The following is a 92,925-nucleotide window of genomic DNA, read 5'->3' on the forward strand; positions in this document are numbered from 1 at the left end:
CGGCTCCGCGTGCCAGCTGGTGGTGATGGACCGGATCCCGTTCCCGCGGCCGGACGACCCGCTGATGAGCGCCCGCCAGAAGGACGTCGAACAGCGCGGCGGCAACGGCTTCATGGCCGTCGCCGCGACGCACGCCGCGCTGCTGATGGCCCAGGGCGCGGGGCGGCTCGTCCGCGCGGCGGACGACCGCGGGGTGGTCGCGGTGCTCGACCCGCGGGTGGAGACCAAGCGGTACGGCGGGTTCTTCCGGTCGTCGATGCCCAACTTCTGGTACACGACGGACCGCAACCAGGTCCGGCGGTCGCTGGCGGCGATCGATGCCTCGGCTCCGCCTGTGAAGCCCCGATAGGGACGGACAGGGGCGCGAGGAACTGCGCGCCCAGCCGCATGCTCAGGTAGAGCGGTGGCTGGGCGCGCAGTTCCTCGCGCCCCTGTTGTGGTTGCCCGTTCGGTCAGAGCCGGCGGAGGACGGCGACGACCTTGCCGAGGATGGTCGCGTTGTCGCCCGGGATGGGCTCGTACGCCGGGTTGTGCGGCATCAGCCAGATCTTGCCGTCCTCGCGCTTGAGGCGCTTGACGGTCGCCTCGCCGTCGATCATCGCCGCGACGATGTCGCCGTTCTCCGCGACGGGCTGGCGGCGGACCGTCACCCAGTCGCCGTCACAGATCGCGGCCTCGATCATCGAGTCGCCCTTGACGGTGAGCGCGAAGAGCTCGCCCTCGCCGACCAGCTGACGGGGGAGCGGGAAGACGTCCTCGACGGTCTGCTCGGCGAGGATCGGCCCACCGGCGGCGATCCGGCCGACCAGCGGCACGTACGAGGTGGAGGGGCGGCCGGCGGTCTCGGCGGTGTTCGGCCGGGCGACCTCGACGCCGCGGACCTCGTAGGCGCGCGGCCGGTGCGGGTCGCGCCGCAGGAAGCCCTTGCGCTCCAGCGCCATCAGCTGGTGCGCCACCGAGGAGGTGGAGGAGAGCCCGACGGCCTGGCCGATCTCGCGCATGGACGGCGGGTAGCCGCGCCGCTGGACGGAGTCCCTGATGACCTCGATGACCCGGCGCTGGCGCTCCGTCAGGCCGGCCTCGTCGGTGCGGATGCCCGGGGGGCGGCCGGGGAGGGCACGGACGACGGGGGTGGACACGCCGGGGTCGACGTCGTCGATCGGCTGGCTTCGGCTCATGGTCTGGTCCATGCTCTCCTGGTCAGTGGTGCGCGCGGAACGCTCCTGCACCGGGATGGCGGTTTTGGCTTCGACGTTGATCGCGGTCATGGCGGCCCTCGATTCGACAGGTGCTGTTTCTCCCTGCCAACTCAACGGGCCTCCTTTCGAAAGGTTGCGCCAAACACACGTTCGAGTGAATTTATTCGAGTTTACTCGCCGCGATCAAGGTTCCGGGTGTAGATCGCTCGAATGTTCGACTCGAACAGTCTATTCGGCGGCGGGCGAGAATTTCGACCCGATCCGGCGCGTCGGGTGTCGCTCACCAGATCTTGTGGCTACTGTGCTCGGTCGGGACTACAGGTTGTGGTCCGGTAGAGTGTTCCGAGTCCGATGTCTTGCCGCAGGGAGGGAGTCCCCAGGTGCACTGCCCCTTCTGCCGGCATCCGGACAGCCGGGTCGTCGACAGTCGCGCGAGCGACGACGGAAGCTCGATCCGGCGCCGTCGCCAGTGCCCCGACTGCAGCCGACGCTTCACCACGGTGGAGACCGCCACCCTGATGGTGATCAAGCGCAGCGGCGTCACCGAGCCGTTCAGTCGCGAGAAGGTGATCTCCGGTGTCCGCAAGGCCTGTCAGGGCCGCCCGGTCACCGAGGACGCGCTCGCGCAGCTCGGTCAGCGGGTCGAGGAGTGCGTCCGCGCCAGCGGCAGCGCCGAACTGTCGACCCACGATGTCGGTCTGGCCATACTCGGCCCCCTGAAGGAGCTGGACGTCGTCGCGTACCTGAGGTTCGCGTCCGTCTACCGGGCCTTCGACAACCTCGAGGACTTCGAGGCTGCCATCGCGGAACTCCGCGCCGGGCAGCCCCTCGCCGCGGAGGAGGGCACCCCGGTGCCGACCCCCGCCGCCGCGCGCTGATCTTCACGGCGCGCGCCCACCCGTAACACACCGTGCACGGCGGCCTGGCTCTCGGCTGCCCGCACGCCCGCAGGAGAACCAGCCGGTGCCCGGACTTTTCAGGGCACTTCGGGCGTTTGCCCATGAGGAGGAGAACGCAGTGACTGAGACGACGAGCGGTTCCGCACGCAGCTCGAAGTCGGACAAGACCGTCAAGGGCGCCGGCAAGGCGCCCAAGGGCGGCCTGCGGCTGGAGCGCATCTACACCACTCCCGGCGTCCACCCGTACGACGCGGTCACCTGGGAGCGGCGCGACGTCGTCATGACCAACTGGCGCGACGGCTCGATCAACTTCGAGCAGCGCGGGGTCGAGTTCCCGGACTTCTGGTCGGTCAACGCGGTCAACATCGTCACCTCGAAGTACTTCCGCGGCGCGGTCGGCAGCCCGCAGCGCGAGTGGAGCCTGAAGCAGATCATCGACCGCGTGGTGCTCACCTACCGCGCCGCCGGTGAGAAGCACGGCTACTTCGCCACCGCGGACGACGCCGAGATCTTCGAGCACGAGCTGACCCACGCCCTCCTCCACCAGGTGTTCAGCTTCAACTCGCCGGTCTGGTTCAACGTCGGCACCAAGCAGCCCCAGCAGGTCTCCGCCTGCTTCATCCTGGCCGTCGACGACTCCATGGAGTCGATCCTCGACTGGTACAAGGAAGAGGGCATGATCTTCAAGGGCGGCTCCGGCGCCGGCCTGAACCTCTCCCGGATCCGCTCCTCCAAGGAGCTGCTCTCCTCCGGCGGCAACGCCTCCGGCCCGGTCTCCTTCATGCGCGGCGCCGACGCGTCGGCCGGCACCATCAAGTCCGGTGGCGCCACCCGCCGTGCGGCCAAGATGGTCGTCCTGGACGTCGACCACCCGGACGTCGAGGCCTTCATCGAGACCAAGGTGAAGGAGGAGGAGAAGATCCGCGCCCTGCGCGACGCGGGCTTCGACATGGACCTCGGCGGGGACGACATCACCTCCGTCCAGTACCAGAACGCCAACAACTCGGTCCGCGTCAACGACGAGTTCATGACCGCGGTCGAGAACGGCACCGAGTTCGGCCTGCGCGCCCGGATGACCGGCGAGGTCATCGAGACCGTCGACGCCAAGAAGCTCTTCCGCAAGATGGCCGAGGCCGCCTGGGCCTGTGCCGACCCCGGCATCCAGTACGACTCGACCATCAACCACTGGCACACCTGCCCGGAGTCCGGCCGCATCAACGCGTCCAACCCCTGCTCCGAGTACATGCACCTGGACAACTCCAGCTGCAACCTCGCCTCGCTCAACCTGATGAAGTTCCTGCACGACGACGACTCGTTCGACGCCGGCACCTTCGCCAAGGTCGTCGAGCTGGTCATCACCGCGATGGACATCTCCATCTGCTTCGCCGACTTCCCCACCGAGAAGATCGGCGAGACCACCCGCGCCTACCGCCAGCTCGGCATCGGCTACGCCAACCTCGGCGCCCTGCTGATGGCCACCGGCCACGCGTACGACTCCGAGGGCGGCCGCGCCCTGGCCGGTGCCATCACCTCGCTGATGACCGGCACCGCCTACCGCCGCGGCGCCGAACTCGCCGGCGTCGTCGGCCCGTACGACGGCTACGCCCGCAACGCCGCCCCGCACCAGCGGGTCATGCAGCAGCACGCGGACGCCAACGCCGCCGCCGTCGCGGTCGACGAGCTGGACGCCCCGGTGTGGGCCGCCGCCACCGAGACCTGGGGCGACGTGCTCCGCCTCGGTGCGCAGAACGGTTTCCGCAACGCGCAGGCCTCCGTGCTCGCCCCGACCGGCACCATCGGCCTGATGATGGACTGCGACACCACCGGCGTCGAGCCGGACCTGGCGCTCGTCAAGTTCAAGAAGCTCGTCGGCGGCGGCTCCATGCAGATCGTCAACGGCACCGTGCCGCGCGCCCTCGGCCGCCTCGGCTACCAGGACGAGCAGATCGAGGCGATCGTCGCCCACATCGCCGAGCACGGCAACGTGATCGACGCGCCCGGCCTGAAGGCCGAGCACTACGAGGTGTTCGACTGCGCGATGGGCGAGCGGGTCATCTCGGCGATGGGCCACGTGCGGATGATGGCGGCGATCCAGCCGTGGATCTCCGGCGCCATCTCCAAGACGGTGAACATGCCCGAGGTCGCCACCGTCGAGGAGATCGAGGAGATCTACTTCGAGGCGTGGAAGCTGGGCGTCAAGGCGCTCGCCATCTACCGCGACAACTGCAAGGTCGGCCAGCCGCTTTCGGCGAAGACCAAGACCCCGGCGGTCGAGGAGAAGGCCGTCGAGGCCGCGCCGGCCGTCGAGAAGGTCGTCGAGTACCGCCCGACCCGCAAGCGCCTCCCCAAGGGCCGCCCGGGCATCACCACCTCCTTCACGGTCGGTGGCGCCGAGGGCTACATGACCGCCAACTCCTACCCGGACGACGGCCTCGGCGAGGTCTTCCTGAAGATGTCCAAGCAGGGTTCGACCCTCGCGGGCATGATGGACGCCTTCTCCATCGCCGTCTCGGTCGGCCTGCAGTACGGCGTGCCGCTGGAGACGTACGTCTCGAAGTTCACCAACATGCGCTTCGAGCCGGCCGGTCTGACCGACGACCCGGACGTGCGGATGGCCCAGTCGATCGTCGACTACATCTTCCGCCGCCTGGCGTTGGACTTCCTGCCGTTCGAGACCCGCTCGGCGCTCGGCATCCACTCCGTCGAGGAGCGGACCCGGCACCTGGAGACCGGCTCCTACGAGCCCGTCGAGGACGACGTGGACGTGGAGGGCCTCGCCCAGTCCGCGCCGCGCGCCGCCGACAAGCCGGCCGTGGCCGCCGCCCCGGCGGCCGCCAGGCCGCTCCCGGTGGTCGAGGCCCCGAAGGCTGCCAAGGCGCACAACTCGACCGAGCTCGCCGAGATCCAGTTCGGTCTGAACGCGGACGCGCCGCTCTGCTTCTCCTGCGGCACCAAGATGCGCCGTGCCGGCAGCTGCTACCTCTGCGAGGGCTGCGGCTCGACCAGCGGCTGCAGCTGATGCACGGCTGACAGTTCGAACCGCCAGGGCGGCGGCGCTCCCAGCAGACGGGGCGCCGCCGCCCTGGCGGCTTTCTCGGTGCCGGGCGCCGGGGCGGCCGTCATGCGGCGGGCCTGCGGGTGGCGCGACCGCCCTTGGAGACGATGGTGGTGACGTTCATCCGCCTGCTGAGCCGGAAGGTGGTCAGCGGGCTGCCGCTGACCATCTCCTTGTAGGCGACGGCGGCGCGGCCGGTGAGGTGGATGCGGCGCGGGGTCTCGTCGGCCCTGGTGAACTGGATGACGGCGTCCCGCCGGCCGAGGCTGACCGGCTGGTGGAAGTAGCCGAAGCGGAACGGCCTGACGGCCTTGCCGCGGACGAGTCGCGCGATGGTGTCGGCGGTGTACTGGGCGGTGGGGAGTCCGCTCTGGCAGGTGCCGTGGATCTGTCCCCAGGCCAGGCGGACGGCGGCGGCGTCGCCGACGGCGTGGATCTCCGGGTGGGACACCGATCGCAGGGTGGCGTCGACCAGGATCAGCCCCCGGTCGTCGGTGGCGATCCCGGCGTCCGCGGCGAGCGGCGACACCCGGACGCCGGCGGTCCACAGGCAGGCGTCCGAGCGGACGATCCGCTCGTCGGCCAGTTCGACGCTGTCGGGTAGCACCTTGGTGACCCGGGCGCCGGTCTCGACGGTGATGCCGAGACGGTCCAGCGCCCGGCGCAGGTAGCCGCGGGCCTTGGGGCCCATCATGGATCCGGGCTCGTCCGGGCTGATCAGGGTGACGCGCAGACCGGGGTGGCTCTCGGCGATCTCGGTGGCGGCCTCGATTCCGGTCAGGCCGCCGCCGCAGACGGTGACCGTGCCGCGGCACGCGGCGACCTCGGCCAGCCGGGCGGCGAACCGGCCGGCGATCTCCGGGCTGTTGAGGGTGTAGGCGTGGAGGTCGGCGCCGGGGACGGTGGTGCCGGTCGAGCTGCCCAGGGCGTAGACGAGGGTGTCGTACGGGAGGGGTTCGGCGCCGTCGACGGTGACCAGCCGGGCCTCGGGGTCGACGGTGGTGGCCCTGCCCTGGACGAAGGTGACGCCGGTGCCGGCGAGCAGGTCGGGGATCCGGTGGTGGGCGAGCTCCTGCCCGGTGGCGAGCTGGTGCATCCGCAGCCGCTCGACGAACCGGCTCGAAGGGTTGACCAGGGTGATCCTCACGTCGGTCCGGCGGGTGCGGTGGGCGAGCCGGACGGCGGTGAACATGCCGGTGTAGCCGGCACCGAGGACCACGATGCGGTGGCCGTTGGTCATCTCTGTCTCCCGAGGTCGGTACCGGCTCCGGTGCCGGCGCTGCCAAGGGGACGAGGAACCCCTCCCGGACGTGACGGGGCCGCCGATGTGGCGCGCGTCACCCGGCCGGGGCGGACAGGGAGGTGAAGTAGGCGGTCAGGGCGGCGTCGGTGTCGGGGAGGGGGAAGCGGGCCGCGAGGTGGGTGTCGGGGCGGACGAGGAAGCCGGTCGGACCTTCGGGGCGGTAGAGGCGGGCGAAGGCGCCGGTGGAGTCGTGGTACGTGCCGGGGGCGGCGGGGTGGGGGGTGACGGTGACGGCGGGGAGGCCGTCGGCGGGGGGCGGGTCGGCGGGGGTGTCGGTCCAGCGGACGAGGACGTGCCCGGGATGGGGGCGGAGCAGGTCGAGCAGGCGCAGGGGGTAGCCGGCGACGGGGGTGGTGAGGCCGGGGCAGTCGGGGGCCCGGTCGCCGGGCCGGAGGCCGGGGAGGGGGCTGTCGCGGTAGGTGACGAGGAGCTGGGCCTCGCGCAGCAGCTGGGTCCGCGGGTCGTCGGGGTCGGCCTGGATGCCGTGGGCGGCGTGGCGGACGGTGCGGCCGACGACCTCCTCGCCGACGGGGCGGCGCTCGGTGTCGTAGCCGGCGAGCAGGGCCGGTCCGGCGTCGCCGCGCAGGACGAGGGCGAGCTTCCAGGCGAGGTTGCAGGCGTCCTGGATGCCGGTGTTCATGCCTTGGCCGCCGGTGGGCGGGTGGATGTGGGCGGCGTCGCCGGCGATGAAGACGCGGCGGTCGGCGTAGCGGTCGACGATGCGGTGGCTGATCCGGAAGACGGAGGACCAGCGCAGGTCGGAGACGGTGGTGGGGGTGGGGGCGAGGCGGTCGACGACGGCCTGGATGTGGTGCAGGTCGGGGCGGCGGGTGGTTTCGAGTCCGTGGGCGACGGCGGCGCCGTCGGTGGGGGCGGAGAGCTCGGGCGGGACGAGCATGGACATCCGGTAGCGGCTGCGGCCGGGGAGGGGCACGCAGACCAGCAGGTCGTCGGTGGTGCCGTCCTCGGTGCGGTGGCTGGAGCGGACGGTGTAGCCGGACGGGACGTCCCAGTCGGTCTCGACGTCGGCGAGCATGTACTCGTCGGGGAAGGCGCCGCCCTCGAAGGAGAGGCCGAGCTGCTTGCGGACGGTGCTGTGGGCGCCGTCGCAGCCGATCAGGTAGCGGACGCGGAGCTCCTCGGTGCCGCCGCCGGGGGTGGTGAGGTGGGCGGTGACGCCGTCCGGGTCCTGGGTGAAGGACTGCAACTCGGTGTTGCGTTCGATGTGCGTGCCGAGGCCGGCGAGGTAGTCCTCCAGGAGCCGTTCGGTCTCGTACTGGGGGATGGCGCAGAAGCCGTACGGGACCTCGGGCGGCAGGGCGAGGTCGATCCGGGCCTGCTCCCGGCCGTTGAGGTAGAGCAGCTGGCCGCGGAGCGGGACGGCGGCTTCGAGGGCGGCGGTGACCAGGCCCATCCGGTCCCAGACCTCCATGGTGCGGGGTTGGATCCCGACCGCCTTGGCGTACGGGAGGCGGGCGGGGAGGCGGTCGATCAGGCGGCAGCGGATGCCGCGCCGGCGCAGTTCGGCCGCAGCGCTGAGGCCGACCGGGCCCGCGCCGGTGACGAGAACGTCGGTGGTGGGGGTGTGCGCCACGGTGCCTCCCGCTGTCTGCCGCTCGGACGCCCCCCGTCCCTCCATCCTCGGTTCCCCGGGCGCGACCGTCGACCGGACCCGAGGGCCTGTCCGACGGTTCCCGCCGGGCGCTCGCCGCCGGCCTTCCCGGTGTCAACCTGGGTTGACAGGCCGGGGAGTGTCAACCTAGGTTGACACCATGAGCGAGACGAAGCAGCTCGCCGCGGACGCGGGAAGCAGCGACCCCTCGGTGGGGTTGCGGGCCGTCCGGGCACTGCGCGATCTGGCGGACCGGCTGGAGGAGTTGCAGGTCGGCAACGCGCGCGGCCAGGGCTGGTCGTGGCACGAGATCGCGGTGTGCCTGGGGGTGAGCCGCCAGGCGGTGCACAAGAAGTACGCGCGGATCTTCGGGAAGGGAGGCGACTGAGATGTTCGAGCGGTTCGCGGACGGCGCCCGCCGGGTGGTCACGGGAGCGGAGGCGGAGGCACGGAGCCTGCGGCACGAGTACATCGGCACCGAGCACCTGCTGCTCGGGGTGCTGGCGCAGCCGGGGGATCCCGCGGCGGCGGTGCTGGTGCGGGCCGGGCTGGACGTGGAGAGCGGGCGGCGTGCGGTGGTCCGGCTGCTGGGCGGGCCGCCCGGCGAGGTGGACGGGGCCGCGCTGGCCGCGATCGGAGTGGACCTGGCGGCCGTCCGGGAGGCGGTGGAGGCGGGGTTCGGGCCGGGGGCGCTGGACGGGCCGGCCGGCGGCGGACGCCGCCCGAAGCGGGGTGGGCCGCGGTTCGGCGCGCGGGCGAAGCAGGTGATGGTGCTCTCACTCCGGGCGGCGACCGGCCGGGGCGACCGGCGGATCGAGGTGGGCCACCTGCTGCTCGGCCTGCTGCGGGAGGGCAACGGCCTGGCGGTGCGGGTGATCCGCGACCACGGCCTGGACCTGGCGGACGTCGAGCGGGAGGTGGAGTCGGCGCTGGCCGCGGCCGCCGCGTGAAGGGCCGGTGGACCAGGCGTGGAGAAGTAGGGATGCGCAGCATTACCGAGCGAGACGGACCGTCAACTCGCCGGTTGAGTCCAAGAGGTGAATGGATATGATCTGCTGACCGCGTGAACAGATCAATTGCCCGGAGTGTGCTCGTCGCGCACGCCGGGCGTTCGCGCGCAGTCGACCGCCCTGCCGCCGACGCCCTGCTTCGAGGATCAGAGTGATGAGAGATCGCACGCGTCCCGACCGCGCCACCGCACTCTGGTCGGCCGCGGGGATCCTGCTCGGGATCGGAGGCGCGGCCATCGCGATCGGCGCGACCGACGCCCCGCACCGCCCGCCGGTCGCCGCCACCGCCGTGGTCGCCGCGCTGCTGTGGTGCATGCTGGTGGTCGCCGCCGCCCGGACCGCGGGCCGGGCCCGCCGTTCGGACGTCGAACTCGGAGCGGTGCAGCACGAGCTGACCGCGCTTCGGGCCCGGGCCGCCGCGCTCCACGCCGACCTGGGCGCCACCCACAACGCCGCCGCCGCCCTGCGCGCCGCGCTGGCCTCCGCCCAGGCCGAGGCCGAGCGGGACCGGGCCGAGCTGCTGGCGGCCCGCGCCGATACCGACGAACTGCTGTCCGAGGTCGCCGAGTTGCGCGTCGAGGCGCGGGAGGCGGCCGAGCGGCGGGTCGAACTGGAACGGCTGGAGGGCGAGATCGTCCCGGCCCTGGTGGAGCGGCTGCGGTCCGGCTCCTCGGTGAACACCGCGCTCGCCCCCTACCGCCGCCACCCGCACGCCCCGCTGCTGCGCGCCGTCGCCGAGGAGGTCGGCCGCGGCGAGCGCCAGCGGGCCGCCGCCCTCGCGGTGTGCGCCACCGCGGCCGGCCGGGTGCAGGCGCTGGCCACCGCGATGCACGCCGAGCTGCGCGACATGCAGCACCGGCACGGCGAGGAGATGCTCGGCGACCTGCTCGGCCTGGACCACTCCACCGCGCAGGTCGGCCGGATGGCCGACTCGATCGCGGTGCTCACCGGCGCCCGCTCGGGCCGCCGCTGGACCAAGCCGATCGGTGTGGAGTCGATCCTGCGCGGCGCGCTCGGCCGGATCGGCGCGTACCAGCGCGTCCGGCTGCACAACGCCTCCACCGCCGCGGTGGCCGGCTTCGCCGCCGAGGGCGTGATGCACGCGCTGGCCGAACTGCTGGACAACGCCGCCAACTTCTCCGCCCCGCCGGCCGAGGTGCACGTCTACGTCGAAGAGGTGCACTCCGGCCTGGTGATCACCGTCGAGGACGGTGGCCTGGGCCTGAGCGAGAGCTGGCTGCGCCGCGCCGAGCACGCCGTCTCCGGTCGCCCGCTGGACCTCACCGCCCTCTCCGCCGGCACCCGGCTGGGCCTCGCGGTGGTCGGTTCGCTGGCCCGCAAGCACGGCCTGTCGATCTCCTTCCGCCCGTCCGCCCGCGGTGGCACCGGCGTGGTGGTGCTGATTCCCGAGCAGTTGGTCACCCACCCCACCCCGGCGCTGGCCCGGGCGCTGGCCGCCCAGGCCACCGCGACCGCGGCCGAGCCGGTGCCGGTCGTCCGGCCCGCCCTGGAGCCGCGCCGCCCCGAGGCCGCCCCGCCGGTACCGGCCCACTCGACCGCCCCGACCACCGAGAACGGCCTGCCGCAGCGTCGCCGCGGGTCCACGCTCACCACCACCACCGCTCCGCCCGCGCCCGCCGCGCAGCCGGTCCGCACGCTGCCCTCGGCGGCCTCGGCCGCCCGGTTCGGCGCGTTCCGCAAGGCCCTGCAGCAGGGGCCGACCACCACAGACGCTTCCCCGAAGGACGATTCCGAATGAGCACCAGCACGGACCGCGATCTCGACTGGCTCCTGGAGAACCTGCTGACCGGCACCCCCGGCGCCCGGCACGCCCTGGTGCTGTCGGCGGACGGGCTGAAGCTCTGCCACACCTCCGGCCTCGGCGCCGACCAGGCCGACCAGCTGTCCGCCATCGCCTCCGGCATGCAGAGCCTGGCGCACGGCGCGTCGATCGAGTTCGGCGACGGCACCGGCGGGGTCCGGCAGTCGATGACCGAGTTCCACGGCGGCATCCTGTGCATCGTGGCGGCCGGCGAGGGCGCGCACCTCGCGGTGGTCACCGACGACGACGCGGACGTGGGCGTGGTGGGCCACAACATGATGGGCCTGATCGAGCAGATCGGCGCGTACCTGAGCGCGCCGCCGCGTGAGACCGAGGCTGTCGGGTGACGCGCGCCGGGGGGCCGCTTCCGGGGTGGGACGAGGACCCGGACCGGCTGTACACCGTGACCCGGGGGCGAAGCCGCCCGCCGGAGCACGCCTTCGACCTGGTCACGCTGATCGTCACCGAGCAGGAGCCGGTGCCCGGCATGCAGTCCGAGCACGTGCGGATCCTCCGGCTGTGCTCCACCCCGACCGCCGTGGTCGAGGTGGCGGCCGAACTCGCCCTGCCGGTCAGCGTGGTGAAGATCCTGCTGGGCGACCTGCTGGAGGCCGGCCGGATCACCGCCCGCCATCCCCGGTTCGCGCCCACCAAGGCCCGGCTGCCCGATCTCGACACGCTGAAGCAGGTACTGCATGGACTCCAACGGCTCTGACACCGCCGTGCTGCCCGGCGGCCGGGCCCCGCTGCGCCGTACCGCCGACAACGGGCTGAAGATCGTCGTGGTCGGCGGCTTCGGCGTGGGCAAGACCACCCTGGTCGGTTCGGTGAGCGAGATCCGCCCGCTGAACACCGAGGAGACGATGACCCGGGCCGGCGAGGGCGTGGACGACCTCACCGGGGTGCAGGAGAAGCGCTCGACCACGGTCGCCTTCGACTTCGGCCGGATCACCCTGGACGAGCGCTCGGTGCTGTACCTGTTCGGCGCGCCCGGCCAGGAGCGGTTCTGGTTCCTGTGGGACCGGCTGTTCAGCGGCGCGCTGGGCGCCGTGGTGCTGGTGGACACCCGCCGCCTGGAGGAGTCCTGGTACGCGATCGACCGGCTGGAGCAACACGGTCTGCCGTTCGTGGTGGCCCGCAACAACTTCGGCGGCCCGTCGCACGACCTGGCGGAGGTGCGGGTGGCGCTCGACCTGCCCGCGCACGTGCCGCTGGTGGACTGCGACGCCCGGGACCGCGGGTCCAGCAAGCAGGTGCTGATCGAACTCGTCCGGCACATCCAGTTCCTGGCCCTGGCCGCCGCCGATTCCCCGACCGAGTTGACCGAGGTGACCGAGTGACCGAGCCCGCGACCACCCCGCCGCCGGGCTGCCCGGCGCACGCCGGCGCCGCGCCGCTGTACGGACCGCGCTTCCAGACCGACCCGGGCGGCGTCTACCGGGAGCTGCGCGAGGAGCACGGCCCGGTCGCCCCGGTGGAGCTGGCCGGCGGCGTCCCGGCCTGGCTGGTGATCGGCTACCGCGAGCTGCAGCTGGTGACCAGCCAGCCCAAGGTCTTCGGCCGGGACTCCACCCGGTGGAACCAGTGGCCCGAGATCCCCGCCGACTGGCCGCTGAAGCCGATGATGGCGCCGGTCCCGTCGATCCTGTACGCGGAGGGCGCCGAGCACCAGCGCCGTTCCGCCGCGGTCACCGACGCGCTGGCCGGGGTGGACCCGTACGAGCTGAAGAAGTTCAGCGAGGAGATCGCCGACCGGCTGATCGACGAGTTCGCCGGTCGCGGCGAGGCGGAGCTGGTCGCCGAGTACGCGCACCGGCTGCCGCTGCTGGTGCTGTGCCGGCTGTTCGGCCTGGACGAGGACGAGGCGCCGGTCCTGATCAAGGGCCTGGTCGCGATGCTGGACGGCGGCGCGGACGCCCAGGCCGGCGCCCAGCAGCTGCTGGACGTGATGCTCGGCCTGGTCCACCGCAAGCGCGAGGACCCCGGCCCGGACGTCACCTCCCGGCTGCTGGAGCACGCCGCCGGGCTGACCGACGAGGAGGTCATGCGGGACCTGCGGGTGCTGCTGATCGCCGGCCACCAGCCCTGCGCGTACTGGATCGCCAACGCGCTGCGGCTGATGCTCACCGACGAGCGGTTCGCCGCCTCGCTGACCGGCGGCCGCCGCTCGATCGGGCAGGCGCTCGGCGAGGCGCTCTGGGAGGACACCCCGACCCAGATCTTCGCCGGCCGCTGGGCCACCCGGGACACCCGGCTCGGCGGGCAGCAGATCGCCGCCGGCGACATGGTGCTGCTGGGCATCGCCGGGGCCAACGCCGACCCGACCGTCCGCCCGGACGGGCGCCCGGCCGAGGGCAACCGCGCCTACCTGAGCTTCTCGTACGGGGAGCACGGCTGCCCCTACCCGGCCCGCGAGGCCGCCGAGGTGATCGCCACCACCGCGATCGAGGTGCTGCTCGACCGGCTGCCGGACCTGCGCCTCGCGGTCACCGGCAGCGCGCTGGTCTGGCGGCCCTCGGCGTGGGTGCGGGCGCTGGTGGCGCTGCCGGTGGCCTTCACCCCCGGCTACGTGGCCGACTGAGCCGACCGAACAGATCTGGAGAGTCCGAGATGACCGTCCCGTTCGTGATGGACCCGCTGGCGCGGGACAACGCCGCCGAGGGTGCCGCCCTGCGCGCCGCCGGCGCGGTGGTGCCGGTGGAGCTGCTGGGCGTGCGCGGCTGGGCGGTCACCCGGCACGCGGAGGCCCGCGAGCTGCTCACCGACGCCCGGCTGGTGAAGAGCGCCCAGCACTGGGCGGCCTTCCAGCGCGGCGAGGTCCCCAAGGACTGGCCGCTGATCGGCCTGGCCGTGCCCGGCCCGTCGATGGTCACCACCGACGGCCCCGAGCACCGGCGGCTGCGGGCGATCGTGGCCCAGGCGTTCACCCCGCGCCGGGTCGAGCTGATGCGTCCGAAGATCGAGGAGGTCACCGCCGGCCTGCTGGACGCGGTCGCCGCGGCCGGCCCGGTGGTCGACCTGAAGAGCGCGTTCGCCTTCCCGCTGCCGATGTCGGTGATCGGCTGGCTGCTCGGCGTCCCGGAGCACGACCATGCCTACATCCGGGAGCTCTACGAGCGCTTCTTCTCCAGCGTCCGGCACGACGTGCAGGCCACCATCGCGGCGCTGAACGCCTTCGTCGCCGATCTGGTCGCCACCCGCCGGGCGACCCCCGGCGACGACCTGACCAGCGCCCTGCTGGCCGCCGACGTCGAGGGCGGCGCGCTGACCGACACCGAGGCCGCCGCCACCCTGCGGGTGATCATCGCGGCCGGCCACGAGACCACGGTCAACCTGATCACCAACGCGGTCCGGGCCCTGCTCACCCACCCCGACCAGCTGGCGCTCGCCCGCTCCGGCGCGGTGGAGTGGTCGGTGGTGGTCGAGGAGTCGCTCCGCTGGACGCCGCCGACCAGCAACTTCCTGTTCCGCTTCGCAACCGAGGAGATCAAGGTCGGCGGGGTGGTGATCCCCGAGGGCGACGCGGTGCTGATCTCCTACAACGCGATCGGCCGCGACCCGGTGCAGCACGGCATCACCGCCGAGGTCTTCGACATCACCCGGGATGCCCGGCGGCACCTGTCCTTCGGCCACGGCCCGCACGTCTGCCCGGGCTCCCCGCTGGCCCGGCTGGAGGCCTCGGTCGCGCTGCCCGCGCTGTTCGAGCGCTTCCCCGACCTGGCGCTCGCGGTGCCGGACGAGGAGCTGCGGGCCAACCCGTCGGCCGTGGTGAACAGCCTGAAGGAGCTGCCGGTACGGCTGTGACCGGCGTCGACAGCACGGGCGGGTCACAACTGGGGCGCCGCGTGATGAAGGTCTAACGCATGCCTTGGCGTGGGGTAACCGGTGAGTTAACGTCTTCAAGCCAGCCTTCTCCGGCTGACAGATCCATGCTCACCGGTACAGCGCAGTGTGTTGTTCGTCTTACTGCTGGCATATAGGTGCCCTGGCAAGGAGGACCCGCATTGACCACCCCCGTGACCCCCGGACGACGCCGACTGCTGGCGGTTCCGGCCGTACTCGCACTGGCGTTGACGGCCGCGTGTTCCAACAGTTCAGGATCGGGCGGAGGCGGGTCCTCGGCGGCCGCGCTGACGGGTGACTGCGCCAAGTACCAGGCGTACGCGGGCCACTCCGGCACCAAGGTGACCATGTACGCCTCCATCCTGAGCCCGGAGTCGGACTCGCTGGAGAAGTCCTGGGCCGAGTTCAGTTCCTGTACGGGCATCAAGATCGCCTATGAGGGCTCCAACGACTTCGAGTCGCAGCTGCCGGTCCGGGTGAGCGGCGGCAACGCCCCGGACTTCGCGATCATCCCGCAGCCCGGCCTGCTCGCCCAGATGGTGAAGACCGGCAAGGTCGTCAAGCCCCCGCAGCAGACCGCGGACAACGAGAACAAGTGGTCGCCGGTGTGGCGGACCTACGGCTCGGTCAACGGCACCTTCTACGCCGCGCCGATGAGCGCCAACATGAAGTCGCTGGTCTGGTACTCGCCGAAGGCCTTCAAGGCGGCCGGCTACGAGGTGCCCAAGACCTGGGCCGACCTGATGGCGCTCAGCGACAAGATCGCCAAGGCGGGCTCCGCCAAGCCGTGGTGCGGCGGCATCGGCTCCGGCACCGCGACCGGCTGGCCGGCCACCGACTGGCTGGAGGAGGTCGTCCTCGGCACCTACGGCGGCGACGTCTACGACCAGTGGGTCAGCCACAAGGTCAAGTTCAGCGACGAGAAGATCACCACCGCGATGAAGACGGTGGCCGACTGGATGCAGAACCCGGCCTGGGTGAACGGCGGCTTCGGCGACGTGAAGTCGATCGCCACCACCACCTTCCAGGACGCCGGCACACCGATCCTCAGCGGCAAGTGCGCGATGCTCCAGCAGGCCTCGTTCTACCGCGCCCAGTGGCCCAAGGGCACCAACATCGGCCCGGACGGCGACATCTTCGCCTTCCACCTGCCGGCGGTGAACCCGCAGGTCTCCAACCCGGTCGAGGGCGGCGGCGAGTTCCTCGCGGCCTTCTCCGACCGGCCCGAGGTGCAGGCCGTGCAGAACTACCTCTCCACCTCCGAGTGGGCGAGCAGCCGGGTCAAGACCTCCCAGGGCTGGGTGTCCGCCAACCAGGGCGTGGACAAGAGCCTGTACACCGACCCGATCGACAAGCTCTCGGCCGAGGCGCTCACCGACCCGGCGGCCACCTTCCGCTTCGACGGCTCCGACCTGATGCCGGCCGCGGTCGGCTCCGGTGCCGAGTGGAAGGCGCTGACCGCCTGGTTCGCCGAGGGACAGGCCATCCCGAAGGTGGCGGCCGACATCGACGCGGCCTGGCCGCAGTAACCGCGGCCCGGCCGTGAGCGGCCGGCATCGGGCAGCGCGGGTCCACCCACCCGCGCTGCCCCTCCCATGCCCTGAGGAAGGACCCTTCGCATGCCCACCGATCTCGTGCTCGCCAACTCGGCGTGGACGGACGCAACGATCAAGTTCGGCAACAGCGCCGGCGCCATCGCGGGCTTCCTCGGCATCCTGCTGGTGATCTTCTTCGCGGCGGGGCGGGCCGGCGGGCGCTTCACCCGCCCGCTGGCGATCGCCGTGATGCTCGGGCCGGCCGTCCTGCTGCTCGGCATCGGCCTGGTGGTGCCGCTGGTCCGCACCGTCTACCTGAGCTTCTACAACGACGACTCCACCCGCTTCCTCGGCGGCGCCAACTTCGGCTGGGCCTTCACCACCTCCCACATCCAGGAGGTGCTGCTCACCACCCTGCTGTGGCTGCTGATCGCCCCGCTCGCCGCCACCGGCCTCGGCCTGCTGCTCGCCCTGCTGGTCGACCGGATGCGCGGCCAGGCGATCTACAAGTCGCTGATCTTCATGCCGATGGCGGTCTCGCTGGTCGGCGCCTCGATCATCTGGAAGTTCGTCTACGAGGCCCGTGACCCCTCGCAGCCGCAGGTCGGCCTGCTCAGCCGGGTCGTCATCGCCCTCGGCTGGGAGCACCCGCCGAACTGGATCCTCTCCCAGCCGCTCAACACCTTCCTGCTGATGGTGGTCATGGTCTGGGTGCAGACCGGCTTCGCCATGGTGGTCCTCTCGGCGGCCATCAAGGCCATCCCGGACGAGATCACCGAGGCCGCCCGGCTCGACGGCGCGACCGGCGTCCGGCTGTTCCGCTCGGTCACCGTGCCGATGATCCGCACCACGATCGTGGTGGTGCTCACCACCGTCATGATCACCACGCTCAAGGCCTTCGACATCATCCGCACCATGACCGGCGGCAACTTCGGCACCCAGGTGCTGGCCAACGAGATGTACTCGCAGTCCTTCGAGCAGTACAACACCGGCCGTGGCAGCGCCCTCGCGGTGATCCTCTTCCTGGCGGTGCTGCCGCTGGTGGCGTACAACATCATCCAGCTGCGCAAGGAGCGTACGGTCCGATGAAGCAGTCGACGACCCGCACGACCGCGCAGCCCGGCGCCGTCCGGAAGGCCTTCAGCAGCCCGCTCGCCTCGGTCCTGGTGATCGCGGTCACCGTGCTGTGGACCATCCCCACCATCGGCCTGCTGGTCACCTCGCTGCGGCCCAAGGCGGACGTCGCGAGCAGCGGCTGGTGGGAGGTGTTCGTCCACCCGAACCTGGGCTTCGAGAACTACCACGCGGTGCTCTTCGAGGGCGGCTTCGGCAACAGCGCCGGACTGATGCCCTTCCTGGTCAACTCGGTGGCGATCGCCGTACCGGCCACCGTCTTCCCGCTGGTGCTCGCCTCGATGGCGGCGTACGCGCTCGCCTGGGTGCGGTTCAAGGGCAGCGACGCGGTCTTCTTCGTGATCTTCGCGCTGCAGGTGGTGCCGCTGCAGATGGCGCTGATCCCGCTGCTCCAGCTGTTCTCCGGCGGCGCCCACCTCGGCTCGGTCACCATCCTGCCCGCGCTCGACCTGCGCGGCACGTACGCGCCGGTCTGGCTGGCGCACACCGCGTTCGCGCTGCCACTGGCGATCTTCCTGCTGCACAACTTCATCGCGCAGCTGCCGCGCGACCTGATGGAGGCGGCCATCGTCGACGGCGCCTCGCACTTCAAGATCTTCCGTTCGATCGTGCTGCCGCTGTGCGCGCCCGCGCTCGCCTCCTTCGCCATCTTCCAGTTCCTCTGGGTCTGGAACGACCTGCTGGTGGCCCTCACCTTCGCCGGCGGCACCCCCGAGGTGGCCCCGATGACCGCCCGGCTCGCCCAGATGGCCGGCTCCACCGGCCAGCGCTGGGAGCTCCTCACCGCCGGCGCCTTCCTCTCGCTGATCATCCCGCTCGCCGTCTTCTTCGCCCTCCAGCGCTACTTCGTCCGCGGCCTGTTGGCCGGCTCGGTCAAGGGCTGAGTCAAGGCCTGGTCACAACTGTCAAGGGAGAGTCACAGATGTGGTGATTCCGAGGACGGGTCGGGGCGCCAGCCGGTACACCGGTAGCGGCAGTTCTGCCGGTGAACTGGTTGATCCGACCTTGGGGGGTTGGCGTGCGTGTAAGAAGACGGCTCGCAGGCGTGCTGGTGGGCCTGCTGGCAGCGGCAGGGCTGGTGGCGGCGCCCGCCCACGCCGCGACCGCGGTACTCGGCAACAACGCGGTGGGCGCGGCCACCGACTCGGGCGACTCCAACTACATGAACGCCTCGCGCTACGTCACCGGCGTGAACGGCGGCACCGTCTCCAGCGTCAGCGTCCACGTGGGCGCGGTCGGCGCGGCCCCCAACAACCAGTACCAGGTGGCGATCTACGGCGACAGCGCCGGGAAGCCGGGCGCCCTGGTGGCGGCCAGCGGCAGCGCCACGCTGACCGCCAACGCCTGGAACACCGTCGCCCTCACCGCCACCCTGACGCCCAACACCCCGTACTGGCTGGCCTACAACTCCAACGGCACCGGCTCCGCGGTCAACAACCTGCAGTACGCCACCGGCGGCACCAGCGGCTACTCCACCAGCGGCACCGCCTTCGGCACCTGGCCGAGCAGCTTCGGCGCGGTCTCCACCGGCTCGCTCAACTACTCGATCTACGCCACCTACACCCCGGACTCCGGCGGCACCACACCGCCCGGCAGCGGCCCCGGCAGTGAGGGCCCGATCCTGCTGGTGGCCGACCCGGCCAACCCCTACACCCGGTACTACACCGAGATCCTCAAGGCCGAGGGCCTGAACTACTACAAGGTCAGCGACCTCTCCCAGGTCAGCGCCTCGACCCTGGCCTCGTACGACGTGGTGCTGCTCGGCGAGATGCCGCTGACCCCGGCCCAGGTCACCATGTTCGGCGACTGGACCACCGGGGGCGGCCGGCTGATCGCGATGCGGCCGGACAAGCAGCTCGCACCGCTGCTCGGCCTGACCGCCACCACCGGCACGCTCGCCGACGCGTACCTGAAGATCGACACCTCGGCCGCGCCGGGCGCCGGCCTCACCGCCGACACCATGGGCTTCCACGGCACCGCCGACCGGTACACCCTCAACGGCGCCACCGCGGTCGCCTCGCTGTACGCGGACGCGTCCACCGCCACCGCCAACCCGGCGGTCACCCTGCGCACCGCGGGCAGCGGCCGGGCCGCCGCGTTCACCTTCGACCTGGCCAGGTCCGTGGTGCAGACCCGGCAGGGCAACATCGCCTGGGCCGGGCAGCAGCGCGACTCCACCGACGGCTACGAGGCCGCCGAGATGTTCTTCGGCACCAACGGCCAGCCGAACTGGAACAACCTGGACAAGGCGCTGATCCCGATCGCCGACGAGCAGCAGCGGCTGCTGTCCAACCTGATCACCCTGATGGACTCCGGCAAGAAGCCGCTGCCGCGCTTCTGGTACTTCCCCCGGGACGTCAAGGCGGTGGTCATCATGACCGGTGACGACCACGGCATCGGCGGCACCGCGGGCCGCTGGGACGGTTACATCGCGCAGTCCCCGGCCGGCTGCAACGTGGCCAACTGGGAGTGCGTGCGCGGCTCCTCGTACATCTACACCGACGACCCGATGACCGACACCCAGGCGAAGGCCTACTCCGACCAGGGCTTCGAGGTCGGCGTGCACGTCACCACCGGCTGCAAGCCCTGGGGCACCGCGGCCGACCTGCAGAACATCTACGCCACCCAGCTGGCCGACTGGAAGGCCAAGTACGGCTCGCTGCCGGCGCCGTCCAGCAGCCGCACGCACTGCGTGGAGTGGGACGACTGGGCGACCCAGGCCAAGACCAAGCTGGCCAACGGGATCCGGCTGGACGCCGATTACTACTACTACCCGTCCAACTTCGTGCAGGACCGCCCGGGCTACTTCAACGGCACCGGTCAGATCATGAAGTTCGCGGACGCCGACGGCACCGTCATCGACGAGTACCAGGCGACCACCCAGCTGACCGACGAGTCCGGCCAGTCCTACCCGTCGACGGTCAACACCCTGCTGGACGCCGCCTACGGCGCGAAGGGCTACTACGCGGCGCTGAACGCCAACATCCACACCGACTACGCGGCCTCCTCCGCCTCGGACGCGATCATCTCCGCGGCCAAGGCCAAGGGCGTGCCGGTGGTCTCCGGCCGGCAGATGCTCACCTGGCTGGACGGGCGCAACGGCTCCGCCTTCTCCAAGCTCGCCTGGGCGGGCAACGCGCTGACCTTCGACATCACCGGCGGCACCAACGGGCTGCGGGCGATGGTCCCGGTCAACTCCGCCTCCGGCACGCTCGCCGGGCTGAGCAAGGGCGGCCAGCCGGTCACCTACCGGATCGAGACCATCCACGGCATCGCGTACGCCTTCTTCGACGGCGCGGTCGGCTCGTACACCGCGACCTACGGGCAGGACACCACCGCCCCGACGGTCACCGGCACCTCGCCCTCCTCGGGCGCGACCGGGGTGGCGATCGGCTCCACCGTGCGGTTCTCCTTCAGCGAGCCGCTCGACCCGGCGACGGTCTCCGGCAGCACGGTCACCCTGAAGACCACCAGCGGCGGCACGCCGGTCGCGGGCGCCGTCTCCTACGACGCGGCGACCAGCACCGCGGTCTTCACCCCGAGCGCCGCGCTCGCCCTGACCACCGGGTACACCGCCACGGCGCAGGGCGTGAAGGACGGGGCGGGCAACACCCTGGCCGCGCCGTACGCGGTCTCCTTCACCACCGGTGGCGCGCCGCCGAAGACCATCGGCAACACGGCCATCGGCACCCTGATCGACGACACCGACTCCAACCACCTCAACGGATCGAAGATCACCACCGGGGCGAGCGCGGTACCGCTGACCTCGCTCACCGTGCACGTCGGCTCGGTCAGCGCCGCGCCCAACAACCAGTTCCAGCTGGCGGTCTACAGCGACGTCTCCGGCTCGCCCGGCAACCTGCTGGTCTCCACCGCGAGCGGCACGCTGACCGGCAACGCCTGGAACACCGTGCCGGTCGACTACACGCTGGCTGCCAACACCACCTACTGGCTGGTCTACAACTCCAACGGCACCAGCAGCGCGGTGAACAACATGAACTTCAGCACCGGCCCGGCCGCCTCGGGCGCCTACAGCAACACCGGGGTGCCGTTCGGGACCTGGCCGGCCGCCTTCGGGCCGGCGGTGAAGGACACGTTGGTCTACTCGCTGTACGGGTCGTACTGACCCGGTAGGTCCGCTTCGTCCCACCATCGCCGGGGCGGCTTGTGTCACAGGTCTGTGACCAAGCCGCCCCGGCGGCATTTTGAACCTGTTCAGAAGTGGCGTGATCCTTCTAGAGTCACGGGATCCACGTTCTGAGGGGGTTTCATGACGAGTCCGTCCGTACCTGAAGGACCGTCGCCGCAGGCCGGTCCGGCGCCGGAGTCGGGTGCGGCGGCGCCGGAGTCGGGTGCGCAGGGTGCGCCGGGGTCGTCGGCCGCGGCTGGGTCGGGGCCGGTGGCGGGGCCGGTTGCGGGGCCGGTTGCAGGGCCGGGGCCGGGAGCTGTGCCGGGATCCGGGTCGGGCGGGGGAGCCGTTCCGCCGCCGGTCGGTGCTGTGCCCGGGCAGGTGCCGGTCGGTGGCGTGCCCGGGCAGGTGCCGGGGCGGGGCCCCGGGCCGGCGCCCGCGCCCAATCCGTACATGTACCGCCCGTACGTGCCGGTCGAGCCCGCCTGGTCCAAGCTCACCAAGGCCCGGGAGGCCGCGCCGCCCGCGCCCCGGGTCCTGGTCGCGGCGCTCGCCTCGGGCATGCTCGCCGCGCAGCTGTTCGGCGACGGACTCGGCGTCAACCTGCTGCTGTGCGCCCTCGTCGCGACCGTCGGCGCGGTGCTGGTGGCGCTGTCCACCGGGCGGCGGGCCCGCCCGTGGACGCTGGCCTTCGCGGTCTCGGCCCTCGTCCTGACGGCGATCCCGGCGGTCAGCGACGACGGCCTGCAGAGCTTCCTCGCCGTCGTGGCCTCGCTCGCTCTCGCCTCGCTGACCCTGCACGGAGGCCGCCGCTGGCCCGGCGTCCTGCTCGGCCAGATCGGCCTGCCGGCGCACATCGTCCACGGTGTGGCCTGGGCCCTGAAGGCCGGCCGGACGGTCCGTCACCCGGCCCGCGCCAAGGTGCTGCCGATCGTCAAGGCGGTCGGCGCGTCGATCGTGCTGCTGGTGGTCTTCGGTTCGCTGTTCGCCGCCGCCGACTCGACTATGGCCGACGTCCTGGAGAGCCTGGTCCCGTCCTTCGACGTCGGCGACCTGCCGCTGCGCGCCGTCTTCTTCGTCATCGGCGTCCTGCTGGCGCTCGGCGCCGCGCACGCCGCCGCCGCCCCGCGCCGCTGGGACCGGCTGGCGACCACACCCGGCCGCGAACGCGGACGGCTGGAGTGGGCGATCCCGCTGGTGGTGATGAACCTGCTGTTCGGCGCCTTCGTCCTGGTCCAGCTGGTGGTGCTGATCGGCGGCTACGGCGAGATCATGCGCCGCACCGGGATGACCCCCGCCGAGTACGCGCGGCAGGGCTTCTGGCAGCTGCTCTGGGTGGCCGTGCTCACCCTCGCGGTGATCGCGCTCGCCACGTACTGGGCGCCGCGCACCACCCCCGGCGACCGCCGGCTGGTCAAGGTCCTGCTCGGCCTGCTCTGCGGGCTCAGCCTGGTGGTGGTCGCCACCGCACTGGTCCGGATGAAGCTCTACCTGGACGCCTTCGGCCTCAGCGAGCAGCGGATCACCGTTGCCGCGACGGAGATCTGGCTCGGCACGGTCTTCCTGCTGGTCCTGGTCGGCGGCGTGCTTGCCGGCCGCAGCTGGCTGCCCCGGGCGGTGGTGCTGAGCGGAGCGGTGGCGCTCGCGGTCTTCGGCCTGATCCGGCCGGACGCGCTGGTCGCCGAGCAGAACGTGGCCCGCTTCGAGCAGTCCCACCGGATCGACATCGGCTACCTGCGCGACCTGTCCGCCGACGCCGTCCCCGCGCTGGACCGGCTGCCCGGCGACTACCGGGACTGCGCGCTGCAACTGATCGAGCGGGACCTGGAGGCCGACTCCAACCCCTGGTACGGCAGCAGCCTCGCCGAGGCCCGCGCCCGGGACATCCTGCGCAAGCACCCGGTCCGCAACGGCTCCGCCGCCTGCGCCCGGATCGGCTTCTCCGACTCGGCCTACCGCGACCTCGACGACTGAGCCTCGGCACCGGGACCTGGGTGGGGACCTGGGTGGGGACCGGGACCGGGGTCGGGGCCGACGCGGATGCGGGCGTGCCGGGGGGCACGCCCGCATCCGTGCTGCGGAACCGTCAGAGCGCGACGCCCGCGCCGCTCCCGGTCGGGAGGTCGCTGGCCTTCGCCTTGATGACGAAGATCGACACCAGCAGGGCGACCGCCGCGAAGACCACACCCACGATGAACGCCTGCGAGATGCCGTACGCCAGCACCTCGTTGGCCCACGTGCTGCCGGGCGGGAACTGGCCGGTCTGCTGGAAGTGGGCCTTCGCCTCGGCCGGCGCGTTCTGCATGAAGTCCGCGGCCTGGGACTTGCCCTCGGAGACCGCCGCGTTGGCGAACACTGTGGTCAGGATCGACAGGCCCAGCGAGCCGCCGATCTGCTGCACCGAGTTGAGCAGGCCGGAGGCCGCACCGGTCTCGTTGTCGGCCACGCCGGCGACCGCGATCAGCATCACCGGCACGAAGATCAGACCCATGCCGAAGCCGAAGGTCACCGTGGGGCCGAGCACCCCGGTGACGTAGCTGCTGTCCGTGTTGGTCTGGGTCAGCCAGGCCAGGCCCGCCGTCACCAGCACCGCGCCGCCGGCCATGAACGGCTTCGGGCCGAGCCGGGCCTGGAAGACCGAGGCGAGCTGCGCGGCGATGATGATCGCGACGCTGATCGGGAGGAAGGCCACACCGGCCTTCAGCGGGCTGTAGCCCAGCACCCGCTGCACGAACAGCGTGACGTAGAAGAAGATGCCGAACATCGCGGCGGCCAGGCAGAGCATCATGATCAGGCCGCCGGTCCGGTTCCGGTCCCGGAACAGGTGGAGCGGGGTGATCGGCTGCGCGGTGCGCCGCTCGATGACCACGAAGCCGGCCAGCAGCAGCACGCCCGCGGCGAAGGACACCAGCGTCACGGTGCTGCTCCAGCCGTCCGAGGCGGCGTGGATGAAGCCGTACACCAGGCTGACCAGGCCGAGCGTCGAGGTGAGCGCACCGGGCAGGTCGAAGGTGCCCTCCTGGCGCTCCGACTCGTTGATGTACATCGGCGCCGCGACGGCGATCAGGATCGCGATCGGGACGTTGACGAAGAACACCCAACGCCAGTTCAGGTACTCGGTCAGCACGCCGCCGGCCAGCAGGCCGATCGCCGCACCCGAGCCCGCCACCGCCGAGAACACGCCGAACGCCCGGTTGCGTTCCGGCCCTTCCTCGAAGTTGGTGGCGATCAGCGCGAAGGCGGTGGGCGAACAGATCGCACCGCCGATGCCCTGCAGGGCACGCGAGGCCAGCAGCATGGTGCCGTTCTCCGCGAAGCCGCCGAGCAGCGAGGCCAGGCCGAACAGCAGCACACCGGCGATGAACACCCGCCGCCGGCCGAGGATGTCACCCGCACGCCCGCCGAGCAGCAGCAGGCCGCCGAAGGTCAGCGTGTAGGCGTTGATCACCCACGAGAGGTTCGTGGTGGAGAACTTGAGCGCGTCCTGGATGTGCGGGAGCGCGATGTTCACGATGGTCGCGTCGAGGACCACCATGAGCTGGGTCGCCGCGATCACGGTCAGGGCGATGCCCTTGTGCTGGCCGCGACTGGCCCTGGGTGGAGCGGACTTGCTGAGCATGTCGGAGATAGCCACTGTCGTGCCCCCTGCTGGCTACTGCTGTTCGGTTGGTGCTCGGCCGTTGCTCTAGGTCGTTGTGCGCAATGTGGGTGACGACTGCACATTGCGTTAGCGAACGGATGCGTTCACTATGGGACGATATCCGGGGGACATTGTGAACGCAAGCGTTCTTTAGGATGGGTGACGATGGATCAGATGGTCCGGAGGCAGACGGCGATCGGCCCGGCGATCGGCCCGGCGGACGGCGTCGGTCGGCAGCGGGGCGGCTCTGCCGTGCCTGCTGCGACTTCAGCGACTGCTGGGGCTGCCGCGCCGGGCGTGCCGGATGTGCCGGTCACGTCCGTCGCGTCCGTCGCGCCCGTCGTGTCGCGCAAGCGCGGCAAGGCGCTGGAGGCCGCGATCTTCGACGCGGCCCTGGAGCTGCTCACCTCCGGCGGGTTCGCGCGGATGACGATGGAGGGCGTGGCCGGCGCGGCGCAGACCGGGAAGGCCGCGCTCTACCGGCGCTGGGCGTCCAAGGCGGACCTGGTGATGGACGCCCTCGACGCCACTCTCCCACCCCCTACAGCCATCCCCGACCTGGGGTCGGTGCGAGGCGAGCTCCTGCAGGTCATGCAGGTGTACGCGAGTGTGATGAACTCCCGGGTCGGCAATGCGATGCGGGTCCTGATGGCCGAGCTCGACCACGAACAGGCCAAGAACTTCCGGGAGTTCCTGCAGGGGCGGGTGCTCGGCCCGAGCACCTCCGCGGTGCTGGCCGTCCTGCGCCGCGGCGCCGAGCGCGGGGACGTCCGGCCGGGAGCCGCCGACCCGCTGGTCGCGGACGTCGTGCCGGCGATGATGCTCTACCGGGCGAAGCTGTGCACCGGGCGGATCGACAGGGAGTTCTGCGAGCGGCTGGTCGACGAGGTGCTGGTGCCGCTGGTCCGGCCGTGACCCGGCCGCGGCCGTTCTGGCTGGGTGCGGGTCGGGGCGGGCCGTCTTGGCCGGGCCTGGGTCGGGTCGGTTCGGGGCTGCGGCAGGGGTGGGGCGTTCTCTCCAGCAGGCGGCCGGTGGGCGGGTCGGCGGGCGCGTGGGGGTGGTCCGCGGGCGGCGTAGGCTGGGCGGTGCCAGCTCCTCGCCGAACGGATCAGCCATGCCCTACGACCCCCCGACCCACTCGGTCGAGCGATCCCTGCGTCGGGCCGGCGCGAGCGTGGTCGTCGGACTGGACGAGGTCGGGCGCGGCGCCTGGGCCGGCCCGGTCACCGTCGGTGCGGCCGTCACCGGCCTGCGCAAGCCGCCGGAGGGGCTGACCGACTCCAAGCTGCTCACCGAGCGCCGTCGCCTCGCGCTCGCCCCGGTCCTCGCGGACTGGGTCTCCGCGTACGCCATCGGCCAGGCGTCCCCGCAGGAGTGCGACGAGCTCGGCATGACCGCCGCGCTCCGCCTCGCCGCCACCCGGGCCCTGGAGGCCCTCCCGGTCGTGCCGGACGCGGTCATCCTCGACGGCAAGCACGACTATCTGGGCGGCCCGTGGCGGGTGCGTACGGTGATCAAGGGTGACCAGTCCTGCGTCTGCGTCTCCGCCGCCTCGGTGCTGGCCAAGGTGCAGCGCGACGGCCTGATGGCCGAGTTGGGCGCCGACCACCCCGCGTTCGCCTTCGACGAGAACGCGGGCTACCCGTCCCCGGTGCACCGCGCCGCGCTGGACGAGCTCGGGCCCACCGAGCACCACCGGCTCTCCTGGGCCTACATGGACGCGCTGCCGCGCTGGCGACACCTCAAGCGCCACCGGGCCGGCGAGGAGGACCGGGGCGAGCAGCTTTCGCTCGGTTTCTGACGTATTGTCAGGTCGTCCGCCTGCGGGCCCGCGACGGTCGGATTGCGGCGCGTACGTGCCCAAGTGGTGGGGTGCCCGTGCGCATCCGACCGGCATTTGATAGATATCCGGGTATGCCTGTCTTCCCCGAGGAGCCGGAGATTCACGAGAGTATCCCGGGCCCCGGCGTTCCCCTTCCCCACAAGTCGGACGCATCCGCCCCCCGCACGCCCGCCGCCGGTCGGGCCGTTTCCCCTTCCGCCGTAGCCGCCGTCCCGGTGCCGGGCCCCCGCCCCGCCGCACCGAGGCCCGGCCCCAGGCCCGCACCGCCGCGCGCCGACCGCCCCGTTCCCGGGCCGCGGCCGGCACCCGGCCCCAAGCCCGCACCGGCGCCCAGCCGTGCCACTCCTGCCGTGCAACTGCTGCCGGCCGCGCCCGGCGACGCCGTCGAGCGCGCCGACGAGGCGGTGGACGCGCTGCTGGAGTCCGGCCGTCGCCCGGGCGACGTGCTGGTCCTGACGGTCGGCGAGGCGCATCCCTGGCAGCAGCACGAGCTGAGCTTCGGCGAGGAGAGCTACTGGGCTCAGCTGGCCGACGGCGGCGATGTGTTCTACGCCGACGCGGACGCGAGCCGCCCGCTGAGCCGGGACGTGGTGGTGCTGGTCGTCAACGACGGCACCGCCGGCCGGGTCGAGCGGGCCGCGCGCAAGGCGCTCGACGGTGCCGGCGCGCTGCTGGTGGTGTGCGGCGAGCGCGAGCTGGTCGCTCCGCTGTTCGCCTGACCCCTGAAAGTCGCAGCCCGGGAGCCCCCACAGCTCCCGGGCTCTCTGTCGTTCCCGCAGCCGCGTGGTGTCCCGCGGCACCCGTTGTTCCACCGTGCGTGGGCCCGCCCCGGGCCGGCCCGGGGCGGGCCCGGTCTGGTCCGGGGGCGGCCCCGGGCCGGCCCGGGCCTCAGCGGCCGGCTGCGCGGCGGACGGAGTCCAGCGCGGTGACCGTACCGACGGTGGCGACCGGGGCCGCATCGACGACCGGGACGACCGGGACGACGGGGAGAGCGCCGACCGGGTGCTGCCGGCCGAGCTCGCGGGCCAGCTCCCGGACCGGTCGCGGCGGCAGCTCGGTGACCGTGTGGATCGGCCCGTCCGCCCAGGACCCCGAGTGCGGGTTGCGGCCGCGCCGGCCGTCGCCGATCGAGTGCCAGCCGGCGGGGGTCAGTGTCAGGTAGGAGCCGCAGCGCAGCCCGTGCAGCTCGGCGGCGTCCCGCAGGGCCCACATCCAGGCGCCGTCCTGCTCCGTCCACTCCGGCGATCCCTCCCGGCAGCGCAGCAGCACCGCCGTGCGGACCGGGACGCTCAGCCGGAGATCGTGCGGGACGACCCGGCGCAGCTGGGCGAGGAGCGCGTTGCGGTGGTGCCACCCGTCGGTGATGTGCGGGCGGGTGGCGAAGGACGCGGAGGCGGTCACCCGGTGCTCCGGGTCGAGGACGGCCACCACGGTGGTGCCCGGCTGCGGGAGGTGCCGCTGGTGCAGCTCGGCGACGAACTCGCGGGGAGTGCGCAGCAGCGGCACCTCGAGGTCGTTCCAGATGGGAAGGTCGATGCTGCGCGCGCCGTCAATGCGGGAAGGACCTCGGTCGATGCCGTTGATCACGATCCTCCTTCCCGAGCCCGCTGCGGTGGAGCAGCCCGCGCGGGCGTACGCCGAAGGCCGGGTCCGTCGGACCGGGCGCTGGATACGCTCCAATTCTCAGGTCACAGCGGGCCGAGCGGCAATGATGAAATGACGAACGCCGCCCGAAAGCCGTGGTTCTGCCGGATATATTCCTCGTTCGCCGTTCCGCCATTCGGCTGACGGGGGTCCGAAGGGTTTCGCCCGTGTTGTACCCGGTGAAGCAACTCCGGATCCGCCCGCCCTGCCGGGGTGTCAGGCCTGGACGGCCAGGACCAGCGGAAGCACGGCGGTGGCACCGGCCTGCCGGAGCAGGCGGGCGGCCACCGTGACCGTCCAGCCGGAGTCCACCAGGTCGTCGACCAGCAGCACCGGGCCCGGGGCCGCGGCCAGCGTCTCCCGCAGCCCGGGGGAGAGCGTCAGCGCGCCGGACAGCGAGTGCAGCCGCTGGGCGCTGTTGCTCCGCCCGCCGTGCGGCGGCCGGCCTGTGGCGTACTCGACCCGGCCCAGCAGGGGCAGCCGCCCGACCGTGGCGAGCTGCTCGCCGAGGCTGCCGACCAGGGCGGGCCGGGTGGCCGAGTCCATGGCCACGACGCCGACCGGGCGGGCCGTCCGGGCGCCGTCCGGGCCCTCCGGACCGGCCCAGCCGCCCGGGCCCTTGGCCCAGTCGGCCACCACGCCGACCAGCGCGTCGAGCACCTCGCGGGGGAGCGGACCGTCTGGGCTCTGCTCGCCGAGCATGGCGCGCAGCCGGTTGCCCCAGCCGATGTCGGAGAGGCGGCCGAGCGCCCGGCCGACCTCGGCCTGCTCGCCGGCCGGGATCCGGCCCTTGAGCGGGACGCCGAGCGCCTCCATCCCGGTCGGCCACATCCGGCGCGGCTCGAAGGTGACGCCGGGGCGGCCGAGCGCGGCGCGGGCCGCGTCCAGCACGGCGGCCGAGACCTCGGCGGAGTGCTTCGGGCCGGCGCAGTTGTCGCAGCGCCCGCAGGGGGCGGCGTCCGGGTCGTCGAGCTGACGGCGGAGGAACTCCATCCGGCAGCCGGTGCCGGCCGCGTACTCCCGCATCGCCCGCTGCTCGGCCTCGCGGGACTCGGCGACCTTGGCGTAGCGCGCCCCGTCGTAGGCCCACGGTCGACCGGTCGCCTCCCAGCCGCCCCGGACCCGACGGACCGCGCCGTCCACGTCCAGCACCTTGAGCATGGTCTCCAGGCGGGCCCGGCGGAGATCCACCCGAGTCTCCAGGGCGGCCGTGGAGAGCGGGCGGCCGGCCTCGGCCAGCGCGTCGATCGTCCGTCGGACCTGCTCCTCGGCGGGGAAGCCCAGGGAGGCGAAGTACCGCCAGATCGCCTCGTCCTCCCGGCCGGGCAGCAGCAGGACCTCCGCCCGGTCGACGCCGCGGCCGGCCCGGCCGACCTGCTGGTAGTAGGCGATCGGCGAGCTCGGCGAACCGAGGTGCACCACGAAGCCGAGGTCGGGCTTGTCGAAGCCCATGCCCAGCGCGGAGGTCGCCACCAGGGCCTTGACCCGGTTGGCCAGCAGATCGGCCTCGGCGCTGCGGCGCTCGGCGTCCTCCGTCCGGCCCGAGTAGGAGGCCACCGGGAAGCCGCGGCCCCGCAGGAAGTCCGCCACCTCCTCGGCGGCGGCGACGGTCAGGGTGTAGACGATGCCGGAGCCGGGCAGCTCGGCGAGGTGGTCGGCGAGCCACGCCAGCCGGTGCGCCGGGTCGGGCAGCGGGAGCACGGCCAGGCTGAGGCTCTCCCGGTCGAGCGCGCCGCGCAGCACCAGGGCCCGGCCCGGTGTCGGACCGGACTCCGCGCCGGTGCCGAGCTGCTCGGCGACGTCGGCGGTGACCCGGGCGTTGGCGGTGGCGGTGGTGGCCAGCACCGGCACGCCGGGGGCGAGCTCGGTGAGCATGGTGCGCAGCCGGCGGTAGTCCGGCCGGAAGTCGTGGCCCCAGTCGGAGATGCAGTGCGCCTCGTCGACCACCAGCAGGCCGGTGGAGGCGGCCAGCTTGGGCAGCACCTGGTCGCGGAAGTCGGGGTTGTTCAGACGCTCGGGGCTGACCAGCAGGATGTCGACCCGGCCGGCCGCGACCTCGGCCTGGATCCCGTCCCACTCCTCGGGGTTGGCCGAGTTGATGGTGCGGGCGTGGATGCCGGCCTTGGCGGCGGACTCCACCTGGTTGCGCATCAGCGCGAGCAGCGGGGAGACGATCACCGTCGGGCCCGCGCCGCGCGAGCGCAGCAGGGCGGTGGCGATGAAGTAGACGGCGGACTTGCCCCAGCCGGTGCGCTGCACCACCAGGGCCCGGCGACCGTCGACGACCAGCGCCTCGATCGCCGACCACTGGTCCTCGCGCAGCAGGGCCGAGGGCCCGGCCAGCTCGCGCAGCACCGCCTCGGCGCGGGCACGGACGGCAGCGCGGTCGGGGGCGTCGGTGGGGTGGCTGGTGCGCTGGTTCATGGCTCATGGATACCGCGCGGTGCCGACAAAGCACGAACCTGTGGACAACTACCGGACAGCTGCGGGGCCGTCCGTCGCTCGAACGAAGGAGCAGATGCTGAGCCCTGCGTGTTGTCCACAGCCGAACGGGTGAGTCGCCCCACGGGCCGGAGATCGGGGCACGCTTCCGGCCATGAACGACGACCGCGGCACCATGCCCTCCGCCCAGATCCCCGGTTTCCTCCCGGTCCGCATGCGTGGGCCGGCCGACATGGCCGAGATGCTCCCGTACCTGCTCGGCTTCTTCCCGGACGACTCGATCGTGGCCGTCGGGCTGATGGGGCCCGCCCTCGAACAGGGCGGCGTGATCCGGATCGACATCCCGGAGGACGCCGCCCGGTGGTCCCGCGTGGCAGAGGACGCGGCGCGGCTGCTGGTCGAGCTCTCCGAGCAGCGTGGCCGGAGGCCGGACCAGGTGCTGCTCTACCTCTGCCGGGATCCCGATCCGGACGGGGAGGCGGAACCCGACCCCGGCGGCAGCCTCGGGCCGGACCGCCGTTCCGACCGCGGTTCCGACCGGGGGCCCGACCCCCGCGCGGAGGGCCGGGCCGGAGGGCCGGCGGTCCTCGCCCGTCTGCAGCCGCTGGCCCGTGCGCTGGCCCGGGCCTTCGAGAACGAGGGAGTGGTGGTGAAGGAGTCGCTCTGCATCTCCGCCGGGCGGTGGCGCTCGTTCCTGTGCACCGGGGCGAGCTGTTGCGATCCCGACGGCACACCGGTCCGGCCCGCGCACCTGCCGAGCCCGCTGGCCGCTGCGGCGACCTTTGCCGGGCTCGCCCCGAGGGGCAGCCGGAAGGCCATCGTCGCGGGCCTCGCACCCGTGGGCCCGCCGGTCTCGGACGTCCAGCGACGGGCCATCGAGGAGGCCGGGCCGCCGTTCATCCGGGAGCTGACCGGCCCGCGCGGCCGGGCCGGGACGGTCGACCGCACCGGAGAGCTGATCGCCGAGGCGATGGCGGCGTTCGGGGCGGGCGCCAAGGGGCTCGACGCGGCCCAGACCGCCCGCCTGCTCGTCGGGCTCCAGGACAAGCTCGGCCGCGACCGCGGCGCGGAGTACGCGGAGCCGCACGAACTGGTCCCGGCCCAGCGGCTCTGGCGCTTCCTCATCCAGCGCTGCGTGCCGCCGTTCGACTACCTCGCGACCCCGCCGATGACCCTGCTCGCCTGGGCGTCCTGGCTCGGCGGTGACAGCGCGACCGCCCGCATCGTCCTCTCCCGCGCCCTGGACCTCGACCCCGGGTACACCCTGGCCCAGCTGCTCTACGAGTCGCTCAACGGCGGGCTGACGCCGGAGAAGCTGTTGGAGGCGGTGCGCCGCGAGCGGTCCGAGCGGATCCGGCACAGCGGTACCGGGCGCCCGGAGGGCGGCGCGGTGGAGGCACCGGGCATGCCTGACGGACGGGGCGGGCCTGAGGGGCCGAAGCCGAGGACGCCGGAGGGGCCGGTGGGCCCGGAGAGTCCGGACGGACCGGACGGGCCGGTGACGCCGGCGGGGCCGGATCGTGGGGACCGGGCGGATCCGGGGCTCCCGGCCGCCTCGGGGGCCGGTGAGGAAGCGGGCGGGGTTCGCCGGGCCGGCGCGGGGGAGCGCGGTGCCGGGCCCGGGGCGGGGGCTCGCTGTCGGGGGTCGCCGGATGCCGGTGGTGACCCGGGCGGTGGTCAGCCGCCCGAGCTGCCCGGGCCGGGGGAGGACGGTCCTCCGGTCGGGGACGCCGCAGCAGGTGCCCGGCGCTCGGCCCGGCGGCGGATCCGGCTGCGGGTCCGGCAGGCGGCCGAGCAGGGCGCGGAGATCCCGGGCCCGGACCGGGGGAAGCCGCGCGGGCGAGCGGGTGGAGGGCGGTCGAGGTGAGCGCGCTGCTTGCGCGGGTGCTCGGGGCCGCGCGGGGGAGGGCGGCCGGTCCGGCCGCCCTCCCGGGCGGGCGGTTCCGGCTAGATCTCGCCCTGGGCCATCCGGATCAGCCGGTCCAGCACGCCGCCCCCGCTGACCCGCAGGCCGTCGTGCTCCCACTCGTTGGTCACCCACACCCGGGTGTTCGCGACGGCGTCCGCCGTCTCCAGGGAGTGGGCCGTGTCGACGTACATGTCGTCGTGGTAGACAGCCGCGAAGACCGGCACCTCGTTGGTCGCGAGCCGCTCGGTGTCGTACAGGTCGCTCCAGTCCGTGCGCTCCGCGAGCAGCTGCGCCGTCTCGCGCAGCGGCCGCAGCGACGGGTCGGTCTCGAACATCCAGGGGTAGATCATCTCCCCGGTGAACAGCACCGGCCGGTCGTCGGCCAGCGCCTGCGCGGCGTCGAACTCGGGGAACTCCTTGCGCACGCGCTCCGCCGACCACTCCGTGCCGCGGCCGTCGACCGAACACTGCCCGTAGATCGACTCGTGCAGCACGGCGTACAGCGGCCCCTGGGCGAAGGAGAGCTGCGCCTGGGCGCCCGCGAGGAAGGTGTCGGAGAGCTCGGGCCCGGCCGCGCCGTCCACCCACGCCTCCTCCAGCAGGTAGTGGAGGCTGAACGAGCCGGTGCCGCTGCCGAGCATCATGCCCAGCGCCTGGAACGCCTCGACGGTCAGCGTGCCGCCGTCCGGCAGGGTGGCGGGGCGCTCGGTGAGGTGGGCGGCGATCCGGCGCACCGCGGCCACGTCCTGCGGGAAGCGCCGGTAGTGGCCGGCGTTCTTGCGGGCCACCCGCGGGTACGCCGCGCGGTAGACCTCGTCCGCCGAGCGGCGCAGCCCGGCCAGTCCGCCCGTCACGAACGCCTCGCGCAACCCCTCCGGGGCCAGCGACAGGTAGGTCAGGGTGCAGAAGCCGCCGAAGCTCTGGCCGAGCAGGCTCCACCGGCCGTCCGGACCCAGCAGCCGGTGCCGGACCAGCTCGGCGTCCCGCACGATCGAGTCCGCGCGGAAGTGGGCCAGGTACTCGGCCTGCTGCCGGGCGTCGCCCCGGCGGGTCAGGGTCTGCCGGGTGGCGGGCGTCGACCGCCCGGTGCCGCGCTGGTCGAGCAGCAGGACGCGGTAGTCGTCGAGCGCCCGGGTGAGCCAACCGTCCTTGCCCAGCGGGCGGTTGGCCTTGCCGCCCGGGCCGCCCTGCAGGTAGACCAGCCACGGCAGGTCGTCGTGCACCCGGCCGGGGGCGACCACCTCGCGCGCGTAGAGCTCGATCTGCTCGCCGTCCGGGGCCCGGTGGTCGAGCGGGACCTGGAAGACGTGGTCGGTGGTGACGATCCCGGGCAGTCGGCTGACGGTGGACATGCAACTCCTTGGTGCGGGGTTGTTGCTGCTGAGTCGGGGCGGCGTCCGCCGGGGTCTCCGGTGCGGGCGCCACTGCCTCCGCACCGTATCCTGACGGCGGACCGGATCCGGTGGAGGGCGGCCGCCGACGGCGGCGACCCGAGGCCGACACCACGACCGGACCACCACCGGCGCCCTGCGGGGGCCCGGGGGCGCGCCGCCGGGCGGGCACCACGCGGTGCCGGCGCTCGAGCCGACCTCCGGTGTCAGGGCGTGACCTGGGGCGGGTGCACGGCGTTCAACCTGCGGAACGCCACGGCGCTCCGCACCGGCGTCGGACTCCCGGCCGCAGTCGGGCGGCCACCGCGCAGTGTCGCGCGACCGGCGTCACGGCGGGACGGACACGTCCGTAGACGAGAGAACAGACCCGCTCCGGCCGGGTGGCCGGGGGCCGCCACCGTCCGGGCCGCTGCCGCGCACACCGGCGGCGGCAGAGCAGCACAGACCGCGATCGAGCACACTCGCGGCCGGCCGGAGACGCAGCCGCCGGTCGACCGAGGGGAGGAGAACCCGGTGACCGCCTCAAGGCCACCACAGGCAGCACCGCACTCGGCGCCACCTGTCCCCGCAGCCACCCCGCAGCACCCGGCCGGCCCCGCCCCCGGCCCGGCCCGCGCGGGCGCTCCGGGCGGTCCCGGCGATGCCGGCTTCCACGGCGGCTCCCACGGCGGACCGGGTCCGTCCGCAGGCGCGCCGGCGGCGCCGGGTACGCCCGGGACGGCGCCCGTGCCGACCGGGGCAACGGCGGGTGCCCCGACGGGCCCTGTCGGCTTCGGAAGTCCGGCCGGTCCACCGCCGGCCGTGGGTGGTGCCGGTGGTGCCGGTGTTCCCGCCGGTCCGCCGCCCGGCATGGGCGGCGCCGGGGTACCTGCCGGTCCGCCGCCGGGCATGGGCGGCGCCGGGATTCCGGCCGGCCCGTCGGGACCGGGTGGTGCCGGGCTGCCGGGTGGCCAGGTGCCCGGCCCGGGTGGGCAGCCGTTCGGACCGCCGCGCCAGCAGGCGCCGCAGGCGCCGGCCGGGCCGCGCCCGCAGCCGGTGGCGTCCCACGACGCGGTGATGTGCGTCAGCGCGCCCGGCATGGCGATCTCCGCGTCCGACGGCCAACTGCGCGGCCAGGGCATGCACGGCTTCTTCCGCTCGGGGGTCCGCACCCTCGCCCGGATGGAGATCCGCCTCGGCGGAATCGAGCCGATGCCCCTCCAGGGCACCCTCACCTCGACGTCCGCCGCCCGTTTCGTCGGCGCGGTCCGGATTCCCGGCGACCCCGACCCGGATCCCGCGCTCACCGTGGAGCGGCTGCGGCACGCCGACGGCATAGAGACGGTGACCGTTCGCAACACCGGGCTCCGCCCCGCCAGGCTCCCGCTGGAGATCGCGCTCGGCACCGACCTGGGTCTGCTCACCGACATCGCGGCCGGCCGCCGCACCGCCGACCTGCCCGGCCAGGTGCAGTCGGCGGGGCTGCGCTGGTCCGGTCACGGCCGGGGAGCGGCGGTGTCCGCACGTCCCTCGCCGCACGCCGTACTGGCCGGCGCGGGCGTCCTGCGCTGGGACCTGGAGGTGCAGCCCGGCGCCCGCTGGTCGGTCGAACTGCACGCGGAGGTGGAGACGGCCGCCGGCGCAGGCCGGCCCCCGACGGGCCGGGGCCAGGGCGTCCCGCTGCCCTGGGCGGAGCCCGAGGTCCGGTGCGACGACCAGCGGGCCGAGCGGCTGGTCGCCCGTTCGCTCGACGCGCTCGGCGGGCTGCTGCTCGCCGACGCGGACCGCCCCACCGACCTGTACACCGCCTCCGGTGCCCCCTGGCGCTTCGGCCTGACCGCCGCCGACGCCCTGTGGGCGGCCCGGCTCACCCTGCCGCTCGGCACCCGCCTCGCCGCGGGGACCCTGCGGGCACTGGCCCGCCGCCAGCACGTCGCCGGCCCGGCCGGCCCTGCTTTCGGCCAGTCCGGCAGCACCGGATCCGTCGCCGGGTCCGGCAGCGGGTCCGTCCCGGTCCCCACCTTCGTGTACGGGACCGGCGCCGACAGCGGTGTCACTCCGGCCGCGCCCGCCGGCGGGTCGGCGGGTGGCCACACGGCCCCTGCCGCACCGAGCGCCGCTTCGTCCACCACCACCGCCCCGGGCGGTACGGCCGGCGCGGGCGGTGCCGCGTCCGAGACGGCGCATCCGATGGACGGCGTCGTGCCCGGCCCGCTGCGCCACGGCGGCCCCGAGCTCCCGCCGACCTGCACCGCGACCGAGGCGACCCTGCTGTTCGTCACGGTGCTGGCCGAGGCGTGGCGCTGGGGCATGCCCCGGGCCGAGGTCGCGGAGCTGCTGCCCGTCGCCGAGCGCGCGCTGGGAGCGCTGCGGGCGGCGGTCGCGGACGGCACCGACGGACCGGAGGGCTTCGTCACCGACCTCGGCCGGTCGGCCGCGGAACGGGCGGCCCGACCGGGCGCGGCCCGCTGCGAGGTGCAGGCGCAGGCCCACCGTGCGGCGCTGCACGGCGCCGACCTGCTGGACGCCTTCGACCGGCCGGGCGCGCAGGAGTGGCGGTCCTGGGCGGCCGGGCTGCGCGAGCGGTTCCGCGAGCGGTTCTGGATCGACGACCTGTCGGGCGGCCGACCGGCCGCCGCGCTGCTCCCGGACGATCGGCCGCTGCCGGCGCTGGCGTCCACCCTGGTGCACCTCTTCGACGTCGGCCTGGCCGGCGACGGCGACTCGTACGAGGGGCTGCTGGACCGCGAGCAGTCCCGACTGCTCGCCCAGCGCCTGGTCACCCCGGAGCTCGACTGCGGCTGGGGGCTGCGGACGCTCAGCGCCAAGTCGCCCCGGTTCAACCCGCTCGGCCACCGCAGCGGCGCGGTCCGGGTGCACGAGACGGTGCTTGCCGTCTCCGGGCTCGCCGAGGCGGGGTTCGAACGGGAGGCGGGAGCGCTGCTGGAGGGGCTGCTGGACAGCTCCACCCACTTCGAGGCCCGGCTCCCCGAGATGTACGCGGGCGAGCAGAAGGTGGCGGACTGTCCGCCGGTGCCGCACCACGCCGCATGCCGGCCGGCTGCGGTGTCCGCCGCGGCCGCCGTGCACCTGGTGCTGTCGCTCGCCGGCGTGCGGCCCGACGTGCCGTCCGGGCGGGTGGCGGTGCGTCCGGCCAGCACAGCGCCACTGGGCGAACTGCAGCTGACCGGGCTTCGGGTCGCCGGTGAGCCGTTCTCGGTCCGGGTCAGCCGGATCGGCGTGGCGGTGGTGGAGGAGGCCCCGGCGGCGCTGCAGCTCGGCGCCCGCTGACGTGCCGGCACCGGTTCGCACCTCCGGCCGGCGCCGGGCGGCACCCCGGGCTGGCACTGGGCGGTACCCCCGGCCGGCACTGGGCGGCACCCCGGGCCGGCACCGGGGCGGTACCCCCGGCCGGCACTGGGCGGCACCAAAGACCGGTGCCGGGCTGTGGATCGGGCTGCGGGGCGGGCTGTCCCTCGGGACGGTTGCCCCACAGCCGGTGCGCCGGGCTGCGCCTCGGGCCGTGCGTGGGGCAACCGTCCCGAGCTCTGTGTTTATCGTCAGAGAGACGACTATGATCGTCGCCATGTCGCGCTATGACCCGTCGGCCTTCCCCCCGTTCGCCGTGACCGTCGACCTGGTGGTGCTGACGGTGCGGGACCACGCGCTGTGCGCGCTGCTGGTCAAGCGCGGCGAGGCGCCGTTCCAGGGTTACTGGGCGCTGCCCGGTGGCTTCGTCCGCCCGGACGAGGGCCTTGCCGAGGCGGCCTCCCGCGAACTCGCGGAGGAGACCGGCCTGCGCGCCCACTCCTCGGCGGGCCAGGCGACGGCCGGTGCCCACTTGGAGCAGCTGGCGACGTACGGGCACCCGCAGCGGGATCCGCGCATGCGGGTGGTCAGCGTGGCGTACCTGGTGCTCGCGCCGGACCTGCCGACGCCGCGCCCGGGCGGTGACGCGAGCGGTGCCCGCTGGGCGCCGGTCGGCGAGCTGCTCGGTGCCTCCCCGGCGGACGGCGTGCCGCTCGCCTTCGATCACGGCCAGATCCTCGCCGAGGGCGTGGAGCGGGCCCGGTCGAAGATCGAGTACTCCTCGCTGGCGACGGCTTTCTGCCCGCCCGAGTTCACCGTCGGCGAGCTGCGCCGGGTGTACGAGGCGGTGTGGGGCGTGGTGCTGGACCCGCGCAACTTCCACCGGAAGGTGACCGGCACGCCGGGCTTCCTGCTGCCCTCCGGGGGCACGACGACCCGTCAGGGCGGGCGTCCGGCCCAGCTCTTCACAGCGGGCGGTGCGACGCTGCTCAACCCGCCGATGCTGCGCCCGGAGTCCTGACCGGGCGCTCCGAGCGGGCTGGCTCCGGCCGGGATCCGACCGGGATCCGACCGGGCTGGCTCCGGCCGGGATCCGACCGGGATCCGACCGGGCTGGCTCCGGCCGGGTTCCGACCGGGATCCGACCGGGCTGGCTCCGGCCGGGTTCCGACCGAGTTCCCCGGGCGAGTTCCGGTCGGGCCCTGACCAACTCCTGACCGGCGGGCGACCGAGTCCTGCTCCGGTCCTGGTCACGCCGCCGCCGGGTCGTCCGGCGGAAGCTGTCGCCTGATCGAGTGAGGCGCGCGGCCACACCCCCTCCGACGCATCCGGAATGCCCGGAATCTACCGCTCCGCGTCCTACTGTGCTGGCGGCAGGCACAGTGGACGGCGCCCGGACAGGGGAGCGGCAGTGATGATCCAGATCACCGGACTGACCAAGGTCCACCGGCGCGGGCGGCCCCCGGCGCTGCTGGACCTGACTTTCGACGCCCGCCCCGGCGTGGTGACCGCGCTGCTCGGTGACGCGGGCGCGGGCAAGACCACCGCGCTGAGGCTGATGGTGGAGCTCGAACGCGGCCTCGGCATCACGCTGTTCGACGGCCGCACCTACCGCAGCATCCGGCGCCCGGAGCGCGAGATCGGCGTGATGCTGCCCAGCGCGCGCCCGACCGCCGGGCACCCCGGACAGCGGGCGCGCAGCCATCTGCGGATGCTCGCGGGCAGCGTCGGCGTCCCGGCCCGGCGTGCGGACGAGTTGCTGGAGCAGGCCCGGCTGGCGGCCGTGGCCGAGCACCGGCTGCGCGCCTTCTCGCCCGGGATGAACCGGCGGCTGGCCCTGGCCGCGGCCCTGCTGGGCGACCCGAACACGCTTTTGCTGGACGCCCCGACCGAGGGGCTGTCGCCGCGCAACGAGGAGTGGTTCCACGCTTTCTGCCGCTCCTTCGCGGTGGCCGGCGGGACGGTCGTGGTGACCACCCGCAGCCCGCAGGAGGCGGCCTCGCTCGCCGACCGCGTGGTCACCCTGGACCGGGGCCGGCTGGTCGCGGACCAGCCGGTGGCGGAGTTCCGGCGCACCCGGCTGCACCCCGAGGTCGCGGTGCGCGGCCCGCAGATGGCCCGCCTCGCGGACCTGCTGACCGGCCAGGGGGCGCAGGTTCGGCGGGACGGCGGCGCGGGGCTCGCGGTGAGCGGCATCGGTCGCACCGAGATCGGCGAACTCGCCTACCGCCACGGCATCCTGCTGCACGAGCTGGCCGACCGGGTGGTGGAGCAGCCGGTGCCGTACCCGTCGCTGCCGAGCGGTTCGGGCCGCTCGGGGCACGTCCGGGTGCGCGGGCGTGACCGGCGCGCGGCGGAGCCCGTACCGGCGGCGCGGCCGGAACCGGCGACCGAGCTGCTGTCCCCGGTCGGCCGGGAGGAACCGCTGTACGAGCCCGTCCCGGCCGCCGTGGTCGTCGGACGCCCCGCCGAGTCCGAGCCCGATCTCGCACCGGACCCGGTGCCGCAGCACCTGGGCGCGCACCCGGGTGCATACCCGGGCGTCTACCCAGGTGCGCACCACGTGGGAGCGCACCAGATGGGCGCGAACCCGGCAGCGCAGCATCTGGGGCCGCAGTCGGGAGCGCAGGTGGGGCAGCAGTCGGTGCTGCCGCCGACCGGCCGGTTCGCGGACCAGGAGCCGTTCCCACTGGACGGGTACCCGGCGCAGGGCCAGGCGGTGCGGCCGGAGCGCCCGCTGTTCCGGGAAGAGCCGGCGCTCGGCGGCGGTGCGGAGGGCGACGGCGGGCAGCCGCCGTTCCCCGGCCCGCTCGCGGGCCACTGATCCGCCGTCACCACGCGGCCCCACCCGTACCCCTCACACCCCCAGCCCCGCCCCACCAAGCCCCGCCCCATCCCGCCCCGCCCTGTCCCGCCCCGCGCCCGACCCGCGCCGGGCCCGAACCCCGGAACGAGTGACCCGTGCGCGTACTGGCCTACGAGCTGCGCCGCCTGCGCGGCCTGCGTTCGACCTGGTTGATCCTGGGCGCCGTCCTGCTGGCCGACGCGGCCGTGGCGGCGGTGCTGGCCCGGCAGTTGCCGGACGGCGAGCTGTCGGTGGCGGCGGCGGTGCGGTGCGTGGCGGCGGTGGTGCCGCTGCTGCCGCTGCCGGTCGCGGCGCTCGGCGCGGGCGCGCTCGGCGCGCTGTCGTACGGGCACGAGGTGCGTTTTCCGGGGCTGGCCGCCTCGCGGGTCTCGTTCGGCCGCCGGATCGGTCTGGTCGGCGGCAAGCTCGCGGTGATCGGCGCGGTGTCGGCGCTGCTGGCGGTGGTGTCGCTGGCGGTGGACGCGGTGGTGGTGCGCTTCGCGGCGCTGCCGGGCGGGGTGGACGGTTCGGCGGTCTTCGACGGGCTGGCGGCGTTCCGCCCCGGAGCGGGCGCGGCGGTTGCAGAGGGCGCAGCGGGCAGCGCGGTGGGCGGCACGACGGTCGCGACGGACGGTACGGCGGGCTCGCTGCTGGCGGAGGGTTCGGCCGGCCGTCCGCTGCTGGCGTTCGTGGTGATGGTGGTGCTCGGCGGCTGCGCCGGCCTGCTGCTGACCTCGGTGGTGCGCAGTGCGGCGGCGGGTCTGCTGGCGCTGTGCGCGCTCCCGGCGCTGCTGGAGCCGACCGCGGGGCTGGTGCTGCGTCAGGGCGGCCTGGACTGGCCGGTGTGGGCGCGCGAGCTGATGCCGTTCCAGTACGGGCTGGACTGGGTGCGCGGGGCGCCGGGTGCGGTCGCGGCGGCCGGTCCGGAGCCGCTGCTGCTGGCCGCGCTGCTGGCGCCGGTGGTGGTGCTGCTGGCGGCGGGCGTGCTGGTCCAGTTCCGTCGCCGGGCGCTCTGACCGGCGCCGGCCAGGACCGAGAGGGCCCGATGTGACCGCAGTAGGACCGGTTTGGCCGTTTCTTCCTGATAAGAAGTCAATTATCCAGTCACGGTCGATCACCCTTTCGTGTGCTTTTCACGAGAATCCTCAAGGCGGCTCCGCCGATCGCCGACAAAGGAGCTGTGAGTACCCTTGCGCACCCCACCATGACCGCAGCCCGCGCGGCCGAGTCGATCTCGGCCGGCGAGCTGGACCGTTTCCCCTACGCCGACCGGCCCACCCCGCCCGCCCCCCGCTGGGAGGGGGCCGAGTCGGAGCTCGGCCGGGTCGGCCGGAAGACCACCAGCAGCCGCGGCCGCGGCCTGCACGGCCAGCTGGTGCAGCAGCTCGGCCAGATGATCGTCTCCGGCGACCTGGGCGCCGACCGTCCGCTGGTGCCGGAGGAGATCGGCCAGCGCTTCGAGGTGTCCCGCACGGTCGTCCGCGAGTCGCTGCGGGTGCTGGAGGCCAAGGGCCTGGTCTCCGCCCGGCCGAACGTCGGCACCCGGGTCCGCCCGGTCGGCGACTGGAACCTGCTGGACCCGGACATCATCGAGTGGCGCGCCTTCGGCCCGCAGCGCGACGAGCAGCGCCGCGAGCTGTTCGAGCTGCGCTGGGCGATCGAGCCGCTGGCCGCCCGGCTGGCCGCCGGCCACGGCCGGGAGGACGTCCAGGCCCGCCTGGTCGAGCTGACCGAGATCATGGGCCACGCCGGGGCCCAGGGCGACCTGGTCAGCTACGGCCGGGCCGACGCCGAGCTGCACGGCCTGGTCCTGCAGATGGCGGGCAACCGGATGCTGGAGCACCTGTCCAGCATCGTCTCGTGCGCCCTCCAGGTGTCCGGCGGCCCGGGCACCACCTGCGAGCGCCCGTCCGACTCGGCGGTCAGCCTGCACGCCCGGCTGGTCGACGCGCTCGGCATCGGCGACGGCACCGCCGCCGAGGCCGCTGTCCGCGCGCTGCTCACCGTCCACCCGGACGTCGAGCACGCGGTCCCCGCCCCCCGCGAGCACTGAGCGCGGTCCGGACGATGGACCGATCGACCGCCCCCGCCGCGCCGACCCCCCATCGGCGCGGCCGGACGGGCCGTCGCAGCGGCGGGACGTAGGCTGCCCGGGGCAGGTGGAGGCCGTTTCCCGGCGGTGTGACCCGCGCCACGACGGGCATGCGTAACACTTGAGGGGCGGCAGCGATGTGTACGGAGCGGAAGCAGCTCCGGAATACCACCACATGTCACAATGCTGTGTTGGTCTGCGGCGCTGCTGCCGTCCCGCAGACCCAGCCCCGTCCACCCACCCGAGTCCTCGGGCGGTCGGGTCCGGGTTCGTGTCCACTCATCGTCCGAGAGGTTGTTCGTGTCGGCCAGCACATCCCGTTCGCTTCCCCCCGAGATCGCCGAGTCCGCGGCACTGCTGGCGCTCATCGAGCGGGGCAAGGCCCAGGGGCAGATCGCCGGTGACGACGTGCGCCAGGCGTTCGAGGCGGACCAGATCCCGGTCACCAAGTGGAAGAACGTCATGCGCAGCCTCAATCAGGTGCTGATTGAGGAAGGCGTGGACCTCATGGTCAGCGCGGCCGAGCCGGCCGGCGCCAAGCGCAAGAGCGTTGCCGCCAAGAGCACCACCAAGCGCACTGCGACCAAGGCGGTCACCACCCGTACGCCTGCCGCGCCGACGAAGCCCCCGGTGCGGATCGCTCCTTCCCCGACCAACGTGGCCCCGGCCGCGACCGTCGCCGCCTCGGTGGCCGCTGCCGAGGTGACGGTCGTCGAGACCATCGACTCGGGCGAGTCGAAGCCGGTGGCGAAGAAGATCGCCGCGGCTCCGGCGAAGAAGGCCGTGGCCAAGAAGGCCGCTGCCGCGCCCGCCAAGAAGACCGCTGCCAAGAAGACCGCCGCCGGCAAGGCCGGCGCCAAGGGCGACGAGGAGCTGGGCTCCGAGGAGGAGCTGCTCGAGGACGTCGCGCTGCCCGGCGACAAGCCGGAGGGCGAGGCGGAGGAGGAGACCGACCAGGGCTTCGTCCTCTCCGACGACGACGAGGACGACGCGCCGGCCCAGCAGGTCGCCGTCGCCGGTGCCACCGCCGACCCGGTCAAGGACTACCTGAAGCAGATCGGCAAGGTTCCGCTGCTCAACGCCGAGCAGGAGGTCGAGCTCGCCAAGCGGATCGAGGCCGGCCTGTTCGCCGAGGACAAGCTGAGCCAGGCCGACAAGCTCGCACCGAAGCTCAAGCGCGAGCTGGAGATCATCGCCGAGGACGGCCGCCGGGCCAAGAACCACCTGCTGGAGGCCAACCTCCGCCTGGTGGTCTCGCTGGCCAAGCGCTACACCGGCCGCGGCATGCTCTTCCTGGACCTGATCCAGGAGGGCAACCTGGGCCTGATCCGTGCGGTCGAGAAGTTCGACTACACCAAGGGCTACAAGTTCTCCACCTACGCCACCTGGTGGATCCGCCAGGCGATCACCCGCGCGATGGCCGACCAGGCCCGCACCATCCGTATCCCGGTGCACATGGTCGAGGTCATCAACAAGCTGGCCCGCGTCCAGCGCCAGATGCTCCAGGACCTGGGCCGCGAGCCCACCCCGGAGGAGCTGGCCAAGGAGCTCGACATGACCCCGGAGAAGGTCATCGAGGTCCAGAAGTACGGTCGCGAGCCCATTTCGCTGCACACCCCGCTGGGTGAGGACGGCGACAGCGAGTTCGGTGACCTGATCGAGGACTCCGAGGCGGTCGTCCCGGCCGACGCGGTCTCCTTCACCCTGCTCCAGGAGCAGCTGCACTCCGTGCTGGACACCCTGTCCGAGCGCGAGGCGGGCGTGGTCTCGATGCGCTTCGGCCTGACCGACGGTCAGCCGAAGACGCTGGACGAGATCGGCAAGGTCTACGGCGTGACGCGTGAGCGCATCCGTCAGATCGAGTCGAAGACCATGTCCAAGCTGCGTCACCCGTCGCGCTCCCAGGTGCTGCGCGACTACCTGGACTAGTCGCTCGACGAAAGGGCCCCTCCGCCGCGGCGGAGGGGCCCTTTCGCTTGTCGCTCGTCCGGGTGGCCCGGCGACGCGCCTCCCGTGCGGAGGGTGATCGCTCGACTACGCTGTGCCGGTTGCTCCCCGTCGATCATCTGGAGATCCGGTGCCGCCCTTCCTGGACACGCTCCCGGCCCGTCTCGGCCGTCGGGCCGTCGCCCTCGTCGCGCTGGCCGCCCTGCCCTCCCCGCTGCTGGTGCTGGGTGCCGCGCAGCCGGCCGGGGCTCAGCGGCGGATCGTCGGCGGGTCGACCGCCTCGACCGCCGACCACCCGTGGATGGTGGCGCTGTCCAGTCGCAAGCAGTTCGGCAGCGCGCACTCCGGGCAGTTCTGCGGCGGGGCGCTGGTCACCGGGACGAAGGTGGTGACGGCGGCCCACTGTTTCTACGACGAGTCGACCGGCCGCCGGACCGACCGGCCGGGGCTGCGGGTGGTGCTCGGCCGGGACGACCTGCGCGGCACGGCCGGGCGGGAGGTCGCGGTCAAGAACGTCTGGATCGACCCGGACTACAGCTTCGCCGCCAACACCCGGGATGTGGCGGTGCTCACGCTGGCCGAGGCGCAGCCGGAGCGGCCGGTGATCGAGCTGGTCGGTCCGGGCGAGAGCGAGCCGTACGCGGAGGGCACGCCGGCGACGGTGTTCGGCTGGGGGGACACCCGCGGCGACGGCAGCTATTCGCCGGTGCTGCGGCAGGTGACGGTACCGATCGTCTCGGACGCGGTCTGTGGTCACGCGTACCCGGCGGGTGGCGACACCGCGTACGACGCGCGGACGATGGTGTGCGCGGGGGAGGAGCGCGGCGGGAAGGACGCCTGCCAGGGCGACAGCGGCGGGCCGCTGGTGGTGGCCGGGCGGCTGGCCGGGCTGGTCTCGTGGGGCACCGGCTGTGCGGAGGCGGCCCACCCGGGCGTCTACACGCGGGTGGCCGCAGTGGCCGAGTCGGTGCGCTCGGTGCTGTAGGCCGGCGTGCTGTTGGCCGCCGGGCGCCCAGGCGCTACGGACCGCCGGGCGTCACGCGCGGTGCGTCACGCCCGGTGGTCTGACGGTCGCTCAGGGTGGCGGCCGAAAAAGACCGAAGCCGGGCGGTGGGCCCGAGGACCCACCGCCCGGCCGGCGTCGACCGTGGTCGACTCAGCTCGGCGAACGACCGTGGACGGTCAGCGCTCGTCGTCGCTGGCCGAGTTCGGCGTCGCCGACAGGCGGCCGCTCTCGTCCTGTATGTCGACGGCGATCTTCTTGAGCTCGGGCTCGAACTTCCGGCCGTGGTGGGCGCAGAAGAGCAGCTCTCCTCCGCTGGCGAGGACGACACGCAGGTAGGCCTGGGCGCCGCACCGGTCGCAGCGGTCGGCCGCGGTGAGCGGGCTCGCAGGGGTCAGAACAGTAGTCACGTCGCCTCTTCTCTAGCTCGACGAGCTGTGTACCAGGATCAACATCCAACCAGGTCGAATTCGTTCCCGCTCGTGGCTTTTCTCTCTGAGGATTTCGCTGCGGTGTTGATACGCCTTGTTGATGAGGAGGTGCCCCGGGCTCCGGTGGTTCATGCGTACCGAATTCCGTGGTGCACCCCCGCACCTCGAACGCCCGATCGGTTCGGGCTCCGGGTCCGCGTAGCATAATCCTCCGCCGGGTTGGAGCATAGCCCCGCCGTGGCGCCCGGTAGCCTGCATCACAGCAGCTCCGCCGCCTGCCCGGCCCGCCACGTTCCGACAGGATCCGTGGTGTCAGCAGGAGATGGCATCCTCGGACCCGCGCGGTCGCCGGAGGTCTTGTTCGCGCAGCGCGTACAAGCCGAGCGGGCCCCGAAGGACGGTGTCTCAGTTGCTGAGAGCGTGCGGGGTGTCCGTCAACGAGGTGGAGGAGTGCACAGCGTGAGTGGGAAATCGACCGTCCCGGCCTCTCTGGTGACAGGGGAGGACGGGTCCAACTACACCGCGCGGCACCTTCTCGTCCTGGAGGGCCTGGAGGCGGTCCGCAAGCGCCCCGGCATGTACATCGGCTCGACCGACAGCCGCGGCCTGATGCACTGCCTGTGGGAGATCATCGACAACTCGGTCGACGAGGCGCTCGGCGGCTTCTGCGACAAGATCGACGTGCTGCTGCACGAGGACGGCTCGGTCGAGGTCCGTGACAACGGCCGCGGCATCCCGGTCGACGTGGAGCCGAAGACCGGCCTGTCCGGCGTCGAGGTCGTGATGACCAAGCTGCACGCCGGCGGCAAGTTCGGCGGCGGCTCGTACGCGGCCTCCGGCGGTCTGCACGGCGTCGGCGCCTCCGTGGTCAACGCGCTCTCCGCCCGCCTGGACGTCGAGGTCGACCGCGGCGGCCACACCCACGCGATCTCTTTCCGCCGCGGCACCCCCGGCATCTTCACCGAGCTCTCCCCGGACGCGCCGTTCGAGGCGGGCAGCGGCCTGGCCAAGAAGGGCAGGGCGACCCGGGGGAAGACCGGCACCCGGATCCGCTACTGGGCGGACCGGCAGATCTTCCTCAAGGACGCCAAGCTCTCGCTGGACCTGCTGCACGCCCGCGCCCGGCAGACCGCCTTCCTGGTGCCAGGCCTGACCATCATCGTCCGTGACGAGCGGCTGACGGAGAGCGAGAAGGTCCGCACCGACACCTTCCGCTTCGACGGCGGCATCAGCGAGTTCTGCGAGTTCCTCGCCCCCGACAAGCCGGTCTGCGACGTGCTGCGGCTGCACGGCGAGGGCACCTTCAAGGAGACCGTCCCGGTCCTCGACGAGCTCGGCCACATGACCCCGACCGAGGTCACCCGCGACCTCGGCGTGGACATCGCGCTGCGCTGGGGCGCCGGTTACGACTCCACCGTGCGCTCCTTCGTGAACATCATCGCCACCCCCAAGGGCGGCACCCACGTCACCGGCTTCGAGCGCTCGCTCGCCAAGACCGTCAACGAGGTGCTGCGCTCGGCCAAGATGCTGCGCGTCGCCGAGGACGACATCACCAAGGACGACGCCCTGGAGGGCCTCACCGCGGTGGTCACCGTCCGGCTCGCCGAGCCGCAGTTCGAGGGTCAGACCAAGGAGGTGCTCGGTACCTCGGCGGCCAACCGGATCGTCGCCGCCGTGGTCGCCAAGGAGCTGAAGGGCTTCCTCGCCTCCACCAAGAAGGACGAGAAGGTCCAGGCCCGCGCCGTCCTGGAGAAGGTGGTCGCCGCCGCCCGCACCCGGGTCGCCGCCCGCCAGCACAAGGAGGCCCAGCGCCGGAAGACCGCGCTGGAGACCAGCTCGCTCCCCGCCAAGCTGGCCGACTGCCGCAGCGACGACGTCGACCGCAGCGAACTCTTCATCGTCGAGGGCGACTCGGCGCTCGGCACCGCCAAGCTCGCCCGCAACTCCGAGTTCCAGGCGCTGCTGCCGATCCGCGGCAAGATCCTCAACGTGCAGAAGGCCTCGGTGAGCGACATGCTCAAGAACGCCGAGTGCGCGTCGATCATCCAGGTGATAGGAGCCGGCTCCGGCCGCAGCTTCGAGATCGACCAGGCCCGCTACGGCAAGGTCATCTTCATGGCCGACGCCGACGTCGACGGCTCGCACATCCGCTGCCTGCTGCTCACCCTCTTCCAGCGCTACATGCGCCCGATGGTCGAGCAGGGCCGGGTCTTCGCCGCCGTCCCGCCGCTGCACCGGATCGAACTCACCAACCCCAAGCGCGGCCAGGAGAAGTACCACTACACCTACTCCGACGGGGAGCTGCGCCGCACCCTGCTGGAGTTCCAGGGCAAGGGCCTGCGCTGGAAGGACCCGATCCAGCGGTACAAGGGCCTCGGTGAGATGGACGCCGACCAGCTGGCCGAGACCACCATGGACCCGCGCCACCGCATCCTGCGCCGGATCAACCTCGGCGACCTGGACGCGGCCGAGCAGACCTTCGACCTGCTGATGGGCAACGACGTGGCGCCGCGCCGCGAGTTCATCGTCGACTCGGCGGCCACCCTGGACCGCTCCCGGATCGACGCCTGACCGACCGCGGCGGCGAAGGGCCTCTCCACCCCCGGGTGGAGAGGCCCTTCGCCGTTCGGTTCCACCCCGGCTCCGATCCCCGCGGCCCGGCCGGTCCGTAGCGTCGAGGGGGTCAGCAACCCTGCAGTCGGGAGACCGAGATGACCACCCTCGCCAACGTCCTGATCGCCCTCGTGGTGGTCGTCCTGGTGGTCGGCCGCCAGCTCAAGGCCCGCCCCCTGGAGACCGGCCGCCGCCCGTGGCTCGTCCCCGCGGTCCTCGCGGTGATCGCCCTGCGCGACCCCGCGCTGATCGACCACGACCACCGGGTCACCGCCGTCCTGCTGCTGGCCGGCTCGCTGCTCACCACGCTCGCCATGGGCTGCGTCTGGGGCTGGACCGTCCGGCTGTGGCGCGACGACAGCGGCACGCTGTGGACCAAGGGCACCCGGGCCACCGCATACGCCTGGCTCGGCATGATCGCGGTCCGGATCGGCTGGTACGGCGCCGCCGCCGCGCTGCACGTCCGGCAGGGCAGTGCCGTGCTGCTGCTCTCGCTCGGCGGCATGCTGCTGGTGCGCGGCCTCGTGGTGAACTGGCGGGCACGCGGCGTCGAGCACGGCCACACCCTCGCCGCCTGAACCCGACCCGAGAGGATCCGCCGGTGACCACCCTGGAGCGCTGGACCCGCTGGCCCGCCGGGGACGTCCCGGTCCGGGACCGGCTCACCCCGGCGCGCCGGGTGCTCGCCGTCGGCGGGCGCTCGGTGCTGCTGGTCGTGGTGGTGGTGAGCACCTTCGGCGGCGGCCGGTTCACCGGCTGGCGGGTGCTGCCGCCGATCGGCTGGCTGCTGGGGGCGGTCGCCCTGGGCACCGCCTGGTACCTCGCCGTCCGGGCCCGCCGGCTGTGGGGCGTGCTCGCCGCCACCGCCGGGCTGCTGCTGGTCGCCGGCCTGGCCGCCGAGGGCGGCGCCCACACCCTCGCCTCGGTGATCTGGTGCGGCCTGGCCGTGGTCTCGCTGGTCCGGCTGCCGCTCGCCGCCGCCGTGATTACCGGCGCCGCCGCGCTGGCCTCGTACGGGCTGATGTCCGGCGACCCGCTGGTCGCGGTGGCCGGGGTCACCGCCGGGATCGGCCTGTTCGGCTACCTGCTGCGGCTGGACACCCAGGCGCGCTCGGCGCAGCGCGAGCTGCTGGCGCAGGAGCGGGCCGCGCACGCCGCCCGTGCCGAGTCAGCGGCGCTCGCCGAGCGGGCCCGGATCGCCCGGGAGATCCACGACGTGCTGGCGCACAGCCTCTCCGCGCAGCTGGTCCACCTGGAGGCCGCCCGGCTGATGATCGACGGCGGCGCCGACCGCGGGCAGATCCGCGAACGGGTGGTCGCCGCCCGGCGGATGGCCCAGGACGGGCTGATCGAGACCCGCCGGGCGCTCTCCGCGCTGCGCGGCGAACTCACACCGCTCGGTGAGCAGTTGGCCGAGCTCGCCGAGCTGCAGCGGGCCGAGCTGCGGATCGAGGGCACCGTGCGGCCGCTGCCCGCCGAGGCCCAACTGGCGGTCCGGCGCACCGCGCAGGAGGCACTCACCAACGTCCGCAAGCACGCTCCGGGCAGCCGGGCCACGGTCGTCCTGGTCTACCGGGACGACGCGGTGGAGCTGGAGGTGGACAACACCGGCGACACCCGCCCGCCGGGCGGCGGGGACTCCGCGCTGGCCGACAGCGGCTCCGGGTACGGTCTGCTGGGGATGCGCGAACGCGCCGAACTGCTCGGCGGCGAACTGCTGGCGGGCCCGGACGATGCAGGAGGATGGCGCGTGCGGCTGACGGTGCCGGCATGAGCGGGGACGCGATCAGGGTGGTGGTCGCCGACGACCAGACGGTGGTGCGCGAGGGCATCGTGATGCTGCTCGGGCTGCTGCCCGGGATCGAGGTGGTGGGGGTCGCCGCGGACGGCGAGGAGGCCGTTCGGGTGGTTGCCGAGTTGACGCCGGACGTGGTGCTGATGGACCTGCGGATGCCCCGCTGCGACGGGGTGGAGGCGACCCGGCGGATCCGCGCCGGGCACCCCGGCACCGAGGTGGTGGTGCTCACCACCTACGCCGACGACGACTCGCTCTTCCCGGCGCTGCGGGCCGGCGCGCGCGGCTACCTGACCAAGGACGCGGGCGCCGAGGAGATCGCCAAGGCGATCGCGGACGTCCGCTCCGGCGCGGCCGGGCTCGCCCCGCAGGTCCAACTCCGGCTGCTGCAGCACCTCTCCGGGCCGCCATCCGCGCCGACCGCGCCGACCGCGCCCGCCACTGCGGCAGCGCTGCCGGACGGGCTGACCGCGCGCGAGGCCGAGGTGCTCGCGCTGATCGCCGAGGGCCTGTCCAACACCGAGATCGCCGGCCGGCTGTTCATCAGCCAGGCGACCGTCAAGACGCACATCAACAACCTGTTCGCCAAGACCGGGGTCCGCGACCGGGCCCAGGCGGTGACGTACGCGTTCCGGCACGGGCTCTCCGGCGCCGGTTCGTGAGCTGACGGTGCCTCACCACATCGGGTGAACGTATCTGCACCGGTTCGCGGTAGCGGACGGTGACGCTCCATCATGGTTCGGTCGGCCCCAGTCGGACCATGGAGCAAGCAGTGGCACAACAGGAACGGTTCGACTGGTGGGTCGGCGGGCCGGCCCCGCGCGCGGCCCGGGCCGCCCGGGTCGCCCGGGCGACCCGCCGGGTCCCGGCGCCGCGTCCCGCCGAACGGACCCGCGGCGGCGAGGTCTACCGGGCGGTCCAGGCGGGCGACGCCTTCCAGGAGATCCGGCGCGGCTACCGCCGCTTCACCTTCCCCGCCGTGGCCGGCTTCCTCACCTGGTACCTGCTGTTCGTCACCGCGCAGGCCTTCGCCCCGCGGCTGATGGCCCGCCAGATCGCCGGCCCGGTCAACCTGGCCTGGGTGCTGGGCCTGCTGCAGTTCGCCAGCACCTTCCTGCTGACCTGGCTGTACGCCCGCAACGCCCGTACCAAGCGCGACCGGGCCGCCCTGGAACTCCGCTGGGACACCCAGGACCAGCTGCGATGAGCGCCCACTCGCACCACGGCCTGGCCGTCGCCCTGTTCGCGGTGGTCGTCCTGATCACCCTGGCCATCACCCTGTGGGTCGGCCGCCGCGGCCACGCCGCCGAGGACTTCTACGCCGGCGGCCGGGACTTCAGCCCGCTGCAGAACGGCTTCGCCCTGTCCGGAGACTACCTCTCCGCCGCCTCGTTCCTCGGCGTCACCGGCCTGATCGCGCTCTACGGCTACGACGGCGTGCTCTACAGCATCGGCTTCCTGGTCGCCTGGCTGGTGGTCCTGATGCTGGTCTCCGAACTGGTCCGCAACTCCGGCCGCTACACCCTGGCCGACGTGCTGGCGCTGCGGATGCGCCAGCGCCCGGTCCGCGCCGCCGCCGGCACCGCCTCCCTGGTCGTCACCCTGATGTACCTGGTCGCGCAGATGGTCGGCGCGGGCAGCCTGGTCGCCCTGCTGCTGGGCACCGACAGCGCCCAGGCCAAGGGCTGGACCATCGTCGGGGTCGGCGCCCTGATGATCGTCTACGTCACGGTCGGCGGGATGCGCGCCACCACCTGGATCCAGATCGTCAAGGCGTTCCTGCTGATCGCCGGCTCGCTGCTGCTCACCGTGCTGGTCCTGGTCCGCTTCCACGGCGACCTCGGCGAGCTGATGCGCACCGCCGCCGACCGCAGCGGCGCCGGCCGGGCCTACCTGGAGCCGGGCCTGCGCTACGGCGCGAGTACCGTCAGCCGGCTCGACTTCGTCAGCCTGGGCCTGGCCCTGGTGCTCGGCACCGCCGGGCTGCCGCACATCCTCAGCCGCTTCTACACCGTGCCCACCGCCCGGGCCGCCCGCCGCTCCACGATCTGGGCGATCGGCCTGGTCGGCTGCTTCTACCTGATGGCGATCGTGCTCGGCCTCGGCGCCGGCGCCCTGGTCGGGGCCAAGGCCGTCCGGCAGGCCAACCCGGCGGGCAACACCGCCGTGCCGCTGCTCGCCCGCGACCTGGGCGGCGGCGCCGGCTCGACCGGCGGGGTGGTGCTGTTCGCGGTGATCTCCGCGATCGCCTTCGCCACCATCCTCGCCGTGGTCGCCGGGCTCACCCTCGCCTCCTCCGCCGCCTTCGCGCACGACCTGTACGCCCGCGCCTGGCGCCGCTCCGACGAGCGCGAGGTCACCGAGCAGCAGGAGGTGGTCGCCGCCCGGATCTCTGCCGTGGTGATCGGCGCGCTCGCCGTGCTGCTCAGCCTGTTCGCGCAGCGGATGAACGTGGCCTTCCTGGTCGGCCTGGCCTTCGCGGTGGCCGCCTCCGCCAACCTGCCCACCCTGCTGTACAGCCTGTTCTGGCGGCGCTTCACCACCCGCGGCGCGGTCTGGGCGGTGTACGGCGGCCTCGTCCCGGCCGTGCTGCTGGTGCTGTTCTCGCCGGTGGTGTCCGGGGCGAAGACCTCGGTGATCCAGGGCGTCGACTTCCACTGGTTCCCGCTGGAGAACCCCGGGCTGGTCTCCGTGCCGCTGGGCTTCCTCGCCGGCTGGCTCGGCACCGTGCTCTTCCGCGAGACACCGGACGAGGACCGCTACGCCGAGCTGGAGGTCCGTTCGCTGACCGGCGCCGGCGCGGCCTGAGCCGCGCCCGCCAGGGCCGCGCCGGCCCGGGCCGGACTCAGCGCGCGGGCGTCAGCACGTACCGGTGCTCCGGGCGGCCGGTGTCGCCGTAGCGCAGGGTGAGCCGCAGCCGGCTGTCGCGCTCCAGCTGCTTGAGGTAGCGCTGCGCGGTCGACCGGGACAGGCCGGTCTCCTCCGCGACCTCCTGCGCGGACAGCGGGCGCCCGGCCCGCCGCAGCGCGGCCAGCACCAGGTCGGTGGTGGGCGCCGAGTGGCCCTTGGGCAGGCCGGCCGAGCCGGGGGAGGAGGTGCGCAGCGCGGAGAAGATCCGGTCCACCTCGTCCTGGCCGGCCTCCCGGGCGGCCGCCCCGGCCAGGGTGTGCCGCAGCTCGGCGTAGCCGGTGAGCTTCTCCCGCAGGCCGGCGTAGCTGAACGGCTTCACCAGGTACTGCAGGGCGCCGTGCTGCATCGCCGCGTGCACCGTGGACACCTCGCGGGCCGCGGTCACCATCATCACGTCGCAGCCGATCCCGGCCGCCCGCATCCGGCGGACCAGCGCCAGCCCGGTCTCGTCCGGCAGGTGGTGGTCGAGCAGCACCAGGTCCACCGGGTGCCGCTCCAGCGCCGCCAGCGCCTCGGCCGCGCTGTGCGCCCGCCCGACCACCCGGAACCCGGGCACCTTGGCGACGTACGCGGCGTGCACCTCGGCCACCCGGAAGTCGTCGTCCACCACCAGTACGTCGATCATCACGCCTCCACCGGTGCGATGTGCAGGGCCTCGGGCAGCACCACGGTGAACCGGGCGCCGCCGAGCGGGTCGTCCCCCACGGCCACGGTGCCGCCGGCCCGCTCGACCAGCCGGGCGACCATCGCCAGGCCCAGGCCGCGCGGGCGGTGCTCCGGGGCCCGCTTGCTGCTCCACCCCTCGTCGAAGATCCGCCCGCGCAGCTCCGCGGGCACCCCCGGGCCGGAGTCGGCGACCTCCACCACCAGGGCCGCGCCCTCGGCGCGCAGCGCCACCCGCACCGCGGGCCGGGTCCGGTAGAACACCTCGCCGGCCGGCAGCGCCCCGCCCGGACCGGGGGCGGCCGCGTCCAGGGCGTTGTCCACCAGGTTGCCGACCACCGTGACCAGCGCCCGCGAGTCGACCGCCGCGTCCGGCAGGTGGCTGTCCGGGGAGACCGTGAGGCGGACGCCGCGCTCGGCGGCCACCGCGGTCTTGCCCGCCAGCAGGGCCGCCACGTGCGGGTCCTGGACCTGCGCGGAGACCTCCGCCGCGACGGCCGCGTGCGAACCGGACTGCTCGGAGATGAACTCCGCGGCCTGCTCGTGCCGGCCGAGCTCCAGCAGGCCGAGCAGGGTGTGCATCCGGTTGGCGTGCTCGTGGTCCTGGGCGCGCAGCGCCTCGGTCAGGCTCCGGGTGTTGTCCAGCTCGCGGACCAGCGACTCCAGCTCGGTCCGGTCGCGCAGGGTGGTGACGGCCCCGCCGTCCGCGGTGGCCATCCGGTTGACCACCAGCACCCGGTCGTCCCGGACGGCCGGCAGGTCGGTGCCGGTGATCCGCCCGGCCAGGACGTCCGCGAGCCGGCCCGCGGGGATCACCTGGTCCACCGGCCGGCCCACCGCGCCGTCCGGCAGCGCCAGCAGCCGCACCGCCTCGTCGTTGGCGAGCCGGATCCGGCCCCGGGCGTCGAGCGCCACCACGCCCTCGCGGATGCCGTGCAGCATCGCCTCCCGCTCGATCAGCAGCGCCGAGATGTCCGCCACCGCGATGTTGTGGGTGCGCCGCTTCAGCCGGCGGGCCAGCACCAGGGTCGCCGCCAGGCCGGCGGCCAGGCCCGCGCCCGCGCAGAGCAGGATCCCGGCGGCCATGTCGGCCAGCCGGTGGCGGATCGAGTCGTCGCTGATCCCGACCGACACCTCGCCGACGATCCGCCCGTCCGCCGCCCGCAGCGGCACCTTGCCGCGCGCGGTGCGGCCCAGCGTGCCCTGCTGGATCGCGGTGACGCTCTCCCCGCGCAGTGCCGGCTCCGGGTCGGTGGAGACCCGCTGCCCGATCCGGGCCGGGTCGGTGTGCGACAGCCGGATGCCGTCCGCGTCGGTCACCACCACGAAGCTCGCGCCGGTGGCCAGCCGTATCTGCTCGGCGTCGCGCTGCACGGCCACCGCGTCGCGCTGCTCGGCGGCCCGGGCGATCGCCTCGTCCTGGGCGGTGACCTGGGCGATCGACAGCGCCCGCTGCATCGCGTCGCGGTCCAGCTCCCGGCTGACCGGGGCGAGGAACAGGCCGGCCGTCACCGCGGTGACACCGACGGTCACGACCGTCTGGGCCAGCAGCAGCTGGGCGAAGACCCGCCGGGGCCAGTGCGGTCGCCGCATCGCGGGCTCCTTCCTCGTCAGCCCCCGCCGCAGTTGTAGCGCAAGCAAAACGAGCAGAACAGCCCTCAATGCCCGAAAACCGCGTTACGCCGACAAGACTGCCACCACCCCCACCTGCGCTCCTAACCTCCCGGAAACACAGCACAGACCCTGGAGGTGGTGGCCGATGAAACTGCCCGGAGCAGCCCCGGCGATCGAACTGACCGGCGCGACCAAGCGGTTCCGCACCCCGTCGGGCGCCCTGCACACCGCCGTCCGCGACCTGGACCTGACCGTTGCCCCCGGCGAGTTCGTCGCGGTGGTCGGCCCGACCGGCTGCGGCAAGTCCACCACCCTGACCCTGGTCAGCGGCCTGGAGGAGCCCACCGAGGGCGAGGTGCGGGTGCACGGCGAGCCGGTCACCGGCATCGACCCCAAGGTCGGCTTCGTCTTCCAGCAGGACGCCGTCTTCCCGTGGCGCACCGTGCTGTCCAACGTGATGGCCGGCCCGCGCTTCCGCGGCGTCCCGGCCGCCGAGGCCAGGGAACTGGCCCGCGACTGGCTGGCCCGGGTCGGCCTCGCCGCCTTCGAGGACCGCTACCCGCACCAGCTGTCCGGTGGCATGCGCAAGCGCGTCGCGCTCGCCCAGACCTTCGTCAACGACCCGAAGATCCTGCTGATGGACGAGCCCTTCTCGGCGCTCGACGTGCAGACCCGGGCCCTGATGTCCGACCAGCTGCTGGAGCTGTGGTCCGGCACCGGCTCCTCGGTGGTCTTCGTCACCCACGACCTGGACGAGGCGATCGCCCTCGCCGACCGGGTGGTGGTGATGACCGCCGGCCCGGCCACCGTCAAGGAGATCTTCACCGTGGACCTGCCCCGGCCCCGCACCGTCGAGGCCGTCCGCCTGGAACCCCGCTTCGTCGAGCTGTACCGCGAGATCTGGGCCTCGCTCGGCGAAGAGGTCCGGATCACCCGTGAGAGAGGAGCGGGACATGCCGCTTGAGACCGCCGTCGCACCGGCCCCCGCCGCGACCACCCGCACCCAGGTCCGCGAACGGGCCGCCCGCAACCGGAAGCTCGGCGTGTACGGCGCCCGGGCCGGCGTCCTGGTCGGCGTGCTGGGCCTGTGGGAGCTCTGCGCCCGGCAGGGCGTCATCGACCCGTTCAACTTCTCGCAGCCCTCGAAGATCTGGGCGCAGATCTGGCAGTGGACCACCCACGGCACCGCGCAGGGCTCGCTCGGCGAGCAGATCGCCTACACCCTGTACGAGGCGTTCACCGGCTGGGTGCTCGGCGTGGTCGGCGGCGTGCTGCTCGGCATCGCCCTCGGCCGGGTCCGCTTCCTGGCGGACGTCCTCGGCCCGTACATCAAGGTGCTCAACGCCATCCCGCGGATCGTGCTCGCGCCGATCTTCCTGATCTGGTTCGGCCTCGGCCCCGCCTCCAAGGTGGCCTCGGCGGTGGTGCTGGTCTTCTTCCCGGTGTTCTTCAACGCCTTCCAGGGCGCCCGCGAGGTCGACCGCAACCTGGTCGCCAACGCCCGGATCCTCGGCGCGAACAACCGCCGGGTCACCCTGCAGGTGGTCATCCCCGCCGCCACCAGCTGGATCTTCACCAGCCTGCACGTCAGCTTCGGCTTCGCCCTGATCGGCGCCATCGTCGGCGAGTACATCGGCGCCACCAAGGGCCTCGGCCTGATGGTCGCCGCCGCCCAGGGCACCTTCAACGCGGCCGGCGTCTACGCCGCGATGACCATCCTCGCCGTCGTCGCCCTGCTCACCGAGGGCCTGCTCACCTTCGCCGAGAAGCGGCTCTTCCGCTGGAAGCCCGCCGACAGCGGCGACGGCCGCTGACCCCCCGCTGCCCCCGCCGACCCCCGCCCCCACCCACGGAAGGCCCCACCCCCATGCGCAGAACCGCCGCCGCCGCCCTCGCCGCCGCGCTGCTCCTCCCGCTCGCCGCCTGTGCCAACGATGCCGCCTCCACCTCCCACAACGGTGCGGCCCCGGCCGGTGCCACCGTCGCGGGCGGCCCCAAGGTCAAGATCATGGTCGGCGGCCTGGACAAGGTCATCTACCTGCCGGCGATGCTCACCCAGCGGCTCGGCTACTTCGCCGAGGCCGGTGTCAACGTCGAGCTGATGAGCGAGCCGGCCGGCGTCAACGCCACCACCGCGCTGCTCGCCGGGGACGTCCAGGGCGCGGTCGGCTTCTACGACCACACCATCGACCTGCAGGCCAAGGGCAAGAGCGTCGAGTCGGTGGTCCAGTTCTCGCAGGCCCCCGGCGAGGTGGAGGTGGTCTCCGCCAAGCAGGCCGACGCCATCAAGTCCGGCGCCGACTTCAAGGGCAAGAAGCTCGGCGTCACCAGCATCGGCTCCTCCACCGACTTCCTCACCAAGTACCTGGCGGTGAAGAACGGCGTCAGCGTCAGCGAGTTCAGCCCGATCGCGGTCGGCGCCGGGCAGACCTTCATCGCCGCGATGCAGCAGGGCTCGATCGACGCCGGCATGACCACCGACCCGACGGTGGCGAACATCCTGGCCAAGAACCTCGGCACGGTGCTGTACGACATGCGCACCCCGGACGGCTCGAAGGCCGCGCTCGGCGGGCTCTACCCCTCGTCCTCGCTGTACATGAACACCGACTGGGTGAACGCCAACAAGGACACCGTCCAGAAGCTGGCCAACGCCTTCGTGAAGACCCTGGGCTGGATGAACACCCACACGCCCGAGGAGATCGCCGCCAAGATGCCGGCCGACTACGCGCAGGGCGGCGCCGACCAGTACGCGGCCGCGATCAAGGCCACCCTGCCGATGTTCACCACCGACGGGGTGATGCCCGCCGACGGCCCGAAGACCGTGCTGGCCGTGCTCGGCGCCTTCCACCCGGACGTCAAGGGCAAGGAGTCGACCATCGACCTGTCGAAGACCTTCACCACCGAGTTCGTCAGCAAGGCGCCCAAGGGCTGATCACGGGCCGATCAGCGCGGTTCGACGGCCACCACGTCCATCCGGGACGGGGTGGCCGGCGCCTTTCCGCAGCTCTCCGGCCGGGCCGGCGTGCTGACGCCCTGCGCCACCCGCACCCGCCAGGAGCGGCCGTCGGCGTGCTCCACCTCGACCGACCAGCCCTCGCCGTCGTCGGTCTGGCGGAGCGTCAGTGCCTCGGCGTCCGTCTCGCCGGTCAGCTCGCGGACCGCCTGCTCGGCGGCCTGGCCCGGACGGTCCCAGCAGGACCGGCCGCGGGAGAACTCCGGCACCGTGTGCCCCGCCGCGGTCGCCGCCAGCACCTCCTTCGCGCCGGTCGCCGAGAGCCGCCCGTACGCGTAGCCGTACGGCAGCACCAGCATGGTCGGCGAGAACCGGTGCCCGCCCAGGTGGGTCACCTCCCACACCTCGCTGTGCCCGGCGCTCGCCAGCTCCGCCGCCAGCGGACGGCCGAGCAGCGCGCAGCAGCGGTCCCGGCGGCCGTTGGTGCACACCAGCGCGATCGGCCCGCCCACGTGGTCGGAGCCGAACCCGGTGTGGTCGCCCGCGCCCAGCGCCGCGAAGTCCAGCGCCAGCAGCTCCGCCGGATCCGCGACCGACAGCCGCCGCACCCAGGAGCGCCCCGGTGCGGTGTGCGCCACGACCACCTCGTGCCGGGCGCCCGGAGTCGCGTCCGCGTGCCGGCCCGGCCGCCGGATCAGCGCCACCCGCACCCCGGTGCCGGCCGCCGCCGCGTCCAGCGCCCGCCCGACCCCGGTCTCCAGATGACTCTCGGTCAGCGCCTTCGCGCCCCACGGCCCGCTCTGCTCGACCAGCAGCCAGGTCGGGGCGGTCGCCGCGGTGGCGGCCAGCGGCTCGGACAGTTCGCTCGACAGCGTCGTACACGTGCTCACCCGGCCCAGCCTAGCGACCGCCGCGCCCCGGCCCCAGCGACCGCCGCGCCCCGGCGCCTTCGTCGGTGTGCCCACGGATATGCTCTGGCATTACCGAACGTTGACCATTCCATGGGGGAGTCTTGGGAACGTACTTCGCGGTCCAGGTCGGGGACCTCGACCGGCTGCTGTCCGACCTGCACCGCAGCCAGGAAGACCTGCGCACCGCGCTGAACGCGATGCGCGACACCGGCCCGAAGACCACCGGCAGCACGGCGCTCGACCACGCCTGCGACGAGTTCCACGACAGCTGGGACGACGCGATCAAGAAGATCGCCGACGGCACCCGGCAGGTCGAGGAGGGCCTCACCGCCACCAAGAAGGCCTACCAGGAGACCGACCGGGCCCTGCGCGACGCCTTCTCCGGCGGTGCGGCGTGAGCGACGCGTCCGAGTTCCCCGCCCTCGGGTTCGATCCCGCGCCCGGCAACACCGGCAACGTCGAGACGCTGGTCGGCCGGCTCACCACCGCCGCCGGCGCCCTGGAACGCGCCTCCGGCACCCTCTCCTCGCTCACCCGCGGCAGCAGCTGGCAGGGCGACGCCGCCCAGGCCTTCGCCGGGAAGGTCGGCGAACTGCCCAAGCTGCTCCGCGACAGCGACGACGCCGTCCGCGAGGCCGCCCGGCAACTCGACTCCTGGCGGGCCCAGCTGACGTCCTTCCAGGACACCGCCCGGCGCTACGAGTCCGAGGCACAGGCCGCAAAGCAGCGCTGCGAGCAGTGCGAGCAGGCCAAGGACCGCGCCCGCACCCGCTACAACACGGCCGCCGACTCGCCCGCCTTCGCCCTGGCGGGACGCCTCTACACCGACGACGCCCAGCTGAAGGAGGCCCAGGCCCGGATCGACGGCGCCCAGCGCGAACTCGACGCCGCCGGCGGCGAACTCGACGACGCCAAACGCGCCCTGGAGGACGCCCGGGACGCCTTCGACGCCATCGTCAAACGCGCGAAGGAACTCAAGGAGGACCACCAGGACGCCGCCGCCAAGATCGCCAAGGCCCTCCGCAAGGCCAACCAGAACGCCCCCGACACCAGCCTCTGGGACCGCCTCAAGGACGGCCTGAAACGTGCCGGCCACGCCATCAAGGAGTGGGCCACCAAACACGCCGACCTGCTGAAGAAGATCGGCGACTGGCTGTCCATCGCCTCCACCGTCCTCGGCGTCGCCGCCCTGGTCACCGCCTGGTGCCCGCCGCTGGCCGGCGCGCTCGCCCTCGCCGGCGGCGTCCTGTCGGTCGGCGCGCTCGCCACCCACGGCATGGCGAAGCTCGGCGGCGCCAACGTCAGCGCCCTGGACCTGGTCGGCGACGGCCTCGGCATCCTGCCCGCCGGCAAGTTCTTCGGCACCGCCCTCAAGGGCGGCGCCAAGGTCACCACCAAACTCGTCCCCAAGGTCGTCAACGGCGCCCGCTCCAGCACCGAGATGGTCCGCGAGGTCGGCAAGAGCAAGATCATCACCGGGATCGCCGACGCCACCCGCGGCAGCGCCGTCCGGGTGACGCAGCTCGCCGACCGCGGCAGCGACCTGGTCACCGAGTTCAAGGCCCTGCCCGGCCTCGGCAACCGGATGAAACTGGCCTGGCAGACCCACGTCGCCACCACCGCCGAGGCGACCCTGGTCGAAGGCTTCAAGACCAGCAAGCTCGCCCAACTGCCCGTCCTGCGCGACATCCCGTCCCTCAAGGCCGCGATCCGCGCCGACGGCTCGCTCGACCCGATGTCCTGGTGGTCCCGCGGCCCGCTCGCCGCCGCCGAACTGCCCGGCATCGCCACCGACGTCTACGCAGCAGTCAGGGGGGACTAGATGTACCCGCCGCTCACCCCGTCCGCCGGACCGCGGTCCAGGATCGGGCTGATCCTCTGGTTCCTCCTGCAGTGGCTGCTCGTCCCGCTCGACCTGCTGCTGCGCCTGGTCGCCGTCCCCTTCATCGCCGCCTCCGACCTGCTGACCGACGGCGCCTTCGACGCCGAGGTGCTCCGGGTGCTCTTCAAGCCCCTGACCCGGTGGGTCGGCCCGGCCAGGTTCGCCCGCGAGTGGGGCACCGACCAGCGCCGCTGGGACCGGCACATGAACCGGCTGTGCGACATCGCCCTCCGCGCCCACCGCCGCCACCAGCAGGGCGGCACCGGCTTCCGCGGCTGGACCTACCTCCGGTACGGCTCCCAGGGCAACACCCTGCTCATCTCCCCGAAGGACTACCGGGGCCTGACCGCCGAACGGATCCACACCATCGCCGGCGCGCGCGGCCTCGCCGCCCGCTCCGGCGGCCCGTTCGGCATCACCCTGGCCCCCGCCACCGAACGGAGGGCGGCCCCGTGACCGACCCGCAGCCCGAGACCGACCCGCAGCCCGAGACCGCGCCCCGGCCCGAGACCGGCTTCGACTTCGTCGTCCCGGTCGCCTTCCACGACCTCGGCCTGCACCTCACCGACGAGGAACGCGCCGCCCACCTGGAGGAGATCTCGGCCGAGATCTGGTGCGGCGGCACCGACTACCAGCGCCGCAGCACCCAGGAGCTCTACGGAGGGATCGCCGACGCGGCCGCCGCCGACGGCGCCACCTACGCCGGGATCTGCATGGTCGCCACCGAGGACGACCGGGTCAGCAGCGCCTCGCTGATCATCCGCAGCGAGACCGTCGAACCGGCCGACGCCGAAACGATCGCCCAGACCCTGCAGGACGTCCTCACCCTCGACCCCGCGGCCGACGTCCACCGCACCGAGGTCGAGGCCGGCCCGGCGGTCGTCTCCTTCGTCGGCGTCGAATGGACCCCGCCCGGCGGCGGCGACGCGATCCCGATGGCCAAGGTCGACGTCTACCTCCCGCTCCCCGAGGCCTCGTCCCTCCTGGTGATGTCGCTGACCACGCCCTCGCTGCCCGAACTCCCCGACTACGTCGCCCTGCTGTCCGAACTCGCCGAAACCGTCCGGCTGCTCGGCGACGACACCCCCGTCCGCCTCCCCGCCCAGCAGGACGGCGAGTCCGCGGCCCGCATCGCCTCCGCCTTCGGCTGAACCGCAGGAACCCGCAGAAACCCGACAGGGAGCGCCCCCACGCGGGGACGCTCCCTGTCCGGTCCGCCCGTCGGCTAGACCCGCTGCCCGATCGCGGCGATCGGCGCCTTCACCGGCGTACCCGAACCGTCACGGCGCGGATCGCGCTCCGGCAGCACCACCGGCGCACCCGCCGCCGTCGCCGCCAGCGCCGGCACCGCACCCGCCCAGGCGAACACCAGGCCGTCCTCCCCGCGCAGGAAGCGCTGGCAGCGGACACCGCCCGTCGCCCGGCCCTTGCGCGGGTACTGCTCGAACGGCGTCACCTTCCAGCTGGTCTGCTCGCCACCCGTCAGCGTGCCCGACGCACCCGCCACCGACACGACCACCGCGTCCGCCGCCGGATCCACCGCCGTGAACGACAGCACCCGCTGCCCGTCCGCCAGCTTGATGCCCGCCATGCCGCCCGCCGGCCGGCCCTGCGGCCGGACCTGCGACGCCGGGTAACGCAGCAACTGGGCGTCGGAGGCGATGAAGACCAGGTCCTCCTCGCCCGAGCGCAGCTCGACCGCGCCGACGACCTCGTCACCGTCCTTGAGCGCGATCACCTCGAACTCGTCCTTGTTCGCCGGCCACTCCGGCACCACCCGCTTCACCACGCCCTGCACGGTGCCCAGCGCCAGACCCGGCGAGGACTCGTCCAGCGTGGTCAGCGCCAGCGCCCGCTCGCCGTCGTCCAGCCGCAGGAACTCGCCCACCGCCGCACCGCCCGCCAGCGCCGACGTCCCCGGCGGCAGCGACGGCAGATCGATCACCGCCAGCCGCAGCACCCGGCCCGCCGTGGTCACCACGCCCACGTCCGCCCGCGCGGACGCCGCCACCACCGACGCCACCACGTCGTGCTTCGCCCGGCCGCCCGCGCCCTCCAGCGGATCCAGGTCCGCCGACCGCGCCAGCAGACCCGTCGAGGACAGCAGCACCCGGCACGGGTCGTCCGCCACCTCCAGCGGCACCGCCAGCGCCGCACTCGGCGCCGCACCCGCCTCCAGCAGCACCGTCCGCCGCTCCGTGCCGAACTGCTTCGCCACCTGGCCCAGCTCCGACGACACCACGCTGCGCAGCTTGGTGTCCGAATCCAGGATCTCGGTCAGCTCCGCGATCTCCGACAGCAGCTTCGCCTGCTCCGCCTCCAGCTCCACCCGGTCGAACCGGGTCAGCCGGCGCAGCGGCGTGTCCAGGATGTACGCGGTCTGCGTCTCCGACAGCGAGAAGCGGGCCATCAGCCGCTCCTTCGCCTGCCCCGCGTCGTCACTCGACCGGATGATCGCGATCACCTCGTCGATGTCGACCAGGGCCACCAGCAGGCCCTCGACCAGGTGCAGCCGGTCCTGCCGCTTGCGGCGGCGGAAGTCCGAACGCCGCTTCACCACCGTGAACCGGTGGTCGACGTAGACCTCCAGCAGCTCCTTCAGCCCCAGCGTCAACGGCTGCCCGTCCACCAGCGCCACGTTGTTGATGCCGAAGGTCTCCTCCATCGGCGTCAACTTGTACAGCTGCTCCAGCAGCGCCTCCGGCACGAAGCCGTTCTTGACCTCGATCACCAGCCGCAGACCGTGCTCACGGTCCGTCAGGTCCTTGACGTCCGCGATGCCCTGCAGCTTCTTGGCGTTGACCAGGTCCTTGATCTTCGCGATCACCTTCTCCGGACCCACCGTGTACGGCAGCTCCGTGACCACGATGCCCTTGCGGCGCGCCGTCACGTCCTCGACCGACGTCGTCGCCCGGATCTTGAAAGTGCCGCGGCCCGACTCGTACGCGTCCCGGATCCCCGACAGGCCGACGATCCGGCCACCCGTCGGCAGGTCCGGACCCGGCACGAACCGCATCAGCGTGTCCAGGTCCGCAGCCGGGTGCTTGATCAGGTGCCGGGCCGCCGCCACCACCTCGGACAGGTTGTGCGGCGGCATGTTCGTCGCCATGCCGACCGCGATGCCCGTCGCGCCGTTCACCAGCAGGTTCGGGAACGCCGACGGCAGGACCTGCGGCTCCTGCTCACTGCCGTCGTAGTTCGGACCGAAGTCCACCGTGTCCTCGTGGATCGACTCCACCAGCGACATCGACGCCGCCGTCAACCGCGACTCGGTGTACCGCATCGCCGCCGGCGGATCGTCGTTGCCCAGCGAACCGAAGTTCCCGTGCCCGTCGATCAGCGGCAGCCGCATCGAGAACGGCTGCGCCATGCGCACCACCGCGTCGTAGATCGACGCGTCACCGTGCGGGTGCAGCCGGCCCATCACCTCGCCGACCAGCCGCGCGCACTTCACGTGCCCGCGCTCCGGCCGCAGACCCATCTCATTGGCCTGGTACAGGATCCGCCGGTGCACCGGCTTCAGACCGTCCCGCGCGTCCGGCAGGGCGCGCGAATAGATCACCGAGTACGCGTACTCGAGGAACGAGCCCTGCATCTCGTCCACGACATCGACATCGAGGATCCGCTCCTCGAAGTCACCGGGCGGCGGAGTGGGCGAACTGCGGCGGGCCATCGCGGCGGGGCTCCCTTGCATCTGCGGACGTCGACGACGATCGCCCCCATTGTGGACCCTCCCGCCGACAGCACTTCGCAGGGCACCCGCTTCAGCCCCTGGCGAACGCCCCCGCAGCGCGGGACACGACCCGGGCCGTCACGCGTTGCACCACAATGGGGAACGACATCAGCCCCCCGGACTCACCGACTTGCCGACGTACCGACGTACCGACTTACCGACGAAGACGGGAAGGACCCCGCATGGCCAACCCGGCCCCCGCCTCCACCCGAGGCCTCGCCATCACCGAGCACCGCCTCGCCAACGGCCTGCGCGTCGTGCTCTCCGAGGACCACCTCACCCCGGTCACCGCCGTCTGCCTCTGGTACGACGTCGGCTCCCGGCACGAGGTGAAGGGCCGCACCGGTCTCGCCCACCTCTTCGAGCACCTGATGTTCCAGGGCTCCGCCAACGTCTCCAACAACGGCCACTTCGAACTGGTCCAGGGCGCCGGCGGCTCCCTCAACGGCACCACCAGCTTCGAACGCACCAACTACTTCGAGACCATGCCCGCCCACCAGCTCGAACTCGCCCTCTGGCTCGAAGCCGACCGCATGGGCTCCCTGCTCGCCGCGCTCGACGACGACTCCATGGAGAACCAGCGCGACGTCGTCAAGAACGAGCGCCGCCAGCGCTACGACAACGTCCCCTACGGCACCGCGTTCGAGAAGCTCACCGCGCTCTCCTTCCCCGAGCCGCACCCCTACCACCACACGCCGATCGGCTCCATGGCCGACCTCGACGCGGCCACCCTGGAAGACGCGCGGAACTTCTTCCGCACCTACTACGCGCCCAACAACGCGGTCCTCGCCATCGTCGGCGACCTCGACCCCGAGCAGACCATCGCCTGGGTCGAGAAGTACTTCGGCACCATCCCCGCCCACGACGGCAAGCAGCCCCCGCGCGACGGCACCCTCCCCGACGTCATCGGCCAGGAGATCCGCGAACTCGTCGAAGAGGACGTCCCCAGCCGCGCCCTGATGGCCGCCTACCGCCTCCCCCACGACGGCAACCGGCAGGCCGACGCCGCCGACCTCGCCCTCACCATCCTCGGCAGCGGCGAATCCAGCCGCCTCTACAACCGCCTCGTCCGCCGCGACCGCACCGCCGTCGCCGCCGGATTCGGCCTGCTCCGCCTCGCCGGCGCCCCCAGCCTCGGCTGGCTCGACGTCAAGGCCTCCGCCGGCGCCACCATCGAGCAGATCCAGACCGCCGTCGACGAGGAACTCGCCCGCTTCGCCGCCGAAGGCCCCACCGCCGAAGAACTCGAGCGCGCCCAGGCCCAGATCGAACGCGAATGGCTCGACCGGCTCACCACCGTCGCCGGCCGCGCCGACGAACTCTGCCGCTTCGCCGTCCTGTTCGGCGACCCCAAGCTGCTCGACACCGCACTCACCAAGGTCCTCGACGTCACCGCCGAGGAAGTCCAGGCCGTCGCCGCCGCACGGCTGCGCCCCGACAACCGGGCCGTCCTGGTCTACGAACCGACCACCACCGACGCGAACGAGGAGGAGGCGGCCGCATGACCGGCGACTACACCCCCACCATGACCTTCCACCCGCAGCCCCAGCCCGGCACCCCCACCCCCTGGGCGTTCCCGGCCCCCGAGCGGACCACCCTCTCCAACGGCCTCACCGTCCTGCACTGCCACCGCCCCGGCCAGCAGCTGGTCGCCGTCGACCTCGTCCTCGACGCCCCGCTCGCCGCCGAACCCGACGGCCTCGACGGCATCGCCAACATCCTCGCCCGGGCCCTGTCGGAAGGCACCGACACCCTGAGCGCCGAGGAGTTCGCCGGCGAACTCGAGCGCGCCGGCGCCACCCTCGACGCCCACGCCGACCACCCCGCCGTCCGCGTCTCCCTCGAAGTCCCCGCCTCCCGCCTCGAACGCGGCCTCACCCTGCTCGGCGACGCCCTGCGCGCCCCCGCCCTCCCCGAGGACGAGATCGAACGCCTCGTCGCCAACCGGCTCGACGAGATCGTCCACGAGCAGGCCAACCCCGCCCGGCGCGCCGCCAAGGCCTTCTACGCCACCCTGTTCGCCGAGGACGACCGGCTCTCCCGGCCCCGCAGCGGCTCCACCGACACCGTCAAGGCCATCGACCGGGCCGCCGTCCACGCCTTCTACCAGGCCCACCTGCGCCCCGGCACCACCACCGCCGTCGTCGTCGGCGACCTCACCGGCATCGACCTCACCGCCCAGCTCGAAGCCACCCTCGGCACCTGGACCGCCGCCCCCGCCGAAGCCAGCACCCACGCCCCCGTCACCGGCGACGACACCCCGCGCGTCGTCATCGTCGACCGGCCCGGCTCCGTCCAGACCCAGCTCCTCATCGGCCGGATCGGCCCCGACCGCCACGACCCCGCCTGGGCCGCCCAGATCCTCGGCACCTACTGCCTCGGCGGCACCCTCACCTCCCGCCTCGACCGCGTCCTGCGCGAGGAGAAGGGCTACACCTACGGCGTCCGGGCCTTCGCCCAGCCGCTGCGCTCCGCCGCCGACGGCAGCGGCCGCGCGCTGCTCGCCATCAGCGGTTCCGTGGACACCGGAAACACCGCCCCGGCCCTCGCCGACACCTGGACCATCCTGCGCACCCTCGCCGCCGAAGGCCTCACCGACGGCGAACGCGAGGAGGCCGTCCAGTTCCTGGTCGGCGTCGCCCCGCTCAAGTACGAGACCGCCGGCTCCGTCGCCGCCACCCTCGCCGACCAGGTCGAGCAGTACCTGCCCGACGACTACCAGGCCGAGGTCTACCGGCAGCTCGCCGAACTCGACACCGAGACCGCCACCCGCGCCGTCGTCGCCGCCTTCCCGCCCGACCGCCTGGTCACCGTGCTGGTCGGCGACGCCTCCGTGATCGCCGAACCCGTCAAGGCCCTCGGCATCGGCGACGTCACCGTCATCGCCAACTGAGGCACCTCCGACGGGGCCCGACGGAGCTGATACTCCGTCGGGCCCCGTCGTCGTTTAATCCCTTGCCGGTCCTCCGCCGCCCGTGGGTGAATGTCCCCGGCCCCGCAACGCGCCGGGCCACACACCACGAGAGGAGGCGGTCACCATGCGGGTCGAGCCATATGTCCGATGCTCCCCGAGACTGTCGCTCCTCCGTCGCGCAGCCTGAGCGCTGCCCCCAGTCTTCCCCGAGCCGCACCGGGACCGGTGTGTGCGGCACCATGTCATTAGCGACCGTTGGAGGTCGAACCACCATGTCGTACACCGAAGTACCCGGCATCCGGGTCCCCATCCGGATGTGGACCGACCCCGCCACCGTCGAGGGCCAGGCCATGCAGCAGCTGCGCAACATCAGCTCGCTGCCCTGGCTGCACGGCCTCGCCGTGATGCCCGACGTCCACCTGGGCAAGGGCGCCACCGTCGGCTCCGTCATCGCCATGAAGGGCGCCGTCTGCCCCGCGGCGGTCGGCGTCGACATCGGCTGCGGAATGACCGCCGTCAAGACGTCCCTCACCGCGAAGGACCTCCCGGACGACCTCTCCCGCCTCCGCTCCAAGATCGAGCAGGCCATCCCGGTCGGCCGCGGCCTCCACACCGACCCGGTCGACCCGGGCACCCTGCACGGCTTCCGGACGGCGGGCTGGAGCGACTTCTGGGACCGCTTCGACGGCATCGCGCCGGAGGTGAAGTGGCGCCGGGAGCGGGCTGCGCAGCAGATGGCAACTCTCGGATCCGGTAATCATTTTATCGAGCTGTGTGTTGATGAGACCGGCTCGGTGTGGCTGATGCTGCACTCCGGTTCGCGCAACATCGGCAAGGAGCTGGCCGAGCACCACATGGGCGTCGCCCGTTCGCTCCCGCACAACCAGGGCCTGGTCGACCGCGACCTGGCGGTCTTCATCGCGGACACCCCGCAGATGGCCGCCTACCGGCAGGACCTGTTCTGGGCGCAGGAGTACGCGAAGCACAACCGGGCGATGATGATGGCGCTCTTCCAGGACGTGGTGCGGCGCGAGCTCCCGAAGGCGAAGCCGACCTTCGAGCCGATGATCTCCTGCCACCACAACTACGTGGCGGAGGAGCGGTACGACGGCGTCGACCTGCTGGTCACCCGCAAGGGCGCGATCCGGGCCGGCTCCGGCGACTACGGGATCATCCCGGGCTCGATGGGCACCGGTTCGTACATCGTGCGCGGCCTCGGCAACAAGGACGCGTTCAACTCCGCCTCGCACGGTGCGGGCCGCAAGATGAGCCGCACCGCGGCGAAGAAGCGGTTCACCACCCAGGACCTGGTGGCGCAGACGGCCGGCGTGGAGTGCCGCAAGGACTCCGGTGTGGTCGACGAGATCCCGGGCGCGTACAAGAACATCGAGAAGGTCATCGACCAGCAGCGCGACCTGGTCGAGGTGGTCGCCCACCTCAAGCAGGTCGTCTGCGTGAAGGGCTGACCGCACGACCCGGAGGGCCGGGGTGCGCCTGGTGCGTGCCCCGGCCCTCCGTCGTCCGATTCAATGGCCCGCGTGGATCAGGACGTGGAGTACGGGCGGCTGCTGCGGGACGTGATGGCGACGGCGTTGGCGGGGGAGGTGCGGGGGCGGCCGGCGGATTACATTCCGGCGCTGGCGGCGGCGGATCCGTCGGCGTTCGGGATGGCGTTGGCGACGGTGGACGGCGCGGTGTTCGGGGTGGGCGAGTGGGAGGTGCCGTTCTCGATCCAGTCGGTGTCGAAGCTGTTCAGCCTGGCGCTCGCGCTGGCGGAGGGCGGGGACGGGCTGTGGGGCGGGGTGGGGCGGGAGCCGTCGGGGAACCCGTTCAACTCGCTGGTGCAGTTGGAGTCGGAGCAGGGGATCCCGCGCAATCCGTTCATCAACGCGGGGGCGCTGGTGGTCACGGACCGGCTGCTGGAGCTGACGGGGGACGCGGCGGGCGCGGTGCGGGAGTTCCTGCGGGCGGAGTCGGGGAACCCGGCGGTGGGGACGGACGACGCGGTGGCGGCGTCGGAGGCGCGGCACGGCCACCGGAACGCGGCGCTGGCGCACTTCATGGCGAGCTTCGGGAACCTGCGCAATCCGGTGGGCAGCGTGCTGGCGCACTACTACGCGCACTGCGCGATCGCCGCGTCCTGCCGGGACCTGGCGCTGGCGGGGTTGTTCCTGGCGCGGCACGGGGTGCGGGCGGACGGTTCGCGGCTGCTGTCGCGCAGCGAGGCGAAGCGGATCAACGCGGTGATGCTGACCTGCGGGACGTACGACGCGGCGGGGGACTTCGCGTACCGGGTGGGGCTGCCGGGGAAGAGCGGGGTCGGCGGCGGGGTGCTGGCGGTGCTGCCGGGGCGGGGGTCGGTGTGCGTGTGGGGTCCGGGGTTGGACGCGGCGGGCAATTCGGTGCTGGGGGTGGCGGCGCTGGACGCGCTGACGACGGCGACGGGCTGGTCGGTGTTCTGAGGCGCGCGGCGGCCGGGTGTGCGGCGGCCGGGTGTGCGGAAGGGGTGCGCCGCGCAGTGCGGCGCACCCCTTCGGGCAGGCGGTGCCTCAGGCGGCGGGGAGCTCGTCGAGGCCTTCCTGGACGAGCTTGGCGACGCGGTCGAGGGCGGCGTCGGCGTTGTCGGCGTCGGAGGCGAGGACGACGGTGTCGCCGCCCTGGGCGCCGAGGCCGAGCAGGCCGAGCATGGAGCCGGCGTTGACCGGGTGGCCGCCTTCCTTGGCGATGGTGATGGGCACGCCCGTGGAGGTCACGGCGCGGACGAAGATGGAGGCGGGACGGGCGTGCAGGCCCTCGGCCCAACCGATGGTGACGCGGCGCTCTGCCATGTGACGTGCCTTTCAGGTGGTGCAGGGTGGTGCAGGTTGTCTAGACCAGTGTTGCACGCCATTCACGCGGTCGCGCCGCTCAGGACGCAGCGCGGCGGCAATCGGGACCGATCGGTGACCAACGTCCGCCCAGGTCCGGACCGGTTCCCGCCGGGTCCGGCCCGGCTCCCACCATGGCGCCCGTGCACGTCGGGCGCCATCCGGCTCGCCGACGGTTAACCTGACGACCGTGGATGACACCGCCCCCGCGACCGACGAGCAGAGCTACCCGCAGCACTGGGAGGCGGACGTCCTGCTGCGCGACGGCGGCACGGCCCGGATCCGGCCGATCACCGAGGCCGACGCGGAGCGGCTGGTGGAGTTCTACGAGCAGGTCTCGGACCAGTCCAAGTACTTCCGCTTCTTCGCGCCCTACCCGCGGCTGTCCGACAAGGACGTGCGGCGCTTCACGCACCACGACTACATCAACCGGGTCGGCCTGGCGGTGGTGGTCCGCGACCGGTTCATCGCGACGGTCCGCTACGACCGGATCGACGCGGACGGCCGGCCCTCGTCCACCGGGACCGACGCCGAGGTGGCGTTCCTGGTGCAGGACGCGCACCAGGGCCGCGGGGTGGCGTCCGCCCTGCTGGAGCACATCGCCGCGGTGGCGCAGGAGCGCGGGATCCGCCGGTTCATCGCGGAGGTGCTGCCGGAGAACCGGAAGATGGTGAAGGTCTTCACCGACGCCGGCTACACCCAGCGGCGCAGCTTCGCGGACGGTGTGGTGCACCTGGAGTTCGACCTGGAGCCGACGGCGGCCTCGCTGGCGGTGATGCGGGCGCGCGAGCACCGGGCCGAGGCGCGGTCGGTGCAGCGGCTGCTGACGCCGCGCTCGGTGGCGGTGCTGGGGGTGTCGCGCAGCGCGCAGTCGGTGGGCCGGGCGCTGCTGCGGGACCTGGCGGCGGCGTTCCGCGGCCCGGTGTACGCGGTGAACCGCAACGCCGAGCCGGGCACGCTGCTGGACGGGGTGGCGACGTACCGTTCGGTGCTGGACATCCCGGGGCCGGTGGACCTGGCGGTGGTGGCGGTGCCGCAGTCGGCGGTGCCGGCGGCGGTGGCGCAGTGCGGGGCGCACGGGGTGCAGGGCCTGGTGGTGGTGTCGGCGGGGTTCGCGGAGACCGGCCCGGAGGGGCGGGACCGGCAGCGGACGCTGGTGCGGCAGGCGCGGGCGGCGGGGATGCGGGTGATCGGCCCGAACGCCTTCGGCCTGATCAACACGGATCCGGAGCGGCCGTTGAACGCCTCGCTGGCGCCGGTGCTGCCGGAGCGCGGGCCGTTCGGGGTGTTCTGCCAGTCGGGGGCGATCGGGGTGGCGCTGCTGGAGGCGGCGCACCGTCGGGGTCTCGGGGTGTCGTCGTTCGCCTCGGTGGGCAACCGGGCGGACGTGTCGGGCAACGACATGCTGCAGTACTGGGAGGAGGACGCGGCGACCGAGGTGGTGCTGCTGTACCTGGAGTCGTTCGGCAATCCGCGGAAGTTCACCCGGATCGCGCGGCGGCTGGCGGCGGCGAAGCCGGTGGTGGTGCTGAAGGGGGCGCGGCACACCGGGAGCCTCCCGCCGGGGCACGCGGTGCAGCCGGCCGCGAGCCGGTTGCGGGACGCGACGGTGGACGCGCTGTTCCAGCAGGCCGGGGTGGTGCGGGTGGACACCATCACGGAGCTGTTCGACACCGGTGAGCTGCTGGCGACCCAGCCGCTGCCGGCCGGGGACCGGGTGGCGGTGGTGGGCAATTCGGACTCGCTCGGGCTGCTGACGTACGACGCCTGCCTGTCGGCGGGCCTGCGGCCGCGCAGTCCGGTGGACCTGACCACCGGCGCGACCGGGGAGAACTTCCGGGTGGCGCTGCACACGGCGCTGCGCGATCCGGCGGTGGACGCGGTGATCGCGGTGGCGATCCCGCCGATCGGCGTGCAGGGCGCGGCACCGGACCCGGCGTCGCAGGGCCGGCCGGAGCGGGGCGAGGAGGCGGGCCAGGAGCCGCTGGAGGACGATCCGGAGATCGCCCTGGCGCTGCTGGACGCGGCGGGGCTGGGCCGTGACCTGGGCAAGCCGCTGCTGGTGACGCAGCTGGCGCTGTCCGGGCTGACCGGGCGGTTGAAGGCGGGTCGGGTGCCGGCCTATCCGGCGCCGGAGCGGGCGGTGCACGCGCTGGCCGACGCGGTCGGGTACGCGCAGTGGCGGCGCCGCTCGGCGGAGGCGGAGGAGACCGCGCGGGTCCCGGAACTGGAGGGGGTGGACGAGACCGGCGCCCGGGTGCTGGTGGAGGCCGCGCTCACCACCCGGGAGGCGGTGGCGGCCCGGCTGCAGGCGGGCGGTGCGCGGGTGACGCTGCCGGACGCGGAGGCGGTGTCGCTGCTCGCCCGTTACGGCATTCGGGTGAGTCCGGTGCTGTCCGCGCCGGACGAGGACAGCGCGCTGCGGGCGGCGGCGACGTTGGGCTACCCGGTGGCGCTGAAGGCGACGGCCGAGCACCTGCGGCACCGCCCGGACCTGGGCAGCGTGCGGCTGGACCTGACCGGCGAGCCGGGGCTGCGCCGGGCGTTCCGGGAGCTGGACGCGCTGCTGGGCGGGGCGGACAAGGCCCGGCTGGTGGTGCAGCGGCTGGCGCCGCGCGGGGTGGACACGGTGATCGGCGCGGCGGTGGACCCGGCGGTGGGCACCATCCTGTCGTTCGGGCTGGCGGGCGCTCCGGCGGAGCTGCTGGGTGACGTGGCCCACCGTCTGGTGCCGGCCACCGATCGGGACGTGGCGGAGCTGATCCGCGAGGTGCGGGCGGCGCCGCTACTGTTCGGCTGGCGGGGTGCGGCGCCGGTGGACACGGGGGCGCTGGAGGAGCTGCTGCTGCGGGTGTCGCGGCTGGTCGACGACCTGCCGGAGGTCGCCTCGGTGGACCTGGAGCCGGTGGTGGTGGCCCCGCGGGGGCTGGCCGTCCTGGGTGCGCGGGTGCGGATCGCCCCGCTGCCGGTCCGTACCGATCTGGGGCCGCGCGCCATGAGCACCCTGTAACCTTGCGTGGTTCCCCTCCGGGAACGCCGGTAACGCCCGGCGCAGTGCGACCCGCTACGTCGGCGGGACATGCCAGGATGGAGTTATGGCGAAGACCGGTACCACCACGCAGGACCTGCGGTCCGCGATCGAGCGCAGCGGCTACTACCCGGCGCTGGTGTCCGAGGCGGTTGAGTCCGCGGTGGGCGCCGAGCCGATCACCTCCTACCTGGTGCACCAGGAGACCACCTTCGACGCCAACGAGGTGCGCCGGCACGTCACCGTGCTGGTGCTGACCCCGTCCCGCTTCGTGGTGAGCCACACCGACGAGCAGAACGGCGACGCGGCGACCCCGGTGCCGTACGCGACGACCTCGACCGAGTCGGTGCGCCTGGACCGGATCAACTCGGTGGTGGTGAGCCGGATGGTGGCCAACCCGGAGACGTACACCCCGGGCACGCTGCCGCGCGAGGTGGTGCTGACCATCGGGTGGGGCGCGGTGCAGCGCCTGGACCTGGAGCCGGCCGGCTGCTCGGACCCCAACTGCGAGGCGGACCACGGCTACACCGGTTCGGCGACGGCGGACGACCTGTCGCTGCGGGTGAGCGAGGCCGGCGACGGCCCGGAGACGGTGTCGCAGGCGCTGGTGTTCGCCCGGGCGCTGTCCGAGGCGACCATGACCAGCCGGGTCTGAGCCGCCCGCATGCACCTCGGCTACGACTCCTTCGAGATCCTCGACCCCTCGGACGCGCCGGCCCCGCAGTACGGCTGCGCCTCGCTCGCGGACCTGCTGCCCGCGGTGGCGGCGGGCCTGGGCGTGGACGGGTTCTCCAGCGGGCTGCTGCTGGAACCGGCCGACCGGGTCTGCGTCTTCCTGGTCGACGGGATGGGCTGGGAGCTGCTGCGCCGGCACCCGGACTGGGCGCCGTTCCTGACCTCGCTGATGGCCGCCTCGGCGCCGATCACCGCCGGGTTCCCGTCGACCACCGCGACCTCGCTGGCCTCGGTGGGCACCGGTCTGACCCCGGGCCTGCACGGCCTGGCCGGGTACACGGTGGCGGTGCCGGGCGCCGGCCACCTGATGAACCAGCTGCGCTGGCAGCCGCCGGTGGACCCGCGCAGCTGGCAGCCGTACCCGACGGTGTTCGAGCAGGTGCACGCGGCGGGCGTGGCGACGGCGCAGGTCTCCTCGCCGCTGTTCTCCACCACGCCGCTGACCCAGGTCGCGCTGTCCGGCGGGACCTTCCTCGGCCGGACCACCGGCGAGGAGCGGATGGACCTGGCGGCCCGCTGGCTGGCCGACCACGACCGGGCGCTGGTGTACACGTACGTCAGCGAGCTGGACGGCGCCGGGCACCGCTTCGGCGTGGACTCCGACGAGTGGCGGCTGATGCTGTCCACCGTGGACCGGCTGGCCCGGCGGCTCGCCGAGCAGCTGCCGCCGCGGTCGGCGCTGTACGTCACCGCCGACCACGGCATGATCGACATCGCGCCGGAGGACCGGATCGACTTCGACGAGGACTGGGAGCTGTCCGCCGGCGTCGCCCTGCTCGGCGGCGAGGGCCGGGCCCGGCACGTGTACGCGGTGCCCGGTGCGGAGGCGGACGTGCACACGGTCTGGAGCGAGGTGCTCGGCGACCGGATGTGGGTGGCCACCCGGGACCAGGCGATAGCCGCCGGGTGGTTCGGCCCGGTGGTCGACGAGCGGGTGTACCACCGGATCGGCGACGTGGTCGCCGCGGCCCGGGACGACATCGCGGTGATCGCCTCCCGGAGCGAGCCGGGGGAGTCCTCGATGGTAGGCCTGCACGGCTCGATGACCCCGATCGAGCAGCTCGTCCCGCTGCTCGAAGTCCGCGCCTGAACCCCCTTCCCCTGAAAGGCTCCTGCGCTACCCATGGCTGAACTGGTGTTCTTCTCGGGCACGATGGACTGCGGCAAGTCGACGCTCGCCCTGCAGATGGACCACAACCACGCCGCGCGCGGCCGCAAGGGCATCATCTTCACCCGCCACGACCGGGCCGGGGCGGCCACCATCTCCAGCCGGCTCGGCCTGCGGGCGGACGCCGTGGAGGCCGGCGACGACTTCGACTTCCAGGCGTACGTGGTGCACCTGCTGTCGGCCGGCGGCCGGGTGGACTACCTGATCTGCGACGAGGCCCAGTTCTTCTCCGCGGGGCAGATCGACCAGCTGGCCCGGGTCGTCGACGAGCTCTCCATCGACGTCTACACCTTCGGCATCACCACCGACTTCCGCACCAGGCTGTTCCCCGGTTCGCAGCGGCTGATCGAGCTCGCCGACCGGGTCGAGGTGCTGCAGGTCGAGGCGCTGTGCTGGTGCGGCGCCCGGGCCACCCACAACGCCCGCACGGTGGGCGGGGTGATGGTGGTCGAGGGCGCCCAGGTCGTGGTCGGCGACGTCGCCGTCAACGAGGACGAGATCGGCTACGAGGTGCTCTGCCGCCGCCACCACCGCCGCCGCCTCACCGCCGCCACCGCCCGGGTCGCGGTGCTCTCCCCGGACGTGCTGCCCTTCGAGGGCTGAGCGCTCACGGCAGCTGCACCACCGAGAAACGGCCGCCCTGCGGATCGGCCAGCCGGGCCACCCGGCCGTCCGGGGTGTCGTACGGGCCGACCAGGGCCCGGCCGCCCAGCGCACCGGCCCGATGGGCCGTCAGGTCGGCGTCGGCCACGGCGAAGTGGACCTGCCAGCGGGCCGGTCCCTGCCCGCGGGTCGGAGCTGTGCCGGATCCCGGCCACCGGCCGGCCGCCGACCAGCAGCCGGGCGTCGTCCTCGCCCCGGGCCACCGCCTCCCGCTCCGACTCCACCACCGCGCGCCCCAGCACCGCCCGGTAGAACAGCGCCGCCGCGGCCTCGTCCGCCGTCACCAGCTCGTGCCAGGCCGGGGCGCCGGGCTCCCCGACCACCTCCCAGCCCAGGTGCTCCTCGCCCTGCCAGAGGCCGAACACCGCGCCCGACAGGTCCGCCGCCAGGGCCAGCCGCCCGGCCCGCTCCGCCTGCAGCGGGCCCACCGCGACGGTGCCGCCGCACTCCCGGATCCGCTGCGACACCTCGTCCGCGTCGTCCACCGCGAAGTACGTCGTCCACTCCACCGGGTGACGCGTCCCCTCCGGGGCGACCCCGATCCCGGCGACCTTCAGCCCGTTCGAGACGGCCCGCACGTACGCGCCGAGCGTCGTCGGGCCGGGCGTGAACTCCCAGCCGAGCAGCGCCCCGTAGAACGCCTTCGCGCCCTCCAGGTCGCCGGTCGTCAGGCTCACCCAGCAGGGCATGCCCTGGGCCAGCCGCACCTTCACCGCCGTCATGGCGCCACCTCCGCCGCCGCGGGACCGACCGTCCCAGCCGCATGCTTCCACCCGTCCCGGCGTGTCGTGCCCCCACGCACCGGCGAGCCGGGCAAAGACCGTACAAAGAGCGGACCCGGGTGGACACAATGGCTGCATGACCTCCGCCAGTTCGCCGATCATCTCGGCCGCCGACCTCGCCGCCGCACTCGACAGCGACCGCCCGCCGGTCCTGCTGGACATCCGCTGGCAGCTGGGCGGCCCGCCCGGCGCCGAGGAGTACGCCGCCGGACACCTCCCCGGCGCCCACTACCTCGACCTCGACCGGGAGCTCGCCGCCCCGCCCGGCGCCGCCGGCCGCCACCCGCTGCCCGACCCGGAGGTGCTGGGCGCCGCCCTGCGCCGCGCGGGCGTCACCGCCGACCGGCCGGTGGTGGTCTACGACGCCGGGCCGGCCACCTCCGCCGCCCGCGCCTGGTGGCTGCTGCGCTGGGCCGGGCACGGCGACGTCCGGGTCCTGGACGGCGGACTCGCGGCCTGGCGCGACGCCGGCCGCCCGCTCGACACCCGGGTCCCCGCCGACGGCGACGGCGACTTCAAGGTGGTGCCCGGCCGGCTGCCCGAGGTCGACGCCGACGGCGCCGCCGAGCTCGCCCGCACCGGGCTGCTGCTCGACGCCCGCGCGGGCGAGCGCTACCGCGGCGAGGTCGAGCCGATCGACCCCAGGGCCGGCCACATCCCCGGCGCGGTCTCCGCCCCCACCACGGAGAACCTGACCGCCGACGGCCGGTTCCGGCCCGCGGCCGAGCTCGCCGCCCGCTTCGCCGCGCTCGGCGTCGCGCCGGGCACCCGGGTCGGCGTCTACTGCGGCTCCGGCGTCACCGCCTCGCACGAGCTGCTCGCGCTGGAGATCGCCGGCCACTCGGGTGCGGCCCTCTACCCGGGCTCGTGGAGCGAATGGTGCGCGCTCGGCAGGTGAGCCGACACGCCAGGGGCGCGAGGAACTGCACGGCCGACCATGCACTCACCTTCGCGGTGGGCCGGTCGCGCAGTTCCTCGCGCCCCTGTTGTCGCGCGGCTGCCTATTCGGGCTTCTTGCGGCGGCTGCCGAAGACGATCTCGTCCCAGCTGGGCACCGTCGCCCGGCGGCCCGGGCGGACGCCGTCCGCCTCGGCCTGCCGGTCGGTGGTGCCGACCAGCCGCTCGCGGTGCGGCGCCACCGAACGCGGCATCAGGATGTCGGCGTACGCGGACCCCGCACCGACGCTGGCGGCCGGGGCGGCGGTCTCCTCGACCTCCTCCGGCTCCTCCACGGCGGCGGGCTCCAGCGTCGGGCCGACCGGGGTCAGCTCGCCGCGGTACGCGGGCACCACGTCGAGCAGGCTGGTCAGCGAATCCCGCTCGCCGGAGGCGGCGACCGCCTCGCGGGCCTCGCGCACCTCCCGGGTCTGCATGATCCGGTCGGCCGAGGGCCGCTCGATCATCGGGCGGGCCGGGCGGTCCTGGGGCAGCCTGGCGATCCGCGGGATGAACGGGAAGACGGAGTCCTCCTCGCGTTCCACGTTCTCGCCGATCAGCGCGCGCGCCTCGTCGTCGTTCGGCTGGACCAGCCGGCGGGGCGGGTCGTACGACCAGCTCGCGCTGCGGCCCTCGCCGTCGGCGCGGTAGGCCAGGATGACCTCCCAGGTGCCGTCGTCGCGACGCCAGGAGTCCCAACGCTCGGTGTCCTTCTCGGCGCCGCGCAGCGCGAGCCGCTCCGCGACCGCCTCACCGAGCTGCGGGCCGGTGGACTCGCCGTGCCGGCGGATCGCGGTCTTCCGCGCCCGCTCCGCCATGAAGGCGCGCTCGGCCAGCACCGGGCCCTCGAAGCGGCGCACCCGCTCGACCGAGATGCCAGCGGCCTGCGCGACCTCTTCGGCCGAGGCGCCTGCTCGTATCCGCGCCTGGATGTCCCGGGGGCGGAGGTGGCTCTCCACCTCGATCTCGATCTGGCCGAGCCGCGGCCGGTCGCCCCGGATGGCGGCGCGCAGCCGCTCGTCGATGGGGAGGGTGTACTCCGTGGAGTCGGCAGCCTTGAGCACCAGCCGTGTGCCGTCGTTGCTGACGGCCACAACCCGCAGTTCGGGCACGGTTACCTCCCGGGTGGTGCCTGCCGACGTCACCTGCGTCGCTGCTCCCGTACTGAGTGTGGCCTGCCCGCCCGCGACTGGCCACAACCTTGCAGAGTTACCCGGCGTGTCGGGCTTTCGCCCGGGCGCGCCGCTGTGGCACGGTTGCCTGTTTGCCACGTCGCAGGTCGACGTCGCGCCCGTGCTTCCGGGCCGCCGTCCGACGGGCGGTCGACAGAGGTGGCCGAAGGCTCAGACTCCACGAACAGTACTCCATTCGTGGCATCCGGAGGGGCGGCTCGCCGCTCAAGTCTCCCGCGAATCACCGGAATCTCAAGAGCGCGCACCCCAATGGCCGACCTCCGATCAGTGGACGGTGATCATCTTCACATATATCGACCGCAGAGAACCAGATTTTCGCCCCTTGTGTCCTTCTTTGTGCAAGATGGAGAGACTTGTTCGCAAACCAGCCGAGCCGACCGAGGGACAGGGATGCCGCAGCAGAGCGCGCGAGGGGCCGTGAAGGAACCGGACACCTCGGGGGAGGACAGGCGGCGGCGGATCGACCTGAGCGTCACTCAGGTCGTGGCGAGTGCGCTGGCCGCGGTGGCCGGCGCGGTGCTCGCCTCCGAGCTCGGTGTGTACGGGACGATCCTCGGCGCGGCGGTGGTCAGCGTCGGGGCGACCACCGGCAGCGCGGTGTTCCAGCACGTCTTCCGGCGCACCGGGGAGCAGCTGCGCAGCGCGGTCGACCGCGATCCGCGGCCGGGTGCCGGGTCCGGCCCGAAGCCGGTCACCGAACTCTCGTCCGAATGGAACGAGCCACGGGTGGTGCGGGCCAGGCGTCGCTGGACCTGGAAGACCTACTCGGTGGTGTCCGCGCTGGTGTTCGTCCTGGCGATGGTGCCGATCGTGGCGGTGGAGGCGGCGGCGGGCAAGCCGATGCACGACATCACCACCGGTCAGGACGGCAGCGGGACGTCGTTCAACCCCGGCCGGCGGTCGTCGACGCCGCAGGAGGCGCCGAAGGACGGGCCCTCCGCGGATCCGGCGCAGCAGCCGTCCGCACCGCCCTCCACCGCGCCGTCGGGCGGCCCGAGTTCCTCGCCGAGCGCCGGGACGTCCCCGACGCCCTCGTCCTCGCCCGCGGCCTCGCCGAGCGGTTCGGCGTCCGGCGGGGCGGGCAGCCCGGCGCCGAGCGGTGAGCCGTCCGCGGCGGCCGGGACCGCCGGGAGCGCCGTCCCCGGCTCGAACGACGCCGCCGCCACCCCGGCCGGCACGCCGTCCCCGCGGGGCTGAGGCCGGTCAGGCGCCGAGCACCCGGCGCAGGTAGTCGTTGCCGAAGACCCGCTGCGGGTCGACCTCGTCGCGCAGGGCGGTGAAGTCGCCGAAGCGCGGGTAGACCGAGGCGAGGTACTCGGCGTCGCGGGTGTGCAGCTTGCCCCAGTGCGGGCGGCCCTGATGGGCGGTCATCAGCTTCTCCACCTCGGTGAAGTAGCCCTGCTCGGCGGTGCCGCGGTACAGGTGGACGGCGATGTAGGCGGTGTCGCGGCCGCTCGCGGTGGACAGCCACAGGTCGTCCGCGGGGGCGACCCGGACCTCGACGGGGAAGCTGATCCGCCAGTTCGAGCGCTCGACCAGCGCCTTGAGCTCGCGCAGCACGGTGGTGGCCGCCTCGCGCGGCACCGCGTACTCCATCTCGACGAAGCGGACGGTGCGCGGGCTGGTGAAGACCTTGTACGCGAGGTCGGTGTAGCTGCGCTCGGACCAGGCGCGGCTGGCGACCTGGGCGATGGTCGGGACGGCGGCCGGGAAGCGGCGGCCGATCCGGCAGGCGCCCTCCCAGACGGTGTTGGAGAGGAACTCGTCCTCCAGCCACTCCTTGAACCGGGGCAGCGGCGCGGCCGGGCCCTGGCTGCGGTTGTTGCGCTTGGTGGAGCAGCGGTCGGTGTGCGGGAACCAGTAGAACTCGAAGTGCTCGTTGACGGCGACGAGGTCGTCGAAGGCGGCGAGCACGTCGTCGAAGGCCATCGGCTGCTCGTGCGCGGTGAGCAGGAAGGCGGGTTCGACGGCGAGGGTGAGGGCGCTGATCACGCCGAGTGCGCCGAGGCCGAGCCGGGCGCCCCGGAAGAGCTCGGGGTTCTCGTCGGGGGAGCACCGCTGCACGGTGCCGTCGGCGAGGACGATCTCCAGGGCGCGGATCTGCGCGGCGAGCGAGCCGGAGTCCCGGCCGGTGCCGTGGGTGCCGGTGGAGGTGGCGCCGGCGACGGTCTGCACCTCGATGTCGCCCATGTTGGTCAGCGACAGGCCGGCGGCCGCGAGCAGGCGGTTGAGCCGGTGCAGCGGCAGCCCGGACTCGACGGTGACGGTGCCCGCCTCGCGGTCGATCTCGCGGACGGCGGTGAGCCGGTCGGGGCGGATCAGCACGCCGTCCCCGGCGGAGGCGATGGCGGTGAACGAGTGCCCGGAGCCGACCGCCTTCACCGTCCGGCCCGCCTCCGCGGCCGCGCGGATCACCTCGCCGAGTTCCGCGGCGCCGGCCGGCGAGAGCACCTGGCCGGGCCGGGCGCTCTGGTTGCCGGCCCAGTTGCGCCAGCCGTCGGTGGTGGGGCGGTGCGGCATGGGGGTGCCTCCTGCTGCGGTCAGGTGAGCCACGACACGAACTACCGGTGGGTAGAGGGAGCGTAGTCACAGTTCCGCTGCAGGTCCACGGGTGATCACCCGAGGGCTTCGGTGAGCTCCTCGGCCTTCTCCTCGGCGCGGTCCAGCCCGCCGCGCAGGCGCGGGAGCCCGGCGTAGGCGACCAGGGCGCCGAAGAGGGCCGCCCCCAGGGCCACCCAGTACCCGGCGCGGGCACCCGCGGCGTCGACCACCCAGCCGCCGGCCGAGGAGCCGAGGGCGACGCCCAGGGCGAGGCCGGTGGTGGTCCAGGTCATGCCCTCGGTGAGCTTCGCGGCCGGGACGAGTCGTTCGACCAGCGCCATCGCGGTGATCAGGGTCGGGGAGATGGCGAGCCCGGCGATGAACAGAGCGGCGCCGACGGCGACCAGGCCGCCGGTGCCGTGCATCCGGGCGGCGATCACCAGCGGCACCATGGAGGCGGCCATCGCGGTGACGCCGACCAGGAACCGCACCGCCATCGATCCGGTGAGCCGCAGCGTGCCGAAGACCGCCCCGGCGAGGCAGGAGCCGGCCGCGTACACCGCGAGGACGGGGCCGGAGGAGGCGGTGTCGCCCTGGGCCTTGGCGAAGGCCACGGTGACCACCTCGACCGAGCCGAAGATCGCGCCGACCGCGACGAAGGTCGCGACCAGCACCTGGAGGCCGGCGGAGCGGATCGCCGACTCGCCGGAGCGGTGCGCGGAGGGGTGGACCGGCGGCTCGGTGGACCGCTGCGCGGTGAACAGCACCACGCCCACCAGCAGGAACACCCCGGCCAGGGCCAGGCCGGCCTCGGGGAAGAAGGCGGTGGCCAGCCAGACGGCGAGGATCGGCCCGACGATGAAGCACAGCTCGTCCACCACCGCCTCGAAGGAGTACGCGGTGTGCAGCCTGGGCGGCTGGGAGCTGTAGAGGTTCGCCCAGCGGGCCCGGACCATCGACCCGGTGCTCGGCATGGCGCCCATGCCGACGGCGAAGAGGAACAGCGTCCAGTCCGGGGCACCGAGCCGGGCGCTGGCCAGCAGGGCGCTCGCGGAGGCGATGGTGAGCGCCATCGCGGGGAGCGCGACCCGGCGCTGCCCGTACCGGTCGACCATCCAGGAGACCCGGGGGCCGAGGACGGCGGCGGAGACCGCGAGCACCGCGGAGAGCGCGCCGCCCAGGCCGAAGGAGCCGCGGGTCTGGGCCACCATGGTCACGATGCCGATGCCGGTCATCGAGATCGGCAGCCGGGCTATCAGGCCGCTGGCGGAGAAGGCCAGCGTGCCGGGTGCGGCGAAGATCTGGCGGTAGCTGGACAGCACGCTGGCTCCACGGGATGGGGGTAAGGCACACGACTCGCGTAGACAGCTTACGAATCATCACGGCACGACCGCACACCGGCGGCCTGCCGCAGCCGGCCGGTCCCCGGGTGGCAGGATCGGTGGCATGTCCGACTCGCGCACCCTCACCGACCACGCGCCCTACGACGCGCTGCTGCTGCTCTCCTTCGGCGGCCCGGAGGCCCCCGAGGACGTGGTCCCGTTCCTGGAGAACGTCACCCGCGGCCGGGGCATCCCCAAGGAGCGGCTGACCGAGGTCGGCAAGCACTACTTCCTGTTCGGCGGGGTCAGCCCGATCAACGCGCAGAACCGCGAGCTGCTGGCCGCGCTGCGCAAGGACTTCGCCGAGCACGGCCTCGGCCTGCCGGTCTACTGGGGCAACCGCAACTGGGCGCCCTACCTGGTCGACACCCTGCGCGAGATCGCCGCCGACGGCCACCGCCGGATCCTGGTGCTCGCCACCAGCGCGTACGCCGGCTACTCGGGCTGCCGCCAGTACCGGGAGAACCTGGCCGACGCGCTCGCGCAGCTGGCCGCCGAGGGCGCGCCCGAGCTGACCGTCGACAAGCTGCGGCACTTCTACAACCACCCGGGCTTCGTCCGGCCGATGGTCGACGCCACCCTGGCGGCCCTCGCCGAGCTGCCGGCCGGCGTGCGCGACGGCGCCCGGATCGCCTTCACCACGCACTCGATCCCGACCGCGATGGCGGACGCCTCCGGCGACCCGGAGGACCCGGCCCGCGAGCTGCCCGGCGGCGCCTACGTCGCCCAGCACCTGGACGTCGCCCGGCTGATCGCCGAGGCCGTCGCCGAGGCCACCGGCGTCGCCGGCCGCCCGTGGGAGCTGGTCTACCAGTCCCGCAGCGGCGCCCCGCACATCCCGTGGCTGGAGCCGGACATCTGCGACCACCTGGAGGCGCAGCACGCCGACGGCGCCCCGGCCGTGGTGATGGTCCCGATCGGCTTCGTCTCGGACCACATGGAGGTCAAGTACGACCTCGACACCGAGGCGCTGGCCAAGGCCGCCGAGCTCGGCCTGCCCGCCGCCCGGGCCGCCACCGTCGGCACCGACCCGCGGTTCACCGCCGCGGTGCGCGAGCTGGTGCTGGAGCGCGCCGCCGGCGAGCGCGGCGAGCCCGTCGCGCGCTGCGCGCTCGGCGCGCTCGGCCCGAGCCACGACGTGTGCGCCGTCGCCTGCTGCCCCAACCCGCGCGCCCCCCGCCCCGCCGCCGCCCAGCGCTGACCGCGCCGACCACCCGGAGGAACACCGTGCCCAGCCCCGACCTGCTGGACGAACTGCTCGCCCTGGCCACCGAGGCCGCCACCGCGGCCGGCGCCCTGCTGCGCGACGGCCGCCCCGCCGACCTCGGCGTCGCGGCGACCAAGAGCAGCCCGGTCGACGTGGTCACCGAGATGGACCTGGCCTCCGAGAAGCTCGTCCTGGAGCTGATCTCCGGCCGGCGCCCCGCCGACGGCTACCTCGGCGAGGAGGGCGCCGACCGGCCCGGCACCAGCGGCGTCCGCTGGGTCGTCGACCCGCTCGACGGCACGGTCAACTACCTGTACGGGCTGCCCAACTGGGCGGTCAGCGTGGCCGCCGAGGTGGACGGCGAGGCGGTGGTCGGCGTGGTGTTCGCGCCGGTGCGCGGCGAGCTGTTCCACGCGGTGCGCGGCGGCGGGGCCTACCTGGACGGCCGTCCGATCGCCGGCCGGCCCGCCCCCGAGTGGGGCCGGGCGCTGCTGGGCACCGGCTTCGCCTACGTCCAGGAGACCCGGGTCCGGCAGGCGCGGGTGCTGGCCGAGCTGATGCCCGAGGCCCGGGACATCCGGCGCGGCGGCTCGGCCGCCCTCGACCTGTGCGACCTGGCCGCGGGCCGGCTGGACGGCTACTACGAACGCGGCCTGGCGCCCTGGGACCGGGCGGCCGGCCTGCTGGTGGTCCGCGAGGCCGGACTACTCGCGGAGGGCCCCGCCCGGGGCGAGCACACCGGCCTGACCCTCGCCGCGCCCGCCGGCACCTTCGAGCGCCTGCGGGAGCGGCTGACCGAGCTCGGCGCCTGAGAACCGCCCCCGGACAGCGAAGGGCCCTGGCACAGTGTTCGTGCCAGGGCTCGGTGTTTCGGTGCCTGCCTGCGAAGGGTCAGGCGGCGTGGCGCATCTGGACGGGGTCGACCCCGTGCTCGGCGGCCAGGCGCTGCAGGTCCTCCAGCTCGGACTGCTCGACCTCGGCCAGGAACTCGTCCCCGGACTCCAGGGCACGGTGCAGATCCTGCTCGGCGTTCTTTATCCGCTGCAGGATTCCGTCGGTGAAGGCGTCCATACGGGCCCCCTAACTGTGTCGGACGGGCGCGGCCCGTGCGTCCCCCGGCGAAGAGGAAGGAGATCTGGCGATTCCCCCGGGCCGGTGCGGATGGGACAACACGGCGGGTGGGTGTGCGATCCGCCGAATGGCGGCATCACTGGTGTGCAGCTTGTCCTCCCCGCCCCCGGGCCGGGGAAACCTGCTGACGGAAGAAAGTTGCCCGCGTCACAGTCCAATCGGCCTTCCCCGCCTCCGCTTCGGCCGTCCCCGCTGGTCTTACCGCTGCTTTACCAGCGGACCAGGCAGGATGGAGGCACCGTCGGACCCCTGTGTCGGGGGCCGAACCAGGAGAAGGGACAACCACCGTGCGGGTTCTCGTCGTCGAGGACGAGCAGCTGCTCGCCGAGGCCGTCGCGACCGGTCTGCGCCGCGAGGCGATGGCCGTCGACGTGGTCTACGACGGAGAGGCGGCCCTGCAGCGGATCGCCGTCAACGACTACGACGTGGTCGTCCTCGACCGCGACCTGCCGCTGGTGCACGGCGACGACGTCTGCCGCCGGGTGGTGGAGCAGGGCCTGGCCACCCGCGTGATCATGCTCACCGCCTCCGGTGACATCTCCGACCGGGTCGAGGGCCTGGAGATCGGCGCCGACGACTACCTGCCCAAGCCCTTCGCCTTCAGCGAGCTGGTCGCCCGGGTCCGGGCGCTCGGCCGCCGCGCCACCGTCCCGCTGCCGCCCGTCCTGGAGCGGGCCGGCATCAGCCTGGACCCGGGCCGCCGCGAGGTGATCCGGGACGGCCGCACCGTCCAGCTGGCACCCAAGGAGTTCGCCGTCCTGGAGGTCCTGATGCGGGCCGGCGGCGCCGTGGTCTCCGCCGAGCAGCTGCTGGAGAAGGCCTGGGACGAGCACACCGACCCCTTCACCAACGTCGTCCGGGTCACCGTGATGACCCTGCGCCGCAAGCTCGGGGACCCGCCGGTGATCATCACCGTGCCCGGCTCCGGCTACCGGATCTGACCCCACCCAGGAGAACCCGAGAGGACTGGCCATGACCACCCCGCCACCCGCCGGCGGGGCCCCCGGCGCGCCCGCCGGCGGCCCGGGGCCGGTACCGCCGCGCCCGCCCCACCCCCCGCACCCGGCGCTCACCGCGCACCGACCGGGCCGCCGCACCGAGCACCGGGCGGAGGAGCGCTACCACCCCGGTGACGGCCTGTTCGCCTGGCTGTCGCTGCGCCCCACCATCCGGATCAGGCTCACCCTGCTGTACGGCGGGATGTTCCTGATGGCCGGCGTCGTCCTGCTGCTGCTGATGTACTACTTCGTCCGCCAGTCGCTCCAGGACGCCGCCCTGCCGCACCTGGTGCTCAAGGGCCAGAACATCACCGTCGAGACGCCGGACGGCCTGCAGATCACCAACCAGGCCACCCTGGACCGCTGGCTGGCCAACTACCAGACCGTGCAGTCCAACGCGGCGCTCAACACCCTGCTGCGCCAGGCCCTGACCGCGCTGGTCTGCCTGGCCGTGATCGCCTTCGCGGCCGGCTACGCGATGGCCGGCCGGGTGCTGCACCCGCTCGGCCGGATCACCCGCACCGCCCGCGAGGTGGCCGGTTCCGACCTGCACCGGCGGATCGAGCTGGACGGGCCGGACGACGAGCTCAAGGAGCTCGCCGACACCTTCGACGACATGCTGGAGCGGCTCGACCGCGCCTTCGACTCGCAGCGCAGGTTCGTCTCGAACGCCTCGCACGAGCTGCGCACCCCGCTGGCGATCAACCGCACCCTGCTGGAGGTCCAGCTCTCGGACCCCGAGGCCTCGCCCGACCTGCAGCAGCTCGGCAAGACCCTGCTGGCCACCAACGAGCGCAGCGAGCAGCTGGTCGAGGGCCTGCTGCTGCTCGCCCGCAGCGAGAACGAGATCACCGAGCGCCGCCCGGTGGAGATGTCCGAGGTCGCGCTGCGCGCCGTCGAACAGGTCAAGCCGGAGGCCACCGGCCGCGAGGTCACCCTGCGCACCGACCTGCAGGCCGCCCCGGTGACCGGCAACGGCGTGCTGCTGGAGCGGGTCGCGCTCAACCTGCTGCAGAACGGCGTGCGCTACAACAGCCCGGACGGCTGGGTGGAGATCACCACCAAGTCCGTCCCCGGCGGCGGCGGCGAACTGGTGGTCTCGAACACCGGCCCGGTGGTGCCCGGGTACGAGCTGGAGCACATCTTCGAGCCGTTCCGCCGGATCAAGGGCGCCGACCGGACCCGCAGCGACAAGGGCGTGGGCCTCGGCCTGTCCATCGTGCGCTCGGTCGTTCGTGCCCATGGCGGCACCATCGAGGCCGTCCCCCGCCCCGGCGGCGGCCTGCGGATCCAGGTCCGCGTGCCCTAGCCGCACCGTGCCCCCGCCGGCCGCCCCTGCCCAGCCGTGTCAGAACGACATAAGCGCTGGACAGGGGCGGCTTGTCATTTGCGCCCCGGTCAACTTACGGTGTCGTAACCTACGCAGCCGTAGGTGAGACGAGCCTGACCGGGCACGCCCCGGTTACCCCCTCAGGAGTACCGCCGTGACCATCGCACCCGTGCAGCGCACCGCCACCTCCGGTTGGACCGACGCCCGGCTGATCCTCGAACTCGAACAGGTCGTCGAGACCGAGCTCAACCGGCACCTCAAGGTCGCCAAGGAGTGGATGCCGCACGAGTACGTGCCGTGGAGCCGGGGCCGCGACTTCGACGGTGTGCTCGGCGGCGAGGCGTGGTCGGTCGAGCAGTCCCAGGTGACCCCGCTGGCCCGGATCTCGCTGGTGGTCAACCTGCTCACCGAGGACAACCTGCCGAGCTACCACCACGAGATCGCGACCATGTTCGGCCGCGAGGGCGCCTGGGGCACCTGGGTGCACCGCTGGACCGCCGAGGAGGGCCGGCACGGCATAGCCATTCGCGACTACCTGCTCGCCACCCGGGCCGTCGACCCGGTCGAGCTGGAGCGGGCCCGGATGGCGCACATGGAGGAGGGCTTCGAGTCCGACAACTCGCACAGCATGCTGCACTCCGTGGCGTACGTGGCCTTCCAGGAGCTCGCCACCCGGATCGCGCACCGCAACACCGGCCACCACTCCGGCGACCCGCTCTGCGACCAGCTGCTGGCCAAGATCGCCAACGACGAGAACCTGCACATGGTCTTCTACCGGAACCTGCTGAAGGCCGCCCTGGAGATCGCCCCGGACCAGGCCATGCGGGCCATCGCGGACGTGGTCACCAACTTCCGGATGCCCGGCCACGGCATGCCCGGCTTCGAGCGCTCCGCCGTCCAGATCGCCGTCGGCAACGTCTACAACCTGCGCATCCACCACGACGACGTGCTGCAGCCCGTGCTGCGCAAGCTCAAGGTGATGGAGATCGACGGCCTCGGCCCCGAGGGCGCCCGCGCCCAGCAGGAGCTCGGCGCCTTCCTGGACGGCCTGGACGCCCAGGCCACCAAGTTCGACGAGCGCCAGGCCGCGATGCTGGCCCGCCGGGCCGCGGCTGCCGCCCGGAAGTGAGATTGCCCGAATTTCGGGAGAAAAGTTCTGACTGTGGCGAAGCTCACATCCGCCCCTCGGACGAGCCTGGGTGCCCCTCTCGGGTGATCACCCGTTCGGGCGAGCCGGTTGCACAGCGTGACCGGAGGTCTGCGCCCAGTGATTTGGCGATCTGCCGTCAGCTCTCTTGGCAGGCAGGTCAGTTGGCGCCCTCCGCCCCGTCCGCCGGGCACCCTCGGTAGTCGGGGCGGCCGCGCAGCAGTGGCGGATTAGCACCCCCGGGTGAACGCGTTCGGAACCTGTTCGATCACCCCAACGGGCTTCCGGCTGGGTGTCGATTGAGTAACGGGGCTTGAAGTAAGGCACAATCTCCGCCTCGGGTCGGGCACAAGACCGACCTCCCATGCGTTACGTGCGCTGGAGATACCGCACACCGCACACACCCAAAGGGGGAGAGCGACACATGGCAACCGATTACGACACCCCACGCAAGACCGATGACGACCTCAACGAGGACAGCATCGAGGAGCTGAAGGCCCGCCGGAACGAGAAGTCCTCCGGTTCGGTCGACGTCGACGAGTACGACGCCGCCGAAGGCCTTGAGCTCCCCGGAGCCGACCTCTCCAACGAGGAGCTGTCGGTCCGAGTGCTGCCCCGCCAGGCCGACGAGTTCACTTGCTTCAAGTGCTTCCTCGTCCACCACCGCAGCCAGCTCTACAGCGAGAAGAACGGCCAGCCGATCTGCCGGGACTGCGGGGCCTGACCACGGAGCGGCCGTGGTCCGGGCGGGCGAGACCCCTCCGCCCACCCGGTGAGCCGCCCCGACCGGCCTTGAGCAGCGAGGCCGGAGGCAGCAGCAGCGGCCGCCCCGAGCGGCCGCACCCACAAGAACGGAGAAGGGACGGTCCCGCAGACCTGCGGAACCGTCCCTCCTTCGCGTTCAGGGGCCTCCTGGGGCCCCTTGCGGGCGCTACTGGACACGCCCTCCCCGGGCCGCCTGGGCGAGGGCGTCCGCCAGCCGCTGAGGGGAGCGCGTCGACAGGTACAGGTACGGCGTCGGATCGGCCGGATCGGTCACCTCCACCTTCAGCGCCGTCGGCACGTAGCTGCGCAGCAGCATGAAGGCCCGCGGATTCGCCTTCACCCCGCGCCACGCCACCGCCTCCGCCGGGTCGAGCACCTCGGCCGCGCCGAGCGCCGACACCGGGATCCGGGCCTGCCCGGCCACCAGCGACCCCTGGACCACCCGGATCCGGGCCGAGCCGTAGCTGCTGAGCGCGGCCGCGCCCGCGACCACCCCGACGACCAGGCCGGCCAGCGCGGCCACCCCGCTGAAGCGCAGCAGGATCAGGGCGAGCGAGACCCCGACCGCGATCGGCAGCAGCCACCAGGAACGGGGGACGGTGAGACGTTCGTCGTACATGCCCCCATTGTGGGCGGCCCCACCGCCGGGCCTGCCGCTGACCCCGCCGCTGCGCCCGTCCCCGGGCCCGTCCCCGCGCCCGCCCCCGCGCCCGCCGCGGTGCGCCGCGGGTGCCGAAGCCGCCCCTCCTCGCCTTTGCTACTGGCAGGTAAGGTCGCGCGTGTGAACGGACCGATCGCCTCGCCCCCCACGCCCTCCGCCGGGTTCCTGACGCCGACCACGCCGCCGGCCGACGCCGTCCTGCCGCCGCGCGCCCCCGAGGCGCCCGCCCCCGGCTCGCCGCTCGGCTCGCACTACGACCAGTGCTTCGGCTGCGGCCCGCAGCACCCGCAGGGCCTGCGGATGACCACCACCGCGGGCGAGGGCCTGGAGGTCTTCGCCGAGCTCACCGTCCGGGACTGCCACCAGGGCGGCCCCGGGCTGGCCCACGGCGGCCTGCTGACCACCGCCATGGACGAGACCCTCGGCTCGCTGAACTGGCTGCTGCACGCCCCCGCCGTCACCGGCCGGCTGGAGACCGACTTCGTCTGCCCGGTCCCCGTCGACAGCGTGCTGCACATCCGCGCCTGGATCACCGGCGTGCACGGCCGCAAGATCTACAGCGCGGCCGAGGGCCGGATCGGCGGGCCGGACGGACCGCTCGCCATCCGGGCACAGGCACTCTTCATCCAGGTGAAGCTGGAACACTTCACCACGCACGGTCGTCCCGAGGACATCAAGAAGGTCCTGGACGACTCGGACCTGATGAAGCGCGCCCGAGCCTTTGAGGTGAACCCGTGAGCCTGACCCCCCGCCCGCCGGTCGACATCCTGATCCGACGGCTCGACCCCGAGCTGCCGCTGCCGGCCTACGAGCACCCCGGCGACGCCGGCGCCGACCTGCGCACCACCGTCGAGGCCGAGCTGAAGCCGGGCGAGCGGGCCGTCCTGCCGACCGGCATCGCCATTGCGCTTCCGGACGGTTACGCCGCGTTCGTGCACCCCCGGTCCGGACTCGCAGCCCGCTGCGGAGTTGCACTGGTGAACGCCCCGGGGACGGTCGATGCCGGGTACCGTGGTGAGATCAAGGTGATCGTCGTCAACTTGGATCCGCGCGAGGCAGTCGTCTTCCGTCGAGGCGACCGGATCGCCCAGCTGGTCATCCAGCAGGTCGAGAAGGCGAGCTTCCACGAGGTGGCCGAGCTGCCCGGTTCGGCACGTGCCGAGGGCGGGTTCGGGTCGACCGGCGGCCACGCCGCGGTCTAGCATTCCCGCGGTCTCGCAGTAGCCGGGCCGGTACCGGGCTGGTACAAGCAGCAGCACACGCACCACACCGCTTCGCAGGTATTCGCTTCGGTCTTGGATTCGGTCTTGGACCGGGAAGGACAGTGACCGTGTTCCGTCGTCGCAAGAGCGAGGACGCTGTCGAGCAGCTCGCCGAGGACGCCATCAGCGCCGACGAGACGGCCGATGACGTCGAGGGTTCCGCCGAGAGCGAGAACGACACCGAGCTGGACCCGTCGGACCGGGTCGGCCTGCCGCCGGCCCCCCGCCCGGACGGTCCGTGGGACATCGCCGAGCTCGAGAAGCCCGAGGAGGGCCGCGTCGACCTGGGTGGCCTGCTGGTCCCCGGTGTCGAGGGCATGGAGCTCCGGGTGGAGGTGGCCGGTGACGCGATCGTCGCCGCCACCCTGGTGCTCGGCAACAGTGCGATCCAGCTCCAGGCGTTCGCCGCCCCCAAGTCCGAGGGCATCTGGGGCGAGGTCCGTGACGAGATCGCCAACGGCATCAGCGGCCAGGGCGGCATCGTCGAGGAGGAGGAGGGCGAGCTCGGCTGGCACCTCCGCGCCCAGGTCCCCGTCCAGCTCCCGGACGGCACCCAGGGCGTCCAGCTGGTCCGGTTCGTCGGCTGCGACGGCCCGCGCTGGTTCCTGCGCGGTGTCATCTCCGGCCAGGCCGCCGTCCAGCCCGAGATGGCCGGCATCCTCGAGCAGGTCTTCCGCCAGACCGTGGTCGTCCGCGGCGAGACCCCGATGGCTCCGCGCGACCCGATCGTGCTCAAGCTCCCCGAGGACGCCCAGATGGTCGCCGACGGTGGCCCCGCCACCTCCGGCGAGGGCGACAGCCCCTACGCCGGCGGCAACCTCGACCCGTTCGCCCGCGGCCCGGAGATCACCGAGGTCCGCTGACGCAGCGCCCTTCCGCCCCCGCCCGAACACCGGGCGGGGGCGGATTTGCTTGTGGGGCTCCCGTCCCCGTACAGTTCCGGAGTCGCGCCGAGAGGGGCGAACGAAAGCGAGTCAGAGGGAAAGCGCCGGTGAAACGGAGCTGAAATTCTCTGATAAGCTGGAGAAACGAACGAAGCGCCCGGAGGGCCCGCTGGAAGGCGGTCCGAAGGAAGCGTCCGTTCCTTGAGAACTCAACAGCGTGCCAAAAGTCAACGCCAGATAT

General features: G+C 73.2%; 76 protein-coding genes and 3 pseudogenes (1 of these 79 cut by a window edge). 59 read left to right on the plus strand and 20 right to left on the minus strand.

From position 1 onward, the window contains the following. Positions 1–349: the 3' portion of an ATP-dependent DNA helicase gene (locus tag ACGFX4_RS21325; protein ID WP_393076595.1), read on the plus strand. Its footprint begins 1,730 nt before the window's first position; the window shows 349 of its 2,079 coding nt (coding positions 1,731–2,079); its start codon lies beyond the left edge, outside the window; the stop codon is at positions 347–349. 103 nt (positions 350–452) lie between these two features. Here ACGFX4_RS21325 and lexA read toward each other — a convergent pair. After that, positions 453–1,121: pseudogene (lexA, locus tag ACGFX4_RS21330) on the minus strand (transcriptional repressor LexA); the annotation flags it as partial. 458 nt (positions 1,122–1,579) lie between these two features. Here lexA and nrdR point away from each other — a divergent pair. Beyond that, on the plus strand, positions 1,580–2,077 hold the full coding sequence (nrdR, locus tag ACGFX4_RS21335) for a transcriptional regulator NrdR (protein ID WP_393076598.1): 498 nt from the start codon (positions 1,580–1,582) through the stop codon (positions 2,075–2,077). 139 nt (positions 2,078–2,216) lie between these two features. Continuing rightward, entirely contained in the window at positions 2,217–5,117 is a 2,901-nt protein-coding gene (locus ACGFX4_RS21340) for a vitamin B12-dependent ribonucleotide reductase (protein WP_393076601.1), read from the plus strand. A 100-nt stretch (positions 5,118–5,217) separates the two neighbouring features. Here the strand turns inward: ACGFX4_RS21340 and ACGFX4_RS21345 are convergent, their stop codons facing one another. Beyond that, positions 5,218–6,393 carry an NAD(P)/FAD-dependent oxidoreductase gene (locus ACGFX4_RS21345; protein WP_393076603.1) on the minus strand — a complete coding sequence of 392 codons (1,176 nt, stop codon included), beginning with the start codon at positions 6,391–6,393 and terminating at the stop codon, positions 5,218–5,220. Positions 6,394–6,490: 97 nt separating this feature from the next. After that, positions 6,491–8,050 (minus strand): FAD-dependent monooxygenase, encoded by a 1,560-nt coding sequence (locus ACGFX4_RS21350; RefSeq protein ID WP_393076606.1) that lies wholly within the window; start codon positions 8,048–8,050, stop codon positions 6,491–6,493. 178 nt (positions 8,051–8,228) lie between these two features. Here ACGFX4_RS21350 and ACGFX4_RS21355 point away from each other — a divergent pair, with 178 nt between their 5' ends. From ACGFX4_RS21355 to ACGFX4_RS21415, 13 genes are all read left to right on the plus strand, one after another. Then, positions 8,229–8,456, plus strand: a complete 228-nt coding sequence (locus ACGFX4_RS21355; protein WP_393076608.1) for an RNA polymerase subunit sigma-70 — start codon at positions 8,229–8,231, stop codon at positions 8,454–8,456. Position 8,457: 1 nt separating this feature from the next. After that, a complete protein-coding gene (locus tag ACGFX4_RS21360) occupies positions 8,458–9,018 on the plus strand; it encodes a Clp protease N-terminal domain-containing protein (protein ID WP_393076611.1) in 561 nt (186 codons plus the stop codon). A gap of 214 nt (positions 9,019–9,232) precedes the next feature. Next, on the plus strand, positions 9,233–10,837 hold the full coding sequence (locus ACGFX4_RS21365) for a sensor histidine kinase (protein ID WP_393076614.1): 1,605 nt from the start codon (positions 9,233–9,235) through the stop codon (positions 10,835–10,837). Further along, the gene (locus ACGFX4_RS21370; RefSeq protein WP_345699243.1) at positions 10,834–11,247 is read left to right on the plus strand and encodes a roadblock/LC7 domain-containing protein; all 414 of its coding nucleotides are present in this window, start codon (positions 10,834–10,836) and stop codon (positions 11,245–11,247) included. Before ACGFX4_RS21365 ends, ACGFX4_RS21370 begins: the two co-directional genes overlap by 4 nt. Continuing rightward, entirely contained in the window at positions 11,244–11,615 is a 372-nt protein-coding gene (locus ACGFX4_RS21375; RefSeq protein WP_393076618.1) for a DUF742 domain-containing protein, read from the plus strand. Before ACGFX4_RS21370 ends, ACGFX4_RS21375 begins: the two co-directional genes overlap by 4 nt. Next, positions 11,596–12,240, plus strand: a complete 645-nt coding sequence (locus ACGFX4_RS21380; RefSeq protein WP_393076621.1) for an ATP/GTP-binding protein — start codon at positions 11,596–11,598, stop codon at positions 12,238–12,240. The genes ACGFX4_RS21375 and ACGFX4_RS21380 overlap by 20 nt, the downstream gene beginning before the upstream one ends. Next, positions 12,237–13,481, plus strand: coding sequence for a cytochrome P450 (locus ACGFX4_RS21385; protein ID WP_393076624.1), 1,245 nt, complete (start codon positions 12,237–12,239; stop codon positions 13,479–13,481). The genes ACGFX4_RS21380 and ACGFX4_RS21385 overlap by 4 nt, the downstream gene beginning before the upstream one ends. A 29-nt stretch (positions 13,482–13,510) precedes the next feature. Next, complete coding sequence (locus ACGFX4_RS21390; protein ID WP_393076627.1) at positions 13,511–14,704, plus strand: cytochrome P450; 1,194 nt, start codon at positions 13,511–13,513, stop codon at positions 14,702–14,704. Positions 14,705–14,904: 200 nt separating this feature from the next. Next, positions 14,905–16,272, plus strand: coding sequence for an ABC transporter substrate-binding protein (locus tag ACGFX4_RS21395; RefSeq protein WP_393076630.1), 1,368 nt, complete (start codon positions 14,905–14,907; stop codon positions 16,270–16,272). 90 nt (positions 16,273–16,362) lie between these two features. After that, positions 16,363–17,367: a carbohydrate ABC transporter permease gene (locus tag ACGFX4_RS21400; protein ID WP_393076633.1), complete on the plus strand. Its 1,005-nt coding sequence runs from the start codon at positions 16,363–16,365 to the stop codon at positions 17,365–17,367. Next, a complete protein-coding gene (locus tag ACGFX4_RS21405; protein ID WP_393076636.1) occupies positions 17,364–18,296 on the plus strand; it encodes a carbohydrate ABC transporter permease in 933 nt (310 codons plus the stop codon). Before ACGFX4_RS21400 ends, ACGFX4_RS21405 begins: the two co-directional genes overlap by 4 nt. 134 nt (positions 18,297–18,430) lie before the next feature. After that, positions 18,431–21,538 carry an Ig-like domain-containing protein gene (locus ACGFX4_RS21410; protein ID WP_393076639.1) on the plus strand — a complete coding sequence of 1,036 codons (3,108 nt, stop codon included), beginning with the start codon at positions 18,431–18,433 and terminating at the stop codon, positions 21,536–21,538. Positions 21,539–21,994: 456 nt separating this feature from the next. After that, positions 21,995–23,515, plus strand: coding sequence for a DUF4153 domain-containing protein (locus ACGFX4_RS21415; RefSeq protein ID WP_393076642.1), 1,521 nt, complete (start codon positions 21,995–21,997; stop codon positions 23,513–23,515). Positions 23,516–23,627: 112 nt separating this feature from the next. On the opposite strand, the gene ACGFX4_RS21420 is transcribed toward ACGFX4_RS21415, so the two are convergent. Beyond that, positions 23,628–25,175: an MFS transporter gene (locus tag ACGFX4_RS21420; protein ID WP_393076645.1), complete on the minus strand. Its 1,548-nt coding sequence runs from the start codon at positions 25,173–25,175 to the stop codon at positions 23,628–23,630. A 312-nt stretch (positions 25,176–25,487) separates the two neighbouring features. Between ACGFX4_RS21420 and ACGFX4_RS21425 the strand changes: the two genes are divergently transcribed. The 3 genes from ACGFX4_RS21425 to ACGFX4_RS21435 all read left to right on the plus strand — a co-directional run bounded on the left by ACGFX4_RS21425 (position 25,488) and on the right by ACGFX4_RS21435 (position 27,743). Beyond that, positions 25,488–26,096, plus strand: a complete 609-nt coding sequence (locus tag ACGFX4_RS21425; RefSeq protein WP_393076648.1) for a TetR/AcrR family transcriptional regulator — start codon at positions 25,488–25,490, stop codon at positions 26,094–26,096. Positions 26,097–26,295: 199 nt separating this feature from the next. Next, positions 26,296–26,982, plus strand: a complete 687-nt coding sequence (locus ACGFX4_RS21430; protein WP_393076651.1) for a ribonuclease HII — start codon at positions 26,296–26,298, stop codon at positions 26,980–26,982. A 392-nt stretch (positions 26,983–27,374) separates the two neighbouring features. Then, positions 27,375–27,743 carry a hypothetical protein gene (locus ACGFX4_RS21435; RefSeq protein ID WP_393076654.1) on the plus strand — a complete coding sequence of 123 codons (369 nt, stop codon included), beginning with the start codon at positions 27,375–27,377 and terminating at the stop codon, positions 27,741–27,743. Positions 27,744–27,912: 169 nt separating this feature from the next. On the opposite strand, the gene ACGFX4_RS21440 is transcribed toward ACGFX4_RS21435, so the two are convergent. Both ACGFX4_RS21440 and ACGFX4_RS21445 read right to left on the minus strand, forming a co-directional pair. After that, the gene (locus ACGFX4_RS21440) at positions 27,913–28,578 is read right to left on the minus strand and encodes a hypothetical protein (protein ID WP_393076810.1); all 666 of its coding nucleotides are present in this window, start codon (positions 28,576–28,578) and stop codon (positions 27,913–27,915) included. A gap of 306 nt (positions 28,579–28,884) precedes the next feature. Continuing rightward, a complete protein-coding gene (locus ACGFX4_RS21445) occupies positions 28,885–31,092 on the minus strand; it encodes a DEAD/DEAH box helicase (protein ID WP_393076657.1) in 2,208 nt (735 codons plus the stop codon). A gap of 172 nt (positions 31,093–31,264) precedes the next feature. On the opposite strand from ACGFX4_RS21445, the gene ACGFX4_RS21450 reads away from it, so the two are divergent. Beyond that, positions 31,265–32,977 carry a DUF4192 family protein gene (locus ACGFX4_RS21450; RefSeq protein WP_393076660.1) on the plus strand — a complete coding sequence of 571 codons (1,713 nt, stop codon included), beginning with the start codon at positions 31,265–31,267 and terminating at the stop codon, positions 32,975–32,977. Between the two features lie 80 nt (positions 32,978–33,057). On the opposite strand, the gene ACGFX4_RS21455 is transcribed toward ACGFX4_RS21450, so the two are convergent. Continuing rightward, positions 33,058–34,371: an alpha/beta fold hydrolase gene (locus ACGFX4_RS21455; RefSeq protein WP_393076663.1), complete on the minus strand. Its 1,314-nt coding sequence runs from the start codon at positions 34,369–34,371 to the stop codon at positions 33,058–33,060. A 993-nt stretch (positions 34,372–35,364) separates the two neighbouring features. Between ACGFX4_RS21455 and ACGFX4_RS21460 the strand changes: the two genes are divergently transcribed. From ACGFX4_RS21460 to ACGFX4_RS21490, 7 genes are all read left to right on the plus strand, one after another. Continuing rightward, a complete protein-coding gene (locus ACGFX4_RS21460) occupies positions 35,365–37,680 on the plus strand; it encodes a glycogen debranching N-terminal domain-containing protein (protein WP_393076666.1) in 2,316 nt (771 codons plus the stop codon). A gap of 295 nt (positions 37,681–37,975) precedes the next feature. Then, entirely contained in the window at positions 37,976–38,719 is a 744-nt protein-coding gene (locus ACGFX4_RS21465; protein ID WP_345699260.1) for an NUDIX domain-containing protein, read from the plus strand. 393 nt (positions 38,720–39,112) lie between these two features. Beyond that, complete coding sequence (locus ACGFX4_RS21470) at positions 39,113–40,522, plus strand: ATP-binding cassette domain-containing protein (protein WP_393076669.1); 1,410 nt, start codon at positions 39,113–39,115, stop codon at positions 40,520–40,522. A 137-nt stretch (positions 40,523–40,659) separates the two neighbouring features. Beyond that, positions 40,660–41,559, plus strand: a complete 900-nt coding sequence (locus ACGFX4_RS21475; RefSeq protein ID WP_393076672.1) for a hypothetical protein — start codon at positions 40,660–40,662, stop codon at positions 41,557–41,559. Positions 41,560–41,669: 110 nt separating this feature from the next. After that, complete coding sequence (locus tag ACGFX4_RS21480; RefSeq protein WP_393076675.1) at positions 41,670–42,596, plus strand: FadR/GntR family transcriptional regulator; 927 nt, start codon at positions 41,670–41,672, stop codon at positions 42,594–42,596. Positions 42,597–42,935: 339 nt separating this feature from the next. After that, complete coding sequence (locus ACGFX4_RS21485; protein ID WP_393076678.1) at positions 42,936–44,564, plus strand: RNA polymerase sigma factor; 1,629 nt, start codon at positions 42,936–42,938, stop codon at positions 44,562–44,564. 148 nt (positions 44,565–44,712) lie between these two features. Next, on the plus strand, positions 44,713–45,567 hold the full coding sequence (locus ACGFX4_RS21490; protein ID WP_393076681.1) for a S1 family peptidase: 855 nt from the start codon (positions 44,713–44,715) through the stop codon (positions 45,565–45,567). Positions 45,568–45,764: 197 nt separating this feature from the next. On the opposite strand, the gene ACGFX4_RS21495 is transcribed toward ACGFX4_RS21490, so the two are convergent. Further along, the gene (locus ACGFX4_RS21495) at positions 45,765–45,995 is read right to left on the minus strand and encodes a hypothetical protein (protein ID WP_345699266.1); all 231 of its coding nucleotides are present in this window, start codon (positions 45,993–45,995) and stop codon (positions 45,765–45,767) included. Between the two features lie 471 nt (positions 45,996–46,466). Between ACGFX4_RS21495 and ACGFX4_RS21500 the strand changes: the two genes are divergently transcribed. The 6 genes from ACGFX4_RS21500 (at position 46,467) to ACGFX4_RS21525 (ending at position 53,232) form a co-directional block, all read left to right on the plus strand. Beyond that, positions 46,467–48,587 (plus strand): type IIA DNA topoisomerase subunit B, encoded by a 2,121-nt coding sequence (locus ACGFX4_RS21500; protein WP_393076684.1) that lies wholly within the window; start codon positions 46,467–46,469, stop codon positions 48,585–48,587. 140 nt (positions 48,588–48,727) lie between these two features. Then, a complete protein-coding gene (locus ACGFX4_RS21505) occupies positions 48,728–49,207 on the plus strand; it encodes a DUF1453 domain-containing protein (protein ID WP_393076687.1) in 480 nt (159 codons plus the stop codon). Between the two features lie 23 nt (positions 49,208–49,230). Then, a complete protein-coding gene (locus tag ACGFX4_RS21510; RefSeq protein WP_393076690.1) occupies positions 49,231–50,403 on the plus strand; it encodes a sensor histidine kinase in 1,173 nt (390 codons plus the stop codon). Further along, positions 50,400–51,086: a response regulator gene (locus tag ACGFX4_RS21515; RefSeq protein ID WP_393076693.1), complete on the plus strand. Its 687-nt coding sequence runs from the start codon at positions 50,400–50,402 to the stop codon at positions 51,084–51,086. The genes ACGFX4_RS21510 and ACGFX4_RS21515 overlap by 4 nt, the downstream gene beginning before the upstream one ends. Positions 51,087–51,196: 110 nt before the next feature. After that, positions 51,197–51,631: a DUF485 domain-containing protein gene (locus tag ACGFX4_RS21520; RefSeq protein ID WP_393076696.1), complete on the plus strand. Its 435-nt coding sequence runs from the start codon at positions 51,197–51,199 to the stop codon at positions 51,629–51,631. Further along, complete coding sequence (locus ACGFX4_RS21525) at positions 51,628–53,232, plus strand: cation acetate symporter (protein ID WP_393076698.1); 1,605 nt, start codon at positions 51,628–51,630, stop codon at positions 53,230–53,232. The genes ACGFX4_RS21520 and ACGFX4_RS21525 overlap by 4 nt, the downstream gene beginning before the upstream one ends. Before the next feature lie 37 nt (positions 53,233–53,269). Here ACGFX4_RS21525 and ACGFX4_RS21530 read toward each other — a convergent pair whose 3' ends face one another. Both ACGFX4_RS21530 and ACGFX4_RS21535 read right to left on the minus strand, forming a co-directional pair. Further along, positions 53,270–53,959, minus strand: a complete 690-nt coding sequence (locus ACGFX4_RS21530; protein WP_393076701.1) for a response regulator — start codon at positions 53,957–53,959, stop codon at positions 53,270–53,272. Beyond that, positions 53,959–55,590 carry an ATP-binding protein gene (locus ACGFX4_RS21535; protein ID WP_393076704.1) on the minus strand — a complete coding sequence of 544 codons (1,632 nt, stop codon included), beginning with the start codon at positions 55,588–55,590 and terminating at the stop codon, positions 53,959–53,961. The genes ACGFX4_RS21530 and ACGFX4_RS21535 overlap by 1 nt, the downstream gene beginning before the upstream one ends. A gap of 166 nt (positions 55,591–55,756) precedes the next feature. Here ACGFX4_RS21535 and ACGFX4_RS21540 point away from each other — a divergent pair, with 166 nt between their 5' ends. From ACGFX4_RS21540 to ACGFX4_RS21550, 3 genes are read left to right on the plus strand one after another with little or no spacing between them, the layout of a single operon-like run. Further along, a complete protein-coding gene (locus ACGFX4_RS21540) occupies positions 55,757–56,575 on the plus strand; it encodes an ABC transporter ATP-binding protein (RefSeq protein ID WP_393076707.1) in 819 nt (272 codons plus the stop codon). Next, positions 56,565–57,425 (plus strand): ABC transporter permease, encoded by an 861-nt coding sequence (locus ACGFX4_RS21545; RefSeq protein ID WP_393076710.1) that lies wholly within the window; start codon positions 56,565–56,567, stop codon positions 57,423–57,425. The genes ACGFX4_RS21540 and ACGFX4_RS21545 overlap by 11 nt, the downstream gene beginning before the upstream one ends. A gap of 53 nt (positions 57,426–57,478) precedes the next feature. Next, on the plus strand, positions 57,479–58,543 hold the full coding sequence (locus ACGFX4_RS21550) for an ABC transporter substrate-binding protein (RefSeq protein ID WP_393076713.1): 1,065 nt from the start codon (positions 57,479–57,481) through the stop codon (positions 58,541–58,543). An 11-nt stretch (positions 58,544–58,554) separates the two neighbouring features. On the opposite strand, the gene ACGFX4_RS21555 is transcribed toward ACGFX4_RS21550, so the two are convergent. After that, entirely contained in the window at positions 58,555–59,454 is a 900-nt protein-coding gene (locus ACGFX4_RS21555) for a sucrase ferredoxin (protein WP_393076716.1), read from the minus strand. A gap of 122 nt (positions 59,455–59,576) precedes the next feature. Between ACGFX4_RS21555 and ACGFX4_RS21560 the strand changes: the two genes are divergently transcribed. Genes ACGFX4_RS21560 through ACGFX4_RS21575 form a run of 4 tightly spaced genes read left to right on the plus strand, consistent with a single transcriptional unit; the run spans position 59,577 to position 62,508 of the window. Next, positions 59,577–59,873, plus strand: a complete 297-nt coding sequence (locus tag ACGFX4_RS21560) for a WXG100 family type VII secretion target (protein WP_393076718.1) — start codon at positions 59,577–59,579, stop codon at positions 59,871–59,873. After that, positions 59,870–61,297: a putative T7SS-secreted protein gene (locus tag ACGFX4_RS21565; protein WP_393076721.1), complete on the plus strand. Its 1,428-nt coding sequence runs from the start codon at positions 59,870–59,872 to the stop codon at positions 61,295–61,297. Before ACGFX4_RS21560 ends, ACGFX4_RS21565 begins: the two co-directional genes overlap by 4 nt. After that, positions 61,298–61,813, plus strand: coding sequence for a hypothetical protein (locus ACGFX4_RS21570; RefSeq protein ID WP_393076724.1), 516 nt, complete (start codon positions 61,298–61,300; stop codon positions 61,811–61,813). It begins immediately after the preceding gene. Further along, positions 61,810–62,508: a hypothetical protein gene (locus ACGFX4_RS21575; RefSeq protein ID WP_393076727.1), complete on the plus strand. Its 699-nt coding sequence runs from the start codon at positions 61,810–61,812 to the stop codon at positions 62,506–62,508. Before ACGFX4_RS21570 ends, ACGFX4_RS21575 begins: the two co-directional genes overlap by 4 nt. Positions 62,509–62,582: 74 nt before the next feature. On the opposite strand, the gene ACGFX4_RS21580 is transcribed toward ACGFX4_RS21575, so the two are convergent. Next, positions 62,583–65,030 carry a DNA topoisomerase (ATP-hydrolyzing) subunit A gene (locus ACGFX4_RS21580; protein ID WP_393076730.1) on the minus strand — a complete coding sequence of 816 codons (2,448 nt, stop codon included), beginning with the start codon at positions 65,028–65,030 and terminating at the stop codon, positions 62,583–62,585. Between the two features lie 242 nt (positions 65,031–65,272). Here ACGFX4_RS21580 and ACGFX4_RS21585 point away from each other — a divergent pair, with 242 nt between their 5' ends. From ACGFX4_RS21585 to ACGFX4_RS21600, 4 genes are all read left to right on the plus strand, one after another. Next, positions 65,273–66,595, plus strand: a complete 1,323-nt coding sequence (locus tag ACGFX4_RS21585; RefSeq protein ID WP_393076733.1) for a M16 family metallopeptidase — start codon at positions 65,273–65,275, stop codon at positions 66,593–66,595. Next, positions 66,592–67,983, plus strand: coding sequence for a M16 family metallopeptidase (locus ACGFX4_RS21590; RefSeq protein WP_393076736.1), 1,392 nt, complete (start codon positions 66,592–66,594; stop codon positions 67,981–67,983). The genes ACGFX4_RS21585 and ACGFX4_RS21590 overlap by 4 nt, the downstream gene beginning before the upstream one ends. Before the next feature lie 293 nt (positions 67,984–68,276). Then, on the plus strand, positions 68,277–69,470 hold the full coding sequence (locus tag ACGFX4_RS21595; RefSeq protein ID WP_393076739.1) for an RtcB family protein: 1,194 nt from the start codon (positions 68,277–68,279) through the stop codon (positions 69,468–69,470). Positions 69,471–69,554: 84 nt separating this feature from the next. Then, positions 69,555–70,466: a glutaminase gene (locus ACGFX4_RS21600; RefSeq protein WP_393076813.1), complete on the plus strand. Its 912-nt coding sequence runs from the start codon at positions 69,555–69,557 to the stop codon at positions 70,464–70,466. 87 nt (positions 70,467–70,553) lie between these two features. Here the strand turns inward: ACGFX4_RS21600 and ACGFX4_RS21605 are convergent, their stop codons facing one another. Further along, positions 70,554–70,832 carry an HPr family phosphocarrier protein gene (locus ACGFX4_RS21605; protein ID WP_393076742.1) on the minus strand — a complete coding sequence of 93 codons (279 nt, stop codon included), beginning with the start codon at positions 70,830–70,832 and terminating at the stop codon, positions 70,554–70,556. Positions 70,833–71,061: 229 nt separating this feature from the next. Between ACGFX4_RS21605 and ACGFX4_RS21610 the strand changes: the two genes are divergently transcribed. The 4 genes from ACGFX4_RS21610 (at position 71,062) to ACGFX4_RS21625 (ending at position 76,405) form a co-directional block, all read left to right on the plus strand. Further along, a complete protein-coding gene (locus tag ACGFX4_RS21610; protein ID WP_393076745.1) occupies positions 71,062–73,881 on the plus strand; it encodes a GNAT family N-acetyltransferase in 2,820 nt (939 codons plus the stop codon). A gap of 85 nt (positions 73,882–73,966) precedes the next feature. Further along, complete coding sequence (locus tag ACGFX4_RS21615) at positions 73,967–74,554, plus strand: DUF5998 family protein (protein ID WP_393076748.1); 588 nt, start codon at positions 73,967–73,969, stop codon at positions 74,552–74,554. Between the two features lie 9 nt (positions 74,555–74,563). Next, entirely contained in the window at positions 74,564–75,724 is a 1,161-nt protein-coding gene (locus ACGFX4_RS21620; RefSeq protein ID WP_393076751.1) for an alkaline phosphatase family protein, read from the plus strand. Positions 75,725–75,757: 33 nt separating this feature from the next. Continuing rightward, entirely contained in the window at positions 75,758–76,405 is a 648-nt protein-coding gene (locus tag ACGFX4_RS21625) for a thymidine kinase (RefSeq protein ID WP_393076754.1), read from the plus strand. Between the two features lie 4 nt (positions 76,406–76,409). Here the strand turns inward: ACGFX4_RS21625 and ACGFX4_RS21630 are convergent. Further along, positions 76,410–76,637 (minus strand): annotated as a pseudogene (locus tag ACGFX4_RS21630) (VOC family protein); the annotation flags it as partial. Between the two features lie 256 nt (positions 76,638–76,893). Beyond that, a pseudogene (locus ACGFX4_RS21635) lies at positions 76,894–77,409 on the minus strand (VOC family protein); the annotation flags it as partial. On the opposite strand from ACGFX4_RS21635, the gene ACGFX4_RS21640 reads away from it, so the two are divergent. Next, positions 77,324–78,145 carry a sulfurtransferase gene (locus ACGFX4_RS21640; protein WP_393076757.1) on the plus strand — a complete coding sequence of 274 codons (822 nt, stop codon included), beginning with the start codon at positions 77,324–77,326 and terminating at the stop codon, positions 78,143–78,145. The pseudogene ACGFX4_RS21635 and the gene ACGFX4_RS21640 sit on opposite strands and share 86 nt — an antisense overlap. Before the next feature lie 103 nt (positions 78,146–78,248). Here the strand turns inward: ACGFX4_RS21640 and sepH are convergent, their stop codons facing one another. Then, positions 78,249–79,328 carry a septation protein SepH gene (gene sepH, locus ACGFX4_RS21645; protein WP_393076760.1) on the minus strand — a complete coding sequence of 360 codons (1,080 nt, stop codon included), beginning with the start codon at positions 79,326–79,328 and terminating at the stop codon, positions 78,249–78,251. A gap of 465 nt (positions 79,329–79,793) precedes the next feature. Here sepH and ACGFX4_RS21650 point away from each other — a divergent pair, with 465 nt between their 5' ends. Then, positions 79,794–80,573: a hypothetical protein gene (locus tag ACGFX4_RS21650; RefSeq protein WP_393076762.1), complete on the plus strand. Its 780-nt coding sequence runs from the start codon at positions 79,794–79,796 to the stop codon at positions 80,571–80,573. 6 nt (positions 80,574–80,579) lie between these two features. On the opposite strand, the gene ACGFX4_RS21655 is transcribed toward ACGFX4_RS21650, so the two are convergent. Next, complete coding sequence (locus ACGFX4_RS21655; protein ID WP_393076765.1) at positions 80,580–81,896, minus strand: D-arabinono-1,4-lactone oxidase; 1,317 nt, start codon at positions 81,894–81,896, stop codon at positions 80,580–80,582. 95 nt (positions 81,897–81,991) lie between these two features. Next, entirely contained in the window at positions 81,992–83,239 is a 1,248-nt protein-coding gene (locus tag ACGFX4_RS21660) for an MFS transporter (RefSeq protein WP_393076768.1), read from the minus strand. A 124-nt stretch (positions 83,240–83,363) separates the two neighbouring features. Here ACGFX4_RS21660 and ACGFX4_RS21665 point away from each other — a divergent pair, with 124 nt between their 5' ends. Both ACGFX4_RS21665 and ACGFX4_RS21670 read left to right on the plus strand, forming a co-directional pair. After that, positions 83,364–84,500 (plus strand): ferrochelatase, encoded by a 1,137-nt coding sequence (locus ACGFX4_RS21665; RefSeq protein ID WP_393076771.1) that lies wholly within the window; start codon positions 83,364–83,366, stop codon positions 84,498–84,500. A 26-nt stretch (positions 84,501–84,526) separates the two neighbouring features. Continuing rightward, positions 84,527–85,318: an inositol monophosphatase family protein gene (locus ACGFX4_RS21670; protein WP_393076774.1), complete on the plus strand. Its 792-nt coding sequence runs from the start codon at positions 84,527–84,529 to the stop codon at positions 85,316–85,318. 79 nt (positions 85,319–85,397) lie between these two features. Here the strand turns inward: ACGFX4_RS21670 and ACGFX4_RS21675 are convergent, their stop codons facing one another. Beyond that, the gene (locus tag ACGFX4_RS21675; RefSeq protein ID WP_393076777.1) at positions 85,398–85,577 is read right to left on the minus strand and encodes a hypothetical protein; all 180 of its coding nucleotides are present in this window, start codon (positions 85,575–85,577) and stop codon (positions 85,398–85,400) included. A 347-nt stretch (positions 85,578–85,924) separates the two neighbouring features. On the opposite strand from ACGFX4_RS21675, the gene ACGFX4_RS21680 reads away from it, so the two are divergent. From ACGFX4_RS21680 to ACGFX4_RS21695, 4 genes are all read left to right on the plus strand, one after another. Next, entirely contained in the window at positions 85,925–86,578 is a 654-nt protein-coding gene (locus ACGFX4_RS21680; RefSeq protein ID WP_345699302.1) for a response regulator transcription factor, read from the plus strand. 31 nt (positions 86,579–86,609) lie between these two features. Next, the gene (locus tag ACGFX4_RS21685; protein WP_393076780.1) at positions 86,610–87,944 is read left to right on the plus strand and encodes a sensor histidine kinase; all 1,335 of its coding nucleotides are present in this window, start codon (positions 86,610–86,612) and stop codon (positions 87,942–87,944) included. 175 nt (positions 87,945–88,119) lie between these two features. Next, the gene (locus ACGFX4_RS21690; protein WP_393076783.1) at positions 88,120–89,094 is read left to right on the plus strand and encodes an acyl-ACP desaturase; all 975 of its coding nucleotides are present in this window, start codon (positions 88,120–88,122) and stop codon (positions 89,092–89,094) included. 442 nt (positions 89,095–89,536) lie between these two features. Further along, positions 89,537–89,836, plus strand: a complete 300-nt coding sequence (locus ACGFX4_RS21695) for a DUF4193 domain-containing protein (RefSeq protein WP_345699305.1) — start codon at positions 89,537–89,539, stop codon at positions 89,834–89,836. 207 nt (positions 89,837–90,043) lie between these two features. Here the strand turns inward: ACGFX4_RS21695 and ACGFX4_RS21700 are convergent, their stop codons facing one another. Further along, entirely contained in the window at positions 90,044–90,496 is a 453-nt protein-coding gene (locus ACGFX4_RS21700) for a DUF3093 domain-containing protein (protein WP_393076786.1), read from the minus strand. Positions 90,497–90,658: 162 nt separating this feature from the next. On the opposite strand from ACGFX4_RS21700, the gene ACGFX4_RS21705 reads away from it, so the two are divergent. From ACGFX4_RS21705 to ACGFX4_RS21715, 3 genes are all read left to right on the plus strand, one after another. Beyond that, positions 90,659–91,276, plus strand: a complete 618-nt coding sequence (locus ACGFX4_RS21705; protein ID WP_393076789.1) for a PaaI family thioesterase — start codon at positions 90,659–90,661, stop codon at positions 91,274–91,276. Between the two features lie 2 nt (positions 91,277–91,278). Further along, complete coding sequence (gene dut / locus ACGFX4_RS21710; RefSeq protein ID WP_393076816.1) at positions 91,279–91,740, plus strand: dUTP diphosphatase; 462 nt, start codon at positions 91,279–91,281, stop codon at positions 91,738–91,740. Positions 91,741–91,868: 128 nt separating this feature from the next. Next, positions 91,869–92,663, plus strand: coding sequence for a DUF3710 domain-containing protein (locus tag ACGFX4_RS21715; protein WP_393076792.1), 795 nt, complete (start codon positions 91,869–91,871; stop codon positions 92,661–92,663). The last annotated feature ends 262 nt before the right edge of the window (positions 92,664–92,925 follow it).

Source organism: Kitasatospora sp. NPDC048365, assembly GCF_043200835.1.
Taxonomy (GTDB): domain Bacteria; phylum Actinomycetota; class Actinomycetes; order Streptomycetales; family Streptomycetaceae; genus Kitasatospora; species Kitasatospora terrestris.

Coding starts and splice junctions, on each gene's coding strand:
- ACGFX4_RS21345 (WP_393076603.1), bottom strand. CDS start 6,393: ATGACCAACGGCCACCGCATCGTGGTCCTCGGTGCCGGCTACACCGGC.
- ACGFX4_RS21355 (WP_393076608.1), top strand. CDS start 8,229: ATGAGCGAGACGAAGCAGCTCGCCGCGGACGCGGGAAGCAGCGACCCC.
- ACGFX4_RS21360 (WP_393076611.1), top strand. CDS start 8,458: ATGTTCGAGCGGTTCGCGGACGGCGCCCGCCGGGTGGTCACGGGAGCG.
- ACGFX4_RS21365 (WP_393076614.1), top strand. CDS start 9,233: ATGAGAGATCGCACGCGTCCCGACCGCGCCACCGCACTCTGGTCGGCC.
- ACGFX4_RS21370 (WP_345699243.1), top strand. CDS start 10,834: ATGAGCACCAGCACGGACCGCGATCTCGACTGGCTCCTGGAGAACCTG.
- ACGFX4_RS21380 (WP_393076621.1), top strand. CDS start 11,596: ATGGACTCCAACGGCTCTGACACCGCCGTGCTGCCCGGCGGCCGGGCC.
- ACGFX4_RS21390 (WP_393076627.1), top strand. CDS start 13,511: ATGACCGTCCCGTTCGTGATGGACCCGCTGGCGCGGGACAACGCCGCC.
- ACGFX4_RS21400 (WP_393076633.1), top strand. CDS start 16,363: ATGCCCACCGATCTCGTGCTCGCCAACTCGGCGTGGACGGACGCAACG.
- ACGFX4_RS21405 (WP_393076636.1), top strand. CDS start 17,364: ATGAAGCAGTCGACGACCCGCACGACCGCGCAGCCCGGCGCCGTCCGG.
- ACGFX4_RS21415 (WP_393076642.1), top strand. CDS start 21,995: ATGTACCGCCCGTACGTGCCGGTCGAGCCCGCCTGGTCCAAGCTCACC.
- ACGFX4_RS21430 (WP_393076651.1), top strand. CDS start 26,296: ATGCCCTACGACCCCCCGACCCACTCGGTCGAGCGATCCCTGCGTCGG.
- ACGFX4_RS21445 (WP_393076657.1), bottom strand. CDS start 31,092: ATGAACCAGCGCACCAGCCACCCCACCGACGCCCCCGACCGCGCTGCC.
- ACGFX4_RS21450 (WP_393076660.1), top strand. CDS start 31,265: ATGAACGACGACCGCGGCACCATGCCCTCCGCCCAGATCCCCGGTTTC.
- ACGFX4_RS21455 (WP_393076663.1), bottom strand. CDS start 34,371: ATGTCCACCGTCAGCCGACTGCCCGGGATCGTCACCACCGACCACGTC.
- ACGFX4_RS21465 (WP_345699260.1), top strand. CDS start 37,976: ATGTCGCGCTATGACCCGTCGGCCTTCCCCCCGTTCGCCGTGACCGTC.
- ACGFX4_RS21470 (WP_393076669.1), top strand. CDS start 39,113: ATGATCCAGATCACCGGACTGACCAAGGTCCACCGGCGCGGGCGGCCC.
- ACGFX4_RS21505 (WP_393076687.1), top strand. CDS start 48,728: ATGACCACCCTCGCCAACGTCCTGATCGCCCTCGTGGTGGTCGTCCTG.
- ACGFX4_RS21515 (WP_393076693.1), top strand. CDS start 50,400: ATGAGCGGGGACGCGATCAGGGTGGTGGTCGCCGACGACCAGACGGTG.
- ACGFX4_RS21525 (WP_393076698.1), top strand. CDS start 51,628: ATGAGCGCCCACTCGCACCACGGCCTGGCCGTCGCCCTGTTCGCGGTG.
- ACGFX4_RS21530 (WP_393076701.1), bottom strand. CDS start 53,959: ATGATCGACGTACTGGTGGTGGACGACGACTTCCGGGTGGCCGAGGTG.
- ACGFX4_RS21535 (WP_393076704.1), bottom strand. CDS start 55,590: ATGCGGCGACCGCACTGGCCCCGGCGGGTCTTCGCCCAGCTGCTGCTG.
- ACGFX4_RS21540 (WP_393076707.1), top strand. CDS start 55,757: ATGAAACTGCCCGGAGCAGCCCCGGCGATCGAACTGACCGGCGCGACC.
- ACGFX4_RS21545 (WP_393076710.1), top strand. CDS start 56,565: ATGCCGCTTGAGACCGCCGTCGCACCGGCCCCCGCCGCGACCACCCGC.
- ACGFX4_RS21550 (WP_393076713.1), top strand. CDS start 57,479: ATGCGCAGAACCGCCGCCGCCGCCCTCGCCGCCGCGCTGCTCCTCCCG.
- ACGFX4_RS21570 (WP_393076724.1), top strand. CDS start 61,298: ATGTACCCGCCGCTCACCCCGTCCGCCGGACCGCGGTCCAGGATCGGG.
- ACGFX4_RS21580 (WP_393076730.1), bottom strand. CDS start 65,030: ATGGCCCGCCGCAGTTCGCCCACTCCGCCGCCCGGTGACTTCGAGGAG.
- ACGFX4_RS21585 (WP_393076733.1), top strand. CDS start 65,273: ATGGCCAACCCGGCCCCCGCCTCCACCCGAGGCCTCGCCATCACCGAG.
- ACGFX4_RS21590 (WP_393076736.1), top strand. CDS start 66,592: ATGACCGGCGACTACACCCCCACCATGACCTTCCACCCGCAGCCCCAG.
- ACGFX4_RS21595 (WP_393076739.1), top strand. CDS start 68,277: ATGTCGTACACCGAAGTACCCGGCATCCGGGTCCCCATCCGGATGTGG.
- ACGFX4_RS21605 (WP_393076742.1), bottom strand. CDS start 70,832: ATGGCAGAGCGCCGCGTCACCATCGGTTGGGCCGAGGGCCTGCACGCC.
- ACGFX4_RS21615 (WP_393076748.1), top strand. CDS start 73,967: ATGGCGAAGACCGGTACCACCACGCAGGACCTGCGGTCCGCGATCGAG.
- ACGFX4_RS21620 (WP_393076751.1), top strand. CDS start 74,564: ATGCACCTCGGCTACGACTCCTTCGAGATCCTCGACCCCTCGGACGCG.
- ACGFX4_RS21625 (WP_393076754.1), top strand. CDS start 75,758: ATGGCTGAACTGGTGTTCTTCTCGGGCACGATGGACTGCGGCAAGTCG.
- ACGFX4_RS21640 (WP_393076757.1), top strand. CDS start 77,324: ATGACCTCCGCCAGTTCGCCGATCATCTCGGCCGCCGACCTCGCCGCC.
- ACGFX4_RS21655 (WP_393076765.1), bottom strand. CDS start 81,896: ATGCCGCACCGCCCCACCACCGACGGCTGGCGCAACTGGGCCGGCAAC.
- ACGFX4_RS21665 (WP_393076771.1), top strand. CDS start 83,364: ATGTCCGACTCGCGCACCCTCACCGACCACGCGCCCTACGACGCGCTG.
- ACGFX4_RS21675 (WP_393076777.1), bottom strand. CDS start 85,577: ATGGACGCCTTCACCGACGGAATCCTGCAGCGGATAAAGAACGCCGAG.
- ACGFX4_RS21685 (WP_393076780.1), top strand. CDS start 86,610: ATGACCACCCCGCCACCCGCCGGCGGGGCCCCCGGCGCGCCCGCCGGC.
- ACGFX4_RS21695 (WP_345699305.1), top strand. CDS start 89,537: ATGGCAACCGATTACGACACCCCACGCAAGACCGATGACGACCTCAAC.
- ACGFX4_RS21700 (WP_393076786.1), bottom strand. CDS start 90,496: ATGTACGACGAACGTCTCACCGTCCCCCGTTCCTGGTGGCTGCTGCCG.